General features: G+C 67.6%; 101 protein-coding genes and 3 riboswitches (2 of these 104 running past the window's edge). Of the genes, 36 read left to right on the top strand and 65 right to left on the bottom strand.

The features are described from left to right. Nucleotides 1-899: the beginning of a potassium transporter Kup gene (locus AC5Y4D_RS03450; RefSeq protein ID WP_500036466.1), read on the bottom strand. 982 nt of this gene lie to the left of the window's left edge; the window shows 899 of its 1881 coding nt (coding positions 1-899); its start codon is at nt 897-899; its stop codon lies beyond the left edge, outside the window. Between the two features lie 201 nt (nt 900-1100). On the opposite strand from AC5Y4D_RS03450, the gene AC5Y4D_RS03455 reads away from it, so the two are divergent. Next, a complete protein-coding gene (locus AC5Y4D_RS03455) occupies nt 1101-1565 on the top strand; it encodes a nuclear transport factor 2 family protein (RefSeq protein WP_499946863.1) in 465 nt (154 codons plus the stop codon). Here the strand turns inward: AC5Y4D_RS03455 and AC5Y4D_RS03460 are convergent. From AC5Y4D_RS03460 to bfr, 5 genes are read right to left on the bottom strand one after another with little or no spacing between them, the layout of a single operon-like run. After that, nucleotides 1562-2713 (bottom strand): amidohydrolase family protein, encoded by a 1152-nt coding sequence (locus tag AC5Y4D_RS03460; RefSeq protein WP_500036363.1) that lies wholly within the window; start codon nt 2711-2713, stop codon nt 1562-1564. The genes AC5Y4D_RS03455 and AC5Y4D_RS03460 overlap by 4 nt on opposite strands. Continuing rightward, nucleotides 2710-4062, bottom strand: coding sequence for a type I glutamate--ammonia ligase (locus AC5Y4D_RS03465; protein ID WP_500036364.1), 1353 nt, complete (start codon nt 4060-4062; stop codon nt 2710-2712). Before AC5Y4D_RS03465 ends, AC5Y4D_RS03460 begins: the two co-directional genes overlap by 4 nt. 19 nt (nt 4063-4081) lie before the next feature. Next, entirely contained in the window at nt 4082-4576 is a 495-nt protein-coding gene (locus tag AC5Y4D_RS03470) for a carboxymuconolactone decarboxylase family protein (RefSeq protein ID WP_500036365.1), read from the bottom strand. A 31-nt stretch (nt 4577-4607) separates the two neighbouring features. Further along, entirely contained in the window at nt 4608-6662 is a 2055-nt protein-coding gene (locus AC5Y4D_RS03475; RefSeq protein WP_500036366.1) for an MDR family MFS transporter, read from the bottom strand. Nucleotides 6663-6690: 28 nt separating this feature from the next. Then, nucleotides 6691-7170, bottom strand: a complete 480-nt coding sequence (bfr, locus tag AC5Y4D_RS03480; RefSeq protein ID WP_500036367.1) for a bacterioferritin — start codon at nt 7168-7170, stop codon at nt 6691-6693. 284 nt (nt 7171-7454) lie between these two features. Between bfr and AC5Y4D_RS03485 the strand changes: the two genes are divergently transcribed. Then, a complete protein-coding gene (locus AC5Y4D_RS03485; RefSeq protein ID WP_500036368.1) occupies nt 7455-7643 on the top strand; it encodes a (2Fe-2S)-binding protein in 189 nt (62 codons plus the stop codon). On the opposite strand, the gene AC5Y4D_RS03490 is transcribed toward AC5Y4D_RS03485, so the two are convergent. From AC5Y4D_RS03490 to AC5Y4D_RS03500, 3 genes are read right to left on the bottom strand one after another with little or no spacing between them, the layout of a single operon-like run. Next, nucleotides 7640-8398 (bottom strand): enoyl-CoA hydratase/isomerase family protein, encoded by a 759-nt coding sequence (locus AC5Y4D_RS03490; protein ID WP_499946870.1) that lies wholly within the window; start codon nt 8396-8398, stop codon nt 7640-7642. The two genes, AC5Y4D_RS03485 and AC5Y4D_RS03490, sit on opposite strands and share 4 nt — an antisense overlap. Continuing rightward, entirely contained in the window at nt 8395-9117 is a 723-nt protein-coding gene (locus tag AC5Y4D_RS03495) for an EthD domain-containing protein (protein ID WP_500036369.1), read from the bottom strand. Before AC5Y4D_RS03495 ends, AC5Y4D_RS03490 begins: the two co-directional genes overlap by 4 nt. 9 nt (nt 9118-9126) lie before the next feature. Then, a complete protein-coding gene (locus tag AC5Y4D_RS03500; protein WP_500036370.1) occupies nt 9127-10074 on the bottom strand; it encodes a hydrogen peroxide-inducible genes activator in 948 nt (315 codons plus the stop codon). Between the two features lie 104 nt (nt 10075-10178). On the opposite strand from AC5Y4D_RS03500, the gene AC5Y4D_RS03505 reads away from it, so the two are divergent. Genes AC5Y4D_RS03505 through AC5Y4D_RS03515 form a run of 3 tightly spaced genes read left to right on the top strand, consistent with a single transcriptional unit; the run spans nt 10179 to nt 12586 of the window. Further along, complete coding sequence (locus AC5Y4D_RS03505; RefSeq protein ID WP_499946873.1) at nt 10179-10766, top strand: peroxiredoxin; 588 nt, start codon at nt 10179-10181, stop codon at nt 10764-10766. Next, nucleotides 10763-11299, top strand: coding sequence for an alkyl hydroperoxide reductase (locus AC5Y4D_RS03510; RefSeq protein ID WP_499946874.1), 537 nt, complete (start codon nt 10763-10765; stop codon nt 11297-11299). Before AC5Y4D_RS03505 ends, AC5Y4D_RS03510 begins: the two co-directional genes overlap by 4 nt. 27 nt (nt 11300-11326) lie before the next feature. Next, on the top strand, nt 11327-12586 hold the full coding sequence (locus AC5Y4D_RS03515) for an alpha-amylase family glycosyl hydrolase (protein WP_500036371.1): 1260 nt from the start codon (nt 11327-11329) through the stop codon (nt 12584-12586). Here the strand turns inward: AC5Y4D_RS03515 and AC5Y4D_RS03520 are convergent. Further along, nucleotides 12583-13002 (bottom strand): DUF1810 domain-containing protein, encoded by a 420-nt coding sequence (locus tag AC5Y4D_RS03520; protein WP_500036372.1) that lies wholly within the window; start codon nt 13000-13002, stop codon nt 12583-12585. The two genes, AC5Y4D_RS03515 and AC5Y4D_RS03520, sit on opposite strands and share 4 nt — an antisense overlap. Nucleotides 13003-13027: 25 nt before the next feature. Between AC5Y4D_RS03520 and AC5Y4D_RS03525 the strand changes: the two genes are divergently transcribed. From AC5Y4D_RS03525 to AC5Y4D_RS03550, 6 genes are all read left to right on the top strand, one after another. After that, nucleotides 13028-14248, top strand: coding sequence for an alpha-hydroxy acid oxidase (locus tag AC5Y4D_RS03525; protein ID WP_500036373.1), 1221 nt, complete (start codon nt 13028-13030; stop codon nt 14246-14248). A 139-nt stretch (nt 14249-14387) separates the two neighbouring features. After that, the gene (lon, locus tag AC5Y4D_RS03530) at nt 14388-16706 is read left to right on the top strand and encodes an endopeptidase La (RefSeq protein WP_500036374.1); all 2319 of its coding nucleotides are present in this window, start codon (nt 14388-14390) and stop codon (nt 16704-16706) included. Nucleotides 16707-16724: 18 nt separating this feature from the next. Continuing rightward, nucleotides 16725-17213 (top strand): hypothetical protein, encoded by a 489-nt coding sequence (locus AC5Y4D_RS03535; protein ID WP_500036375.1) that lies wholly within the window; start codon nt 16725-16727, stop codon nt 17211-17213. Further along, nucleotides 17210-17587, top strand: a complete 378-nt coding sequence (locus AC5Y4D_RS03540) for a nitroreductase family deazaflavin-dependent oxidoreductase (protein ID WP_499946805.1) — start codon at nt 17210-17212, stop codon at nt 17585-17587. The genes AC5Y4D_RS03535 and AC5Y4D_RS03540 overlap by 4 nt, the downstream gene beginning before the upstream one ends. A gap of 4 nt (nt 17588-17591) precedes the next feature. Continuing rightward, nucleotides 17592-17924 carry a TfoX/Sxy family protein gene (locus AC5Y4D_RS03545; RefSeq protein ID WP_500036376.1) on the top strand — a complete coding sequence of 111 codons (333 nt, stop codon included), beginning with the start codon at nt 17592-17594 and terminating at the stop codon, nt 17922-17924. A gap of 104 nt (nt 17925-18028) precedes the next feature. Beyond that, a complete protein-coding gene (locus AC5Y4D_RS03550; RefSeq protein ID WP_500036377.1) occupies nt 18029-18754 on the top strand; it encodes a DUF72 domain-containing protein in 726 nt (241 codons plus the stop codon). On the opposite strand, the gene AC5Y4D_RS03555 is transcribed toward AC5Y4D_RS03550, so the two are convergent. The 3 genes from AC5Y4D_RS03555 to AC5Y4D_RS03565 all read right to left on the bottom strand — a co-directional run bounded on the left by AC5Y4D_RS03555 (nt 18747) and on the right by AC5Y4D_RS03565 (nt 23016). Then, entirely contained in the window at nt 18747-20852 is a 2106-nt protein-coding gene (locus tag AC5Y4D_RS03555; protein ID WP_500036378.1) for a Rossmann-fold NAD(P)-binding domain-containing protein, read from the bottom strand. The genes AC5Y4D_RS03550 and AC5Y4D_RS03555 overlap by 8 nt on opposite strands. An 89-nt stretch (nt 20853-20941) precedes the next feature. Next, nucleotides 20942-22426, bottom strand: coding sequence for an acetyl-CoA acetyltransferase (locus AC5Y4D_RS03560; protein ID WP_500036379.1), 1485 nt, complete (start codon nt 22424-22426; stop codon nt 20942-20944). A gap of 80 nt (nt 22427-22506) precedes the next feature. Further along, nucleotides 22507-23016 (bottom strand): GNAT family N-acetyltransferase, encoded by a 510-nt coding sequence (locus AC5Y4D_RS03565; protein WP_500036380.1) that lies wholly within the window; start codon nt 23014-23016, stop codon nt 22507-22509. 33 nt (nt 23017-23049) lie between these two features. On the opposite strand from AC5Y4D_RS03565, the gene AC5Y4D_RS03570 reads away from it, so the two are divergent. Both AC5Y4D_RS03570 and AC5Y4D_RS03575 read left to right on the top strand, forming a co-directional pair. Next, entirely contained in the window at nt 23050-23919 is an 870-nt protein-coding gene (locus AC5Y4D_RS03570) for an SDR family oxidoreductase (protein ID WP_500036381.1), read from the top strand. Nucleotides 23920-23953: 34 nt separating this feature from the next. Continuing rightward, a complete protein-coding gene (locus AC5Y4D_RS03575; RefSeq protein ID WP_500036382.1) occupies nt 23954-26338 on the top strand; it encodes a phosphoketolase family protein in 2385 nt (794 codons plus the stop codon). 12 nt (nt 26339-26350) lie between these two features. Here AC5Y4D_RS03575 and AC5Y4D_RS03580 read toward each other — a convergent pair whose 3' ends face one another. Beyond that, nucleotides 26351-27808 carry an HNH endonuclease signature motif containing protein gene (locus tag AC5Y4D_RS03580; protein WP_500036467.1) on the bottom strand — a complete coding sequence of 486 codons (1458 nt, stop codon included), beginning with the start codon at nt 27806-27808 and terminating at the stop codon, nt 26351-26353. 146 nt (nt 27809-27954) lie between these two features. On the opposite strand from AC5Y4D_RS03580, the gene AC5Y4D_RS03585 reads away from it, so the two are divergent. Both AC5Y4D_RS03585 and AC5Y4D_RS03590 read left to right on the top strand, forming a co-directional pair. Then, nucleotides 27955-28620, top strand: a complete 666-nt coding sequence (locus AC5Y4D_RS03585; protein ID WP_500036468.1) for an MOSC domain-containing protein — start codon at nt 27955-27957, stop codon at nt 28618-28620. 36 nt (nt 28621-28656) lie between these two features. Next, nucleotides 28657-29415 carry a CPBP family intramembrane glutamic endopeptidase gene (locus AC5Y4D_RS03590; protein WP_500036383.1) on the top strand — a complete coding sequence of 253 codons (759 nt, stop codon included), beginning with the start codon at nt 28657-28659 and terminating at the stop codon, nt 29413-29415. Between the two features lies 1 nt (nt 29416). Here AC5Y4D_RS03590 and AC5Y4D_RS03595 read toward each other — a convergent pair whose 3' ends face one another. From AC5Y4D_RS03595 to modA, 6 genes are all read right to left on the bottom strand, one after another. Next, nucleotides 29417-30442: a zinc-binding alcohol dehydrogenase family protein gene (locus AC5Y4D_RS03595; RefSeq protein ID WP_500036384.1), complete on the bottom strand. Its 1026-nt coding sequence runs from the start codon at nt 30440-30442 to the stop codon at nt 29417-29419. Nucleotides 30443-30478: 36 nt separating this feature from the next. After that, entirely contained in the window at nt 30479-30778 is a 300-nt protein-coding gene (locus AC5Y4D_RS03600) for a GlsB/YeaQ/YmgE family stress response membrane protein (RefSeq protein ID WP_499946815.1), read from the bottom strand. 87 nt (nt 30779-30865) lie between these two features. Then, a complete protein-coding gene (locus AC5Y4D_RS03605; RefSeq protein WP_500036385.1) occupies nt 30866-31987 on the bottom strand; it encodes an alanine and proline-rich secreted protein Apa in 1122 nt (373 codons plus the stop codon). Nucleotides 31988-32067: 80 nt separating this feature from the next. Next, nucleotides 32068-33177, bottom strand: a complete 1110-nt coding sequence (locus AC5Y4D_RS03610; protein ID WP_500036386.1) for a sulfate/molybdate ABC transporter ATP-binding protein — start codon at nt 33175-33177, stop codon at nt 32068-32070. A gap of 6 nt (nt 33178-33183) precedes the next feature. Then, nucleotides 33184-33978, bottom strand: a complete 795-nt coding sequence (locus AC5Y4D_RS03615) for an ABC transporter permease (protein WP_500036387.1) — start codon at nt 33976-33978, stop codon at nt 33184-33186. Then, on the bottom strand, nt 33978-34736 hold the full coding sequence (gene modA / locus AC5Y4D_RS03620) for a molybdate ABC transporter substrate-binding protein (RefSeq protein ID WP_500036388.1): 759 nt from the start codon (nt 34734-34736) through the stop codon (nt 33978-33980). The genes AC5Y4D_RS03615 and modA overlap by 1 nt, the downstream gene beginning before the upstream one ends. Nucleotides 34737-34928: 192 nt before the next feature. On the opposite strand from modA, the gene AC5Y4D_RS03625 reads away from it, so the two are divergent. The 3 genes from AC5Y4D_RS03625 to AC5Y4D_RS03635 all read left to right on the top strand — a co-directional run bounded on the left by AC5Y4D_RS03625 (nt 34929) and on the right by AC5Y4D_RS03635 (nt 38088). Next, complete coding sequence (locus AC5Y4D_RS03625) at nt 34929-35600, top strand: SDR family oxidoreductase (RefSeq protein WP_499946820.1); 672 nt, start codon at nt 34929-34931, stop codon at nt 35598-35600. 39 nt (nt 35601-35639) lie between these two features. After that, on the top strand, nt 35640-36560 hold the full coding sequence (locus tag AC5Y4D_RS03630; RefSeq protein ID WP_500036389.1) for an LLM class F420-dependent oxidoreductase: 921 nt from the start codon (nt 35640-35642) through the stop codon (nt 36558-36560). Nucleotides 36561-36699: 139 nt separating this feature from the next. Next, nucleotides 36700-38088: an NAD(P)/FAD-dependent oxidoreductase gene (locus AC5Y4D_RS03635; protein ID WP_500036390.1), complete on the top strand. Its 1389-nt coding sequence runs from the start codon at nt 36700-36702 to the stop codon at nt 38086-38088. Between the two features lie 2 nt (nt 38089-38090). Here the strand turns inward: AC5Y4D_RS03635 and AC5Y4D_RS03640 are convergent, their stop codons facing one another. Then, entirely contained in the window at nt 38091-38501 is a 411-nt protein-coding gene (locus AC5Y4D_RS03640; protein ID WP_500036391.1) for a PaaI family thioesterase, read from the bottom strand. Nucleotides 38502-38805: 304 nt separating this feature from the next. Here AC5Y4D_RS03640 and blaI point away from each other — a divergent pair, with 304 nt between their 5' ends. The 9 genes from blaI to AC5Y4D_RS03685 all read left to right on the top strand — a co-directional run bounded on the left by blaI (nt 38806) and on the right by AC5Y4D_RS03685 (nt 50987). Next, nucleotides 38806-39222 carry a transcriptional repressor BlaI gene (gene blaI / locus AC5Y4D_RS03645; RefSeq protein WP_499942391.1) on the top strand — a complete coding sequence of 139 codons (417 nt, stop codon included), beginning with the start codon at nt 38806-38808 and terminating at the stop codon, nt 39220-39222. 14 nt (nt 39223-39236) lie between these two features. Continuing rightward, a complete protein-coding gene (locus AC5Y4D_RS03650) occupies nt 39237-40181 on the top strand; it encodes a M56 family metallopeptidase (protein WP_499942393.1) in 945 nt (314 codons plus the stop codon). 104 nt (nt 40182-40285) lie between these two features. Beyond that, nucleotides 40286-41743, top strand: a complete 1458-nt coding sequence (gene gnd, locus AC5Y4D_RS03655) for an NADP-dependent phosphogluconate dehydrogenase (RefSeq protein WP_500036392.1) — start codon at nt 40286-40288, stop codon at nt 41741-41743. Nucleotides 41744-41747: 4 nt separating this feature from the next. Continuing rightward, complete coding sequence (locus AC5Y4D_RS03660) at nt 41748-43184, top strand: GuaB1 family IMP dehydrogenase-related protein (protein ID WP_499990653.1); 1437 nt, start codon at nt 41748-41750, stop codon at nt 43182-43184. Nucleotides 43185-43191: 7 nt separating this feature from the next. Then, the gene (locus tag AC5Y4D_RS03665; RefSeq protein ID WP_500036393.1) at nt 43192-44559 is read left to right on the top strand and encodes a hemolysin family protein; all 1368 of its coding nucleotides are present in this window, start codon (nt 43192-43194) and stop codon (nt 44557-44559) included. Continuing rightward, nucleotides 44556-45620: a hemolysin family protein gene (locus tag AC5Y4D_RS03670; RefSeq protein ID WP_500036394.1), complete on the top strand. Its 1065-nt coding sequence runs from the start codon at nt 44556-44558 to the stop codon at nt 45618-45620. The genes AC5Y4D_RS03665 and AC5Y4D_RS03670 overlap by 4 nt, the downstream gene beginning before the upstream one ends. Before the next feature lie 239 nt (nt 45621-45859). Continuing rightward, nucleotides 45860-48058 (top strand): malate synthase G, encoded by a 2199-nt coding sequence (locus AC5Y4D_RS03675; protein ID WP_500036395.1) that lies wholly within the window; start codon nt 45860-45862, stop codon nt 48056-48058. After that, a complete protein-coding gene (locus AC5Y4D_RS03680) occupies nt 48051-50126 on the top strand; it encodes a substrate-binding domain-containing protein (RefSeq protein ID WP_500036396.1) in 2076 nt (691 codons plus the stop codon). Before AC5Y4D_RS03675 ends, AC5Y4D_RS03680 begins: the two co-directional genes overlap by 8 nt. A gap of 3 nt (nt 50127-50129) precedes the next feature. Then, the gene (locus tag AC5Y4D_RS03685) at nt 50130-50987 is read left to right on the top strand and encodes a haloalkane dehalogenase (RefSeq protein ID WP_500036397.1); all 858 of its coding nucleotides are present in this window, start codon (nt 50130-50132) and stop codon (nt 50985-50987) included. Between the two features lie 4 nt (nt 50988-50991). Here the strand turns inward: AC5Y4D_RS03685 and gcvP are convergent, their stop codons facing one another. The 12 genes from gcvP to AC5Y4D_RS03745 form a co-directional block, all read right to left on the bottom strand. Then, the gene (gcvP, locus tag AC5Y4D_RS03690; RefSeq protein WP_500036398.1) at nt 50992-53814 is read right to left on the bottom strand and encodes an aminomethyl-transferring glycine dehydrogenase; all 2823 of its coding nucleotides are present in this window, start codon (nt 53812-53814) and stop codon (nt 50992-50994) included. A 30-nt stretch (nt 53815-53844) separates the two neighbouring features. After that, nucleotides 53845-53964: riboswitch (glycine riboswitch) on the bottom strand. Beyond that, a riboswitch (glycine riboswitch) is annotated at nt 53965-54062 on the bottom strand. It lies immediately after the preceding riboswitch. A gap of 31 nt (nt 54063-54093) precedes the next feature. Next, nucleotides 54094-54717, bottom strand: coding sequence for a MerR family transcriptional regulator (locus AC5Y4D_RS03695; protein WP_499942405.1), 624 nt, complete (start codon nt 54715-54717; stop codon nt 54094-54096). A gap of 331 nt (nt 54718-55048) precedes the next feature. Then, the gene (locus AC5Y4D_RS03700) at nt 55049-55543 is read right to left on the bottom strand and encodes a bifunctional nuclease family protein (RefSeq protein ID WP_499942406.1); all 495 of its coding nucleotides are present in this window, start codon (nt 55541-55543) and stop codon (nt 55049-55051) included. A gap of 51 nt (nt 55544-55594) precedes the next feature. After that, nucleotides 55595-56335, bottom strand: coding sequence for a transcriptional regulator FtsR (gene ftsR, locus AC5Y4D_RS03705; protein ID WP_499942407.1), 741 nt, complete (start codon nt 56333-56335; stop codon nt 55595-55597). Continuing rightward, the gene (gene garA, locus AC5Y4D_RS03710) at nt 56335-56796 is read right to left on the bottom strand and encodes a glycogen accumulation regulator GarA (protein WP_499942409.1); all 462 of its coding nucleotides are present in this window, start codon (nt 56794-56796) and stop codon (nt 56335-56337) included. The genes ftsR and garA overlap by 1 nt, the downstream gene beginning before the upstream one ends. Before the next feature lie 224 nt (nt 56797-57020). Then, a complete protein-coding gene (gene gcvH, locus AC5Y4D_RS03715; RefSeq protein ID WP_499942410.1) occupies nt 57021-57425 on the bottom strand; it encodes a glycine cleavage system protein GcvH in 405 nt (134 codons plus the stop codon). 36 nt (nt 57426-57461) lie between these two features. Beyond that, nucleotides 57462-58244 carry a DUF881 domain-containing protein gene (locus tag AC5Y4D_RS03720; protein ID WP_499942412.1) on the bottom strand — a complete coding sequence of 261 codons (783 nt, stop codon included), beginning with the start codon at nt 58242-58244 and terminating at the stop codon, nt 57462-57464. Between the two features lie 28 nt (nt 58245-58272). Next, nucleotides 58273-58605, bottom strand: coding sequence for a small basic family protein (locus tag AC5Y4D_RS03725; RefSeq protein WP_499942414.1), 333 nt, complete (start codon nt 58603-58605; stop codon nt 58273-58275). Between the two features lie 19 nt (nt 58606-58624). Beyond that, nucleotides 58625-59560, bottom strand: coding sequence for a DUF881 domain-containing protein (locus AC5Y4D_RS03730; RefSeq protein WP_499942416.1), 936 nt, complete (start codon nt 59558-59560; stop codon nt 58625-58627). Then, nucleotides 59553-60176 carry a CDP-alcohol phosphatidyltransferase family protein gene (locus AC5Y4D_RS03735; RefSeq protein ID WP_499942417.1) on the bottom strand — a complete coding sequence of 208 codons (624 nt, stop codon included), beginning with the start codon at nt 60174-60176 and terminating at the stop codon, nt 59553-59555. The genes AC5Y4D_RS03730 and AC5Y4D_RS03735 overlap by 8 nt, the downstream gene beginning before the upstream one ends. Before the next feature lie 36 nt (nt 60177-60212). Further along, nucleotides 60213-62546, bottom strand: coding sequence for an accessory Sec system translocase SecA2 (gene secA2 / locus AC5Y4D_RS03740; protein ID WP_499942419.1), 2334 nt, complete (start codon nt 62544-62546; stop codon nt 60213-60215). 23 nt (nt 62547-62569) lie between these two features. Beyond that, nucleotides 62570-64213 carry an acetolactate synthase gene (locus AC5Y4D_RS03745; protein ID WP_500036399.1) on the bottom strand — a complete coding sequence of 548 codons (1644 nt, stop codon included), beginning with the start codon at nt 64211-64213 and terminating at the stop codon, nt 62570-62572. 69 nt (nt 64214-64282) lie between these two features. On the opposite strand from AC5Y4D_RS03745, the gene AC5Y4D_RS03750 reads away from it, so the two are divergent. Then, nucleotides 64283-66208: an ABC transporter ATP-binding protein/permease gene (locus tag AC5Y4D_RS03750; protein ID WP_500036400.1), complete on the top strand. Its 1926-nt coding sequence runs from the start codon at nt 64283-64285 to the stop codon at nt 66206-66208. A gap of 28 nt (nt 66209-66236) precedes the next feature. Here AC5Y4D_RS03750 and AC5Y4D_RS03755 read toward each other — a convergent pair whose 3' ends face one another. The 11 genes from AC5Y4D_RS03755 to AC5Y4D_RS03805 form a co-directional block, all read right to left on the bottom strand. Then, nucleotides 66237-66971: a hypothetical protein gene (locus tag AC5Y4D_RS03755; RefSeq protein WP_500036401.1), complete on the bottom strand. Its 735-nt coding sequence runs from the start codon at nt 66969-66971 to the stop codon at nt 66237-66239. A gap of 63 nt (nt 66972-67034) precedes the next feature. After that, nucleotides 67035-68774, bottom strand: coding sequence for an asparagine synthetase B family protein (locus AC5Y4D_RS03760; protein ID WP_500036402.1), 1740 nt, complete (start codon nt 68772-68774; stop codon nt 67035-67037). 9 nt (nt 68775-68783) lie between these two features. Then, nucleotides 68784-69293, bottom strand: coding sequence for a hypothetical protein (locus tag AC5Y4D_RS03765; protein WP_500036403.1), 510 nt, complete (start codon nt 69291-69293; stop codon nt 68784-68786). 12 nt (nt 69294-69305) lie between these two features. After that, complete coding sequence (locus AC5Y4D_RS03770) at nt 69306-70124, bottom strand: hypothetical protein (RefSeq protein ID WP_500036404.1); 819 nt, start codon at nt 70122-70124, stop codon at nt 69306-69308. Next, nucleotides 70109-71035: a hypothetical protein gene (locus AC5Y4D_RS03775; protein WP_500036405.1), complete on the bottom strand. Its 927-nt coding sequence runs from the start codon at nt 71033-71035 to the stop codon at nt 70109-70111. The genes AC5Y4D_RS03770 and AC5Y4D_RS03775 overlap by 16 nt, the downstream gene beginning before the upstream one ends. Before the next feature lie 308 nt (nt 71036-71343). Beyond that, entirely contained in the window at nt 71344-72837 is a 1494-nt protein-coding gene (locus tag AC5Y4D_RS03780) for an FAD-binding protein (protein ID WP_500036406.1), read from the bottom strand. Next, complete coding sequence (locus AC5Y4D_RS03785; protein ID WP_500036407.1) at nt 72834-73334, bottom strand: VOC family protein; 501 nt, start codon at nt 73332-73334, stop codon at nt 72834-72836. The genes AC5Y4D_RS03780 and AC5Y4D_RS03785 overlap by 4 nt, the downstream gene beginning before the upstream one ends. A 121-nt stretch (nt 73335-73455) precedes the next feature. Beyond that, complete coding sequence (locus AC5Y4D_RS03790; protein ID WP_500036408.1) at nt 73456-74139, bottom strand: TetR/AcrR family transcriptional regulator; 684 nt, start codon at nt 74137-74139, stop codon at nt 73456-73458. A 68-nt stretch (nt 74140-74207) separates the two neighbouring features. Further along, nucleotides 74208-77105 carry a PE family protein gene (locus AC5Y4D_RS03795; protein ID WP_500036409.1) on the bottom strand — a complete coding sequence of 966 codons (2898 nt, stop codon included), beginning with the start codon at nt 77103-77105 and terminating at the stop codon, nt 74208-74210. A 386-nt stretch (nt 77106-77491) separates the two neighbouring features. Beyond that, nucleotides 77492-78148 (bottom strand): Rv1815 family serine proteinase, encoded by a 657-nt coding sequence (locus tag AC5Y4D_RS03800; protein WP_500036410.1) that lies wholly within the window; start codon nt 78146-78148, stop codon nt 77492-77494. 97 nt (nt 78149-78245) lie between these two features. Further along, nucleotides 78246-79202, bottom strand: a complete 957-nt coding sequence (locus AC5Y4D_RS03805) for a sterol desaturase family protein (RefSeq protein ID WP_499942440.1) — start codon at nt 79200-79202, stop codon at nt 78246-78248. A gap of 60 nt (nt 79203-79262) precedes the next feature. On the opposite strand from AC5Y4D_RS03805, the gene AC5Y4D_RS03810 reads away from it, so the two are divergent. After that, nucleotides 79263-80174: an alpha/beta hydrolase fold domain-containing protein gene (locus AC5Y4D_RS03810; RefSeq protein ID WP_499942441.1), complete on the top strand. Its 912-nt coding sequence runs from the start codon at nt 79263-79265 to the stop codon at nt 80172-80174. Continuing rightward, nucleotides 80171-81346, top strand: a complete 1176-nt coding sequence (locus tag AC5Y4D_RS03815; protein WP_500036411.1) for an NAD(P)/FAD-dependent oxidoreductase — start codon at nt 80171-80173, stop codon at nt 81344-81346. The genes AC5Y4D_RS03810 and AC5Y4D_RS03815 overlap by 4 nt, the downstream gene beginning before the upstream one ends. Here the strand turns inward: AC5Y4D_RS03815 and AC5Y4D_RS03820 are convergent, their stop codons facing one another. The 18 genes from AC5Y4D_RS03820 to AC5Y4D_RS03905 all read right to left on the bottom strand — a co-directional run bounded on the left by AC5Y4D_RS03820 (nt 81347) and on the right by AC5Y4D_RS03905 (nt 102701). Next, nucleotides 81347-82075 carry an MgtC/SapB family protein gene (locus AC5Y4D_RS03820; RefSeq protein ID WP_499942445.1) on the bottom strand — a complete coding sequence of 243 codons (729 nt, stop codon included), beginning with the start codon at nt 82073-82075 and terminating at the stop codon, nt 81347-81349. Nucleotides 82076-82178: 103 nt separating this feature from the next. Beyond that, the gene (locus AC5Y4D_RS03825; RefSeq protein WP_499942852.1) at nt 82179-82469 is read right to left on the bottom strand and encodes a DUF732 domain-containing protein; all 291 of its coding nucleotides are present in this window, start codon (nt 82467-82469) and stop codon (nt 82179-82181) included. Between the two features lie 39 nt (nt 82470-82508). Continuing rightward, nucleotides 82509-83909: a PPE family protein gene (locus AC5Y4D_RS03830; protein WP_500036412.1), complete on the bottom strand. Its 1401-nt coding sequence runs from the start codon at nt 83907-83909 to the stop codon at nt 82509-82511. A 32-nt stretch (nt 83910-83941) separates the two neighbouring features. Then, nucleotides 83942-85180 carry a PPE family protein gene (locus AC5Y4D_RS03835; protein WP_500036413.1) on the bottom strand — a complete coding sequence of 413 codons (1239 nt, stop codon included), beginning with the start codon at nt 85178-85180 and terminating at the stop codon, nt 83942-83944. 328 nt (nt 85181-85508) lie between these two features. After that, on the bottom strand, nt 85509-85811 hold the full coding sequence (locus AC5Y4D_RS03840; RefSeq protein WP_499942854.1) for a DUF732 domain-containing protein: 303 nt from the start codon (nt 85809-85811) through the stop codon (nt 85509-85511). Nucleotides 85812-85859: 48 nt separating this feature from the next. Then, on the bottom strand, nt 85860-87230 hold the full coding sequence (locus tag AC5Y4D_RS03845) for a PPE family protein (protein ID WP_500036414.1): 1371 nt from the start codon (nt 87228-87230) through the stop codon (nt 85860-85862). Between the two features lie 35 nt (nt 87231-87265). Continuing rightward, complete coding sequence (locus AC5Y4D_RS03850) at nt 87266-88429, bottom strand: PPE family protein (RefSeq protein WP_500036415.1); 1164 nt, start codon at nt 88427-88429, stop codon at nt 87266-87268. 529 nt (nt 88430-88958) lie between these two features. Further along, nucleotides 88959-90158 carry a PPE family protein gene (locus tag AC5Y4D_RS03855; protein WP_500036416.1) on the bottom strand — a complete coding sequence of 400 codons (1200 nt, stop codon included), beginning with the start codon at nt 90156-90158 and terminating at the stop codon, nt 88959-88961. Between the two features lie 356 nt (nt 90159-90514). Further along, nucleotides 90515-90688: riboswitch (M-box (ykoK) riboswitch) on the bottom strand. A gap of 152 nt (nt 90689-90840) precedes the next feature. Next, nucleotides 90841-91995, bottom strand: coding sequence for a PPE family protein (locus AC5Y4D_RS03860; RefSeq protein WP_500036417.1), 1155 nt, complete (start codon nt 91993-91995; stop codon nt 90841-90843). A 66-nt stretch (nt 91996-92061) separates the two neighbouring features. Then, nucleotides 92062-93333, bottom strand: a complete 1272-nt coding sequence (locus AC5Y4D_RS03865) for a PPE family protein (protein WP_500036418.1) — start codon at nt 93331-93333, stop codon at nt 92062-92064. 429 nt (nt 93334-93762) lie between these two features. Next, nucleotides 93763-95595 carry a type VII secretion AAA-ATPase EccA gene (eccA, locus tag AC5Y4D_RS03870; RefSeq protein WP_499942458.1) on the bottom strand — a complete coding sequence of 611 codons (1833 nt, stop codon included), beginning with the start codon at nt 95593-95595 and terminating at the stop codon, nt 93763-93765. Next, nucleotides 95592-96812 carry a type VII secretion protein EccE gene (gene eccE / locus AC5Y4D_RS03875; RefSeq protein WP_500036419.1) on the bottom strand — a complete coding sequence of 407 codons (1221 nt, stop codon included), beginning with the start codon at nt 96810-96812 and terminating at the stop codon, nt 95592-95594. Before eccE ends, eccA begins: the two co-directional genes overlap by 4 nt. Continuing rightward, nucleotides 96809-98668, bottom strand: a complete 1860-nt coding sequence (locus tag AC5Y4D_RS03880; protein WP_500036420.1) for a S8 family serine peptidase — start codon at nt 98666-98668, stop codon at nt 96809-96811. Before AC5Y4D_RS03880 ends, eccE begins: the two co-directional genes overlap by 4 nt. Next, nucleotides 98646-100157 carry a type VII secretion integral membrane protein EccD gene (gene eccD / locus AC5Y4D_RS03885; protein WP_500036421.1) on the bottom strand — a complete coding sequence of 504 codons (1512 nt, stop codon included), beginning with the start codon at nt 100155-100157 and terminating at the stop codon, nt 98646-98648. The genes AC5Y4D_RS03880 and eccD overlap by 23 nt, the downstream gene beginning before the upstream one ends. 264 nt (nt 100158-100421) lie before the next feature. Then, nucleotides 100422-101324, bottom strand: coding sequence for an ESX secretion-associated protein EspG (locus tag AC5Y4D_RS03890; RefSeq protein WP_499942464.1), 903 nt, complete (start codon nt 101322-101324; stop codon nt 100422-100424). A gap of 137 nt (nt 101325-101461) precedes the next feature. Then, nucleotides 101462-101746, bottom strand: a complete 285-nt coding sequence (locus AC5Y4D_RS03895; RefSeq protein ID WP_499942466.1) for a WXG100 family type VII secretion target — start codon at nt 101744-101746, stop codon at nt 101462-101464. 38 nt (nt 101747-101784) lie between these two features. After that, nucleotides 101785-102081, bottom strand: a complete 297-nt coding sequence (locus AC5Y4D_RS03900; RefSeq protein WP_499942468.1) for a WXG100 family type VII secretion target — start codon at nt 102079-102081, stop codon at nt 101785-101787. 320 nt (nt 102082-102401) lie between these two features. Continuing rightward, nucleotides 102402-102701 carry a type VII secretion system ESX-5 target PE19 gene (locus AC5Y4D_RS03905; protein ID WP_036361188.1) on the bottom strand — a complete coding sequence of 100 codons (300 nt, stop codon included), beginning with the start codon at nt 102699-102701 and terminating at the stop codon, nt 102402-102404. A gap of 834 nt (nt 102702-103535) precedes the next feature. Between AC5Y4D_RS03905 and AC5Y4D_RS03910 the strand changes: the two genes are divergently transcribed. Genes AC5Y4D_RS03910 through AC5Y4D_RS03920 form a run of 3 tightly spaced genes read left to right on the top strand, consistent with a single transcriptional unit; the run spans nt 103536 to nt 106246 of the window. Next, nucleotides 103536-103835 carry a PE family protein gene (locus tag AC5Y4D_RS03910; RefSeq protein ID WP_500036422.1) on the top strand — a complete coding sequence of 100 codons (300 nt, stop codon included), beginning with the start codon at nt 103536-103538 and terminating at the stop codon, nt 103833-103835. Nucleotides 103836-103867: 32 nt separating this feature from the next. Further along, complete coding sequence (locus AC5Y4D_RS03915; RefSeq protein ID WP_500036423.1) at nt 103868-105070, top strand: PPE family protein; 1203 nt, start codon at nt 103868-103870, stop codon at nt 105068-105070. A gap of 27 nt (nt 105071-105097) precedes the next feature. Continuing rightward, complete coding sequence (locus AC5Y4D_RS03920; RefSeq protein ID WP_500036424.1) at nt 105098-106246, top strand: PPE family protein; 1149 nt, start codon at nt 105098-105100, stop codon at nt 106244-106246. 29 nt (nt 106247-106275) lie between these two features. Here AC5Y4D_RS03920 and eccCa read toward each other — a convergent pair whose 3' ends face one another. Continuing rightward, nucleotides 106276-110445, bottom strand: a complete 4170-nt coding sequence (eccCa, locus tag AC5Y4D_RS03925; protein ID WP_500036425.1) for a type VII secretion protein EccCa — start codon at nt 110443-110445, stop codon at nt 106276-106278. Further along, nucleotides 110442-111965, bottom strand: a complete 1524-nt coding sequence (gene eccB, locus AC5Y4D_RS03930) for a type VII secretion protein EccB (RefSeq protein WP_499942482.1) — start codon at nt 111963-111965, stop codon at nt 110442-110444. The genes eccCa and eccB overlap by 4 nt, the downstream gene beginning before the upstream one ends. Before the next feature lie 263 nt (nt 111966-112228). Between eccB and malQ the strand changes: the two genes are divergently transcribed. The 3 genes from malQ to AC5Y4D_RS03945 all read left to right on the top strand — a co-directional run bounded on the left by malQ (nt 112229) and on the right by AC5Y4D_RS03945 (nt 115225). Next, complete coding sequence (gene malQ, locus AC5Y4D_RS03935; protein ID WP_500036426.1) at nt 112229-114352, top strand: 4-alpha-glucanotransferase; 2124 nt, start codon at nt 112229-112231, stop codon at nt 114350-114352. Continuing rightward, nucleotides 114349-114807, top strand: a complete 459-nt coding sequence (locus AC5Y4D_RS03940; protein ID WP_500036427.1) for a nuclear transport factor 2 family protein — start codon at nt 114349-114351, stop codon at nt 114805-114807. Before malQ ends, AC5Y4D_RS03940 begins: the two co-directional genes overlap by 4 nt. A 112-nt stretch (nt 114808-114919) precedes the next feature. Continuing rightward, complete coding sequence (locus tag AC5Y4D_RS03945) at nt 114920-115225, top strand: LapA family protein (RefSeq protein ID WP_500036428.1); 306 nt, start codon at nt 114920-114922, stop codon at nt 115223-115225. 16 nt (nt 115226-115241) lie between these two features. Here AC5Y4D_RS03945 and AC5Y4D_RS03950 read toward each other — a convergent pair whose 3' ends face one another. Next, nucleotides 115242-115343, bottom strand: partial view of a type II toxin-antitoxin system Rv0910 family toxin gene (locus tag AC5Y4D_RS03950; RefSeq protein ID WP_499942488.1) — the 3' portion only. Its footprint extends 327 nt past the window's final position; the window shows 102 of its 429 coding nt (coding positions 328-429); the start codon falls outside the window, past its right edge — the gene reads right to left on this strand; it ends in the stop codon at nt 115242-115244.

Consider the following 115343-nt stretch of genomic DNA (forward strand, 5'->3'; position numbering starts at 1 on the left):
GCCTGGGACGCGATCACCGTTGCGGCGGTGGCCAGCAGCACCATCGGCAGCCGCGCCCAGTCGGGTGTGAGCAGAAAGAACGGCGCGCTGACCGCTTTGGTGTCGGCCAGGAGCAGCGCGCCCTGCCCGAAATAACTGAGGACGCAGCCGGGCAGCACCAGCAGTAGCCATCCCGAGGCGATCGCACGTCGCCCGAAGTGACCCATGTCCGCATACAGCGCCTCCGCGCCGGTGATCGACAGCACGACGGCGGCCAGTGAGAAGAACGCGAAATGGAAGTGCCCGACCATGAACTTCAGTGCGTACAGCGGCGAGAGCGCCTTCAGGATCTCCGGGTGGTCCGCGATCGCGACCACGCCGAAGCCGCCAATGGCGGTGAACCAGGCGATCATCACCGGACCGAACAGCCGGCCGACGGCGGCGGTACCGTTCCGCTGCACGGCGAACAGCACGACGATGATCACCGCGGTGATCGGCACGACCCACGTGCCGAACTGCGGCTGGATCACTTTGACGCCTTCTACCGCCGACAGCACCGAGATCGCCGGGGTGATCATGCTGTCGCCGAAAAACAGTGCAGCGCCGAAGATTCCCAGCGCGCCCAACACCGCGACGGTGCGTCTTCGCGGTCCGCCGCCGCCTTCCTTCTGCCGGCCGACCAGGGTGATCAGCGCCATGATGCCGCCCTCGCCGTGGTTGTCCGCGCGCATGACCAGGCTGACGTAGGTGAACGTGACGACGATCATCACCGACCAGAAGATCAGCGAGACCACGCCGTACACGCTGTCGGTGCTGATCGGCACCGGGTGCGGATCAGCGGGGTTGAAGACGGTCTGGATGGTGTAGATCGGGCTGGTCCCGATGTCACCGAAGACGACACCGAGCGCGCCGACCACCATGGCCGGGCGCAGCCGGGTCGGGCCGCCGTGCGGTGGTGCGGAGGGTTGCGAAGTTGTCTGCACGGCAAGTGGCCCCCGGGTGTGGGTGGTAGCGACGTAGCGGATCGATCCTACGGTCAGCGCAGATGCCGACCCAACCAGTGCAGCCCGTGTCGCCGGGCCAGGTTGACACCGGCGGCGCCGCCGAGTTAATTGACCCCCATGACAGATGTTTCCAATTCAGCGGACGTCGTGACCGGGATGTGGCAGGCGCTGTCACGACGCGACTGGGACGCGCTCAAGACGTTCCTGTCCGACGACTGTCTCTACGTCGACATGCCGATCCCCGCGGCCTCGGCGCGTGGCCCGGAAAACATCGTGACCCGACTCAAGCTCGGACTGGAGGACCTGGCCGGATACGAGAACCACGACGGCGTGCTGGTGTCCAACGGATCCGACGTGATCTACGAGCACTCCGAGACCTGGACGTTCCAGACCGGCGAGCAGGGCGTGCTGAGGTTCGTCACCGTGCACCGGGTCGAACAGCGCGACGGCGAAGCCAAGATCACTGTCTGGAAAGACTATTGGGACTTCAACAGCCTGGTCGCCTTCGCACCGCCCAACCATTTCGAGAAGCTCGCCGGCGGCGACGCGTCCTGGATCTTCGACGCCAGCGACCTGGTCTAGCCGGCGCTCGGACCCCTCGGGTCGCCACTGGCCAGTCGGTAGATGCGGGCGGCGTTGAGGTGACTGATCAGGTCGACCACCCGGATGGCGTCGGTCTCGCTCCACTCGCCGGCCGCCACGAATCCGCTCAGCACCCGTTCGATCCCGTTGCGCCACAACGTGGCTCCCAGGAAATGTAGTTCGGCGGGTCCGAAGCCGTCGGAGGAGTACAGGATCTTGCGAAAGGGTGCCAGTTCCAGCAGACGCGCCAGGAAGGCCGGCGCGCGGGCACCCAGATGGTTCACGCTGAGTCCGCCGTCGACGTAGACGTTGTTGAAAGCCTGTGCCAGGTAACCGGCTTCGCGCTCGTAGGGGTAGCAGTGCAGCAGCACGATCGGGGTCGGTCCGGACCCGCGCAGGAAGTCCAGCAGATGAAGCGGGTTGGACTTGTGCAGATCGCAGTCGCGGTCACCGAGGCCGACGTGCAACTGCAACGGCTTGCCCAACCGCAGACCCTGATGCAGGCCGAATCGCAGCAGCACCGGATCGCTCACCCGGATGCCGCCGTCGTCGCGCCACCGCTGGGCCGCCGCGGCGACCTGCGCCGCCGTCGGTTCGCTCAGGTCCCGGTCGAAACCGCCCCGGTAGGCCAGGATCGACTTGGTGCCCACCGCGGTGGCCGCGCGTCGACGCAGGATCTCCTCGAACGCCGACGCATAGTCGCCCGAGGCCCGGGCGGCCTGCTCGGCGACCTGCTCGAGGCGGATCACTTCGTAGGCACGCCGACCCGACCACTCGGTGAGCTGGGCGACGCCGGCGACGTCGTCACCGAACCCGGTGTCCACCAGCCAATTGCTGACCCCGGCGGCCGGCAGGAACAGTCGGGCCAATTCGTCTTCCCCGAGCCGGCTGCGGCTGTCCCAATAAGCCTGTGGCTCAACATGTCTGGGCAGGCCGAGGACGGTGGCGCAGTGGTTGCGGACGGCGAAGCCGAGCTGGGTGTCGAAGCCGGAGTCGAACTCGGCGAGCGGCTCGGTGTTGGCTTCGTTGAGCGCGTTCTCGAAACGCCGTCGGTCGCCGGCGGTCAGCCAGCAGCCGTGCACGTGCTGGTCGATCAGCGCGACCTGACGGATATGTTGTGCCAGCGCGGATTCGGAGGGGGCGGTCATAGGCTCCAGGCCATCCGGAATTTGTCGGCCCGGTCTTCGGGGGCCAGGTCCCCGTAGCGGTCGTCCTCCATGCGGCGGACCGCGACGACCATGTCGATCACCGGGTCGCCGAGGAGCTTGCGCAGCAGAACCGAATCATCAAGAGCGGCAATGGCTTCGGCCTGAGCCTCGGGCAGCAGCACAGTGCCGGCGGCGGTGCGCTCGGAGTCGGAGAGTTGCGCTGGGTCCACCACCGTCTCCGGCGGCAACCGTGCGTCGGTCTCGATCCCGTCCAGCGCGAGTCCCAGGATCGCAGCCGAGGCCAAATACGGGTTCGCCGACGGATCGACGATCTTCACCTCGACGTTGCCACCGAGCGGATTGGCCGGCCCGGACCGCACGAATCGCACCGCGGCTTCCCTGTTTTCGATGCCCCAGCAGGCGTAGGCGCCGGCCCAGTTGCCGGGACGCATCCGCAGGCCCGAGACGATCGATCCGCACAGGATGCCCTGCGCCTGCGGCAATCCGCGCAGCACGCCGGCCGCCGCGGCCTGCCCTGCCGCCGTCATGCCACCGGGACCGGTGCCGGCGGAGAACAGCGGCTCCTGCCCCGTGCGCAACGAGAAGTGCTGGTGCGCACCGTTGCCCACACTGCCCGCGAACGGTGCCGGTGAGAAGCTGACGCGCATCCCGTGCCGGCGCGCGGCGCGGGCGATGATGACACGCAGCAACACCAACTGATCGGCGGCGGCCACCGGCGACTGCGGACCCAGCGAGATCTCGAACTGGTTGGCGCCGTACTCGGGATGGAACTGCTCGATGACGACCCCGGACAGGGTGGCCCCGGCGCTGACCTCCCGGACGAACGACTCGTGTTCGAGGACACCGGCCAAACCGTATTGCGCCCACAGCGTCGCGGGCAATCGCCCGCCGTCGGCGCCGACCAGCAGGAACTCGAGTTCGTGACCGATCGCGGCCTCGATGCCGGCACCGGCCAGCGCGGTCTCGATGCGCTGCAGTGTCCCCCGCGCGCACACCGGGACGGGCGCCCCGTCCTGATCGAAAAAGCCGGCCGGGGCCCACGCCAGGCCGTCGCCGATGATGCGCAACGCGGACAGGTCGATACGCAGCCGCTGGTCGCCCACCACGCCGACGTCATCGGTGAACGCGATCCCGGTCTGGTCGATGGCGAATGCGTGCCACGACGGGCTGGCGCCGAGCCCGGGATCGGCGAACGCGTTGGTGCGGCGCAGCGGAACCGTCTTGGCCTGAATCAATCCGGCCGGGTTCACCACGGTCCCGATGACGGTGTCGACGCCTTCGGCTTCGAGTTGGGCGATCGCCGCGGCGGCAAGCGGAGTGGCCGTCATGGCAACCGCGACGCGCTGGTCAGGCCCGGCTGGGCAAGGTCAACTTGCACGCCTGGCCGATGTCGAGGGTCCGCAGCACCCGTCCCATACCGACCCACAGCGCGCACGAGATGGCCAGATCGGCCAACAACTCCTCGGAGAAGTGCTCCTCGGCCCGGCGCCAGAAATCCTCGTCGTCGCGCAACACGGTGTGTTCGGTGGAGAACCGGTGGGCGAACTCGGCCGCCAGCCGCTCCTGCTCGCTGTAGCCGGGCCAGGTGCGCCATTCGGAAACGTGGTCGTAGAGCTCTTCGTCCACCCCGGCAGCCGGCCCGTCGGCATCGCGGGTGTTGGCGCACACGGTGCATTCGTTGTTGGCGGCGATCACCGCGCGCGCGATCTCACGGGTGCGCAACGGCAACCGGTTCGCGGTGTAGACCGCGCGGCTGAAATTGGCCATCGCGCCGCCGAGTTCGGGGGATTTCAGCACCCAGCCGGCCACGTCGTCGTCAGCGAAAGTTCCGATTCGGCTCATGGCGAGATGGTACGCCCGGACGGCCGGGGTGTTAGTTGCCGGTCCGCGTGCCGACTCCTGCCATCGCCACCGTCGGTGAGTCGTCGTGCCAATCCCGCTGCGCGATAACGCGATACGCGATCCGTCCGAGCGCGGCTTCGACCTCGCGGCGATCGGGCCGGCCGGCGAATCCGGCTGACCGGGACAGTTTGTCGATGATCCAGGACAACAGCAGTGCATACACGTAGTCGACTTGTTGTGAGCCGGCCGGCGTGAGCCACAACCGGTCCCCCTCGCGTAGCAGGTAGCCGGCCGCCACCAGCCGGGTGAACGTGGGTTCCAGGACCTCGAACGGGATCTGTAGGTTGTCGCCGATGTCGCTGAGGCGGGCTGTGCCGAAGAACTGCCCGTAGCGGTTGACGCGTAGCACGGCCCACAGCCCGGCCACGTCGAGGCGGCAGTCCGGTCGCATTGCGATGCTGCGCAGGCGCATGCCGGTCTCGCCGCGCAACAGCCGGGCAATCGCATTCTCCAGCAACTGTTCCGGCGTCTCGGTGGTCGGCATGCCGAACCCGTCGCCGAGGTCGACGGCGCTGTTGTGGATGTCGCGCAACGGGACCTCGCGCAGGAACAGCGCCAGCACGAAGCCGACCGCGGCGACCGGCGCCGCGCACAGGAACACCTGCGACAGCGACTCGGAATAGGCGTGCACGATCGGCGCGGCCACCGCGGCGGGTTGTCGGTGCAACGCAGCCGGAGAGCTGACCGCGTCAGCGGACACACCGGTGGCGGCCAGCGCCGAGGCCAGCCGCCCCTCCAGGAAATTGACGAACAGCGACCCGAAAATGGCTGCGCCGAAGGAACTTCCGATGGTGCGGAAGAAGCTGACGCCGGAGGTGGCGACGCCGAGGTCCTCGAAATCGGAGGTGTTCTGTACGACGAGCACCAGCACCTGCATGGACAGCCCGATGCCCGAACCGAGGATGAGCAGGTAGACCGATTGCACGAGAGCCGACGTCGACCCATCCATCCGCGACATCAACACGAAGGCGACCGTCATCAGCGCCGTGCCGAGCACCGGGAAGATCTTGTAGCGTCCGGTCCGGCCCACCAGGGTTCCGCTGCCAGTGGACGTGATCAGCATGCCCACCACCATCGGCAGCGTCCGCAGACCGGAAGTGGTTGCCGAGACGCCGTTCACGTATTGCATGAAGGTCGGCAAAAACGTCATCGCGCCCAACATCGCGAAGCCGACCACGAACGACAGCACACAGCACACCGTGAACACCGGGCTTCCGAACAGCCGGATAGGCAGGATCGGTTGTGCTGCGCGGCTTTCCGCCCGCACGAACAGGGCGAGCGTCACTGCCGCACCGACGAACAGCCCGACGATCGTCGGCGAACCCCACGGGTAGACGCTGCCACCCCAACTGGTCGCCAAAGTCAGGGCGGCGGCGCTCACGCCGATGAACAGGATGCCGGCATAGTCGACGACGGGTTTGGTGGTCGTGGTCCGCGACGGAATCGCCGCGGCCGCCACACAGATCACCACCGCCGATACCGGGATGTTGATCCAGAACGCCCACCGCCAGGTCAGGTAGTCGGTGAAGTAGCCGCCGAGTAGCGGACCCACCACGGTCGTGACACCGAATACCGCGCCCAGCATGCCCTGATATCGGCCGCGGTCTTTCAACGGGACCACCTCACCGATCAGGGCACTCGCGGTGACGGTGATCGCACCGCCACCGAGTCCCTGCAGGGCCCTGGAGGCCACCAGCATGGTCATCGACTGCGCCAGTCCGCACAACACCGATCCCGCGACGAAGAACAGGACGGCGATCACGAAAACCCGTTTACGCCCGAACGAGTCACCGAGCTTGCCGACCAGCGCGGTGACGATGGTCGAAGCCAGCAGATAGCTGGTGACGACCCAGGATTGATGGCCCGCGTCGCCCAGGTCGGCGACGATGGTCGGCAGTGCGGTGGCGACGATGGTCTGGTCCAGCGCGGCCAGCAGCATCCCGAGCACGATCGCCAGGAAGATGAAGTTGCGTCGCTGCGAGGTGATCAGCGTGCCGTCGGGCGGGGAGGTTTGCAGCCTGGTCATCCAAGTCCGCCTCGACGCCCGGGGCGCGTCAGCTGGGCGGGCGCGAGACGCACTGGGCGGAGTACAGTTCCTCACCCAGTTTGTCCATCAGCTCGAGCTGGGTCTCCAGGTAGTCGACGTGCTTTTCCTCGTCGGCCACGATTCCCTCGAGCAGGGTGGCGCTGGTGCTGTCCTGCTTCTCCCGGCACATGATGATGCCCGGCCGGAGCCGGTTCAGCACTTCGTACTCGATGGCCAGGTCGGCCTCGAACTGCTCGCGCAGCGTCTGGCCGATCCGCAGGGAGAAGATGCGCTGGTAGTTAGGCAGACCGTCCAGCAACAGGATGCGATCGGTGATCGACTCGGCATGGCGCATCTCGTCGAACGATTCGGCCCGGGTGTGCTCGGCGAGCTCGGTAAACCCCCAGTTCTCCTGCATCTTCGAGTGCAGGAAGTACTGGTTGATGGCGGTGAGTTCGCTGGTCAACTGTTCGTTGAGCAATCGAAGAACTTCTGGATCACCTTGCATGATCGCTCCTACGGGCTGAAGGCTGTCATGTCGAACCGCGCGGCGGGCTGGGCTGGAGCGCGCCATACGGGGTGTAGCAGCACTTTGCGTGCCGACACTGAATCTAGTGCAGTAATCGCAAGTCAGGACAGCCTTCGTCGTGCCGTCGGCGCGTCCGATCGACGCGAATAGCGGCAGCGTGTCTGTCGACTTAGGTTAGACTCTACTAAGCAACTAAGGTTAGACTCCACTAACATGCGGCAGGTTCAGGCGACCTCGTTAGACCACTGGGAGGGTGTTTACTGATGTACGTCTGCCTGTGCGTCGGAGCCACCAACCAGACCGTCTGTGATGCGGTCGCGCGGGGTGCGTCGACCTCCAAGGAAATCGCTGCCGCATGCGGGGCGGGCGCCGACTGTGGGCGCTGCCGACGGACACTGCGTGCCATCATCGCCGCGGCCACCAAGCTCGATTCCGCCCAGGTCGCCAGCTAGTTCCGCTTGCGGTCGCTGAAATCCGCCAGGGCCGCGGCGTTGGCGTGTGACCCCATCAATTCGGCGAAGTGAGCATTCTCCCGGGCCGTCGCCGCCGCGATTTCGGCGCGAAGCGGCTCCATCATCGTGTGCTTGACCGCCTTCAGGCTCGAGATAGGCCGTGCGGCAAGCACTTCGGCGTGCCGGCGCGCCTCGGGAAGTAGTTCCTCGGGTTCGCAGACGCGCCACACCAGTCCCATTCGCAATGCTTCCGCAGCCTCGACCCATTCCGAGGACAGCAGCAGCCAAGCCGCGTTCTGTCGGCCTACCAGTTGCGGCAGCAGATAGGACGACGCGGCTTCCGGCGCCACTCCCAAGCTGGTGAACGGGCATTTGAGCCGCGCCGTCGACGACATGAACGCCAGGTCGGCATAGCCGAGAATGGTGGTGCCGATGCCCAGCCCGACGCCGTTCACGGCGCAGATCAGCGGCTTGGGGAACGCCGCGAGAGCCTCGATCAGGCCGCGGAAACCGTACTTTCCCTCCTGGAAGTCCGGGTCGGTGATGCGGGCCTGCATCTCGGCCAGATCGGTGCCGGCGCTGAAACCGCGGCCCGCGCCGGTCAGCAGCACCACGGCGACCTCCGGATCTTCGGCGGCGTCCAGCAAGGCTTGGGCGGTGGCGTCGTAGAGCGCTTCGTTGAACGCGTTCAGCGCTTCTGGCCGGTTGAGGGTGAGGGTGCGTACGCGGTTTTCGTCGTCGATGAGCAGCGTCACCGCTGCAGCCTAACGGATACCTCCGTCCACGCCGCCTTGATCAGGTAGCGGCTGGTGGGCACGGTGTCGATGTTCTGGTTGGCACCGAATGCGCTGGTGCTGGCAACCATTCGGCCCACCCGGTGCTGCAGGTCGGCGTCGTCGGCGGCACCGAAGAACGCCCGCAGATCCGACACCGCTTCCAACGGGAACAACTCCTCCACGATGGCTGCGATTTCCGGAGCGCCGGGGGTGAGGGCTCGCACGACCCAGTTCTGGGTGTAGCCGAACGTCGACTGCGTTTCCACGGCGACCGGCGTGTGGTCGAGCTGCCACCGGCCCAACCAGGTGTCCTGGTCGAGGTCGGCCGGCCGGCGCAGCAGTGCGATGTTGGCCAGGCCCGTCGTGCGCGACCCGGGTTCGGCTGCCGGCGGCGCCAACGGCACCGACTCGGTGACCAGATATGCGGCCAGTTCGTCGCATTCGGCGGTCAGCAAACGCAGCGCCGCCACAATCTGTTCGCCGTAGCACTGCTGGGTCCACAGGCTCACCACCGCGACGACCGGCGGATCCAGGGTCGTCAGCGTCATCAGGGAGTCACGCACCGGGCTGTCGCGGACATTGACCGACAACCCGGGGACGCCGAGCGCCAACAGTTCGTCGGCCACCGGGCCGCGCTGCCGGGCGCACCAGTCGTCGTCGTATTCGGTGCGCCGCAGCACGGCCATTACCTTCTCCATCAGCTGAACCTAGACCGCGGTGGTATCCAGCAGGCTGACCGGCTGGGTGCCGGCGACGAGTTCGCCGATGATCGCCGCCAGCCGCCGGTAGGGCTCGTCGCGCCCGGAGGCAGCGCGAAACACCAAGCCTATCTTGCGTTTTGGGCGCGGTGTCGCGAACTGCGCCAGACCGACGCGGCTGCGCGCGGTCTCGACGGCGACCGCTGTCTGAGGTATCAGGGTGACCCCCAGCCCGCCGGCCACGCACTGCACGGCGGTCGCCAGGGAAGCCGCCCGGGTGTCGGCCAGTTCGGCGCGGACACCCGCGTCCCGGCACACGTCCAATGTCTGATCGCGCAGGCAGTGACCCTCGTCCAGGAGCAGCAGCGGCAGCTCGGTCAGCGCGGTGGCGCCGACCCGGCGCTTGCCCGACAACGGATGGCCGGGCGGCAGCGCGAGCACGAAGTCCTCTTCGTAGATGGGAATGTCGGCGATTCCGCCGGTCTGGGCGGGTAGAGCGATCAGCGCGGTGTCCAGCGCGCCGTCGCGCAGCGCGGTCAGCAGGCGCTCGGTCCGATCTTCGATGACCTGAATCGTCAACGCGGGCAGTCGCGCGGCCAGCCCGGCCAGAACCGTCGGCAGCACGTACGGCGCCACGGTGGGGATCAGTCCCAACCGGATGATGCCTTGCAGTGGATCGGTGGTGCCCGCCGCCGCGCTGACGAAGGCGTCCGCTGCGTCGGTGACCGCCTGCGCGAACGGCAGCAGCTGCAGCCCCTCGCCCGTCATCCGGACCCGGCGCGTCGACCGCTCGACGAGATGGGTGCCCAGACCGGCTTCCAGTGTCGCCAGCGCCTGTGACAACGTCGACTGACTCACGCCCAAAGAGGTTGCGGCGCTTTTGAAATGCTGCTTCTGACCGACCGCGACGAAGGCACGTAGGCCGGCCAGGGTGGGATGAAAACTTTTATCGGTCATACCGAACAGTATAGTGCCACAAATCACCTTTACTTTATGACGGCGACCGGGCACTATGGGGTCATACCCACTAATCTTGAATAGATCCAGATAAGGAGATGCCAATGTCCCTGTTGACCATCGGCGATCAGTTCCCCGCTTACCAGTTGACCGCCTTGATCGGCGGCGACCTGTCCAAGGTCGACGCGCAGCAGCCCGGCGACTACTTCACCACCGTGTCCAGCGACGACCACCCGGGCAAGTGGCGCGTGGTGTTCTTCTGGCCCAAGGACTTCACGTTCGTGTGCCCGACGGAGATCGCGGCGTTCGGCAAGTTGAACGACGAGTTCGCCGACCGCGACACCCAGGTTCTGGGTGTCTCGATCGACAGCGAGTTCGTGCACTTCCAGTGGCGCGCGCAGCACGAAGACCTCAAGAAGCTGCCCTTCCCGATGCTTTCCGACATCAAGCGGGAGCTCGTTGCCGCGACCGGTGCGCTCAACGCCGACGGTGTCGCGGACCGGGTGACCTTCATCGTCGACCCCAACAACGAGATCCAGTTCGTCTCGGTCACCGCCGGCTCGGTCGGCCGCAACGTCGACGAGGTGCTGCGGGTACTGGACGCGCTGCAGTCCGACGAACTGTGCGCATGCAACTGGCGCAAGGGTGACCCCACGCTGGATGCGGGCGAACTGTTGAAGGCGTCGGCATGAGCATCGACAACCTCAAAGCGGCGCTGCCGGACTACGCCAAGGATCTCAAGCTGAACCTGGGCTCGATCGCGCGCAGCACGGTGCTGGACGACGAGCGACTCTGGGGCACGCTGCTGGCCAGCGCCGCCGCTACCCGAAACGCCCAGGTGCTGGCCGACATTGGGGCTGAGGCCGCCGACCACCTGTCCGCCGAGGCGTACCAGGCCGCCCTGGGCGCCGCATCGATCATGGGCATGAACAACGTGTTCTACCGTGGTCGCGGATTCCTCGACGGCCAATACGACGACCTGCGCCCCGGACTGCGGATGAACATCATCGGCAATCCGGGGGTGGCCAAGGCGAACTTCGAGCTGTGGTCGTTCGCGGTGTCCTCGATCAACGGGTGCTCGCACTGCGTAGTCGCCCACGAGCACACGCTGCGCGAGGTGGGTGTCAGCCGGGAGGAGATCCTGGAGGCGCTGAAGGTCGCCGCGATCGTGGCCGGCGTGGCGCAGGCGATCGCCACCGCGTCCACCCTGGCCGCAGTCGGCTGATCCTCGGACGACCGTAGTGTCGTAGCCATGGCGCCGTGGACCGAGCACGCGATCTGGTGGCAGGTCTACCCGCTGGGTTTCGTCGGCGCCTATCCCGCCGACCAGCCGCCGGACCCGGGCGAACACCGGCTCCGGCGGCTGGTCGACTGGTTCGACCATGCCATCGAACTGGGTGCGTCCGGGGTCGCGCTGGGCCCGATATTCGCCTCGCGCACACACGGTTACGACACCACCGACCACTATCGCGTCGATCCCCGGCTCGGCGACGACTCCGACTTCGACTACCTGGTCGGCGAGGCGCGCCGCCGCGGCCTGCGCATCCTGCTCGACGGGGTGTTCAACCACGTCGGTGCGGATTTCGCCGGGCCGGAGTGGTGGCGCAGCGGCGGCACGTTCGAGGGCCACTCCGAACTCGCGGCACTGGACCACGACAATCCAGAGGTCGCCGACTACGTGGTCGAGGTCATGTCGCACTGGCTCGACCGTGGTGCCGACGGCTGGCGCCTGGATGCGGCTTACGCGGTGCCGCAACGATTTTGGGCTGATGTGCTGCCCCGGGTGCGGCAGCGCCATCCCGACGCGTGGTTCGTCGGCGAGCTCATCCACGGTGACTATGCGGCGGTGGTCGAGGGGGCGGGATTCGACTCGGCCACCCAGTACGAGCTGTGGAAGGCGATCTGGAGCAGCATCAACGACGGCAACTTCTTCGAGCTGGACTGGGCGCTGCAGCGGCACAGCGCGTGGCTGAAAACGTTCGTGCCGTTGACCTTCGTCGGCAACCACGACGTCACCCGGATCGCCAGCCGGATCGAGCGTCCCGAACACCTGGCGCACGCGCTGGTGGTCTTGTTGACGGTCGGTGGTGTGCCCAGCATCTACGCCGGCGACGAGTTCGGATACCTTGCCGTCAAGGAGGAGCGCTACGGGGGCGACGACGCCGTGCGGCCCGAGTTCGGCACTCCCCCAATTCAACTCGACGAGCGCGGCATTCGCGTGTGGGAGTTGCACCGATATCTCGTCGGACTACGTCGCCGTCACCCGTGGCTGCACGCGGCCCGGACCAGCGCGGTGCAGCTGCAGAACAAGCACTACGTCTTTCGGAGCCAGCACGGCGACGAGTCGCTGTTGGTCGCACTCAATATCGACGAAGAGCCGGTGCGGCTTTTTCTGCCGGAGCTGGGCGCGCCGCGGGCCAAGGTGATCGCCGGGTCTGCGGCACCGCCTGAAGAGGTCGTGGACTCGGTGGTCGTCGAACCGCACGGCTGGCGGATTCTGCAGCCGGTCTAATCGCGCAACCCAGACACCGTTCGGGGATCCTCTTCGCCGCCGTAGTACTTGTCCAGCAGCGCGACGAAGTCGTGGTTGTCGGCGGTGGCGTGAGCGAACAGCGTCATCGAGGATCTCAGCTTGAGGTCGTCGGGCGAGCCGAAAATCTGTGCGGCCGATCGGTCCTGCACCTGATTGACCAGCCGGACGCATTCGCGCAGTCGCGAGCCGAGCAGCTCGTGCGCCAGGTACGCGCGAGCCTCCGCCAGTGAGACGATGCCGAAGTGCTCGGCCATCCGGCTGCTGCCCAAACCACGCAGTTGCGGAAAGACGAACCACATCCAGTGGCTGCGTTTCCGGCCGCTGCGCAGCTCGTCGAGCACGTTGTCGTAGACACGGTCCTGCGCGTCCACGAACCGCTGCAGGTCGAAAGCCATGCGTTCACCCTGGTTGAATGAGCTGATGGCGGTCAAGCGGCAAGTCCCCAAGATCCGGGACCTGGCACCGCTGCTGCAGTTCAAACGTCCGCAACTCGACCGCACCCGGCGGCGCCTGGACGCCGCACTGACCATCGAGGACCTACGGCGCATCGCCAAGCGACGTACGCCCAGGGCGGCGTTCGACTACACCGACGGCGCAGCCGAGGACGAGCTCTCCATCGAGCGAGCCCGACAGGCGTTCCGCGACATCGAGTTTCACCCGACGATCCTGCGCGACGTGAGCAACGTGACGGCGGGCTGGAACGTGCTGGGCCAACCGGTGGTGTTGCCGTTCGGGATCGCACCCACCGGGTTCACCCGCCTGATGCACACCGAAGGCGAGATCGCCGGGGCGCGGGCGGCGGCCGCGGCCGGAATCCCGTTCTCCTTGTCCACCCTGGCGACCAGTTCGATCGAGGATGTCGTCGCAGCGGTTCCGCAGGGCCGCAAATGGTTTCAGCTGTACATGTGGAAAGACCGGGACCGTTCGATGGAGTTGGTGCGGCGCGCCGCGGCCGCCGGCTTCGACACCATGCTGGTCACCGTCGACGTCCCGGTCGCCGGCGCACGGCTGCGCGATGTCCGCAACGGTATGGCCATCCCGCCCGCGCTGACCCTGCGCACCGTGCTCGACGCCGTGCCGCACCCGCACTGGTGGTTCGACCTGCTGACCACCGAACCGCTTTCGTTCGCCTCGCTGGATCGCTGGTCGGGCACCGTCGGCGACTATCTGAACGCCATGTTCGACCCCAGCGTCACCTTCGACGACCTGGCCTGGATCAAGTCCCAGTGGCCGGGCAAGCTCGTCGTGAAAGGAATCCAGACCCTGGAGGACGCGCGTGCCGTGGTCGACCGTGGCGTCGACGGGATCGTGTTGTCCAATCACGGTGGCCGCCAACTGGACCGGGCCCCGGTGCCGTTCCATTTGTTGCCGACGGTGGCGCGTGAGCTCGGCAACGACACCGAGATCCTGCTGGACACCGGCATCATGTCCGGCGCGGACATCGTCGCGTCGGTCGCACTCGGGGCGCGATGCACGCTGGTCGGGCGGGCCTACCTGTACGGACTTATGGCCGGCGGTGAGGCGGGAGTGCGTCGCGCCATCGACATCCTGCAGACCGGTGTGCTGCGGACCATGGGCCTGCTGGGCGTGACCTGCCTGGAAGAGCTCTCCCCCAAGCACGTCACCCAGTTGCGTCGTTAGCGCGAGCAGACGCAAAAGCCCCCATTTCGTGCCGAAATAAGGGGCTTTTGCGTCTGCTCGCCAGGGTGTGGCGCACAGCACGGAACAAACCGTCCGTGACCGAGGTTGAGTCGAACAGACTTAACTCTTGGAGGAACAGATGGCTGAAGCCAAGTCCGTGCCGGTGCTGTTCGTGACCGACACGATCGTGTTGCCCGGCATGGTGGTGCCGATCGCTCTCGACGACACCGCCCGCACCGCCGTCGACGCCGCCCAGGCCGGCGACTCACGTGAGCTCTTGATCGCGCCGCGGTTGGACGACCGCTATCCGACCCACGGCGTGGTGGCCAAGATCCTGCAGGTCGGCCGGATCGCCGGGGGCGGTACCGCCGCCGTCGTGCGGGGCGAGCGCCGCGCGCACATCGGTGCCGGCGCCAACGGACCTGGCGCGGCGTTGTGGGTCGAGGTGACCGAGGTGCCCGACGTCGAGGTGACCGACGAGATCAAGGCGCTGGCAGCGGAATACAAGAAGCTGCTGCTGGCGATGCTGCAGCGCCGCGAGGCCTGGCAGATCGTCGACTATGTCAACAGCCTCACCGACCCGTCCGCGCTGGCCGACACCTCGGGGTACGCGTCCTACCTGTCCGACGTCCAGAAACGCCAGCTGTTGGAGACCGTCGACGTCGCCGAACGGCTGCGTGTGCTGATCGACTGGACCAGCGAACATCTGGCCGAGGTCGAGGTCAACGACAAGATCGCCGAGGACGTGCGCGACGGGATGGAGAAGACGCAGAAGGAGTTCCTGCTGCGCCAACAGCTGGCCGCCATCCGCAAGGAGTTGGGCGAAGGCGAACCCGACGGATCCGATGACTACCGGGCCCGCGTCGAGGCCGCCGACCTGCCCGAGCAGGTCCGCGAGGCCGCGCTGCGCGAGGTCGGCAAGCTGGAGCGGGCCAGCGACCAGAGCCCGGAGACCGGCTGGATCCGAACCTGGCTGGACACCGTGCTGGACCTGCCGTGGAACGTCCGCACCGAGGACTCGACCGACCTGACGGCGGCGCGGGAGATCCTGGACGCCGACCACCACGGGCTGGACGACGTCAAAGACCGCATCGTCGAGTACCTGGCGGTGCGTGCCCGGCGCGCGCAACGCGGTTTGCAGGTCGTGGGCGGCCGCGGTTCCGGGGCGGTGATGGTGCTGGCCGGTCCCCCGGGCGTCGGCAAGACGTCGCTGGGCGAGAGCGTGGCCCGGGCGCTGGGCCGCAACTTCGTCCGCGTCGCCCTCGGCGGCGTGCGCGACGAGGCCGAGATCCGCGGGCACCGGCGTACCTACGTGGGCGCGTTGCCGGGCCGGATCGTGCGGGCCATCGGCGAGGCCGGATCGATGAATCCCGTTGTGCTGCTGGACGAGATCGACAAAGTCGGGTCCGACTACCGGGGCGACCCGAGCGCGGCGCTGCTCGAGGTGCTCGACCCGGCGCAGAACCACACGTTCCGCGACCACTACCTGGACCTGGATCTGGACCTGTCCGACGTGGTGTTCCTGGCCACCGCCAACGTGATCGAGAACATCCCGTCGGCGCTGCTGGACCGCATGGAGTTGGTGCAGATCGACGGCTACACCGAGGACGACAAGGTCGCCATCGCCCGCGACTACCTGCTGCCCCGGCAGCGGGACCGGGCCGCGCTGACCGAGGACGAGGTGACGGTCACCGATGCCGCGCTGCGCAAGATCGCCGCCGACTACACCCGCGAACCGGGCGTGCGGCAGTTCGAACGGCTGCTGGCCAAGGCGCTGCGCAAGGTGACCACCAGGCTGGCCGGGACCGACGAACCGATCACCGTCGACGAGCCGGATCTGGTTGGCTACCTTGGCCGTCCACGCTTCACTCCGGAGTCGGCGGAGCGCACGGCGGTGCCCGGCGTGGCCACCGGCCTGGCCGTCACCGGCCTCGGCGGCGACGTGCTCTACATCGAGGCCGGCGCGGTCGACGGTGACGCGGGCCTGCAACTGACCGGTCAGCTGGGTGAGGTGATGAAGGAGTCGGCACACATCGCGTTGTCCTACGTGCGTTCGCATGCCGCCGAATTGGGCGTCGACCCGGCGGTGCTGGACCGGCGCATCCACGTGCACGTGCCAGCCGGCGCGGTGCCCAAGGACGGGCCCTCGGCCGGGGTGACGATGGTGACCGCGCTGGTGTCGATGGCCACCGGACGTCAGGTGCGCTCCGATGTCGGCATGACCGGCGAGGTCACGCTGAACGGTCGGGTGTTGCCGATCGGCGGTGTCAAACAGAAGCTGCTGGCGGCCCAACGTGCCGGTCTGTCAACGGTTTTCATCCCGTCACGCAACGAGCCGGACCTGGACGACGTGCCCGCCGAAGTGCTCGAGGCCCTGACCGTGCTGCCGATGACGGACGTGGCCGAGATCGTCGCGCAAGCACTGGAACCGGCGCAGACCGCTACGGTGGCCGCCTAGGGACGCTAGGGTGCAGCAATGGCTGCTTTCCTACGCAAGTTGCTCGGAATCGGCAAGCTGCCCGCAGACCTGCGGGCAGCAGTCGAGACGGAGAACCTCATCCATCTGGCCGAGTCTGTTCCCGTCACCTTCCGATTCACCGGGTCGGTGCCCGGCAAGGTGTCCAACGGCAACGTCCGCAGTTACGTTGGCGCTCTGGCCATCACGTCGCAGCGGGTGGTGGGGACGCTGTCGACCGTGCCCAAACTCGCCGGGCGCGCCGTCGACCTGCGCTGGGACTCCCCCGCCGAAGGCCCTGTGCGAGGCGAGTTTTCGGCAGCCGGACTGATGCTTACCACGGACGTCGGCGAGGTCGACCCACAGTTTTCCGGCCGGCTTTCGCTGAACTACAAGACCGCGCTGCCCGAAGCGGTGTTGAGCACGGTCCCGCGGCGGACGTTCACGTTCGGCGTGCCGCGGGAATGGGTCCTGCGCATGGTCGGGGTCCCGGCCCGCACACCGGCATGAGCCGCAAACGGCGGTTCGTGCACCGCATCCAGCGAGTCGTGGTCAACCCGATCGGCCGGCGCGGGCCCGGGATCATGCTGGAAACCACCGGACGAAAATCCGGCCAACCACGGCGCACCGCGGTCGGCGGCAAGGTCGTCGACAACCAGTTCTGGATGGTCTCCGAACACGGCCACCACTCGGATTACGTCTACAACATCAAGGCGAATCCGAAAGTACGGCTGCGCATCGGCGGGCAATGGCGCACCGGGACCGCGCACCTGCTGCCCGACGACGACCCATGGCAGCGGATGCGGAGTCTGCCGCGGTTCAACAACGTGGGAGTCCGCACCATGGGCACCGATCTGCTGACCATCCGGGTGGATCTGGACTGAGACGGTGGCCTACGACACCGAGCTGGCCGAGCGGATCCGCGAACTGCTGGCGCAGCTCGAGAGCTACGACGAGAAGCAGATGTTCGGCGGTCTGGCTTTCCTGGTCGGCGGCAAGATGGCCGTCTGCGTCAGCGGACAGGGCGGTTTGATGGTGCGGGTGTCTCCGCAGGACATCGACAAGCTGCTGACACGCGACCACGTCAGCCCGATGGTGATGGGCGGCAGGGAGATGCGCGGATGGTTACGGGTGGCCTCCGGGGGCGTGAAAACCAAACGGCAATTGCAAGGTTGGGTGGCCCGCGGCGTGAATTACGCCCGCAGTCTGCCGCCTGAGTGACCGCGCCGGTTTGCGCCGCGGCGGTACGGGTACGCCGCGGTGGTGTTGTGCATGCTGACCAGCGGACCCGGGCTGCGCACGCGCCAGACGCGCCCGCTGCGGCCATGACCATTCGGATCGGGACTTCCGGGTGGTCCTACGACCACTGGGCCGGGGTGTTGTACCGGCCGGGTCTGCCTGTCTCGCAACGTCTGCAGCGCTACACGGAAGTCTTCGACACCGTGGAGCTGAACGCCAGTTTCTACCGCTGGCCGAAAGATTCGACCTTCGCCGGCTGGGCCGAACGGCTGCCGGACGGGTTCACCATGACGGTGAAAGCGCATCGCGGTCTGACCCACTACCGTCGGCTGGCCAGTCCGGAACCCTGGATTGAACGGTTCGAACGCTGCTGGCAGGCGCTGGGGAAACGGGCCGGTGTGCTGCTGGTGCAGCCGCATCCGGAGTTGCAACGGGACGACGCCCGTCTGGAGACGTTTCTGCGCTTGATGCCGTCGTCCATCCGGACGGCGCTGGAGTTGCGTCACCCGTCGTGGAACGTCCCGGATGTCTATGCGCTGCTGGAGAAATACCGTGCCATCTACGTGGTGATGAGCGGCGCGAACCTGGCGTGTGTCCCCCGCGCCACCACCGATCAGGTGTACGTGCGCCTGCACGGCCCCGAACCAGCCTCGCTGTACACCGGTTCCTATACCGACGACGAACTGCGCCGCTGGGCCGAGCGGATCGCGAACTGGGCCGACGAGGGACGCGACGTGTGGGTGTACTTCAACAACGACCTGGGCGGGCACGCTGTTCGTAATGCGTTGACGCTCAAGGATTTTCTCAGCTAGCGTCCGTCGGATCCCAGGTGTGCTCGATGACGTCGGGCGGGGGTTTGGCCTGCAGGCGTTCCCGCTCGGCGCGGCGGCGCTTGACCCGCAGCCGCGCGTCGGCGGGCATCGTGACGAGCTCGTCGCAGAGCAGGTAGTACGCGTCGTCGACGCTGTCGATCAGGTCCGCGGCGACCCGGCGAGATCCAAGTTCGCGCAACGTCATTCGGAATTCGTGGGTGAAGCGGATGGTGGTGTCGTGGGCCAGCTCGCGCGAACTGCGGGCGCTGTCGGCCAAGCGCTGCGACAAGGATGCCGGCGGGACCGCCGGGGCTGCGGGACCCTCGGCGGACCGGGCCGCCACCTCGAGCAGCATGCCCGGCTCGTCGCCGAAGGTCGGGCTGGCCAGCTCGGCTTCCCCACGCCCGCGGTGTCTCAGCTTCGCAACGGCGGCATCCAGAGCGGCCGCGGCGGTCGGTGACAGTGCGCGGACGCTGCCGACGTTTCCCTCGCGGGCCAGCGCGCACAACGTCGGATCGGCACGCAACAGCGCGGACAGCTCGGCGGTCTCCTCAGCGACGCGGCCGCTCTCCATGATCACCCCGACGCCGGACACGCTCGACGCGGCGCGGGTGTGCTCCAGGGTTGCCGCGGTCACGCCGGTGTCGATGACCCACAGTCCGGTGAGGATCCAGCCCTGCTGGATCCGGTCACGCAGCAGCCGCAGCCGAACCTGAAGGGCGGCCTCGCTCAGCGCGGTCAGATCCGCCGGTTCCAGATGCTCGTCGACCGCGGCGGCGACGTATGCCTGGGTGTCGGTCCGAAGATGGCGCAGCAGTGCCACCGAGCGCGCTGTCACCACCACTTTGGCGACCGATCCAAGGCCGGCGGAGCTGCGCGGCCGTCCCATCGGCAGCAGGTCGGTGAGCTGCGACTGGTCGCCCAACGTGCGCTGGGTGATGGCTCGCTCGTCCCAACCGGGAAGCTGGCCGGCGGCGACGATATTGGCCGACACCCCGACGTAGGGCCGGTGGCCGAACACCGCGATCGCCCTGCTCGCCCACTCCTCGGCCACCACGTCGCCCAACGCCAGCACGCGGCCCATCGCCCGGCCCGCCGCGCGCAACCCACTCAACACCACGTCCAAGGTGACCGGAGTCAGCGGGCCCGGCAGAGCCTCGGTCAAGCCGGCCGCGCTGAAGACCGGGAACCGCGGGTCGATGCGGTCGTCGAACTCCCCTTCCAGCCCGTCGGGAGCCACGTTGCGCAACGGGCCGCCGTCGACGGGGCGCAGCCGCGGCTGCGTCTCCACCGGCAACGGCAGCTGACCGGACCCGTAGCTCGCGCCGGCGGGACCGAGCTTGCGGCCGACCAGCCCGCGGCCGGTGTCGACCACCGCCTCGATCGCCTGCCATCCGTAGTCGAACACCCAATCCTCTTGTGCGGCAGTAAGATCCAGTTCCGGAATCAGATTTTCCCAATTCCGCACGCCATGTAGCCGCAACCGTGGTTCGACGGATCGGATCACCCGCCACGCGGTGATCACGTTGGTGGTGTCCGGGGTGGCCAGCTCGACCACACCGGTGCGTTCGGTGCCCACCGCGACCACCAGAAATTGGACCAGATCGTCCAGATGCAGCACCCGCATGGGCCGGGCCGAGACCTTGCTGCGCATCAGCGTGGCCACCGTGCGGCACACCATCCAATCCAGCTGCCGTCCCAGCGGCGGAGCTATCCGCACGACCAAACTGGGCGCCCAACCGGTGGACACCAGCGTCTCGGCCGGCCGGTACAACTCGGCCTGCCCCGCGGCCTGGGACACGAACAGCAGTCGCGCGCCTGCCTGCGCTGCCGCGTGCGTCACGTGCGCGACACCGGTGAGGCCGCCCGCGCCCGGCGCGCTGGGGTCGACCGGCGCGAGGTGGATCACCACGTCGGCCTCGCCGGCCAATTCCGTCAGAACCGGGTGTTGCAGGGGCGCGCAGACGAAGTCGACTTCGGGATCAAGGCAATCGTGCGGGTGGGGGCCGATGCCGCTGACCGTGTGTCCGGCAGCCATCAACTGGCGTGCGACCAACCTCCCGACGGTGCCTGCGGCGTCGGTAAGCAGCACGTGCACGTGAGCCTCACCCCCAACGTCTATCCAATGACAATAGGCACGTCAGCCGCCGTCGCGCACAATTGAGTCTCTACCGTGACCGTTGCCGGTTACCGCAACGTTGCGGTGCCGTCGGCGGCGACGGCGACCTTGGCCCCGGCGATGTCGTCGCGCACCGTCGCCTCGGCTTCGGTTGGATCGGTGATCACGGCCAGCGCGCGCGCATCGTCGGGGGTGCGCACGGTGAGGAAGGCCTTCTCGGGTCGCCCGTCCCGATCGAACGGCGTCGTCCACGCCTCGACGGTGCCGACGCCCTCCCACTCGACCGGACCGACCGTGGTTGGCTCCCGATCCACCGCCGATTGCACGTTCTCCCAACGGAATTCGGGAGGTGGTTCGGTGCTGTACACGCCGAAGCTGTGCTTGGTGAGATAGCCGCCGTTGGCCGTGATCAGTCCGCGCCGGCCGGGGTTGGCCGTCAGCAGTTCGGCCATGGTCGCGATGGAGTGCGTCACGTAGTTGTTCCACGGTCCGCCGGCGAAGGTGAGCCCGCCGGTGACCGTCAGCGGGCGGGCGGGGTCGTCCACGGCCAGGCCCAGCTCGTTCGCCGCCACCTGGACCGCGGACGGAAAGCACGAGTACAGGTCGACGTAGTCGACGTCGTCGATGCCCAATCCGGCCAGTTCCAGCGCCCGAGCGCCGCCGATCCGGATCGCCGGTGAGCGGTGCAACTCGCCCCGCTCGCCGATCGCGGAGGTGTCGTGGGCGTCGCTGCCGGCCTGTGGGTAAACCCAGCGTTCCTGCGGGACCTGCAGGCGCTGCGCCTGCTCGACCGAGGTCAGGATCAGCGAGGCGCCCTGGTCGACCATGTTGTTGGAGTTCATCAGCTTGGTGTAGGGCCAGCTGATCATCCGGTTCTGCGGACCCGGCTGGCGGATCTCCTCGGCGCTGACCGGACGGCGGATCCAGGCGTACGGATTGTCGACCGCCACCGCGTTGAACCGCTCCCACAGTTCGCTGACCCGTCTGGCGTGCTCCTCGACGGACTCGTCGTTGGCGATCCGCAGCGCCTGCTCGAACAGCGGATACACGTAGGCGGGGCGGTCCAGCTTGATCCGGATCTCCGCGTCACCGGCCATCGGCACGTCGTCACCGGCGACTTCGGGCAGCGGCACCGACTCGTCCTGCTCGGTCCAGGTCAGCCGCCGGCCCAACTTCTTCAGCCCGTTGCGGGTTCGCCAGGTTTCGGCGCCGGAAATCAGCACCACCCCGGCCCGCCCGTGCTGGATGTCCAGGCACGCCTGGTTGACCAACGACTGCGGGGTGTTGCCGCCGACTTTGCTGTAGGCGGCGGTGAAGGTGCCCAGACCGAGGCGTTCGCCGAGCAGCTGACCAGGGTTGCGATAGTGCGCCGACAGCAGCTGCACCACCCGCACGGTGTCGACCGCCTCGATCACCCGCGCGCCGGCGGCCTGGCGGGTGGCCGACACCATCAGGTCGACCGGTTCGATGCAGGGCTGGTCCGGGTCGATGTCGTCGCGGTGGTTGACCTGGCCGTAGCCGATCAGCACGGGGGTCCTGGGGTCGACGGGCATGGTGGAAACCTATCGCGACGCGTCCGGCCGCTCAGGTGGGCCCGGTCCGGCCCGCTGGCCTTGACTCCGACGTTCGCGGTCTAGACGGGGGTGCGACGGTACCGCACCTCGTCCACCGGCCGGTCGCCGTACGTCTCGGTGCGGCACGCGCCGTCCGGGCGCCAGCCGTCGCGCTCGTAGAACCGCCGGGCGCGGGCGTTGTCCTGCAGGACCCACAGGGCCGCGCCGGCGACGCCGAGCCCACGGAGTCGCTCCCGCGCGGCGCCGATCAGCAAGCGCCCGATCCCCACGCCCAGCCGCGAGGGATCGACGTAAATCGCCATCAGCTCACCGAAATTCGCCAAGTCGGCGTCTCGGCACCGGCCGGTGGTAGCAAATCCGCAGATGGTGTCGTCCTGGACGGCGACCAGGGTGACGGGGACGCCGATGCCGACTTGACCGAAGTTGTATCTGCGGGCCCGCGCTTCCGGGGTGAGGCTGTCGAGAAAGTCTTGGGCGATCAGCCCCCGGTAGGCGGCCTGCCAGGCCCGCACGTGCACGTGCGCAACGGCAGCGGCGTCCTGCGGGACGGCCGCGCGCACCTGGATCATCGGTGCCATTGTCCACCCGCATACCGTGTAGGCATGGCAGATACGGCATCGAGCGATGCAGCGCTGGCCGCAAACGTTCGCGGCAAGGTCATAGTCATCACCGGGGGCGCCCGGGGAATCGGCCTGGCCACCGCCACGGCACTGCACAAGCTGGGCGCCAAGGTCGCCATCGGCGACATCGACGAGACCACGGTCAAGGAGTCCGGCGCCGACCTCGGATTGGAGGTGTACGGCAAGCTCGACGTCACCGACCCCACGTCGTTCGCCGATTTCCTGGACCAGGTCGAACGCCAGCTCGGGCCGATCGACGTGCTGATCAACAACGCCGGCATCATGCCGGTGGGCCGGGTCATCGACGAGCCCGACGCCGTCACCCGGCGCATCCTGGACATCAACGTCTACGGGGTAATCCTGGGCAGCAAACTTGCCGCGCAGCGCATGGTCCCGCGCAGACGCGGCCACGTCATCAACATCGCCTCCTTGGCGGGGGAACTGCACATCGTCGGGTTGGCGACCTACGTCGCCAGCAAGCACGCGGTGCTCGGGTTCACCGACTCGGCGCGGCTGGAGTACCGCGCGGCCGGGGTGCAGTTCTCGGCGGTGCTGCCGACCTTCGTCAACACCGAGTTGGTTGCCGGCACACCCGGGATGAAGGGCTTCCGCAACGCCGAACCGAACGAAATCGCCGACGCCGTAGTAGCTTTGGTGGCCAAGCCGAAACCGCGGGTGCGCATCACCAAGGTTGCCGGCGCGATGGTGGTCTCGCAGAAGTTCTGGCCGCGCCGGCTCGCCGAAGGCTTGAACCGGAGACTCGGCGGCGACCACGTCTTCACCGACGACGTGGACGTCGAGAAGCGCCGGGCCTACGAAGCGCGCGCCCGGGGCGAAGAGGGGGACGCGTAGCGCGGCGTCCATCCGGGTCGCGAGAATTGGGTACATGAGCCCCATGAGTCCAGAAACCGCGACCCTGACCGACGACGAATTGGCCCTCATCGATGCTTACTGGCGTGCCGCCAACTTCCTGTCGGTCGGCCAGATCTACCTGCTCGACAATCCCCTGCTGACCGAGCCGCTGGCGTCCGAACACGTCAAACCCCGGCTGCTGGGACACTGGGGCACCACGCCGGGGCTCAACCTCATCTACGCACACCTGAACCGGATCATCCGTAATCGCGACGCCAACGTCATCTACATCACCGGGCCCGGGCACGGCGGACCCGGACTGGTTGCCAACGCCTACCTGGAGGGCACCTACAGCGAGATCTACACCGGCGTCGAGGAGGACACCGACGGTCTGCGCAGACTGTTCCGGCAGTTCTCCTTCCCGGGCGGCATCCCCAGCCATGTCGCGGCGCAGACGCCGGGATCGATCCACGAGGGCGGCGAGCTCGGCTATGCGCTGGTGCACGCCTTCGGGGCGGCGTTCGACAACCCGGATCTGGTGGTGGCGTGCGTGATCGGGGACGGCGAGGCCGAGACCGGGCCGTTGGCCGCGAGCTGGCATTCCAACAAGTTCCTCAATCCGGTTGTCGACGGCGCGGTGCTGCCGATCCTGCACCTCAACGGCTACAAGATCGCCAACCCGACGGTGTTGTCGCGGATCCCGCACGCCGAACTCGAGGCGTTGATGCGCGGCTATGGCTACCGGCCCATCACGGTGGCCGGAGATGAGCCGGCCGACGTGCATCAGCAGATGGCCGCCGCTCTGGACGACGCCTTCGACGACATCACGGCCATCCAGGACGCGGCCCGCAGCGGCAGGCAAACCGAGCGACCGGTGTGGCCGGTGATCCTGTTGCGCACCCCGAAAGGCTGGACCGGGCCCGCCGTCGTCGACGGCAAGCAGGTCGAAGGCACCTGGCGCTCGCATCAGGTCCCGTTGTCGGGCACGCACGACAACCCCGAGCACCGCGAGCAGCTGGAGAAATGGCTGCGCAGTTACCGTCCCGAAGAGTTGTTCGACGAGGGCGGAGCGCTGCGGGCCGACCTCAAGGAGGCGGCGCCGAAGGGTGACCGGCGGATGAGTGCCAACCCGCACGCCAACGGCGGAGTGCTGTTGCACGATCTGGACCTGCCGGACTTCCGCGACTATGCGGTAGAGGTGCCGGAGCCCGGGACGCAGATGCACGAGGCCACCCGGGTGCTCGGCACCTTTCTGCGCGACATCATCAAGCGCAATCCCGACCGGTTCCGGCTGATGGGTCCCGACGAAACCGCATCCAACCGGCTCGATGCGGTGTTCGCCGAGACGGACAAGGTGTGGGTCTCCGAAACCGAGTCCGGCGACGAGAACCTGGCGCCGGACGGCAGCGTCATGGAGGTGCTGTCGGAGCACCTGTGCCAGGGCTGGCTCGAGGGCTACCTGCTGACCGGGCGGCATGGGCTGTTCAACTGCTACGAGGCCTTCGTGCACATCGTCGACTCGATGCTCAACCAGCACGCGAAATGGCTGTCCACCACCCTGGAACTACCGTGGCGCCAGCCGATCGCATCCTTGAACTACCTGTTGAGTTCGCACGTGTGGCGCCAGGACCACAACGGCGCCTCCCATCAGGACCCGGGGTTCATCGACCTGGTCGCCAATAAGCGCGCCGAACTGACCCGGGTGTACCTGCCGCCCGACGCCAACACGTTGCTGTCGGTGGCCGACCACTGCCTGCGCAGCCGCAACTACATCAACGTGATCGTTTCGGGTAAGCAACCGGCCCTGTCCTATCTCGACGTGGACGAGGCGATCGCGCACTGCACCCGCGGGCTGGGGATCTGGCAATGGGCCAGCACCGCCACCGGTGAACCCGACGTGGTGCTGGGCTGTGCGGGTGACATACCCACGCAGGAGACGCTGGCCGCGGCCGACATCCTGCGCCGTGAGCTGCCCGATCTCGCCGTTCGCGTCGTCAACGTGGTGGACCTGATGCGCCTGCAACCGGACTCCGAGCACCCGCATGGGTTGCCCGACCGCGAATACAACTCGTTGTTCACTGAGGACAAGCCGGTCATCTTCGCTTACCACGGTTATCCCTGGCTGATCCACCGGCTCACCTACCGTCGGGCCGGCCACAGGAATCTGCATGTGCGCGGGTTCAAGGAGCGCGGGACCACCACCACCCCGTTCGACATGGTGATGCTCAACGACCTGGACCGGTTCCATCTGGTGATGGACGTCGTCGACCGGGTCGAGGGGCTGGGTAGCCGTGCCGCGGTGCTGCGGCAGCGGATGGCCGATGCGCGCATCGGGGCTCGCCTGTACACGCGAGAGCACGGCGAGGACGACCCGGAGATCAGCGGCTGGACCTGGTCGTCGGGCGAGCAGAGCGAGTGATTTGACCTGAGCTCAGAACGGCGGCGGGTCGTCGTCGGGCGGGGCGGGGCCGGCTCGGTCGCTGTAAGCGGGTTGGCGGGCTCGACGGTTGGCGCGTCGTTCGGCGGTGACGCGGTGAGCGCGGTTTTGGGCGCGGGTGCGGCGGCGTTTGGGCATCATCGCGCCGCGTTCGGCGCAATGGTCTTGGGGCGCAATGGTTTCGGGGGTGGGCATGCCGCCGACTGCGGTGCACAGGCTGGGGAACAGCAGGGCGCTGCCGGGGGTGGTGACGTGGGTGTCGCCGGCAGGGGAGGTCAGGATCAGGGTGCCGTCGGCCAGTTGCTTTTCGCTCCAGTCCCAGAAGGTTTTGACCAAATGGTGGGTACGGCAGTAGCACTTGGTGTTGGCCGCGTGGGTGGGCCCGCCTTGCGACCACGGGATCGTGTGATCCAGATCACACTGGGTGGCGGGTACGTCGCAACCGGGCCAGCGGCACGTCAGGTCGCGACAGCGCACGAAGTCGGCCAACGCTTTCGACGGGCGGTAGTGCGGTTCGGGTGGGCTGTAGCCGGGGTGGATCAGCGGCACCTGTTTGGCTGACGTCGCCAACTCGGCCAGGAGTTCGGGGGTGATGAGCGCGTCGGCGTCGATCATCGCGGCGGGCCCGCTGGCGGTGCCGTTGAGGCTGTCCTGAGTGGCGATGACGTGGATGATCACCGGCGAGGTTGGTGGGCGCGTGCCGGCGCTGCAGTCGGTGCGCCCGCACAGGCAGGCCATCCGGGTGGCGCGGGCGCTGAGGGCCTCGATGGCGTCGGCGCGGCGCTGTTCGGGGGTGCGCGGGTCCTCGACGCAGACCGTGGCCGCCAGCGCGCTCAACGCGGCGTCTAGAGCGCGGGCATCGGTGGGGCGCAGCTCACCTTCCACGCGGCAGGTCCCGTCGTATTCCTTCTCGATGTCCAGATGGCGGTCGCGGTGGCGTTTGGCGCGGCGCCGCACCGCGTCCAGGTCGACCGCGGCAACGATCGCGTCGACCTTCTTGGCCAGCCGCGACGGGGTCAGCGACGGCCACCGGGTGACGTTGACCGCGATGCGGCGATCAACCGCCGCCAGCGCCTCGGGGTCGAGGATCAGCGAGGTGCGCGAGGCGATCAGGGCGAACGCGACCACATCGATGTCCCCGGCGCAAAACACCGCGGCGGTCTTGGGTAGCCGTTCGCGCATGTCACGCGCCAGGGTTAGTTTGTCCTGCGCGCAGCGCTGGCTGATCTTGAGGCCCGCCGCCACCTCTGCAGCGACTCCCGCCATCGTGTCGATCGCCCAGTCCTCGGTCTCACCGTGGCGACGCAACCGGTAGGCGAACAACTCGCCGATCGCCATCAACTGCGCAGCAGCACCCCGGTTTTCCATCTGCCCCGCCGCCCGGGCCGCTGCGACCCAATCCTGGGACTCCTCGGTGGGGGTCTTCAGTGCCTGATGCCACTGCCTGCTCATGTCATCGATCCAGGCGTGGAAAACCCCCGGATGGTCCTGCCACCGGGGCGGGTTCTCACACGATTGATCGAACATATGTTCGATGATACCACATATGCGGACCGGCGACCTCAACCCGGCCGGGTTACCCTGTGCGGGTGCCAAAAGTGGTGTCAGTCAACGTGGCTCAGCCCAAGACGAATCCCGATCCACGCGCGATGTCGAAGGTGACCGGCATCGACAAAGTGCCCACCTCCGAGCCGGTTGCGGTCCGTGCACCCGGGCCGATGCGCGGCGGACTGGGCAGCGGCCTGGTCGGCGACACGATCGGCAATCCCAAGTACCACGGCGGCGATGACCAAGCCGTCTACGCCTACGCCCGCGAGGACCTCGACGAGTGGGAACAGCGACTCGAGCGCACCCTGACCGACGGGATGTTCGGGGAAAACCTGACCACGTCGGGCATCGACGTCACCGGCGCGCTGATCGGCGAACGGTGGCGGGTCGGCACCGACGGCCTGCTGCTCGAAGTCTCCGCACCGCGGACACCGTGCCGCACCTTCTCCGCGTTCCTGAACCTCAACCACTGGATCAAGACCTTCACCAAAGCCGGCAAACCCGGCGCCTACCTGCGGGTGATCACACCTGGAACCGTCCGGGCCGGGGACGAGGTCACCATCGAATCCCGGCCCGACCACGACGTGACGATCGGGCTGGTGTTCCGCGCAAAAATGACTGAGCCGCAACTACTTTCACAACTGACCGAAGTGGAAGCGCTGTCGGCGGAGCTGAAGACCTACGTGCGTCGCAGGCTGGCGGCGCGACAAAGCTAGCCCGCCGCTCAGCGCTGCGCCGGTAGAATCGTCATGATGCTCGACCAATCCGCTCAACCAACGGTGTCCAGCGCTGCGCTCGATGCGCCGCTGGACCGGTTGCGTCTTCATGTCGACATCGCCGTCGTCGTCGCCGTTCTGGTGCTGACCAACCTGGTCGCGCACTTCACCACTGCGTGGGCCAGCATTGCGACCGTGCCGGCAGCCGCCGTCGGGCTGGTGCTATTGGTCCGGTGGCGGGGGCTGGACTGGACCGAACTCGGCCTCGGGCGCGAGCACTGGAAGTCCGGCATGGGCTACGCGCTCGCCGGCGTGGCGTTGGTGGTGTCCGTCATCGGGGTCGGGGTGCTCCTGCCGATGACCCGTCCGATGTTCCTGAACAACCACTACGCGACCATCTCGGGCGCGCTGATCGCATCAATGGTCATCATCCCGCTGCAAACCGTCATCCCGGAGGAACTCGTCTTCCGAGGCGTGCTGCACGGTGCGCTGCAGCGGGCGTGGGGTTTCCGAGGCGTTGCGCTGGCCGGGTCACTGCTGTTCGGATTTTGGCACATCGCCACGTCGTTGGGCCTGACCAGCAACAACGTCGGCTTCACCCACCTGTTCGGCGGCGGCGTCTTCGGCATGATGGCCGGGGTCACGATGGCGGTCATCGCGACGGGCGCGGCCGGGTTCGTGTTCAGCTGGTTGCGTCGACGCAGCGGCAGCTTGATCGCGCCGATCGCGCTGCACTGGGCACTGAACGGGGTGGGCGCCCTGGCCGCCGCCCTGGTCTGGCACCTGTCGACCTGAGTCAGACCAGCAGCACTGCGGCGCCGGCGATCCGCCCGGAGCTGAGGTCGGCCAGCGCGCGATCGGCCTGTCCGAGGGCATATTCCGGCGTGGTGACCTCGATGCGATGCCTGCCCGCGAAATCGAGGAACGCGCGGGCGTCGGCGCGGGTGTTGGACGTCACCGACCGGATCTGCCGCTCTTGGAAGAGATGCCGCTGATAGTTCAGCGCCGGGATGTCGCTGAGATGGATGCCTGCCACCGACAGTGTGCCGCCGCGGTCGAGGGCCTCGAGGGCGGGCAGCACCAGGTCGCCGACGGGAGCGAACAGAATCGCCGCGTCCAGCGGCACCGGGGGCGGCTCGTCGGCCCCTTGAGCCGAGGCGGCACCCAGGGCCAGCGCCAGCTCGCGCGCGGCGGCACCGCGAGTCATGACATGGACCTCCGCGCCCTGCGCCAGCGCCACCTGTGCGGTGATGTGGGCGCTGCCCCCGAACCCGTACAACCCCAGTCGTCCGCCGGGCGGCAGGTCGGCGCGCAACAGCGACCGGTATCCGATGATCCCGGCGCACAACAACGGCGCCAACTCGGTGTCGGCGTACCCACTGGGCAGGTGATGCGCGAAAGCGGCAGGTACGGTGGCGAATTCGGCGTAACCGCCATCGGCGTCCCAGCCGGTGTAGCGCGACAGCGGGCACAGGTTCTCGTCGCCCCGACGGCAGTACTTGCACTGCCCGCAGGTGTGGCGCAGCCACGCGATGCCGACCCGGTCCCCCACCGCGAAATCAGCGCTACCGACCGCCGATCCCACCTCGACGACCTCGCCGACGACCTCGTGTCCGGGGATCACCCGCTCACGGTGCACGGGCAGATCGCCCTCGCTGACATGCAGGTCGGTACGGCACACTCCGCAGGCCAGCACCGCGACCAGCAGTTCTGCCGATCCGGGCCGCGGGATCTCGGTGGTGACGCGTTCGAGTGGCTTGGTGTCCATCGGTCCGGGCCGACGCACCTGCCACGCGGTCATGGCGGTCGGCTGTGACGCCATCAGGTCATCATGCCGCGCGACTACCGCCGCAGGCGGCTATGTGCTGCGTACCTTTCCGACGATCCAGAGCAGAATCACCGAGCCCAGGATCGCGGTGAAGAAGGTGAACCACCAGCCCCCCGACGCGGTGTCGAAGGCGAAGCTGAGCAGGAAGCCGCCGAGGAGTGCCCCGGCCACACCGATGACGATGTTCATCAGAATGCCGGAACCGGCGCCTTTGACGATCTTGCCGGCGATCCATCCGGCCAGAGCACCGATGATGATGTAGCCGATAAGGCCCACGCTGGTCAGAGTTGTTGAGCGAGCGAGAATTTCGGTCGCTGCGACGACGTCCATGAGGGGTCTCCTTGCAATCACTGACACGCCCAGCCCAAGTGCCGGACCGTGATGTCGGGTATACCCGTTCTACGTGACTAATTCGACCTAAGCCGGTTGGCTGCGCGGCTGGGTCACAGCCGGCGTTCCTGCGGCGGGAGCCTGAGCGGGTGCCGGCGCCGGCGCACCCGGTTCGGGTGCGGGGGCAGCGGGTGCGGGTGCGGCGGCACCCGGAACAGGTGCCGGGGCACCCGGAACAGGTGCCGGAGCACCGGGAACAGCGCCTTCCGGAGCCGGCGCCGCGGGAGCTGTCCAGGGCCGGATGGACTCGGCCAGGATCTTCGCGGCGTTCTTGTCGATCGGGTTGTTCGACGTACCCAGCCATACCACGAACCAGCGCTGCGGAGGCCCGGCCGTGGGGGTGGCCCCTGCCGGAGTTCCGACCACCCCGGTCCAGATCTGTCCGACCGGCTTGCTGGCGTCGCTGAACTTGACTTCGTAGTAGGACGCGCTGCCCGAGATCCCGTTCGCGTTGAGCGGCACCGACTCCTGGTTCAGCCGAGTGCCCGGATACGGCATGAAGAACTCACCCATGTCCGAACCCAGCCGGACGGCGGCCTTGGGGTTGGTGGCTTCAGCGCTCGCGTAGAGCTTCTGGTCCAGCCGGCCCAGCACGATCCGGGTGTCGTTGGCGATCGGCGGAGCCTGCCCCGGCATCGGAGCTTCACCGGCCGACTTGCTCAGCAGCGCCGAACCGTAGTCGAGGTGGGACGCATCGGACTCCACCCAGCCGCCCGGGATGACGAAGCTGAATCCACCGACGGCGTTGGTCACCCGTCCGGGTTCGGGCGCCGCCGGGTCGGGTGGCGGGGCGTTCGGGTCGGCCGGCGGGACCGCGTTGGGGTCGCCTGGCTGCGCATTCGGAGTGGGCGGCGTGCCGGGTGCCGGTGATGCGCCCGGCGCCGGTGACGCACCCGGTGCCGGCGAGGCGCCGGCCGGCGGCGGGGCCGGCGTGGACGGGCTCGCCCCGGGAGCCGGTGCCGGGGAGTTCGGCGCTCCCGGAGCTGCAGGCTGGGACGACGGAGTCGGCGTCGGGGGCGCCGGTTCCGGGTCAGCGGCGGAAGTGGCCGGCAATGCAATGGTCACGACGCTGGCACCGGTCGCCGCGGCGATAGCCAACGACGCCCAAAGTCCCTTGCGGCGGGTCGGGTTCGAGTCAACCTGATGCATGGCGACGAACCTACCGTGTTGACGCTGTGAAGCAAGGACGGCCCGCCCGGTGTCTTGGCGGTTCGTTCGGGCGCTTCGACTCACAGATGACGGTGCAGCGCAGGATGCAGCGCCACTTCGCCGGCCTTGACGCTGAACCAGACCCGGTCGCCGGTCGTGAGCTGCAGATCGGCGGCGGCATCGACGGTGATGCCGGCGGCCAGCCCGGGTGCCCCGTCGGGTTGTTCCGCGCCGCGTACCAGGACCGCGGGTCCGCGGGTATCCAGCTCGGCGACGACCACTTCGACGGTGTTGCGCGGGCTGCCGTGCGGCCGGTTCGGAAACACGGCCACGCTCGCCGGCGCGAAGACCGCCACCGCCGCTTGACCGGGGCCGACGTCAGTGTCCTCGCCCGCAGTCCCCTGCCAGACCTGTCCGGACCCGGTGTGCAGGGCTCCGTCGGACCCGATCGTTCCGCTGATCAGGTTGACGCCGGCGAACCGGGCGCCGAACCGGCTCCGCGGCGCGGCCAGCACTTGGGCGGCCGGCCCGATTTCGGCGATCTTGCCCGACTCGAGCACCAGCACCCGATCGGCCAGCGTGAACACGTCCAGCAGGTCGTGGGTGACCAACACGACCGCACAGCCGGTGCGCGCTACGACATCGCGCAAGACCCCGCGGATCGAGCCGGCGGCCGCCACGTCCAGGCCGCTCAACGGCTCGTCGAGCAACAATGCCTCCGGCTCGGCCGCCAGCGCCCGGGCGATTGCCACACGCTGAGCCTGTCCACCCGACAACTGCCGCGGTTTGCGGTCCGCCAACTGCTCGGCATCCACCTCGCCAAGCCAGCGCAGCGCCACGGCCCGGGTTTCCCGCGCTCGTCCGAGCCGAAGCGTGCGGCCGCTGCGGGGCCCGAACGCGACGTTGGCGGCGACGTCCAGGTGCGGAAACAGCAACGGATCTTGCTGTAGCAACCCGACTCGACGGCGATGGGTGGCCACGTTCAACCCGGCCGCGGTGTCGGTGAGCACCCGATCTCCCAGCCGCACCACACCCGCGTCGGGCGTGACCAGGCCGGCGACGATCTGCAGGACCGTCGACTTCCCGGCGCCGTTGGGTCCGAGCACCGCCAGCACCTCGCCGGCGGACACCGCCAACTCCACGTCTACGTGCCGTTCCTCCAGCACCGCACGCAACTGCAGATCGCTCATCGCCGCCTACCGTGCTTCGGACCCAGTCAGGCGGCGCGCGCCGAGTCCCAGCACCACCAACGCCGCCACCGCCACCAGCAGCAGCGACAGTGCCACCGCGGCATCCGGGTCGCTCACCCGCTGCAGGTAGATCTCCAGCGGCAGCGTGCGGGTAACCCCTTGCAGCGACCCGGCGAACGTGAGCGTGGCGCCGAACTCCCCCAGCGAGCGGGCGAAAGCCAGGACGGCACCCGAGACCAGTCCCGGGAGCAGCAGCGGCAGGGTGACTCGCCACCAGGTCGTGGTGGGCCGGGCGCCCAGGGTCGCCGCCACCACCTCGTAGTCGGCCCCGGCGGTGCGGGCGGCACCCTCCAGGGAGATCACCAGGAACGGCAGCGAGACAAAGGTCTGCGCCAACACCACCGCGGTGGTACTGAAAGCGATGCTGACTCCCGCCGCCCCTAGAAATTGCCCGACCAGACCGAGTCGGCCGAACGCGTACAACAACGCGATGCCGCCCACCACCGGCGGCAACACCAGCGGCACCAGGATCAACGGCCGCAGGATGCGCACCAGCCGTAGCCGACTGCGCGCCAGCACCAGCGCCATCGGAACACCGAGCAGGACGCACAGCACCGTGCTCGCGGTGGCGGTCTTCAGGCTCAGCGACAGCGCGGTCGCCGACGAGTCACTGCTGATCAGCGACCAGAAATGCGGCCAGTCGACCTGAACCGCAATCGCGACCAGCGGCAGTGCCACGAACAGCGTCCCGACCCCGGCGGGCAGGTAGATCCAGCGCGGCAGACTGGTCGACGTGCGCATCAAGGCTTGACGAAACCCGCCCGGCCCAGGATCTGCTGCCCGGTCTCGCCGGTCACCAGTGCCAGAAATTTCTGCGCCAGCCCGGATTGGGGTGCTTTCTTCAGCACCGCGATGGGATAGGTGTTCAACACACCGGCGGCCTCGGGGAGTCGAACCGTCGCCACCTTGCTCCCGGCGTCGAGCGCATCGGTGACATAGACCAGCGCGGCGTCGGCTTGTCCGGTGGTGACCTTGTTGAGGGCGTCGGTGACGCTCGGTTCCTCGCTGACCGGATGCAGCTTGATCCCGCCGGCGTCTTCGACGCGTGCGGTGGCCGCGCCGCACGGCACCGGACGCTGACAGATCACCACGTTCAGTCCCGGTCTGGTCAGGTCGGCCAACGAGGTGATGTTCGCAGGGTTGCCCGGCGCGGTCACGATGACCAGCGTGTTGGCGGCGAAGTGCACCGGATCCGCGGCCAGCAGTCCCTGCGCGGCGACCCGGTCCATCTGTGCTGTGTCCGCGGAGGCGAACACGTCGGCGGTCGCCCCCTGGGTCAGCTGGGTGGCCAGATCGGACGAACCCGCGAAGTCGAACTTGACGTCCACACCGGGGTTATCCGTCCTGAACCGTTCGCCGATCTGGGTGAAAGCTTTGTTCAACGACGCGGCCGCGAACACCACGATCGACCGGTCCCCCGACACCGGCGAATGACACGCAGCCAGGCTCCCGTGCAGCAATATCGCTATGAAAAGGACCATCGACCCGCGGCGGCGCACCGGTCAAAACTAACGCCGCGACACCGCGGCTGAATAGTTATGCAAATCGTCAGCGCGTCGTGGCGGTGTCCCGTTTCCCGGAATAGCTACTGTCCAGTAACATGGACCGCGATTGTGGCGTAGCACGCTGAGTTCGCAGCCGAGGCGCTCTAGGTGTGTTGGGTTCGACGGTGAACACGAGGAGGTCAGGCCGTGGAGGTTGTAGTCACTGGCGGGGACACCGATCTGGGGCGCACGGTAGCCGAGAGCTTCCGCGACGACGGCCACAAGGTGACCCTGGTGGGCGCCCGAGGCAGCGACCTCGAGGTCGCCGCCAAAGAACTCGACGTCGACGCGATCGTCTGCGACACCACCGACCCCGCCAGCCTCCAAGAGGCTCGCAACCTTTTCCCGCATCATCTGGACACCATCGTCAACATCCCGGCACCTACCTGGGATGCAGGCGATCCGCGCACCTACTCGCTCTCCGACACCGCCACCGCGTGGCGCCGGACCCTGGACGCGACCGTGCTCTCCGCGGTGCTGACCGTCCAGTGCGTCGGTGACCACTTGCGCTCCGGCGGCAACATCATCAGCGTGCTGCCCGAGAACCCCGCCACCGGCAGCGTCGACGCGGCGATCAAAGCCGCGTTGTCCAGTTGGGTCAGTGGGCAGGCCGAGGTCTACGGCACCCGCGGCATCACCGTCAACGCCGTCGCCTGCGGCCGCAGCGCACAGCCCGGCTATGACGGTCTGTCCCGCACCCCGGCTTCCGTCGCGGCCGAGATCGCCCGGCTGTCGCTGTTCTTGACCACCCCGGCGGCCCGGCACATCACCGGTCAGACACTGCACGTCAGCCACGGCGCGCTGGCTCAGTTCGCCTGATCGGCGCGGCGCTCAGCGCCGATCGCTACGGTAAGAGCCGTGACTATTCGGCTTGGTTTCCAGATCCCCAGATTCTCTTACGGCACGGGTGTGGAGAAGCTGTTCCCCACCGTCGTCGCACAAGCGCGCGAAGCCGACGCCGCCGGCTACGACTCGTTGTTCGTAATGGACCACTTCTACCAACTGCCCATGATCGGCAGTCCGGACGAGCCGATGCTGGAGGCCTACACGGCGCTGGGCGCACTGGCCACCGCGACCGAGCGGCTGCAGCTTGGCACCCTGGTCACCGGCAACACCTACCGCAACCCCGCCCTGCTGGCCAAGATCATCACCACCCTGGACGTGGTGAGCGGCGGACGGGCGGTTCTGGGCCTCGGGACGGGCTGGTTCGAACTGGAACATCGCCAGCTGGGCTTCGAGTTCGGCACCTACACCGACCGGTTCAACCGTCTCGAAGAGGCGTTGCAGATCATCGACCCGATGATCAAGGGCGAACGGGCCACCGTCTCCGGCGACTGGTACACCACCGAATCCGCAATTGCCGAGCCCCGCTACCGCGACCGCGTCCCGATCCTCATCGGGGGCAGTGGCGAGAAGAAGACCTTCGGGATCGCCGCGCGCTACGCCGACCACCTCAACATCATCGCGGCATTCGACGAACTGCCCCGCAAGATCGACGCCGTCAAAGCCCGGTGCGAGGAAGTCGGTCGGGACCCGGCGACACTGGAGACCAGCCTGATGTTGAGCGTGATACTCGACGAGAACGCGAAACCGGAACACCTGCCGGAGAACGTCAGCGCCCGGATGGCGATCGGCGGGCCCGCTCAGATCGCCGAGCAGGTCCAGTCCCGGGTGCTCGACGCGGGAGTGGGCGGGGTGATCATCAACCTGCCGAACGGGCACCTTCCCGGGGTGATCACCACTGCCGCCGAAGCGCTGCGGCCGCTGTTGGGCCTCTGACCGCACGCCGCGATCGTTAGTGTGGCTCATTACACAGGCCCGTGGCTGGGTTTTGCCGGGGTGGGTTGACTAGGCTGAAAAGTGTTAATAGCTAACTGAAGTCGCCCGCCAAGGAGACCCCGTCAGGAGCAGCGGAAACATGAGCAGTAAGCCAGAACCCACTGTTGAACCGCGCCCTCGCCATCGGGTGGTGATCATCGGGTCAGGCTTCGGCGGACTCAATGCGGCAAAGAAGCTCAAGCGTGCCGACGTCGACATCAAGCTGATCGCGCGCACCACCCATCACCTGTTCCAACCCTTGCTGTACCAGGTGGCCACCGGCATCATTTCCGAGGGCGAAATCGCGCCGCCCACCCGAGTGGTACTGCGTAAGCAGCGCAACGTGCAGGTGCTGCTGGGCAACGTCACCCACATCGACCTGGCCCGCCGGGTCGTGGTGTCGGAGTTGCTCGGCCACACCTATGAGACGCCCTACGACAGCCTGATCATCGCCGCCGGCGCGGGCCAGTCTTATTTCGGCAACGACCATTTCGCCGAGTTCGCCCCCGGGATGAAGTCCATCGACGACGCGCTGGAACTGCGCGGCCGCATCCTGAGCGCCTTCGAACAGGCCGAGCGGTCCAGCGACCCGGAACGACGCGCCAAACTGCTCACCTTCACCGTTGTCGGCGCGGGTCCCACCGGCGTCGAGATGGCCGGGCAGATCGCCGAATTGGCCGAACACACCCTCAAGGGGGCGTTTCGGCACATCGACTCGACCAAGGCTCGGGTGATCCTGCTCGACGCCGCCCCCGCCGTGCTGCCGCCGATGGGTGAGAAGCTCGGCGAGCGCGCGGCCAGACGGTTGGAGAAGCTGGGCGTAGAGATCCAGCTCGGTGCCATGGTCACCGACGTGGACCGCAACGGCATCACCGTCAAGGACGCCGACGGCACCGAGCGGCGCATCGAGTCGGCGTGCAAGGTGTGGTCCGCCGGTGTGCAGGCCAGCAGGCTGGGTCGTGACCTGGCCGAGCAGTCCGACGTCGAACTCGACCGGGCCGGCCGGGTGCAGGTGTTGCCCGACCTGTCGATACCGGGACACCCCAACGTCTTCGTCGTCGGCGACATGGCCGCCGTGGAGGGTGTACCGGGCGTGGCGCAGGGAGCGATCCAGGGCGCCAAGTACGTCGCCACCAACATCAAGTCGGAGCTGGCCGGTGCCGACCCAGCCGAGCGGGAGCCGTTCCAGTACTTCGACAAAGGGTCGATGGCCACGGTGTCGCGGTTCTCGGCGGTGGCCAAGATCGGGCCGCTGGAATTCAGCGGGTTCATCGCCTGGCTGATCTGGCTGGTGCTGCACCTGGTGTACCTGATCGGTTTCAAGACCAAGATCACCACGCTGCTGTCCTGGACGGTGACGTTCCTGAGTACCCGCCGCGGTCAGCTGACCATCACCGATCAACAGGCATTCGCCCGAACGCGCCTCGAACAACTGGCGGAGTTGGCGGCCGAAGCCCAAGCGAGCGCGGTCACCAAAGTAGCCAGCTGAAGTCACGCCTCCAGGTTCTGCAGTCGCACCTGGCCGCGCGCGATCAGCCGGCCCTCGTCGTCGGTGATCGTCACCTGCCACAGCTGCTGGCGGCGGCCACGGTGCACCGGATCGGCCGTGCCGTAGACGGTGCCCGATTTGATGGCACGCAGGAAGTCGGTGTTGTTGTTGACGCCCACCACGTTGCCGCCGCCATGCTCGGCCAGCCAGGTGTAAGCCGCCACGCTGGCCATGCTCTCGATCATCGAGCAGTAGACCCCGCCGTGTACCAGGCCCATCGGCTGGAGCAGCGCGGGCTTGACCTCGAGTTGCGCGCGTGCCCCGTCGGGACTCAGTTCGGTGAATTGCAGACCGAGCTGCTGGTCGAACGGGGCGGAGAACTCGACGGAATCCGGGTCAGGCGCAGGCGACACGCCCTTGTGTCTACACGACTCGTCTCCGGTTGTTGTCTACCCCCGAAAAACAGGCGAGCCCCGTGCACCAGGCACGGGGCTCGCCGATCGAGTAGACCGGGGGTCACTGCAGCCCTCAGAACACTTCCGCGGTCCTTGTTGCTCGACCACAGTTAGCATAGGCAAGGCTGCCCTAATATTGCAAGCATTGATTGCGTAGGGTGTCTGGAAGAGTCGTTCAACGAAATGCCGATTCGCGCAACATCGGGTACGACACTCGGTAGTAAGCCGGAGTACGCTGGTACCAACGCTCAGGAGATGAACTATGGCCAAGCTGACGCGGCTGGGGGATCTGGAACGGGCCGTGATGGATCACCTGTGGTCCATGACCGAACCGCAGACCGTACGCCAGGTGCACGAAGCGTTGTCGGCGCGCCGCGACCTCGCGTACACCACCGTGATGACCGTTTTGCAGCGGTTGGCGAAAAAGAACCTGGTCTCCCAGATCCGCGACGACAGGGCGCACCGCTACGCCCCCGTCCACGGCCGCGACGAACTGGTCGCCGGGCTGATGGTCGACGCGCTCGCCCAGGCGCAGGACTCCGGCAGTCGGCAAGCCGCGCTGGTGCACTTCGTCGAACGTGTCGGGGCCGACGAGGCCGATGCGCTGCGCCGCGCACTCGCCGAATTGGAAGCGCACCACCGCAATTCGCCATCTGCTGGACCTCCGGCCGACGACTGAGGGAGAATTACAGCGTGTCCGCGCTGGCCTTCACCATCCTCGCGGTGCTGCTGGCCGGCCCGACACCGGCTGTGTTGGCCCGCGCCGCGTGGCCGTTGCGCGCTCCCCGGGCCGCGATGGTGCTCTGGCAGGCCGTCGCGCTGGCCGCGGTGCTCTCGACATTCAGTGCCGGCATCGCCATCGCCAGCAGGTTGCTCATGCCCGGTCCGGACGGTCGGCCCACTGCCGGGATCCTGGACGCCGAGAGCCGCCTCGGGTGGCCACTGTGGGCCGCCTACCTCACCGTCTTCGCCCTGACCGTCCTGGTCGGGATCCGACTCATGGTGGCGGTGCTCCGGGTCGCCATCGCAACCCGGCGCCGACGGGCGCACCACCGCATGGTGGTGGATCTGGTCGGGCGGGATTCGGTGCGCGCCCAACCGTGTGCGCGCACCCGCGACCTGCGGGTGCTGGACGTCGAGCAACCCCTCGCCTACTGCCTGCCCGGGGTACGCAGCCGCGTCGTGGTCAGCGAAGGGGCGCTCAATACGCTGACCGACGCCGAAGTCACCGCGATCCTGACCCACGAGCGGGCCCACCTGAGGGCCCGTCACGACCTCGTGCTGGAGGCATTCACCGCCGTACACGCCGCCTTCCCCCGTGTGGTGCGCAGCGCCAACGCGCTCGGAGCGGTGCGACTGCTGGTGGAATTGCTGGCCGACGACACCGCGGTACGGGTCACCGGGCGCACCCCGCTGGCCCGGGCGCTGGTCGCCTGCGCGTCCGGACGGGCGCCGTCGGGGGCCCTGGCCGCGGGCGGACCCAGCACCGTGGTTCGGGTGCGCCGGTTGTCCGGCCGCCCGAACAGTCTGATGTTGTCGGTGGCCGCTTACCTGGCGGCGGCGGCGGTCCTGGTGGTGCCCACCATCGCGCTGGCCGTGCCCTGGCTGACCGAGCTGCACCGATTGGTCAGCGTCTAGGCCGAGCCCACCCGTATAACGCCGTCAGTCCGTTGTGACAGTGTGTTTCCGAACAGCTTCCGCACATGCTCGAGCAATAGTTCGCCAACCCCGAGAGGCAGGACATGAGTTCGTCGGATTCGCCAACCGCGACCGCGCAGATCGGAGTCACCGGCCTGGCGGTGATGGGCTCGAACCTGGCCCGCAACTTCGCCCGGCACGGCTACACCGTCGCGCTGCACAACCGATCCGTGGCAAAGACCGACGCGCTGCTGGAAGAGCACGGCTCGGACGGCAACTTCGTCCGCACCGAGACGATCCCGGAATTCCTTGCCGCCCTGGAAAAACCGCGACGCGTCATCATCATGGTGAAGGCCGGTGACCCCACCGACGCCGTCATCAACGAGCTCGCCGACGCGATGGAAGAAGGCGACATCATCATCGACGGCGGCAACGCCCTCTACACCGACACCATCCGTCGGGAGAAGGCGATCCGCGAGCGGGGCCTGCACTTCGTCGGCGCCGGGATCTCCGGCGGCGAGGAGGGGGCGCTGAACGGACCGTCGATCATGCCCGGCGGGCCGGCCGAATCCTACGAATCGCTGGGGCCACTGCTCGAAGAGATCTCCGCGCACGTCGACGGCGTGCCGTGCTGCACGCACATCGGTCCCGACGGCGCCGGGCATTTCGTCAAGATGGTGCACAACGGCATCGAATACTCCGACATGCAGCTGATCGGTGAGGCCTACCAGCTGCTGCGCGATGCACTGGACAAATCGGCGGCGGAGATCGCCGACGTCTTCGACGAATGGAACAAGGGCGACCTGGACAGCTTCCTGGTCGAAATCACCGCCAAGGTGTTGCGCCAGACCGATGCCAAGACCGGCAAACCGCTGGTCGACGTCATCGTCGACGAGGCCGAGCAGAAAGGCACCGGCCGGTGGACGGTGAAGTCGGCGCTGGATCTCGGGGTGCCGGTCACCGGCATCGCCGAGGCGGTGTTCGCCCGTGCACTGTCGGGTTCGGTGGCTCAGCGCAAGGCGACCACCGGACTGGCTTCCGGCGAACTGCGCGACAAACCGGCCGACCCCGAGCAGTTCGTCGAGGACGTCAAGAAAGCCCTGTACGCGTCGAAGATCATCGCCTACGCCCAGGGCTTCAACCAGATCCAGGCCGGCAGCGCCGAATACGGCTGGGACCTCACTCCGGGCGATCTGGCGACCATCTGGCGCGGCGGCTGCATCATCCGGGCCAAGTTCCTCAACCGGATCAAGGACGCGTTCGACGAGGACCCCGACCTGCCGACGTTGATCGTCGCCCCCTATTTCCGCAGCGCGATCGAGGCGGCCATCGACAGTTGGCGTCGGGTGGTGGTGTCTGCCACACAGTTGGGTATTCCGATTCCGGGGTTCTCGTCGGCGTTGTCCTACTACGACGGGTTGCGGACCGAACGGCTGCCCGCCGCGCTCACCCAGGGCCTGCGTGACTTCTTCGGCGCGCACACCTATGGCCGCACCGACGAGGACCGAAGCAAGAAGTTCCACACCCTGTGGAGCGGAGACCGAAGCGAAGTTCCTGCCTGACACGATGAAGTTCCTTGATGGGCACCGCCCGACGTTCGACCTGACCTACAACGACGTGTTCGTGGTGCCGAACCGGTCGGAGGTGGCGTCGCGGTTCGACGTCGACCTGTCCACCGTCGACGGTTCCGGGACCACCATTCCGGTGGTGGTCGCCAACATGACCGCCGTCGCCGGACGCCGCATGGCCGAGACGGTCGCCCGCCGCGGCGGCATCGTGATCCTGCCGCAGGATCTGCCGATCCCCGCGGTGCAGCAGATGGTGCAGTTCGTCAAGAGCCGCGACCTGGTGCTCGATACGCCGGTGATGCTGGCGCCCGACGATTCGGTGTCCGACGCGCTGGCGCTGATCCACAAGCGCGCCCACGGCGTCGCGGTGGTGGTGTTCGAGGGCCGGCCGATCGGCGTGGTGCGCGAGGCGTCCTGCGTGGGGGTGGACCGGTTCACCCGGGTGCGCGACGTCGCGGCCACGGACTTCGTCACCGCGCCGGTGGGCACCGAACCGCGCAAGATCTTCGACCTGCTCGAACACGCGCCGATCGACGTGGCGGTGGTGACGGGTCCCGACGGTGCGCTGGCCGGTGTGCTGACCCGCACCGGGGCGATCCGCACCGGCATCTACCACCCGGCCGTCGACGCCGCGGGCCGGCTGCGCATCGGTGCGGCCGTCGGTATCAATGGGGACGCGGCAGCCAAGGCTCAGGCTCTCGCCGAGGCCGGGGTGGACCTGCTGGTGATCGACACCGCGCACGGGCACCAGGTCAAGGCCCTCGAGGCGATCAAGGCGATCGCCGCGCTGGATCTGGGTATCCCACTGGCCGCCGGAAACGTGGTGTCCGCCGAGGGCACCCGCGACCTGATCGAAGCCGGTGCCGGCATCGTCAAGGTCGGGGTGGGTCCGGGCGCGATGTGCACCACCCGGATGATGACCGGCGTCGGCCGCCCACAGTTCTCTGCTGTCGTCGAATGTGCTTCTGCGGCAAGGGATTTGGGTGGCCACGTGTGGGCGGACGGCGGTATCCGGCATCCGCGGGACGTGGCCCTGGCGCTGGCCGCCGGAGCGTCCAACGTGATGATCGGGTCCTGGTTCGCCGGCACCTACGAGTCCCCCGGCGATCTGATGCGTGACCGGGAGAACCAGCCGTACAAGGAGAGCTACGGGATGGCGTCCAAGCGGGCGGTCGTCGCCCGCACCGGCGCGGACAGCCCGTTCGACCGCGCCCGCAAAGCGCTGTTCGAAGAGGGCATCTCGACGTCGCGGATGGGACTGGACCCGGACCGCGGCGGCGTCGAGGACCTGATCGATCACATCACCTCCGGTGTGCGCAGCACCTGCACCTACGTGGGCGCGGCGAACCTGGAGGAGTTGTACGAGCGGGCGGTGGTCGGCGTGCAGTCGGCCGCGGGGTTTGCGGAGGGGCATCCGCTGCCCACCGGTTGGTGAAACGCTGATGAACCACTCCAGCACCGTGGTCAGCGTGCTGGCCATTCTGGCGCTCACCTTGGGCACCGCCGTGTTTGTCGCCGCGGAGTTCTCGTTGACGGCGTTGGATCGCAGCGTCGTGGAGGCCAATGCCCGCAGCGGCGCCGGTCGGGACCGCTTCATCCGGCGTGCCCACCGCCGGCTGTCGTTCCAGCTGTCGGGCGCGCAGCTGGGTATCTCGATCACCACCCTGGGTACCGGCTATCTGATCGAGCCGCTGGTGGCCGATCTCCCCCACTCGTGGCTGGACCGGCTGGGGACTCCCGATCGGCTGGCCGGTGCCGTCACCGGGTTTCTCGCGCTGGTGGTGGTGACCTCGGTGTCGATGATCTTCGGTGAACTGGTCCCCAAGTACCTGGCGGTGGCCCGACCGCTGCGTACCGCCCGCGCCGTCGTGCTCCCGCAATGGTTGTTCTCGGTGGTGTTCACCCCGGCGATCCGGCTCACCAACGGGGCGGCCAACTGGATCGTGCGCCGGCTGGGCATCGAGCCGGCCGAGGAGTTGCGCTCGGCCCGCACGGCGCAGGAGCTGGTGTCGCTGGTGCGCACCTCGGCACGCAGCGGGTCGCTGGATGACGTCACGGCGGCGTTGATGCACCGCTCGCTGCAGTTCGGCGCCCGCACGGCCGAGGAGCTGATGACCCCCCGGCCCAAGATCGTGGCCCTGCAGACCGATGACACCGTCGCCGACCTGATCGCCGTCGTCGCCGACACGGGTTTTTCCCGGTTTCCCGTCGTGCGCGGCGACCTCGACGAGACCGTCGGCATCGTGCACGTCAAGCAGGTGTTCGCGGTCCCGCCGGCCGAGCGGGCGGCCAGGTTGTTGACGACGGTCGCGCGACCGGTCGCGGTGGTGCCGTCGACGCTGGACGGCGACGCGGTGCTGGCGGCGATCCGCGCGCATCCGCTGCAGACCGCCATGGTGGTCGACGAGTACGGCGGCACCGCAGGCATGGTCACCGTCGAGGACCTGATCGAGGAGATCGTCGGAGACGTCCGCGACGAACATGACGACGCGACACCCGATGTGGTGGCATCCGGCAGTGGTTGGCGGGTCTCGGGCCTACTGCGGATCGACGAGGTGCAAACCGCGACCGGCTACCGCGCTCCCGAGGGGCCCTACGAGACGATCGGCGGGCTGGTATTGCGGGAGCTCGGACACATTCCGGAGGCCGGCGAATCGGTCGAGTTGCCCTCGCTGGACCGTAACGGCCTGCCCGACGAGTCGGTGCGCTGGCAGGCGAAGGTGGTCGAGTTGGACGGCCGCCGTATCGACCAACTCGAGCTCACCGAGGTCGGCGCGCCCGATACCGGCTCGCACCGGGGCAGCCGATGAACTCCCTCCTGGCACTGCTGTTGGCGGTCCTGCTGATCGCGCTCAACGGCTACTTCGTGGGCGCCGAGTTCGCCCTGATCTCGGCGCGGCGCGACCGCCTCGAGGCGCTGGCCGAACAGGGCCGGGCCAGCGCCGTGACGGTGATCCGGGCCGGCGAACAGCTGCCGGCGATGCTGGCGGGTGCTCAACTGGGTGTCACGGTGTCCTCGCTGCTGCTCGGACGGATCGCCGAACCGGCGGTGGCCCAGGTGTTGCGGACCTGGCTCGGCCTGGCCGGCATCCACCCGGCGTTGATGCACACATTGGCGTTCGTCGTCGCGCTGGCGCTCGTGGTGACCCTGCACGTGCTGCTGGGCGAGATGGTGCCCAAGAACATCGCGCTGGCCGGTCCGGAACGCACCGCGATGTTGCTGGTCCCGGCATACCTGCCCTACGTGCGTGTCGCGCGGCCGATCATCGTGTTCTACAACAAGTGCGCCAATGGCATATTGCGGCTGCTGGGCGTTGAGCCCAAGGACGAAATCGACAGCACCGTGTCCACGGCGGAACTGTCCGAGCTGATCGCCGAATCGCTGTCCGAAGGTCTGCTCGACCACGAGGAACACGTGCGGCTGACCCGGGCTCTGCAGATCCGCAGCCGGGTGGTCGGCGACGTCGCGGTGCCGCTGGCCAAGGTTCATGCGGTGTCGGTGGCCGAGGCCGGCTCGGGACCCACCATCGGTGCCGTCGAGCAGGCCCTGGCCCAGACCGGCTATTCCCGTTTTCCGGTGGTGGACCGCGACGGCAGCTACATCGGCTACCTGCACATCAAAGACGTGCTGGCGCTCGGCGACGACCCCCAGACCGTGATCGACCGGGCCCTGGTCCGAGCCCTGCCGCAAGTGCCCGAGTCGCTGGGGCTGCCCGATGCGCTGTCGCGGATGCGTCGCAGCAACAGCCACCTGGCGCTGGTGACCGCCAGTGACGGCGCGGCCGGGAGCGAAGTCGTCGCGCTGGTCGCGCTGGAAGACCTGGTGGAGGACCTGGTGGGAAGCATGCGTGACGTGGCGCCCCGCGATTGAGTGGCCGTAGCCCCGTATGATTTGGGCGTTCTCATGAGCGTTGCCACAAAGCAATTCACCGTGCTCGCAACCTTGCCGCGGGCCAACCCGTCAGCGCGCCATGACCTGGTACGGCGAATCGGCCAGGCTACGCTCGTCACGCTGCCGCTCGGTAGGCTGACGGTAGCTAACTGGGTCCAGCAGAGGGCGGTGCGAGGGTGCTGAGGGGCCGGTAAAGGCCATTACGGAGGAGAATCATCATGACTGATCGCGGGGCCGAGCGGGTTACCCAGGGCAACTTGCAAGTTGCCAGGGTTCTCTATGACTTCGTGAACAACGAGGCCCTGCCCGGCACCGGCATCGATCCGGACAGCTTCTGGGCGGGCGTGGACAAGGTGGTCACCGACCTCACCCCCCGCAACCAGGAACTGCTGAAGACCCGCGAAGAGCTGCAGGCCCAGATCGACAAGTGGCACCGGCACCGGGTGCTCGAGCCGCTCGACCCGGAGGCCTACCGGCAGTTCCTCACCGAGATCGGATATCTGCAGCCCGAACCGGACGACTTCACGATCACCACCTCCGGCGTCGACGACGAGATCACCAGCACGGCGGGTCCGCAGCTGGTGGTCCCGGTGCTCAACGCGCGCTTCGCATTGAACGCCGCCAACGCGCGGTGGGGCTCGCTGTACGACGCGCTCTACGGCACCGATGTCATCTCCGAAGCGGACGGCGCCGAGAAGGGCACCAGCTACAACAAGGTGCGCGGCGACAAGGTCATCGCCTATGCCCGCCGGTTCCTGGACGGTGCCGTGCCGCTCGCGTCGGGCTCGTGGTCGGACGCGACGGGCATCAGCATCGTCGACGGCCAGCTGCAGATCGACGCCAGCGGCCAGTCCACCGGCCTGGCCAGCCCGGAGAAGTTCGCCGGGTACCGCGGCGAACTCGGCTCTCCCAGCTGGTCGGTGCTGCTGGTCAACAACGGGTTGCACATCGAGATCCTGATCGACCCGGAGGACTCGGTCGGCAAGACCGACGCCGCGGGCATCAAGGACGTGGTGCTGGAGTCGGCGATCACCACGATCATGGACTTCGAGGACTCGGTGACCGCGGTCGACGCCGACGACAAGGTGCTGGGCTACCGCAACTGGCTGGGCCTGAACAAGGGTGACCTGGCCGAGGAGATGAACAAGGGCGGCAAGACCTTCACCCGCCGGCTCAACGCCGACCGCACCTACACCGCGCCGGACGGCGGCGAACTGACCCTGCCCGGGCGCAGCCTGTTGTTCGTGCGCAACGTCGGCCACCTGATGACCAACGACGCCATCGTCGACGGTGAGGGCAACGAGTTGCCCGAGGGCATCCAGGATGCGCTGTTCACCGGACTGGCGGCGATCCACGGCCTGCGCAGCGGCGACCAGAACGGCCCGCTCCTCAACAGCCGCACGGGTTCGGTGTACATCGTCAAGCCCAAAATGCACGGACCCGACGAGGTCGCCTTCACGTGCGAGCTGTTCAGCCGCGTCGAGGATGTCCTCGGGTTGCCTCCGGGCACGCTCAAGGTCGGCATCATGGACGAAGAGCGCCGCACCACGGTCAACCTCAAGGCCTGCATCAAGGCGGCCGCCGACCGCGTCGTGTTCATCAACACCGGATTCCTGGACCGCACCGGCGACGAGATCCACACGTCCATGGAAGCCGGCCCGATGATCCGCAAGGGCGCGATGAAGAACAGCGTCTGGATCAAGGCCTACGAGGACGCCAACGTCGACACCGGGCTCGCCGCCGGCTTCAAAGGCAAGGCACAGATCGGTAAGGGCATGTGGGCGATGACCGAGCTGATGGCCGACATGGTCGAGCAGAAGATCGGCCAGCCCAAGGCCGGCGCCACCACCGCGTGGGTGCCCTCGCCGACCGCGGCCACCCTGCACGCCATGCACTACCACCAGGTCGACGTGGGCGCCGTACAGGACGAGCTGCAGGGTCAGCAGCGCACCACGATCGAAGAGTTGCTCACCATCCCGTTGGCCAAAGAGCTGGCCTGGGCGCCGGAGGAGATCCGCGAGGAGGTCGACAACAACTGCCAGTCGATCCTGGGCTACGTGGTGCGCTGGGTCGAGCAGGGTGTCGGCTGCTCCAAGGTGCCCGACATTCACAACACCGCCCTGATGGAGGACCGCGCGACGCTGCGCATCTCCAGCCAGCTGCTCGCGAACTGGTTGCGTCACGGCGTGATCACCAGCGAGGACGTCCGGGCCAGCCTGGAACGGATGGCGCCGCTGGTCGACAAGCAGAACGAGGGCGACCGGGCTTACCGGCCGATGGCTCCTGACTTCGACGACAGCATTGCGTTCCTGGCCGCAGAGGAATTGATCCTGTCCGGCGGTCAGCAACCCAGCGGATACACCGAGCCGATCCTGCACCGCCGCCGTCGGGAATTTAAGGCCCGCGCGGGTGGGTAGGCACAGCAAGCCCGATCCCGAAGATTCGGTCCCAGAAGAGGATTCAGAGTTCGGCGCCGAGCCGGCCGCCGGCGGATCCGAGCCCGAGCAGCAGCCGCCGGACCTTGCGCCGTCCCAGGATTTCGGCTACCGGGACGAAAGCACTTGGTCGCCGTTCTCGACAGAACCCCACTATCCGGACGAGGACCGCGGACACGAGGACGCGGATGCGGGCGCCGACGACTATCCCGACTTTGGTTTCCGGGAGCAAGACGCGGAACCGCCGTCGTCGGAGGCTTCGGCCGCCACGCCTCCTCCCCCGCTGTTCAGCGCCGGTCAGCGTGGCCAGAACGACTGGCAGGGCGGGCACCGCAGCACCGGCGGCCGACGTGGGGTGAGCGTCGGGGTGATCGTGGCGCTGGTCACCGTGGTCTTAGTGGTCGCAGGAGTGATCTTGTGGCGGTTCATCGGCGACGCGTTGTCGAATCGGTCGCACTCGGCGGCTGCGCGTTGCGTCGGAGGCAAGGATTCCGTCGCCGTCCTGACCGATCCTTCCATCGTCGACCCGATCAAAGGGCTGGCCGACAGCTACAACGCCCAGGCCGGTCCGATCGGTGACCGCTGCGTCACCGTGACCGTCAAGTCGGCCGGCTCCGACGCGATCCTGAGTGGGTTCGTCGGCAAATGGCCGGTTGACCTGGGCAACCAGCCGGGGTTGTGGATCCCGGGCAGTTCGGTGTCCGCGGCACGGCTGGTCGGGGCCACGGGCAAGCAGACCATCAGTGACAGCCGCTCGTTGGTGACCTCACCGGTAGTGCTGGCCATCCGGCCGGAGTTTCAGCAGGTACTGGCCAAACAGGACTGGGCCGCGCTGCCGGGCCTGCAGTCCAACCCCAATTCGATGGCCGGACTCAATCAGCCGTCGTGGGGGTCGCTGCGCCTGGCGATGCCGATCACCGGCAACAGCGACGCGTCCTTCCTGGCCGGTGAGGCGATAGCGGCCGCGTCGGCGCCCGCGGGGTCCCCACCGGACGCCGGCATCGGCGCGGTGCGCACCCTGATGAACGCGCAACCCAAGCTCGCCGACGACTCGTTGAACGAGGCGTTCAACGCGCTGCTCAAAGCCGGGGACGTGGCAGCGGCGCCGGTGCATGCGGTGGTCACCACCGAGCAGCAGCTGTTCCAGCGCGGCCAGTCGACGCCGGATGCCAAGAGCAAACTGGCTTCGTGGACTCCGCCGGGGCCGGTCGCGGTCGCCGACTATCCGACGGTGCTGCTCAGCGGGTCGTGGTTGTCGCAGGTGCAGACGACGGCGGCCAGTGAGTTCGCCCGGTTCCTGCACAAGCCCGAGCAGCTGGCCAAGCTGGGCAAGGCCGGATTCCGGGCGGACGGCGTCAAACCGCCGAGCAGCCCGGTGACCACCTTCCCGGCAATACCGGCGACGCTGTCGGTAGGCGACGAGGCGACCCGGGCCACGCTGGCCGACACCATAGCCTCGCCTTCGGCCGGGGTGGCCGCGACCATCATGCTCGACCAGTCGTTGCCGGTCGACGAAGGCGGCGGCAAGACCCGCCTCGCCAACGTCGTCGCCGCGCTCAGCAACAGGATCAAGGCGTTGCCCCCGACCGCGGTGATCGGCCTGTGGACGTTCGACGGCCACGAGGGCCGCTCGGAGGTGGCAGCCGGGCCGCTGACCGACCAGGTCAACGGCCAGCCGCGTTCGGCGGCGCTGCTGGGGGCACTGGACCGGCAGTACTCGTCCGGCGGAGGCGCGGTGTCGTTTACCACGCTGCGCATGATCTATCAGGAGATGCTGGCCAATTACCGTGCCGGGCAAGACAATTCGATCCTGGTGATCACCGCCGGACCGCACACCGACCAGTCTCTGGACGGGCCCGGGTTGCAGGAGTTCATCAAGAACGCCAACGACCCGGCCAGACCGGTCGCGGTCAACGTCATCGACTTCGGCGGCGACCCGGACCGCGCCACCTGGGAGGCCGTCGCCCGACTCAGCGGCGGCAGCTACCAGAACATGCCGACGTCGGCGACGCCGGAACTGGCCACCGCGGTCAACAACTTCCTGAGCTGACCGATGGTCGACTTCACACCGGATCCCGGGCTGTACCCCTTCCGGTCGCGCTGGTTCGACAGTTCCCGCGGGCGCATCCACTACGTCGACGAAGGCGACGGCCCGCCCATCCTGTTCTGCCACGGCAACCCGACCTGGAGCTTTCTGTACCGCGACATCATCGTGGCGCTGCGCGACCGGTTCCGTTGCGTCGCACCGGATTACCTGGGCTTCGGCCTGTCCGAGCGGCCGGCGGGCTTCGGGTACCGCATCGACGAACATGCGCGCGTCGTCGGCGAACTCGTCGACCAGCTCGGACTCGACGGCTACGTCACCATGGGCCAGGACTGGGGAGGTCCGATCAGCATGGCGGTCGCGACCGAGCGCGCCGACCGGGTCCGCGGAATCGTGCTGGGCAATACCTGGTTCTGGCCCACCGATGTGCTGTCCACGAAGATCTTCAGTCGGGTGATGTCGAGTCCGCCGATGCAGTACGCGATCGTGCAACGCAATTTCTTCGTCGAGCGACTGATCCCGGCGGGCACGCAGCGCCGCCTCGATACCGCGGTGATGCAGCATTATCGGGCCGTTCAGCCCAGGCCGGCCGACCGGTTGGGCGTGGCGCAGATGCCCAGAGAGATCCTGGCGGCCGCTCCCCTGCTGGAGCGGCTGGCCACGGAGGTGCCCGCCAAGCTGGGTGCCCGGCCGGCGCTGCTCATCTGGGGCATGAAGGACTTCGCGTTCCGACCGGGCCCGTCGTTGCCGCGGATGCGGGCGGCGTTCCCCGATCACGTGCTGGTCGAGTTGCCGACGGCCAAGCACTACATCCAGGAGGACGAGCCCGCTCGGATCGCCGAAGCGATTATCGACCGGTTCGGCTGACCGGTCAGGCGAACGCCTCCACCGGCGGGCACGAACACACCAGGTTGCGGTCACCGTAGGCGCCGTCGATGCGCCGCACCGGCGGCCACACCTTGGGGCGGAACGCCTTGCCCAGCGGGTAGGCGGCTTCTTCCCGGCTGTAGGGGTGGTCCCAGTCGGACACCAGCAGGCTCTCGGCGGTGTGCGGCGCGCCGCGCAGCGGATTGTCGTCCACCGGCCACTCCCCGCTGCCGACCCGGTCGATCTCGCCGCGGATGCCGATCATCGCTTCGCAGAACGCGTCGACTTCGGCCAGGCTCTCGCTTTCGGTGGGCTCGACCATCAGGGTGCCGGCCACCGGGAAGCTCATGGTCGGCGCGTGAAAACCATAGTCTGCCAAGCGTTTCGCGACGTCGTCGACGGTCACGCCGGTGGCTTTGGTGATGCCGCGCAGATCGAGAATGCACTCGTGGGCGACCATGCCGTTATCGCCGGTATAAAGCACCGGGAAGTACTCGTCGAGACGGCGGGCGATGTAGTTGGCCGACGCGATCGCGGTCAGCGATGCCGCCCGCAGCCCGTCACCGCCCATCATCCGGATGTAGGCCCAGCTGATCGGCAGGATCGAAGCCGACCCGTAGGGCGCTGCCGACACCGGATGTCCCTGCGGAAGCTCCGGCGCGTGCGGGTGCCCGGGCAGGAAAGGCGCCAGGTGCGAGCGCACCGCGACGGGCCCGACGCCCGGACCGCCACCGCCGTGCGGGATGCAGAACGTCTTGTGCAGGTTCAGGTGACTGACGTCGCCGCCGAACTTGCCGGGGCGGGCCAGCCCGACCAGCGCGTTGAGGTTGGCGCCGTCGACGTACACCTGGCCGCCGGCGTCGTGCACGGCGGCGCAGATGTCGGCGATGTCGTGCTCGTACACGCCGTGGGTGGACGGGTAGGTGATCATCAGCGTCGACAGTCGCTCGGCGTGCTCGCTCACCTTGGCGCGCAGGTCGTTCAGGTCGACGTCACCGTTGGGCAGGCACCCCACCACGACCACCCGCATGCCGGCCAGCGCCGCCGAGGCCGCGTTGGTGCCGTGCGCGCTGGACGGGATCAGGCAGATGTCGCGGTGCGGTTCCCCGCGGCTGGCGTGGTAGTCGTGGATCGCCAACAGGCCGGCGTACTCCCCCTGCGAGCCGGCGTTGGGCTGCAGTGAGACCGCGTCGTAGCCGGTGATGGCCACCAGCCAGGACTCCAGGTCGGCGATCAGCCGACGCAGTCCCGGGGTGTCGGTGACCGGCGCGAACGGATGCTGCCGTCCGAACTCCGGCCAGGTGATCGGCTCCATCTCGGCGGCCGCGTTGAGTTTCATGGTGCAGGATCCGAGCGGGATCATGCTGCGGTCCAACGCGATGTCCTTGTCGGCCAGCGTGCGCAGGTAACGCATCATCGACGTCTCGGTGCGGTATCGGGTGAACGCCGGATGGGTCAGGAATTCCGTTGTGCGAGTAGCGATATCGATCGGGACCGGGTCACCGCCCGACACGCCGAAGGCCGCCAGGACCATCGCCACGTGGACGTCGGTGGTGGCTTCGTCGCACGCCACCGAGACGTGGTCGGCGTCCACCCGCCACAGGTTGACACCTTCGGCCTTGGCCGCGGCGATCACCTCGTCGGCGCGGCCCGGCACCCGGGCCAGCACCGTGTCGAAAAATCGGTCGTGGACCACAGCCTCACCCAGCGCCCCGGCAATGGTTTCGGCGTGGCCGTGCACGCGCCGCGCGATGGCCGTCAGACCGTCGGCGCCGTGATAGCTGGCGTACATCGCCGCCATCACCGCCAGCAGCACCTGCGCGGTGCAGATGTTGCTGGTCGCCTTGTCGCGGCGGATGTGCTGTTCGCGGGTCTGCAATGCCAGGCGATAGGCGTCACTGCCGTCCGCGTCTTTGGACACCCCGACCAGGCGCCCCGGCAGCTGGCGGGCGTGCTTGGCGTGCACCGCCAGGTAGCCAGCGTGCGGACCGCCGAATCCCATTGGCACACCGAACCGTTGGGTGGTTCCGAACGCGACGTCGGCGCCGAACTCACCGGGCGGCTTAATCAGGGTCAGCGCCAGCAGGTCGGCGCCGAGCGCCACCAGCGCGCCGCGGTCGTGGGCCTGTGCCGCCAGCGCGCTCCAGTCGGTGATCCGGCCGCTGGCCCCGGGCAGCTGCGCGATGACTCCGAAGAATTCGCCGTCGGGCAACCCGTCGCGCAGGTCGGCGGTGACGATCTCGATGCCCAGCGGTTTGGCCCGCGTCGCCAGAATCGCCGCGGTCTGAGCGAACACATCGACGTCGACCGCCAACCGGTTCGACGGTCCCCGGAACGCACGGTGCATCAACGTCATGGCCTCGGCGGCCGCGGTGCCCTCGTCGAGCATCGAGGCGTTCGCGATCTCCAGGCCGGTCAGGTCAGTGACCATGGTCTGGAAGTTCAGCAGCGCTTCCAGCCGACCCTGGCTGATTTCGGGCTGATACGGCGTGTAGGCGGTGTACCAGGCCGGGTTTTCCATGATGTTGCGCAGCAGCACCGGCGGGGTCAGCGTGTCGTAGTAGCCCTGCCCGATCATCGACACCGCGACGGTGTTGCTGTCGGCCAGCGCCCGCAACTCGGCCAGCGCCTCGGACTCGGTGGCCGCCGGCGGCAACCGGTCCAGACCGGGGGCGGCGCCGTTGCTGTCCAGCTTGTCCAGGATGCCGGTCGGGACCGCCTTGGCGGCCAGCGCGTCGAGCGAGTCGACACCGATGACGGCAAGCATGGTGGCGACGGCGTCGCCGTCGAGTCCGATGTGGCGGTCGGCGAATGTTGGCTCAGACATGGATCTCCCGGTAGAGGACGCGACGACGGGTCCTCTCCCTCTGTCCTCACCCGGGCACCGGGCGCCTGAGAGATTCAGCGCGGTCGAGTGCGCCTTTCCCCATCGGCGGGTGAGGACCAGACCGGTCGTCACCGCTTTCCAGAGGCATCGTTGTCCGGCGCGGTCCGGGTGCCTGAGAGGTTGACGGAGAGGTATTGCTCCTTCGGCGTCCGTAGCTGGCGGCCACAGAACTCTCCCGCGCGGGGGCGATGCGGCAACCAGTTTACTCCGCGGGTGCGGTCAGCCGATCTTGCGGTCGCGGTGCTTGCGCCGCGAAGCCAGCTCGTCCTCGGGAGCCGCGATCGACTCGCCGCCGTCCGCGCGCTCGCCGGGGAAGTCGGCGATCACGCCGGTCAGCTCTCGCATCGCGCCGGAGACGGCGATGCCGAACACGCCCTGGCCGCCCTGCAGCAGGTCGACGACTTCCTCGGCCGAGGTGCATTCATACACGCTGGTGCCGTCGGAGAACAGGGTGATGTTGGCCAGGTCCTCCACACCGCGCTGGCGCAGATGGTCGACCGCGACCCGGATGTTGTGCAGCGAGATCCCGGTGTCGAGGAGGCGCTTGACGATCTTGAGGACGAGGATGTCCTTGAACGAGTAGAGCCGCTGGCTACCCGACCCGGCCGCGCCCCGGATCGAGGGCACCACCAGAGAGGTACGTGCCCAATAGTCCAACTGGCGGTAGGTGATACCGGCAATCTGGCAGGCGCTGGGCCCGCGGTAACCCACCAGTTCGTCGGGCACCGAATCGTCGGGGAACAGGCCGGGCTGGACCGGCTGGGCAGGCACGGCGGCGGGCGTCGACTCGGCGGCCGGGTGATCGGCAAGGTCAAGCTGTCCTTGACGTGGCTGCTCGCTCACGGTGCATCCTCTCGCCGATCGCGCTGTTGTCACAAGCTGCGTCACTGGCTGCCCCCGCAGCCACGTTAGCTCAGGCCCGAGTGTCTGAGAGCATACGCTGTCCGGTGCCTGTCGTGCTGTGGGTCAATCATCAACTCGTCATCAAAGTATGGCTGCCGCCCCGGTGAGCGGGTGACATCCGGTAGGCGTGTCGACAATCCGTTGTGTGATATGAGACGCATCCGTGATGTTGCGCGGGTACCGGTTCCCCCCGGCGAGCAGACGTGAAAACCCCCATTTCGTGCCCAAATGAGGGGCTTTCACGTCTGCTCGAGCCCACTACTCGCGCCAGCTAGGTGGCCTTGAAGTCGTCCGGCGAGACGCTGTCGAGAAACTCCTTGAACTTCTCCACCTCGTCCTCGCGGACCGCGCCGCCGCCCTCTTCGTCACCCTCGTCCGGAATCAGCAAACCCGCCTGGGCCAGTACCGACTCTTCGACGTAGATCGGCACATTGACCCGCAGCGCGATCGCCACCGAGTCCGACGGCCGGGCGGACACCTTGATGTCGCGATCGAAGATCAGGTCGGCGTAGAAAGTGCCCTCCTGCAGGTCGACGATGCGCACCTCTTTGAGCGAATGCCCAAGCGCGGCAATGAGATCCCGGATCAGGTCATGGGTGAGCGGGCGGGGCGGCTCCACACCTTGCTGCTCCAGCGCGATGGCCGCGGCCTCCGACTGGCCGATCCAGATCGGCAGGTACCGGTCACCGTTTGTCTCGCGCAGCAGCAGCACCGGCTGGTTCTGCGGCTGCTCGACACGAATGCCGACAACACGAACTTCACCCATCAGTGTCTGCCCTCCGCACACGCCCGCTGCCGTCGAACGGAAGTCTAGTCCTCAGCGGTGCAGTACGTCGCGGACGGCGGACTTGATCAGTGAGGTGTGCAACGTGATCGCCAGTGCGGCGACTTCGCGGGCCAGGTCGTCGGCGCGGTCCCGCGCGCCGGCCTTGCCCGCTTTGACCAGCGGTCCGGCGATCTGGGCAATCAGATCCGACTGCCGGTCCGCGGCGGAACGGAAGGCACGCAAATGCCTTGGCTCCACGCCGTAGTCGGCCAGGGCGTGCGCGCACTGCAGGATCACGACGGCGTGTTCGTCGAAGAAGCCGCCCGGACCGGTGGTGATCACCCCCGCCTTCAGCAGAGCCGTCAGCAACGCAGCGTCGACGCCGGAGCGCTTGAGGAGGTCGTCGCGACTGAGCCGGATGCCGGCCGGCGACACCGCAGCCGAATCCGGGGCCGACTCGGCGCCGTTGTCTGCCACCGACACCAATCGTGGTACGCCGTAAGGAGATCCGATGGCCGGCAGCTCGCCGTCGGGTTGAGCATCCAGCTGTGCCCGAATCACCTTCAGCGGCAGGTAGTGGTCGCGCTGGGCGGTCAGGATGAAGCGCAGCCGCGCACAGTCGTACGCGGTGAATCTGCGATAGCCCGACGCCGCACGTTGTGGCGTCACCAGCCCCTCGGCCTCCAGAAACCGGATCTTGGAGATGGTGACATCGGGGAAGTCCGGCCGCAGCAGGTCCAGGACCGCCCCGATCGACATCCCGGACAGTGCCGGGCTATCGGGTGCGCCCACTAGCCTCCGGATCCCCCGTCGTCGTCACCTTTAGGACCGGTCAGGAAGACCAGCCGGAACTTGCCGATCTGGACTTCGTCGCCGTTGGCCAGCACCGCCGAATCCACCGGTTCGCGATTGACGTAGGTGCCGTTGAGGCTGCCGACGTCGACGACGTTGAACTCGCCGCTTTCCAACCGGAATTCGGCGTGCCGGCGGCTCACCGTGACGTCGTCGAGGAAGATGTCGCTGTCGGGATGGCGGCCGGCCGAGGTGATGGCCTGGTCCAACAGGAAGCGGGAGCCGGCGTTCGGCCCGCGTTTGACGACCAGCAACGCCGACCCGGCCGGCAGACCTTCCACGCCCGATACCGAACTCTCGGTACCCGCCTGCGCGGGCGCGTCCAGTTCGTTGAGGAAGTCGGCGCGGAAGACCGAAGTCGTCTCCACCGTGACTTCGTCACTCTGCTCGTTTTCCGTCACCCGCTGCTCCTCACTGGCCGCTGTGGCGTTATCTGAACCGGGCCGAGTTCGGCCGGTTTCCCAATCGATCTACCGCATGTACTGCTGTTTACCGCTTCAAGTACCTGATGCTCGACCGTACCGCGCACGGGTTCGCGATGTGCCAACCCCTGCAGGATCGTAAGCCCGACACCCCGGCTTGTCCTAGCTCCTGCCGCGAAACGCTTTCGGCAGGTTAGCAATCGTCATTCGGCCAACGTGCCGCGGTAGGCCTCGGCGTCGAGCAGGCCGGCGATGGCCGAGTCCAGCGCTCCTACGTCGCCGGCGTCCACCTGCAGTTCCAGCAGCCAGCCCTCGCCGTACGGGTCGGAGTTGAGTAATTGCGGCGAGCCGTCGAGCTCACCGTTGACCGCGGACACTTTGCCCGAAACCGGCGCGTACAGGTCGGACACGGACTTGGTGGACTCCACCTCACCGAAGGGGTCCCCGGCGTTGAGTTCGGTGCCCACGTCGGGCAACTGCACGAAGACCACGTCGCCCAGCGCCGACTGCGCGAAATCGGTGATCCCGACCCGGACGGTGTCTTCCCCGCTGCGGCGAACCCACTCGTGTTCGGCGGTGTAGTGCAGATCGGACGGGATATCGGTCACGGTGTTCCTGTTCTGGTCGGCTCGGAGTCGGTTACTTCACTTGACGGGCTGAGCGTATTGGCGGTTTTTTGGTTGCCGCAAGGTGGTCACCTCCACCTGGTCGGCTTGTTGCACGGACATCCGCCCGCCGACCCGTTTGACGCTGTCCTCCGCGCCGCCGGGGATGTTCATCGCCGCGGCCAGAGTCGGCGGATTGCCAATCGCCAGAATCGAATACGGCGGAGCGAAAACCTTGTTGTCGATCGTCAGCGAACCCGCCGAACCCACCACCCAGGTGTCGACCCCGACCCGCACGGACTGCTGGGCATCGTTGATCTGGATCGCCTCGGCGCCGGCGGCGCGCAGCTCGTTGATCACGTCCAGCATCACTTCCGGAGCGACCCCGGGTGCCGGATCTTCGATCCGCACCGTCACGCCCGGACCGGTCGCGCCCACCGCGCCGACCAGGATGGACAGCGCGGCCAACCGCGCCTGCGCGCTTTCGATGGCCGCCTGGTCGTTGTTGCCCGACGCCTGCAGCGCGTTCAGCGTGTTCTGCAGGTCGGCGACCTCGGTGCTCAGTGTCGCCTCGCGCTGCCGCAACGAGTCCAACAGCACCAACAGGTCTGCGGGACGGGCGGTTTCCAGGGAATCGCCGGACTCGTTCTGGCGCACCTGCGTGACGATCGCAATGCCGAGCACCAGGCACAACAACACGGCCAGCGCCCCGAACACCAAGCGGGACCGACCACGCCGTACGGCGGGGCGCGCCGCGTCCGCGGGCAGCTCGTGGCGTCCGCGGCGCTCGGGCTCGGGCGGTGCCGGTTCGTCCTGGCTCACGCAGACCTCATCTCAGACCTCGCCCCCGTCAGGCCCCGAACAGCCGCCGTCGCAGCGCGGCCGCGTTGCCGAAGATCCGGATTCCCAGCACGACGACGATCGCGGTGGACAACTGCGTGCCGACGCCCAGCTGGTCGCCGACGTACACGATCAACGCGGCCACCAGGACGTTGAACACGAACGAGACGACGAACACCTTCGGATCGAAGATGCGTTCCAGGTACGCCCGCAACCCGCCGAACACCGCATCGAGTGCGGCGACGACGGCGATGGGCAGGTAAGGCTGGATGACCTCGGGAACGCTGGGGTGAAACACCAAGCCCAGCACGATGCCGATGACAAGGGCGGCGATTCCGATCATGCCGGCACACCACTTCTCACTAGTGCCCAATCTCTCTGGCGAACTTGACATCCCGGACAGCTCCGGCCGGCACGGTCAGGCCTTTCCCGCCGGCGGGCTCGACGTTGACGCTGACGCCCACTCCGTAGGAAACCTCCAGCAGCCTAAGCCGACGCAACCCGGGACTGCGATCGAAGGCGTCCCGCATCGCGTTGGGCGGGCCGATCGCGACGACGGTGTACGGGCTGGTGGTGGGGTTGTTGTCGACCAGGATCGCTCCCCCGGCCTGCCTGATGGTGACGTTGGGGCCGATCCGCGCGCCGTCGATCGCGATGGCCTCGGCTCCGCTGGCCCACAACGAATTGACGACCAGTTGCAGGTCGCGGTCCAGGATGATCTGTCGGCTGCCGTTCAGCCGCTGTTTGGACGCATCAGAGAGGTTGGGGCCGGCGCCGGGGTCGGTGACCGTCACGGTCACGCCGGGGCCGATCACCGCGGTACTGGCCGATGCCAGGCTGAGTGCGTCGAGGCGGTTCAACAACCGTTGGCCCTCGGCGTCGTCGGTCAGCGCGAGTCGCTGGACCTCGTCGAGCCTGGCCACCAGTTCGCTGCGCTGCCGGGCCAGTGTGCTGGCGGCGGTCTGGGTCGCGCGCACATTCGCGGCCAGTAGTTGCTGGGCCGACCGCACCCCGGGAGCCACCGAACGGGCCTGTGCCACGGCGGCGGCGAACACGGCCGCCACCAGCGTCGCCGCCAGCGCCTGCCAGATCCAGCCGAAAGCCGTGCTGCGCCGGGTCTCCGGCACACCGTGCTGCGCGCGTTCGGCAGCCGCGGCCGCGTATCCGGGATCCAGATGCTCGGACAGCAAGGCGCGCAGCAGTGACGGCACCGGGATGTGCGTCGGGCGGTCGACGGTGTGGGCGCTGTACCCGGCGTTGGGGTCGTAGCCGCCGAGCCGCCGATCGGGTTCAGTCATGCGCGCTCGACTCCGGGACGGCCGGCTGGCCTCGTCTGACCTTGGGCATCCGGCGCATCACCAGGACCATCTGCACCATGTAGAGCACGAACGCCCAGAGATACATGTACAGACCCCAGATCAGGAACGCCCAGCCGCAAGCTCCCACGACACGACTCCACTGTGCGTCCCACTGGCCGAGCAGCACCAGCGGAAACCCCGACATCAGGGCGAACGTCGCAGCTTTGCCGACGTAGGTCACCGGCAGCGCCGTCAGGCCGCGGCTGCGCAGCAGCGGCAGCGTCGCCGCCAGCGCCGCGTCGCGGGCCAGCAGCGTTACCACGAACCACCAGGGGGCGATCCCGCTCAACGCCAGCACCAGCGGCACGGTCACCATGTAGAGGCGGTCCACGGCCGGGTCCAGCAGCGCACCGAGGCGCGACGACTGACCCATCAGGCGGGCGATCTTGCCGTCGGCCCAGTCCGAGACGCCGCTGAACATCAGGATCGCCACCGCCCAGCCGTGCAGATGGGCGCCCAGCATCAGGTAGACGAAGACCGGGATCAGCACGAGCCGGGCGATGCTGAGCACATTGGGCACCGTCAGCACCCGATTCTGCGCCGGCCCAGGCTCCATGAGCCGTAACCCTAGTGCGAAGCCGGCGCGTCGGCCTCAGCGGAAGACGCCAGGCAGGCTCAGCGTGGACAGCGTGTCGTCGGACAGCGGGTTGTCGTTGACCATGTAGGTCCACGTCGACGTCGGCCTGGCGAGCTTCGACAGGTCCAGCCCCGGTTCGTCCTCGAGGATGTTGGCCGTCTCGAACGTCTGCTGGGCCGCCTCGATCGCGTCGGCGGCCAGTGAGGCGAACGCGTCCACCGCCATCCGGTGGAACTCGTCGAGCGGATTCTGCCGACCCAACGCCCGCAGATGGATGCTTTCGCGGATGTCGGCCAGATATGCGAGATGATCCGCCCAGCCGCGGTCGAGGTGATACAGCATGATCAGCCGGCAGATCTTCTCCAGCCGCTCTTCGGACAGGTCTTCGCTGAGCTCCTTGTACCGTTTGGGCGCCAGTTCCTCTAGCTCCTCGCGCGCTGTTGCATTGCGCAACAACGTGTTTCGCCGATCCACGATGATCGCGCGCTGCTGGGCGATCAGCTGGTTGTAGCGCCAGGTGTTGGCGTGCACGTCCAGCATGCGGCCCTCGGCGACGCGCTGGGCGTGGTCGAGCAGCCCGGCCGCCTTGGGGCTGACGATGCGCCCGTCGGCCTCTTCCGGGTCGGTCTGCATGGGCAGCTTGTTGTGGTCGAGGTTGGCCGCCACCACGTCGTCTTCCCAGCTGGAGAAGAACACCGACGAGCCCGGGTCGCCCTGGCGTCCGGCGCGACCACGCAGCTGGTTGTCCAGCCGTTCGGTGTGATGCCGGCCGGTGCCCACCACGTGCAGGCCGCCGAGTTCGGCGACCCGGTCGTGGTCGGACTCATCGGATCCGCCCAGCCGGATGTCGGTGCCGCGGCCGGCCATCTGGGTGGACACGGTGACCACGCCGTGCTTGCCGGCCTCGGCGATGACCGAGGCCTCTTCGGCGTCGTTCTTCGCGTTGAGCAGCACCGCGGGCACGTCGCGGCGCAGCAGCCGCTCGTGCAGGTCCTCGGATTCGGCGACGTCACGGGTGCCGACCAGCACCGGCTGCCCGGTTTCGTGCACCTCGGCGATGTGCTCGACGATGGCGTCGTTCTTGGCGGCCGCGGTGATGTAGACGCGGTCGGACTCGTCCTCGCGGACGTTGGGGGTGTTCGGCGGTATCGGCGACACCCCCAATTTGTAGAACTGGCGCAACTGCTCACCGGCAGCCAGCGCGGTGCCGGTCATGCCGCACACCGTCGTGTAGCGGTTGATCAGCGCCTGCACCGTGATGGTGTCGAGCACCTCCCCGGTCTCGGTGGTCTCGATGCCCTCCTTGGCCTCGACGGCGGCCTGCAGGCCGTCCGGCCAGCGCTGCAGTTGCGCGATGCGGCCGCGGGAAGAGTTGATCAGGTGCACGGCGTCGTCGCGGACGATGTAGTGCACGTCGCGCTGCAGCAACACGTGGGCGTGCAGTGCGACGTTGACTTCGGTCAGGGTGGTGCCGACGTGCTCCTCGGAATACAGATCGATGCCACCGAGCGCCTTCTCCACCTTGCGCGCCCCGGCTTCGGTCAAGTGGACATTGCGGCTGTCGGCATCGGTGTCGTAGTCGGTTTCGGCCTTGAGCCGGCCCACCAGCTTGATGATCTCCAGCCGCGGCGTCTCCCGGTGGGTGGTGCCGGCCAGCACCAGCGGCACCAACGCCTCGTCGACCAGCACCGAGTCGGCCTCGTCGATCAGGGCGACGTCCGGGTTCGGGGAAACCAGGTCCTCGACGTCGGTGACCAACTGGTCGCGCAGCACGTCGAAGCCGATCTCGTTGACCGAGGCGTAGGTGACGTCGCAGTCGTAGGCGGCCTTGCGGTCCGCGCTGGTCGATTCCGCGGTGATCCAGCCCACCGTCAGTCCCATCGCCTCGATCAGCGGTCCCATCCATTCGGCGTCCCGGCGCGCCAGGTAGTCGTTGATGGTCACCACATGGACGTGCCGGCCGGCCAGCGCGTACCCCGCGGCCGCGATCGCCCCGGCCAGCGTCTTGCCCTCGCCGGTGGCCATCTCGATCACGTCGCCGGCCAGCATGCGCAGTGCGCCGAGCAACTGCACGTCGAAAGGGCGCAGTTCGGTGGTCCGCTCGGCGGCTTCGCGGGCGATCGCCAGAAACTGCGGTATGTCGTCGGAGTCCGCGAGATCGTCGAGGTCGAGCAGCTTCGACGCCTTGCGCAGCTTCTCGTCGCTCAGGTCGGCGGCTTCCTTGTCGTATTTCTCCGACGCGGTCACCACTTCCATGGAGCGGCTGCGGTCTCTTTCGGTGCTGGCGCCCAGCAGACGCCAGAATCGGCCGCTCAGGCGGCCGGGTTGCGAACGGGTGGTCTTTGGCACGCCACAACGGTACGCGGCCGCAGTCAAGCCAGATTGGACCGGCGCGGATAGGCGACGCTGGGGTCGGTCAGGACGTTGACGACGGCGGGCAACCCGCTGGCGAAGGCCCGTTCCAGTGCCGGGCGGAGCTCGACGGGCGCCGCCACCAGCTCACCGTGCGCACCCAGCGCGCGGGCCACCTCGTCGTAGCGGGTGCCGGGCCGCAACTCGGCCACCACCGAGTAGCCGTACAGCGCCTCCATCGGGTGCTTCTCCAAGCCCCAGATGCCGTTGTTGCCGACCACCGAGACCACCGGCACGTTGTGCCGGACCAGGGTGTCCCATTCCATGCCGCTGAACCCGAACGCGCCGTCGCCCTGCAGCAACACCACCTGCCGCCCCGGATACGCCAGCTTGGCCGCCAGGGCATACCCCGGTCCCGACCCCAGGCAACCGAACGGGCCGCTGTCCAGCCAGCAGCCCGGCTGGTAACTGTCGATCATCCGTCCGGCGTAGGACCCGAAGTCTCCGGCGTCGATCACCACGACGGCGTCACGGTCCAGCAGCGGCGCCAGTTCGGCGTACACCCGCATCGGGTGCAGCGGGATCCGGTCGTCGGCGAGCTCGGCCTGTTCCAGATCGCGGACGGCGGTCTCGGCGGTGCGGAGTTCGTCGATCCAGTTCTGGTGCTCGGTCGGTTTCGAGCCGGCCAGCGCCGAGAGAATCTTGGTGAGATCGCCGTAGAGTTCCGCGGCAACCGGGCGCGGGTGGTTGCGCTGAGGCCGGACGCGGTCCGCCACGACCAGCTCGGTCTGGTCGCCGAAGACACCGCCGAAGCCGAGCCGGAAATCCATCGGCACGCCGACGACGAGCGCGACGTCGGCTCCTTTGAGCGCCTTGGAGCGGGCCCGCGAGAACGCCAGCGGGTGGTCGGCGGGCACCACGCCGCGGGCCATCCCGTTCATCAGCACCGGGATCCGCAGTTCCTCGGCCAGCCGCAGCAACGCGGTCTCCCCGTGCCCCCACCACACGTTGGTGCCGGCCATGATCACCGGCCGCTGCGCCTTGGACAACAGATCGGCGACCCGGTCCAGCGCGTCGCCGTCGGGGGCCGGCGGCGCGGGCAGACTGCTCAGCGCGCCCGGACGGCCGTCATCCTCGGAATGGGAGAACACGTGGTCCATCGGGAAGTCGACGAAACCCACCCCGGACGGCGCGCCGACCGCCGCCTGAAGTGCCTGATCGACTAGCCGGCCCGCGTCGTCGGCCGACTGGGCGGTCGCGGCGAACCGGCTCAGCGGCGCCACGAACGGCACGTGGTCGATCTCCTGCAACGAGCCCATCCCCCACCTGCCGGCCGGCGCCCGGCCACCGAGCACCAGCAGCGGGGACTGGTTCTGCTGCGCGGCCGCCATCGCGCTCATCCCGTTGGTGATGCCGGGGCCCGCGGTCAACGCGGCCACGCCGGGCACCCGGGTCACCTTGGACCAGCCCTCGGCGGCGAAGGTCGCGGTCTGTTCGTGGCGGGTATCGATCAACGTCACGCCTTCGTCGCGGCACCCGTCGTAGATGGAGAACAGATGGCCGCCGGACAGGGTGAACATGGTGTCGATGCCACTGGCCTTGAGCCGGCGGGCGACGAGACGGCCGGCGTGCACGGTCCGGGCGGGGGCTGCATCGGTGGACATGACCGCAGCTTATCCACCCCCTCGGGTACCTTCGCCCAGGGATTTCGTCACGCGGAGGAGACAACGCCTGTGGGCTCTGAGCCGTTCAAACCGTCGAGGGACTGGTCGCAGGAGCTTCCGAATTCGCTGCGCTGGCTGGCCATCGCGTGGCTCATCAGCGCGGTGATCGTGCTGCTTGCACTGGTCTTGCTCAGGTTCTGCACCCCGTGGGGCCGGCAGTTCTGGCACATCACCCGCGGGTACTTCGTCGGACGCGACAGCGTGCGCGTCTGGCTGATGCTCGGCGTGCTGCTGCTCTCGGTGCTGCTGTCAGTACGGCTGGACGTACTGCTGAGCTACTTCACCAACGACATGTACTCGGCGGTCCAGACAGCCGTCCAGGGCATCGCGACCAACGAGAAGGTCCCGCGGGAGACCGGCATCCACGGCTTCTACGTTTCGCTGGGCATCTTCACCCTCCTCGCGGCGCTGTGGATCGCCCGATCGGTGATCGACATCTATCTGCTGCAGCGCTTCGTCATCGCGTGGCGCGTCTGGCTGACGGACCAGGTCTGCGAGGACTGGTTGACGGGCCGGGCCTACTACCGCGACCTGTTCATCGACAACACCATCGACAACCCGGACCAGCGGATTCAGCAGGACATCGACATCTTCACCGCGGCCAACACCACCGGCGTGCAGAACATGCCCGCCAACGGTTCCACCTCCACGTTGCTGTTCGGGTCGGTCAACGCCATCGCCTCGGTGGTCTCGTTCTCCGGCATTCTGTGGCATCTGTCCGGATCGTTCGACGTCTTCGGCCTCTTCGTATTGCCGCGCGCCATGTTCTGGGCCGTGCTCGTATTCGTGCTCATCGCTTCGGTGGTTGCGTTCTGGCTGGGCCGCCCGTTCATCGGGCTGAGTTTCAACAACGAGCGACTGACGGCCAGATTCCGGTACGCACTGGTCCGGTTGCGCGACGCTGCGGAGGCGGTCGGGTTCTATCGGGGCGAGCGCGTGGAGCGAGTCCAGTTGTGGCAGCGATTCACCCCGATCATCGCCAACTACCGCCAATATGTCCGCCAGTCCCTCATCTTCCACGGATGGAACTGGTCGATGAGCCAGGTGATCGTTCCGCTGCCCTGGCTCATCCAGGCGCCGCGACTGTTCAACGGCCAGATCAAGTTCGGTGATGTAACCCAGACGGCGTCGGCTTTCAGCCGGGTCTCCGACTCACTGTCGTTCTTCCGCAACACCTACGACGGCTTCGCCCCGTACCGCGCGGCGATCATCCGCCTGCACGGGCTGGTCACCGCCAACGAGAAGGGCCGCGCTCTTCCATCGGTACTGACCACACCGAGTACCGACGGGTCGGTGGAGTTGCACAACGTCGAAGTCCGAAAGCCCGGCGGCGAGAGCTTGATCGACCCGCTGGACGTTCGGCTGGAACCGGGCCAGTCGCTGGTGATCACCGGACAGTCCGGTTCCGGCAAGACGACGCTGTTGCGGGCCCTCGCCGAACTGTGGCCGTATGCCTCGGGGTCGCTGCGCTGCCCCGGCGGCAGCAACGACACGATGTTCCTGTCCCAGTTGCCCTATATGCCGTTGGGCGATCTGCGTGGCGTGGTGTGTTACCCGAATGACCCGCGTGCCGTCTCCGACGCTCAACTGCACGAGGCGCTGAGCAAGGTCGCCCTGACTCCGTTGAACACCCGCCTCGACGAAGAGCGGGACTGGGCCAAAGTCCTTTCCCCCGGAGAGCAGCAGCGGGTGGCGTTCGCGCGCATCCTGCTGACCAAGCCCAAGGCGGTCTTTCTCGACGAGGCCACCTCGGCGCTGGACCCGGGTCTGGAGTTCGCGCTGTATCAGTTGGTACGCGCCGAGCTTCCCGAGTGCATCGTGGTCAGCGTCAGTCACCGGCCCGCGGTCGAGCAGCATCACCAGCGGCAGCTCGAACTGCTCGGCGAGGGACGGTGGCGGCTCGGGCCGGTCCTGGAGAAGCCCGCAGAGGTCTGATCACTCGTAGCTGATCGTCGCTCGGCGCTCACGGACCGGTGCGCGGGCAGGTGCGGGCTGGAGGTCGTGACTCGGCCAGGAACACGGTCTGGGCGGTCATTTTGTAGCCGGACATGCGTTCGCGGAAGATCTCGATGGATTCCTCGGGGTGGACAGAGTCGATCACGGCATGAGGGCCGATGGCGTTGAACTGGTGGCTGGTGCCGCGGGGGATCTGCATGTCGACGAAAGAGCAGGGCGGGACCACGAGGTTGTAACGGATCCGGCGGATGCCAGGCGGGGTTTCGGGCAGGTCGTCCTGAAACTGGTTGGGATGGAACGGGGTTACGCCCGCGATGTCGGTGACGTCGAAAGGTGAGAGGCTACCGACACGGATCTGGGTGTTCGGGCCTGTCATCATGCGGACCAGTCGCAGCCCGGTGTGCAGGTGCATGCGCGAGCAGATGCCGCGGTCCTCAACGTCGTAGAAGTCCATCAAATAGCGGTCGGCGAAGTACCCGTCGAAGGGCTTTTCGATCATGTACACGTCGCCCTCTTCGAATGTCTGCGAGCGCACGATGCCGTCCACATCCGGCGTGGTCGCTGCGCGACTCGACTTGGCGCTGCGGACGATTCCCGAAAAAGCCTGCACGACCGCGAGCGCGACGTCGGCCGGGAACTGCGCCACCGGTGTCACGACATTGCGTGCGGGGTCGACGAACTCGGCGACATCGTGGATCTCGTTCTCGTCGTCGGCCGCAGTCTTGATTCTCGGTTCGGGCATGCGACACGAACTCCTCAGTGTGTCAATCGGTTCTGTCGGCAGCGGTGCGAATTCGTCACGGCCTCACGGGTCTACCCCGAAGGAACGTAACCACAGCTCCAGCGACAGCAGCAGCCACAACTTGCCGCCCTGGCGCGGCAGCAGCGCACCCTGACCGCGAAGCCAGGCACGGATGGTGTCCTCCCGGAACAGGGCTCTGGCCCGTGCCGAGCGACCCAGCAGCAGGTCGTGGCTGAGGTCGCGCAGCGGACCGGCGAGCCACTGCTGCACGGGAACTCGCATCCCGCTCTTCGGGCGATCCACGATCGTGGCCGGAAGCAGGTCGCGCACCGCCTGTTTGAGGATCCACTTCTCGACTGTTCCAGCCAGTTTGTAGCGCGGAGGCACACAGAAGGCGTGGTCGATCACCGCTCGGTCGAACAGCGGCGCACGCCCCTGGACGCCGGCAGCAGTTGTGATGCGTTCCACCTTGGTCAGAATGTGATGGGCACCCTTGGTGCGCAGATTCGCGTGCAGCAGCTGGTTGAGCAGGCTACGCATTGGGCCCTGCCGCAGGTAGGGCATGAAAACCTCGGTGAGCGGCGGCGCATCGGTGAGTGCGGCGAGCACCTCCGGGCGCAGCAGCACCGGCAGGTCCGCGTAGCACTTGCGGTAACTGTCGAGGTATGCCTGCGCGCGGGCATTCGGGTCGGGATCCTCGCGAGCCAATTCGAAGATCAGCATCGGCAGGTTTTTGGGGCCGCCGAACACCGGATCTCCGCCCTCGCCGTTGAGCACCACCGTAGCGCCGTCTGCCGAAACGGCTTCGGCGAGCATCAGATTCGGGACAGTCAGGGGGTCTCCGACCGGACTGTCCAGCAGCGCAACCGTTTCGGCGAGCCGGGCCGCGACCGCCTCGCCCGAGACCGTGAGCACGCGATGGCGGGTGTTGCAATGCGCGGCAACAAGTCCGGAGTACCCGAGCTCGTTGGGCGCATGACGCCCGAAACTGATGGAGTAGGTGTACACGGTATGGTCGTGCAGTTTGGCGGCAAGAGCCGTGACCAGGCTGCTGTCGATCCCGCCAGACAGCAACACCCCGACGGGCTCCCCGGGTGGCAGTCGCCGGGCAGTTGCATCCTCGAGCAGCGTGCGCAGCCGCAGCGCGTGAGCGTCGCTCGGTCTGCTGTCGGGGACTTCGCATGGCTCCCAATACGTTTCCTCGGCGGATGAACCGTCTGCGCGCAGCCGGACGCAGCGCCCGGGCAGCACCTCGGCGACATCGCGCAGCAGCGTCTCGCGCCCCGGCAGGTAGGCGAAGCTCAAAAACGACTGCACCGCAGGAAGATTCAGAGCCGTCCGAAGCTTAGGCCAGCGCACAAGCACTCGCAGCGACGTCGAGGCACACCAGCTGTCACCCGCCTTCGCATAAAACAACGTGCGAGCACCCACATGGTCGCGGACCAGTAGCAGCTCGGCTCCGTCAATGATGGCCATGGCGAACATGCCCTCCGCGGCAGCGATTCCGTCGAGCCCGAAGCGGGCGTAGGAACGCAGCAAGAGTTCGCCATCGCTACAGCCGGGCGAGGGGGCGTCGGCACCGAGGCGGGCGCGCAGCCGGTCGATGTTGTGTAGCGTGACCTCTCCGACAGCGATTAGTGCGCCCCGGCCACGAGGATTGGTGCGGTACGGTCCTGCGGCCGCACCCGGGCCGCCGACCAGACCGAAGGCATAGTGCCCGGTCACCGCTATCGGGTCCGCCCCGACAGCGCGAACCTGGCCGTCCAAGTCGTCCGGGCTGAAAAATGCACACCAGCGAGACATCTGAGCACCTCAGCCGAAATCGCAGCCGTCGGCCCAGCAGTCCCCATCGAAGCCGTCGTCGCCCCAGCCGGCAACGCTCGTATCGTCCCAATCCCCTCCGCCCGAATCCCGCGGGTCTTTGGCCCCCTGCGTGCGCAGCTCTTCCTCCTGCGCCGCGGTCAGGCTGTACGGCGGCATCGCCAACCCGCCGAGCAACACCCCGCCCGCCACTGCCGCCAAGATCGTGCCGAGCCGCCCACCGAACGACGAGCGATTGACGGTGAGAATGCCGTCGCCCCAGAGAGTTCGGCCGTATCCACCTTCACGCCCGTAGATCACCATTCCGTCGCGAAGAGTTCGCTTGACCAGCTTATGACCCAGTGGTTCGTCGGTGCCCGAGTTGCCGCTGTGGTCGTGCCACTGCACTGACCCCGCAGCGGATCGCCGCCGCCACTCTTGGCGCCCGTCGGAGTACTGCCGATGCACGGTGCCGTCGCTGAGCAATTCATCGGTGTAGGTGATTTGCCGGTACGGCGGCATCCAAAGCCCCTCTCATGCGGCCGGCCAGGTGAGGAAGCCCGTTCCGCGGACGCGCTGCACCTCGGTGAGAAATGTTGGGGGCGAAGGTACTTCGCGCACCAGACGGTGCACGCTGCGTAGCAGTGATGCCGGGTGCACCGCCTCGAGGTGGGCGAATCGGCCACGTCGCAGCCAAGCACGCTCCCACACGGTGACCGCGACCTCGACGGGCTCCGGACGGCCCCGGCGGTGAAAAACGTGCAGTCGGCCTGCATGGTGCGGCCGCAGACCGAGTGGGACCACCCGCGCGCCTGCGGGAATATCGGTGAGCTCGGGGATTCGGGCGGGGAAGGCGAGTCCCCGCGGGCTGGCGTCGTGCACCACATAGATCGCCGCCCGCTCAGCTCTGGCGAGCATCTTCGCAACCCGCGGATCGAGCGGCAGCTCGGCTGCCCCCAGTACCGGACAGGCCAATTCCATCGCTAACCCGTTGGCGCGCAACATCTGCGCGACCGGGTCGGACTCGCAGACCAGCAGTCGCGACAGACCGTAGTCGAACAGGTCTGGTTCCTGGGTGTGCCGGCCGGCGGGTCCCGTACGGGGCGGCGTTGGCCTGAGCAGCCCGGGCACCTCGCCGTGGCGGTTCAGCGCCTCCTGGAACGCGCGGTAACTCACTGGTGGGGCGAGGGTGAACGCAGGCCGGTGTGGCAGTCGTTGCGCCGGCAGCGCCAGTCGGCAAAGTTCGTAGTAGAGCTGACGTTCGGTGAACCGCAGTCCAGCTGGTGCGCCCGCCCGCTCGGCCGCGATGCGCACCAGGCGGCCCAGCACCCGGTCCCTCACGACGCCGGCCACGTGAGAAAGCCGATCGCTTCGGCACGACGCTGGTCGGAATCCGACACTGCCCCGATTTGCTGCACCGCCCGATCCACGGCGGCGAGCAGTTTGGCCGGTGGAACCGCAGCGATCGGCGACCACCACCCCTTGGCCAGCCAGTCGATTTCAGCCTGCGTTAATCCGTCTCGGCGCAGGCGAGCCAGATCCTCCGCCGCCGGTGCAGCCTCGCGCAGCCGCAGTGAGGACCGGCTGGCCAGCACCGTTCTCGGCGCCAATCCCGCCACAAAAGCTCGCGGTCCCAGGGTTGCGCGGGCGGAGTCCGCGAACAGCAGTCCGTCCAGGCTCGCATCGTGTAACACCATCACCGGTATCTGCGGGGGAACATGTTCGATGCGGCCCGCCAGCATGATGGCCCGAGTGCGTGATACGTCGTTGGCGGCAAGGCAAGTGCGCACGGACAAGTCTGGACACAGCAGCGCGAAGCGAGGGCGCTCCACCGGCGGCGGCAGCGGCGCGCGCGAATCCACTTCTCCCCGCGGCGGTCCGCCGTACACCTGCGCCCACCGATCTTCCACTTTCTCTTCAAAGAGTTCGAAGCTGACCGGCATCCGGATCCGCTCGCGGAAGCGGTCCGAGATCGTCGCCCGTATGGTCTCGTCGCCGAGCACCATGACCACGGCGGCGACGAGCGCGATGACGGCGACGGCGACGAGCACGACCAGTGGGCGCAGGCCGGTAACGTGAGCGATCTTGAACGCAATGAGGGCAAGGCACGCGACCACGACCGCCGCGTATCCCAGAGCCTTGGGGACGGCATCGAATCCGGTACCACCCACTTTCTTCCGACCGGCTGCGTACCAGAGTTGCTCCGGCGTGTAGCGCAGACCGCGCCCGGCACTTAACCGCTCGGCCAGCTCGCGAACCCTCATGTCGTGCAGCCGGAGCGGGCTTGTCTTGGGTTCAAGTGCGAACGACCGACGACACTTCGAACAGCGCCGCCCGGAGCGTTCCTTGTACAACACACTTTGGCGACAGTGCGGACAGATCACGATTCATCGACCCTGGTTGGGGTTGCCTGGCAGGTGTGCCTCAGTGTCGCACGTAGCGACGAGGAATTGTCGAAATCTGTGATCGGGGTTGTTTCAGGCGACCTCCGTATCGGGTTGATTCGGAGACGGTTCGAGCGGTTTGCCTTACTGGCAGCGGCTTGTGGACACCGCTCCGGCGCTGAGACTGTTTACCGCGCCTGCGAGCTCGCCGCCGCGTGGGCTCCGGCGCGGCGCCCGAAGAACGACCCCTCCCCCAGCTGCGTCCCGCTGGCATAGCCCTTACCGTCCTGGGCGATGTTGGCGGCACAGGCCCCGGCGGCGTAGAGACCCGGGATCACGCTGCCGTCGGCGCGTTGCACCTCGCCGTCCAAAGTGACCGCCAGACCACCGATGGTGAAGCCGGAATACATCGCCCGCCCCAACGAGAGATCGAACACCGCCCAGGGTCCCTTGTCTTGTGGCGCAAGGTATTCCGGTTGCTTGTGGAAGTCGGGATCCGCACCGTCGGCGGCGAGCTCGTTGTAGCGCTGCAGGGTTGCCGCGACGCTGCCCGCGGGGATTTCCAGCGCAGTCTCCAGCTCCTCGATCGTCTCGTAACCGTCGAGGAATTTGATCAGCGGCATCTCGGGCATCTGCATGTGCGCTTCGTCGACGATCAGGTACGCCGTTTGCTCGGGCTGCTCCAGCACGAACGCCGACGTGCGCGAGTGATAGGAGTCTTCGGCGACGAACCGCTTGCCCTCCTTGTTGACGATCACACCGGTAAGCAGGATTTCCGGCGGGTACGCGGCCGCGGTGATGAACAACTCGTCCATGTGTTTGGTGGCTCCGCCGGCCGAAACACCCATCCGGATGCCCAGACCGTCGTCGTTCGGGTTGCCCAGGATGTAGGGCGCCACCAAGCCATGGTGTTTGGTGCGACGGGGTTGTCCCAGTGCCGGGGTGTGCTCGGCGACCATGTCGTCGTTCATCGCGAAACCACCGGCGGCGATCACGACCGCCTTCGCTTTTATCGCACCGGTCTCGCCGAAGTGCTTCCACATCACGCCGACCACCGCGCCGTCGTCGTCCACGATCAGGTTGGTCGCGCCGGTTTCGTAACGCAGTTCGACAGCCAGTTCGTCGGCGCGTTTGACCAGCAGATCGATCACCATTGCCGCGCCGCCCAACTCACCGGGCACCGGCACGGAATGCCCGCGCGGTGCGGGCACGGCCCGCTCGCAGAACGGCCACACCTTCTCGTTGCCGGTGTAGCTCAAACCCTCGGTGCCCGGCGGGACGACCACCTTGCCCGGGTAGTAGCTGCGCTCGAACTGAAAGCCAAGCCCCTCAAGCCAATTGAAGTGTTCCACGCTGTCGTCGCAGTACGCCCGAATCTTGTCGAATTCAGGCTCACGGGATACCGCGACCAAGTATTTGTACATTTCTTCGGGTGAGTCGGCATGCCCGGTGGCCTCCTGCACCGCCGTTCCGCCGCCCAGGTAGAAGTGACCACCCGCCATCGAAGTGGTACCGCCGGCGGCGGCCGCACGTTCCAGCACCAGCACCCGTGCGCCGGCCGCCGCGGCCGACACGGCCGCGCAGCCACCCGAGATGCCGAAACCGATGACCAGCACGTCGGTTTCGTCCGTCCAGGACTCCACCGTGTCCACGTTGACGGTTGCCGGGATGTCGGTACTCACCGCTGCTCCTGTTTGATGTAGTCGTAGAACGCTCTGATTTCGGGCGAGAGATACGCAATCTCCAAGTACGGCACGCCTGCCTGCGGCGCTGCCACATAGGCGAATTGGAGTCCGCCTGCCATCACCCCCTGCTGCACCACCGGGGCGTTCTGGCGGGCAGCGTCGGCGAGTGCGGCGTCGAACTGCTGCGGGCTTTCGGCTTCGACGCAGATGTGATGCAGACCCGGGCCGTGATCGCGCAGAAAGTCGCTATAGACGTTCTCTCCGCGGACCGGGACGATCAACTCCAGCTGCATGTCGCCGAGGTAGCTCAGCGATATGTGCGCCACGAAGTCCGCGGGCTGCCCACGGTAGCTGCAGACGTCCGGGGCGAAATGGACGTCGGGAATGCGGACCCACTTCTTCACGCCTAAAAGCCCGGTGAGAGCCTTTTCGGTGGCGTCGAGGTCCGTCGTGACCCAGGCGATCTGGATAGGCGACTGAACGAGAATGTCCATCGCCTGGAAGGATATCCCAGTGCCCGACTCGCCGGTGCGGCTCGCCGGGGTCCGGAAAGTCTTTGCCGGGATGCGCGCCGGGGGGTGCCGCGGCGCCTAGATGAACATGTTCTAGTTTCGTTCAGCGCTGCCCCAGCATGCCGACCAGCAACCGCACCTCGGTGTCGAAAACGCTGCGAGGATCGGTCAGCGTGTCGGCGCCGTACTGGCCGAACACCTCCAGGCTGACCGCGCCCACCACCGCGGCCCAGAGCAGGAAACATTTGGCCATCACCCGGTCGTCACCGGGGAATCCGAAGCCGTCCCGAATCCGGGCGAAGTCCGCCGACACCGGTTGCGGCGCAGCATCGTTGGTGAGCATGATGTCGCCGGTGGTGATACCTGCGGCGAGCGCGTCGAACAGGTCGGCCACCACCCGCGTGCCGACCGTCGTGGTGCGCGTCGGTGGTGCGTAGCCCGGCGTCGGACTGCCGTAGAGCAAAGCCCACTCCGCCGGGTGCGCTATCGCCCACTCGCGCACCGCATGGGTGATGACGAGGATGTCGTCGCTCCACAGATCGTTGTCGGATTCGCGGCGGGCGCGCTCCACGCTGTCGGCCATCTCGTCGTAGGCATCACCGAGCAGCAACGTCAGCAATTCGTCGCGACTGGATACGTACCGGTAGAGCGCCGAGGACACCATGCCGAGTTCCCGGGCGATCGCCCGCAGCGACAGTCCGGCGACACCATGCGCAGCCAGTTGCCGACGGCCGAGTTCGATGATTCGGGTCTCGGTGTGGTCCCGTGCATCCTGGCGTTTGCCCACCCGGATAAGTCTGACACGACCGAGATCGGTGCTCTCGGCGTTCGCGTGATACCTGCGAACAACAGGCGTCAGGGGGCAGGCGTTCCGTCGTTGCCGGTGGCGCCCGGGGGACCTCCGAGTGGGCCTCCACTGCCGCCCGCACCGCCGAATCCGCCGGTGGTCACGCTGAAGCCGGATGCGTCACCGCCGTCGCCGCCGTTGCCTCCACTGGCCAACGGCGCAGTGCCATCGCCTCCGTCACCTCCATTGCCGCCGGTGGCGGCTGCAAGGGACGGGTCCCACCAGCTGTTTGCATCGCCGCCGCGGCCCCCGGCGCCGCCGCCCGTGCCCCCGTCGCCACCGTCGCCGCCGCGCCCACCGGTCGCCGTCCCCAACGAATCGGGGTCGTCGATCGACGCCTCGCCACCGGCACCCCCGTCCCCGCCGGTACCGCCAGTTCCCCCGTCGCCAGCGGCGCCACCAGCACCGCCGGTGGCGTCACCGGTTCCCGAGCTGCGCGCAGATCCGCCGGCACCGCCGTTTCCACCGCCCGCACCGCCGGTGCCGCCGAGAGCGCCACTGTGGCCGGTGGCGTTCCCGGCGCCCTCGGTCTGCGCGTCACCGCCGGAACCGCCCGCGCCTCCGCGGCCGTCGACGCTGTTGCCGCCGATGCCTCCGGCGGCGCCGGTCGCGTTTGCGGCCGAGTCGGGGGTCAGGACTTGCGCATGGCCTCCGTCGCCCCCGGCGCCGCCGTCACCGACGGTTCCGGTACCGCCGGCGCCGCCGACGCCGGGACGCACGTTGCCGCGTCCCAGAGTCGCCGCGACACCGCCGTCACCGCCGTCACCTCCGGTGGTGCCGGCACCACCTGCGCCACCGGCACCCCCGGTCGCCGTCGCGGGGGAATCGGGGTGCCCGGTTCCCGCGCTGCCTCCGTTCCCACCGTGCCCGCCGGTGCCCGTGGTGCCGCCGCCGGTGCCGGCAGCACCCGCACCACCGAGGGCACTTCCGGTCCCGTAGGTGACGGCGTCGCCACCGTGACCGCCGGAGCCACCGCCCGCAGTGCCCGTACCACCGATACCGCCGGCCCCGCCGACGACATCAACGAGCGAGCCGCCGTTGTCCACGTAGGCTGCACCGCCACCTCCGCCGTCACCGCCGGTCCCGGTGGTGCCATTGCCTCCGGCACCTCCGGCGGCGGCAATGACCTCGCCCGTGCCTTGGGTCAATGCGACGCCGGCGGTACCGCCGTGACCGCCGCTGGTCCCTGAACCGCCCGATCCCGCCTTGCCGCCGGTCGCGACGCCCGGCGACTCGGTGTTTCCTATCAGCGCGGATCCGCCGTCGCCGCCATTCCCGCCGACGCCGTCGGTGCCGCCGTCGGTGCCGTTCGCACCGGCACCGCCGGTGGCGTTCCCCGTTCCTTGGTGGTTCACATCGCCACCGTGACCACCGGCACCGCCACCGGCAAGTCCGCTCCCGCCCTTGCCGCCGGCACCACCGACAGCGGCACCGGCCCCGGAATGGTGGGCCTCACCGCCCCGGCCGCCGGCGCCACCGGTACCCGTGGTACCGGCGCCCCCCTCGCCTCCGGTACCGCCGGTGGCCTTACCGGTGCCGTCGTTCTCCGAGACGCCGCCGGTCCCGCCGTCGCCGCCGCCGGTACCCGTTCCGCCGGTGCCGCCGGTCCCACCGGTTCCGGAATCACCCGCGGTGCCACCGCTACCGCCGCTGCCCGCCGCACCTCCCCGGCCGGCGGTCCCGCCGTCTCCGCCACGACCGCCGATGCCGGCGTCGACACCGTCGCCGCCCTTGCCGCCGGTGCCGCCGATACCTCCGGTGCCGCCGTTTCCGTTGGTGCCTCCGTTGCCGGCGCCGCCCACGCCGCCCACACCCCCGATGCCGCCCTGGGTGCCGGCTCCGCCGTCGCCGCCAAATTCCGTCCCGGTGCCGCCGTCCATTCCGGTGCCGCCGGTGCCACCGGTGCCGCCGCTCCCGCCGGCGCCCATGCCGCCGGGCACCGCACCGCTACCGCCGATGCCGGCTGCACCTCCCTGACCGCCCTGGCCGCCGGTGCCCGCTCCGAATCCGGTGTCGGAAACACCCTGGCCGCCTTGGCCGCCCGTTCCGCCGGTGCCGCCGATCCCGCCGTCGCCGGCGCCGCCGCTCGCTCCGGCACCTCCGCCGAACAACCCTGAGGCACCACCGGCACCGCCGGCCCCGCCGACTCCGCCGGTACCGCCCTGACCGCCGGCTTTTCCGACGCCCCCGGTTCCGTTCTCGATACCGGCGACGCCCGCTGCCCCGGCCGCGCCGGCACCCCCGGTGCCTCCGACACCGCCCAGCCCGCCCGCACCGCCAGCCCCGCCGGCACCCCACAGCATCCCGCCGTTACCGCCTGCGCCGCCGGTCCCTCCGGCGCCGCCCGTGCCGCCCAGGCTGCCTGTGGCGCCCAGCGCGCCGGTCAGGCCCGTCCCACCGGTGCCCCCGCGACCACCGTTGCCGAACAACCCGGCGTCGCCACCGCGTCCGCCGGCCTGCCCGGGGGCGCCGGACCCCCCGTCGCCGCCGTTACCCCACAGAATCCCGCCGGCTCCGCCGTTGGCTCCGGTCCCCGATGCGCCGTTGCTGCCGTTGCCCAGCAGCGGGCGTCCCAACAATGCCTGGGTGGGCGCGTTGATCACTCCGAGCACCAGCTGTTCCACGCCAAGCGTCTCGGCCGTCGCGTAAGCATCCGCGCTGCTGGTCAGCGTCCGCACGAATTGGTCGTGCAGTGCTGCGGCCTGGTTGCTCAGTGACTGATAACTCTGTCCGTGGACGGAGAAGAGGGCCGCGATCGCTGCTGATACCTCATCTTCGGCCGCGGCCAGCACCCCCGTGGTGGCTCCGGCGACCGCTCGATTGGCCGTGCTGACCGCCGAGCCGATCCCGGCCACGTCCGTAGCTGCCGCCGCAACGAACTCGGGGAATGCGATCACATATGACATGAAGAGAACCTGACTCTCTGGGTCGAAAACGTGTCAATAGGGACGGGGAACCGCTACCGCATTACACGGACAAACACGTGCTGAGTTGGTGTGGGAAACGACGAAACCTGGGTCGAGACGAAGACCGGTACATCTGGAGAATTGCGTATCGGATCGTAACTCCGCGACTCGGTACGCACTAGGTTTACGCGGAAATTGTTGCCTCTTGATTTGACCGTTGAAATGGTCTAAAGCAGGGTTTTGGACTGCAGTTTCGATGCTCAAGACGCAAAAGAATGTTTTGCGGGTGGCGTGGCGATTCAAATATATCTCGCCTATGAATCACGCAGGTATTCAATATAGCCAACAATGGCGCAGCCAGCAGCGTCAATCCGCTGATTCGATACCTAGCTGGGGTTGACGCCCATGTCCTCGCGTGCCTGTTGCGACGCGGCCTGCCAGGACACCGCCGCAGGCAGCGTGCCCCAGACACTGTTGAAGATTCCGACGATCTGACTGCTGGACTCCAGGAAAACCGGTCCGCCGGAGTCACCCTGCTGCGTCTGCACGCTGTTGGTCATGGTGAACCAGCCGTTGTTGATGCTCTCCACGGTTCCGCAGGTCTCCCCGGTGGTGATGCCGAAATGGCAGACCGCCTGCCCGGGCGACACCGCACCGGCGCCGGAGCGCAGCGCACGCCCACCCGGCAAGATGTCGCTTGCCGCAACACCTTCGGCCAACGCAATCGCCTCGTAGTCGGCGATCAACTGGTCAGTCGCCACCGTGGAACCGGTAGGGGTGTTGTCCCGGAACGTCGTCATGCGCCCGATGATGTTGTTGTCTTTGTCGTAGACGAGTCCGCTGCCCCGGCAATGCCCGGCCGTGAACGCCGTTCGCGACCGGGTATCGACGAAACCCAACGTGCACACGTGATTGTCCTGATGGATCTCCATGCCGGGGTACGCCGTCACGGGATTGGCGTGGCCGATCGCCGGGGTGAGACCCCAGCTCAGTCCTGCAAGAATCACCGGTGCGATCAGCGTGCGCAATGCCAGGCGGCTCACGACCGTTCCCTCCCTCTGTGACAAAGCGCCGACCGGCAGGTGCGGTCACCGCGTTATATCCCCGACACTGAAGCTTTCGTGAAAAGTGGCCGCCGCGTTACCGAGATGTGGCCAGCGGCGCGGCCGCATCGGGCTGCTCGGCCCGGCGCGGCGCCCAACCGGGCGGGCCGAAAACGTAACCGAGCCGGTCCCGCAACCGTCGCGCCGATCGCCAGTCCCGCGCGATCGCCGCATATTCGTGCGTCTGCAGCTTCCAGATGTTGAACGTGTCGACCTGTTTGGTCAGACCGTAGTGCGGACGGAACAGCTCCTTCTGGAAGGTGCCGAACAGCCGGTCCCAGATGATGAAGATCCCGCCGTAGTTCTTGTCCAGATACGGCTGGTCCATGCCGTGGTGCACCCGGTGGTGGGACGGGGTGTTGAAGACGAACTCGAACCACCGCGGCATCCTGCCGATGCGTTCGGTGTGCACCCAGAACTGATAGATCAGGTTCAGCGACCAGCTGAAGAACACCATCCAGGGTGGCAGCCCCAGCAGCGGCAACGGCAGCCACATCAGGATCTCGCCGCTGTTGTTCCACTTCTGGCGCAACGCGGTGGCAAAGTTGAAGTATTGGCTTGAGTGATGAGCCTGGTGGGTAGCCCAAATCAGCCGGACACGGTGGGCGACACGGTGATAGAGGTAGTAGAGCAGGTCGACCCCCAGAAAGGCGACGACCCAGGTGTACCACTTGGTCGCAGGGAGGTGCCATGGAGCGACATAGGCATAGATCGCTGCGTATCCGAACAGCGCCAGGGCTTTCCAGGCGGCGGTCGTCGCGATCGACACCAATCCCATCGAGATGCTCGCCATCGAATCCCGGGTGAGGTACGACCCGGAGGATGGCCTCGGATCCGCTGGGATTGCACCGGTCTCTTCCGACTCGAGCTTCTCCAACTTGCGGGCCGCGGCCCACTCCAGCGTCAGCAGCAGCAGGAAGAAAGGAATCGCAAACAACACCGGATCCCGCATCTCCGCAGGCAGTGCCGAGAAAAAGCCCGTCAAACCACTCACAATGGACAGATTACTTAACGCCATGGCCCCTCACGAAAAGACGACGAACTGAAGGCGAGGATGATCCGCCCGATACCCAAACCCCGCGTCGCCGAGCGGCTGCTGCGCGCGTCCGGCGTCCGCAACCGGCTGTTCCCGACGGCCAAGCTGGAATATTGGGCGGCCCATCCGCGTCCGCCCTACTGTGGGCGGCCGTCGAAGCTGGTGCTGAACAAAGTCGAGGTCACCCGCACTGACCTCAGCGGTCGCCCGGTCTATCAGGTGACCCCCCGACACATCGCTCCCGACGAGCTGGCCGGCCACGTGCTCTACCTACACGGCGGCGCATACGTGCTCGATCTGCTGCCACACTTTCATTGGCCGGCCATCGCCAGGCTGGCCCACACGCTGCGCCGCACCATCACCGTGCCGATCTATCCGATCGCCCCCGAACACAGCTACCGCCAGGTGTTCCCGTTCCTGCTGCAGGTCTACCGTCGCCTGCTGGATGCGCAGGATCCGAATTCCATTGCTTTCATAGGAGATTCGGCTGGCGGCGGGATGGCATTCGCGCTGTGCCATGCGGTGCGTGATGCCGGGTTGCCGCAACCCACCGACGCGCTACTGCTCTCCCCCTGGATGCACCTGGGGCTGCCGGACCCCGAGGTGCTGACGGTCGCCAAGATCGACCCGTTCCTCAACGTCGACGACCTGCGCGCGGCCGGCCTCCGCTACGCCGCCGGCGACCCCCTCGATCACCCCCTGCTCAGCCCGAGCATGGGACCGCTGGACGGGCTGCCGCGCCTGTCGGTCTTCACCGGCACCCACGACGTGCTCAACCCCGATGCGCGGGCCTTCCGCAAGCGCGCGATCGGCGAGGGTCTCGACATCGGCTGGTACGAACTCGAGGGTGGCATGCACACGTGGATGTTGCTGCCCGGCCATAAGGCCAAAGTGACCCTGGGCCAGATCCGCACGGTGTTGTCCGGTTGATCCGGGTCGTGGTGATCGGCTCCGGATTCGCGGGGTTGTGGGCGGCGCTGGGGGCGGCGCGCCGCCTCGACGAACTCGGCGTAGCGCCGGGGACTGTGGACGTCACGATGCTCAGCGCCACACCATTTCACGACATCCGGGTGCGCAACTACGAGGCGGACCTGAGTGCTTGCCGCATCCCGCTCAGCGATCTGCTGGAACCCGTGGGTGTCGGGCACGTCACCGCGGAGGTGACCGCGATCGACACCGACGCCCAGACCGTGACCACCGCTGCCGGCGCGAGTTATCCGTATGACCGTCTGGTTCTTGCTTCGGGCAGCCGACTGAGCAAGCCCGACCTGCCTGGACTGCGGGAGTTCGCCTTCGACGTCGACACCTACGACGCAGCACTGCGACTGCAACACCACCTGCAGGAGCTGGCCGGCCGCCAAGCGACGGCCACGGTGGTCGTGGTCGGCGCCGGGCTGACCGGGATCGAGGTCGCCTGCGAGCTGCCCGGCCGATTGCGTGCCCTGGGACTGACGCCGCGGGTGCTGCTGGTCGACCACAACGTGATCGGCTCCGACATGGGCGCGTCGGCGCAGCCAGTCATCGCTCACGCGTTGTCGGACAACGGTGTCGAGACCAGGGCAGGAGTAGGGGTATCGGCGATCAGCCCGCACGGGGCGTTGCTGTCCTCGGGTGAGCAACTCGCCGCGGAGACGGTGGTGTGGTGCGCGGGGATGCGCGCCAGTCCGCTCACCGAGCAGTTACCCGTGACCCGCGACCGGCTGGGACGGGTGGCCGTAGACGATCACCTGCGGGTCATCGGGGTACCGTCGATGTTTGCCGCCGGCGACGTGGCCGCCGCCCGGATGGACGAGGACCATCTGTCGGTGATGTCGTGTCAACATGGGCGGCCAATGGGGCGCTATGCCGGTTACAACGTGATCAGCGATCTGTTCGACCAGCCGTTGCTGACACTGCGGATCCCTTGGTACGTAACGGTTCTCGACCTCGGAGCCGCCGGGGCGGTCTACACCGAGGGCTGGGATCGCACGTTAGCGGCCCAGGGCGCGCGGGCCAAGGCGACCAAGCAGACGATCAATACCCGGCGGATCTATCCCCCGCTGACGGGACGTCGCGACGAGTTGCTGGCCGCCGCCGCCCCCGACCTCCAGGCCCGGCCCTGATCAGTCGGACTGCGGATTGGGCAGCGTGGGACTGCTCTGCTCGCCGGCATACCAGTGCACCGCGTACACCCCCGGCTGCAACGACAGTTCGCCCACCAGCCGCTCCAGCTTGGCGGGCGAATGACCGTCGACCAGCACGTGGGCGGTCAGTGCGATGTTGTCGTCACCGCCCTGGCCGGTGTGGATCCCGCGCAGGATGATGTCGTTGCTGCTGGTGTGCTGCACGATCTGGGCCCGGGCATACTTCGCGGACTTGGGGCGACAGATCACCTGCACCTGATAGGGCTCGAGACTTTCGTCTTCCTGGCCGGAGTTGTCGTGATCGATGAGCCGTCCCAGCGGGCGGCCCAGCAGGTGGATGACGACGACGCTGCCGGTGGCGATCAACGCGAATACCAGGTGCCCGGATGCGGCCAGCACCCCGACCGCCGCGGAGCACCACAAGGTGGCGGCGGTGTTGAGCCCGCGGACGTTGGCTCCCTCGCGCAGGATCACCCCGCCACCGAGGAATCCGATGCCGGATACCACGTAGGAGGCGACCCGGGTCGGGCTGCTGTCCTCGGTGGCCGCGGCGTAGAGCACGAACAGCGTCGCACCGGCGGCCACCAGCGCATTGGTGCGCAACCCCGCCATCCGGGCGCGCCATTGGCGTTCGAGTCCGATGAGCGCGCCGCATCCGACTCCGACGGACAGCCGGAGTGCGAAATCGGCAATGCTCAACGTCTGCACCGCACCACCCCTGTGTTGATCGAAACGGACTGCTACATCACCGACCGGCAGCCAATCAGCTTCGGGTTAACACCAGGTGGAGCCCAGGCGAACCGGGGTCTCGCTAGAAGTAGCCGCCCTCGGGTTGTCCCAGATGTTCGGGACAGTAGGTGTTCGACGCAATGGCGGTGAACAGCGCCGCGCCATCCAGAGTGAGGGCCGGATTCTGGTTCTTCACGTCGGTCAGCACCTGCAGACCGGTTTCACCGTTCCGCATCAATCCGCACACCGCTTGGGCGGACGTAATGGCCTGGGCCGGATTGGGAACGCTGATGCCGGCATCTCGCAGGGCGGCCAGGAACGACGCGTCGTCGCCTCCGGGGTCGGCGTGGGCCGGTGCGGCGACAGCGACCATCGCGACCACGCCGAAAACCGCTGACAGAAGTCTCAACAGCTACCCCTGCCCCTCGGGCAACATGATCTTGGGTTTGTCCCCGTTGGAAACGTGCACCGCGTGAATGCCGGGCTTCTTCGACAACCTCTCCAGCAGACCGTCCAGCCCGGCCTTGTCGACGTTCCAATGCTGCACGGCCTCGGGCTCCTGTTGGAGCTTCGCGATCACGCTGTCCAGCTTGACCGGCTCTACGGGTCCCTTTCCGCCGTTGGCCCGGGCCCTTGCCCCGCTGCCGCTGAAGACCTGGGCCGCCACGCTGCCTGCGGCACCACCGGTCAGGCTGCCCAAAGCCATCTGGTTGACGAGGTCGGCCGGGATCGCTGCTGCCGGTGCCGCGGCCATGCTCGTGGTCGGCAACACGTCGGACACCATCCGGATCGCCGGTGTGGCCGATGCCCAGCTCGGTGGCACCGACAACTTCCCCACCACGTTGGCCTGGCCGGTACCCGCCGATACCGCGTTGGTCAGGCCGGCCGACGGCGACATTCCCAGTCCCGCTCCCAGAGCCGACTTCGGGATGTCCTCCAACGGCGGCTTCCAGAACAGCTTGAACTCGGTCATGCCGAGGTTGGGGATGCTCATGATGTCGTTGGCCACCGTGCTGAACCGGCCGATGTCGGCGAAGGTCCCGAAGATGTTTTCCCATGTCGTGGCGGCCACCGGGGTGCCCGTCAGGGTATTGAGGAGCTGGCCCATGGCTTGCATGTACGAGCTGCCGCCGCTGCCGAGAGCTTCGAAGACCTGCAGGACGATGTCGAACGGAAAAACCGGTGCGGCGGTCGGCGCGGCCGTCGCAGCCGCGGTCGCGGCCGCGGTGCCGGCGGCCAGGGCGCTGGACTGGCCGACCGCAGCCTGCTGGTTGGCGAGGCCGACCGGGTCGGCGACTTGTGGTGGGTTGGTGTAGGGCTCGAGCCTGGCGGCCGCCGCCGACGCACTCGTGTAGGCGAACATCGCCGCGGTGTCCTGCGCCCACATCTCCCCGTACTGCGCCTCCAGGGCGGCGATGGCAGCGGTGTTCTGGCCGAAAATGTTCGTCGCGACCAGCAACGCCAGCTGGCTGCGGTTAAGCGCGATCTCCGCCGGCGGTACCACCGCGGCGAATACTGCCTCGTACGCGCTGACGGCCGCTTTCGCCTGGTCGGCCGCCACCTTGGCCTGCGCCGCCGTCGCTGCCATCCACGCCACATAGGGGGTGGCGGCCGCCGCCATCGCTGCTGACGACGGGCCGGTCCACGACTCGTTGGCCAATCCGTCGACGACCAGACCGTAGGAAGCCGCGGTGGACTGGAGTTCGGTCGCCAGCGCGTCCCAGGCCGTGGCGGCCGCGAGCATCGGGCCCGCGCCCGGGCCGGTGTAAATCTGCCAGGAGATGATCTCCGGTGGCCGCACCGCGAAACTCATCAGCTGCGCCTTTCGTGTGCTGAGGTCATCGGTCAGTCCGCCGGTATCACGATGATGGTCGCCGTGGTGGCGACGTCCTCGCCGGCGACAACGCCGCCGGTGATGCTCGAGGCGCCACTACTGGTGGTGCGGATGCTGGCGCCGGCCAGCGCGCGTCCAGCCAGGCTTGCCATGGCCATTTCGCCGAACAGGCCGCCCTCGGCCGCAGCGGGAATTGCCGGAAGCGCCCCCGCGCTCGCGCCGGGCAGCATCGATGCCATGGTCCGCATCACCGGTGCCGCAGTCACCCAGCCTTGCGGCACCGAGAGCGACCCGACCAGCGTGGACTGCCCCATCGCGCCGGACACGCCCGCCGGCACCGACGCGACGTAGCCGCCGCGCAGCGGCGACAGACCGGCCAGCGGCTTCCCGCCGGAGTTCAGGAGTGAAGCGACCCCGGGCGCATTCTGCGACAGACCCAGAATCTGCCCGGCGAACAACCACCAGCCGCCGAACAGGACGAACCCGATGATGGGACTGTAGGCGCCGGTGATGGCAGCGAAGAACGGCCGGATCCCGACGGCGAACGGTGAGATCGCTTCGATCACCGAGCCGACGGGGGTCGTCGCCGCCGGAGCGGCTGCCGCCGGACCCACGTCTTGCAGTGCGTTGGGCACCGCGGTCATCAGTTGGGACAATCCCGACTGGATCTCGGAGGCAGCGGCGGCCTCGGATACCGCCGCGGTTTGCCTGGCCGCGCCCGAAGGGTCGGTGGTCTCCGGTGGTTCGGTGAACGGCGTCAACTGCGTGGCGGCCGCCGAGGACGCCGCGTAGGCGTACATGGCGGCAGCGTCCTGCGCCCACATCTCTGCGTACTGCGCTTCGGTGGCGGCGATCGCGGCGGTGTTCTGCCCGAGGATGTTGGTGGCGATCAACGTCATCAGCAGCGCGCGGTTGGCCTCGATGACGGGCGGGGGCACGGTCGCCGCGAAGGCGGCCTCGTATGCGCCCGCGGCGAGTTTGGCCTGGGTGCCCGTGTGCTCCGCTTGCGTCGCTGTCGCGGTCATCCACGCGATATACGGCGCGGCCGCCGTCGCCATCGACATAGCTGCCGGCCCGTGCCACGAGCCGACGGCCAACCCGTCGACCGTCGAGCTGTAGGCCGCTGCGCTGGAGTGCAACTCGGCCGCCAATGCGTCCCACGCGGCGGCCGCAGCCAGCATCGGTCCGGATCCTGCCCCCAGATACATTCGTCCAGAGTTGATTTCTGGCGGCAGCGCCCCGAAGTCCATCTATTCCCCTCCGGTCCCTCTGTGCCAGCCATCGTAATCACGGGTTTGCCACTGCGCCGGGGGGCTTGCCGAACTCATACGAAACTCACCAGCTATCCCAATAGCACTCCGCATGATTCCACGCCTGGAGCAGCAACCGCATGGCCCGGGAGGCATCGAATATCCTCGGTACAACGGCAATTGCCGACCGTATATAGCGGGCAATTCCGGTCGGCGATTCGACGCGTGCGGTTCCTTTTCCGAGTTAATTCGGCGAAGAAATGTCATTGACGGCAGCAAAGCCGCGCCGGGGCTCTTACAGATAGATGTGGGAAATGCCGTTTACCGGTCAGCTGCGGACGAGCTGTTGTGGGCAATAGTATCTGGCCGAAATGACGGCGAACTCGGCTGCGGCGTCCAGACTGAAGCCCGGGTTGCGCTTTTTGACGTCATGTACCAGCTCGAAGCCCGACTCACCGTTGTTCAAGCAGGTGCACACCGCTTGGGCGGAGCCGATCACCTGTCCGGGATTGCTGTAGCCGATGTCGGCGTCACGCAACGCGCCCAGGAAACCCGCGTCGTCGCCTGGATCGCCGTATGCCGGTGCAGCAAGGCCGATCATGAGGCATGCCAGCACCGGCGCCATCACCATACGCGACACGAGTTCTCCTCTTCGTCAGCCTGACCGGGTATCGGGCGGTCAGAGTTTGGCTCTGTCACCATTCGTCAGATGCACGGCATGGATGCCGGGCATTTTCGCCAGATGTTCCAGAAGGCTGTCCAGACCCTCCTTGTCCACGGTGTGGTGCTGGACGCTGTCCGGACGCTCGGAGATCCGCGCCACCATGCGTCTGAGCATCTCCGGCGATTTCAGATCGTCTGTGACCGGCTTGAGGCGACTGCGCGCACTCGTCGCCGGACGCAAAGCGCCGGCGCCCCAGGCGCTTCCGGCCATACCCGCCGCCGACACCGAACTCAACAAGGTGCCCTGCCCGAGTTCGGCGGCCGGCACAGGTTGCGGTCCGGCGGCAGACAGAGCCGCGGCAACCGTTCTGATGGCCGGAGTGTTGGCGGTCCAACTGGGCGGCACCGTCAGCGCTCCCACCAGGGTCCCGCGTCCGAAATTGGCTGTGGCGCTAGGAGATATGCCGCCGGTCAGCCAGCCGCGACCCCAGTGCGGCGTCAAGCCGCCGCCCAGCGCGTCCTTGGGCAGTTCGCCGAGTGCGGACGCCGACTTCGGGCCGAATTTGAGGAACTGCGATGCCGGAAAGTTGGCCAGCAACCCCACGTTGTTGAACTGGGTGCTGAAACTCAGCGGAACCTTCACCGCGGAGTACAGCGTCGTGAAAGTCGATGCGCCACTTGACCCGAAGAGGCCGTTGAGCAGTCCGGTGACGGTGGTGGTGTAGTCGGTGCTGAGGCCGGCCAGCACTTCCAGGATCCCCGATACCGGATTACCGGCCGACAGGATCGTTTGCGCGGCCGTGCCTGCCGCGGTGCCCGCGGCCCGCCCGGTCGCCGCGGCCTGGTTCGCCAGCCCCGACGCGTCGACTATCTGCGGTGGCTCGACGAACGGGGTCACTTCGCTCGCTGTCGCGGACGAGGCCGCATAGCCGTCCATCGCGACGGCGTCCTGTGCCCACATGTCGCCGTACTGCGCCTCGACCGCGGCGATCGCCGCGGTGTTCTGCCCGAATATGTTCGTCGCCACCAACGAGGCGAGTTGACTGCGGTTGGCGGCGATCTCGGCCGGCGGCACGTGCCCGGCGAAGGCCGTCTCGTAGGCGGCGACGGCGGCGTTGGCCTGGCGCGCGGCCTGGGCGGCCTGCGCGGCGGTGCCGCTCATCCAGGTCACATACGGTGTCGCCGCGGCGGCCATGGCCACCGACGACGGACCCACCCAGGGACCGCTGGTCAGATTCGCGATCACCGCCGCATACGACGCGGCGGTGGCCTGCAGGTCGGCGGCCAGGCCGTCCCAGGCGGCCGCGGCGGCGAGCAGGGGTCCCGATCCCGGCCCGGTGTACATGCGGCCCGAATTGACCTCCGGCGGAAACGCTGCGTAGAACATCCCCGGTCACCCCCTGCCTGGAAACTGCATCGAAATCAGTCCTCGAGCGGCGGGAGCACGAAGATCATGGCCGCCGCCGGGTCGGCCTCCGCGATGACACCGCCCAGCGACGTCGCCACGGCAGCACTGCCGCCGCGCGAGCCGCTGATCGCAGCCGCGAGGCTGCGCCCGGCAAGGCTGGACAGGGCCATCTGTCCGAACACGCCGGCCTCCGCGGCCGGTGCGGCGGCGGGTACTGCGGTCAAGGTGCTGGACAGTGCTGCGGTAACGGCTCTCATCGCCGGTGCCGCCGTCGTCCAGCCCTGGGGCACCGACATGCCGCCCACCAGGGCCGCGCGGCCCATGGTGGCCGCGGCCGGGCTTGCTGCCGACGACAGATGCGGACTGATCGACTCTGCGATCGGTGCCAGTGCGCCGGTCACGGGTTGTGCCGGTGCGAAGAAGGATTGCAGTCCCTGCACGTTCTGCGCGGAGGCGTAGAGCTGTCCGAAGGACAAGAACGGGCCACCCGGAATGGAAGTCCAGCCCTGCAGCGAGAACGGTCCGGTGAGGGTCCCCATGATGGTGTTCCAGTTCGCCAGATCGTCACCGAGCGCCGCGGGCAGCGACACCGCGGCCGCGGAGTTACCGGTGATCTGAGCGGTCGCCGCCGCCTGCGCCGCGGTGCCCGACGCGCTGGTGGTTTGCGGCGGCTCGGTAAACGGTGTCAATTGGCTGGCGGCAACCGACGTGGCGGCGTAGTCGTACATGGCCATGGCGTCCTGGGCCCACATCTGCAGATAGTGGGCTTCGGTCGCGGCGATGGCGGGAGTGTTCTGTCCGAAGATATTGGTGGCGATCAGAACCGACAGCTGCGCGCGGTTGGCGGCGATCACCGGGGGCGGAACGGTTGCCACAAAAGCGGTTTCGTATGCCGAGGCGGCAGCGTTGGCTTGTGCGGACGCCTCCGCGGCGCGGACGGCGGTGGCGTGGATCCATGACACGAAGGGTCCGGCCGCGGCGGCCATCGCCATCGCCGTCGGGCCCTGCCACGACCCGACGACCAATCCGTCGATCACCGATGCGTAATTGACTGCGGTGGTGTGCAATTCGGCGCCGAGCTCGTCCCAGGCCAGTGCCGCTGCCAGCATCGGACCGGCGCCGGGACCGGTGTACATGCGCCCGGAGTTGATCTCGGGCGGCAGCGCTCCGTAGTCCATGCGTAGCACCCCCGTATGTCTTGCCGGCTGTGTTGGTGTCGGTGCGCTGCAGCGTCGCCGCGCCGGTAAGGGTTCGACCCCGTGAAGTTCGCTTCAGGCTTGGGCCTGGCAAAAGATATGCTCACGGAGAGTTATTTTCGCGGCGTTCCGCTGACGTAATCGCGAGGTAAACGAGGGATCTCCGTGCCGCCTGACTGGTTGTGAACTCACCGCAACGTTTGTTAACCGGCAAATACAAAGTCTGCGACGGAACCAATTTTTACCGGGATAAATGCACCGAATGTGTGCACGGAAATCAAGAAACGTCGACGACCACGAAAATCCGTTCAGACGAGATCGATTCGAGCGTCCTGCCCTGCATTCGACGCCAATGCCGCCAATCACATCAAGGCAGTCGTGATCGCCCGGTTTCACCGGTGAAGTGATGGTGGTCACTGCCCTGACGCGCCGGCGCGCCGAAGGCAACGACAACGGCAAACCACCGTTTGCTGGGAAGGGCGCTACGGCTCGAGGTAGCGCCCGCCCCGCGTCATCCCGCAGCCGGCGAGCGGGCCACCACGGTGGGCCGGAACCCGTACTGTGGGACGGCCCGACCGAAGGACTGGCCCGCGACGTTGCCCAGCGGAACCCCGGGCATGCCTGGGGTGCCTGCCGGCGGCGGGGCGATCATGGGTGTCCCCCCGAGCGCCGAATGCAGCGGGCCGGCCACCGGGGCGGTCGCGGTCCACCCTGGCGGCACCGAGAGCCTGCCTATGCTGCCGGCATTGCCGGCCGCCGCCGTGGCCATCGGGCTGATCCCGCGTACGGATTCGAGCGATGCAGTCTCACCGACCGCCGCAGGAAAGACGTCCGCGGCGGTGCCGGCCACGTCGGACATCGCCGAGGCACCGAACAAGCTCGACAGGGTCCCGACGGTGGAGCCCGGCGTGAAAATGCCCGTCGACGTGATCGTGTTCCAGATGTTGGCGTTGGGACCCCACACCTCCAGAAGGTCGCCCCAACTCGAGGACCCGGTTCCGGTCAGCAACGCGTTCGCGACGTCCGACAAGCCCGCACCGCCGTCGGCGCCGGACAGTCCCTGCAGTGCGCCCGGTACGGCAGACATCAGCTGTGAGAGCGTGCTGTGCGCTGAGACGGCTGACCCGCCGACCGCTTGGTCGACCGCCGCGGCCTGCGCCGCGAGTCCGCTGGCGCTGGTGGCCTGCTGGGGTTCGACGAACGGGCTCAGCTCGGTGGCTGCCGCCGCCGAGGCCGCGTAGCCGTACATCGCGGCGGCATCCTGCGCCCACATCTCGAGGTAGAGGGCTTCGGTCGCGGCGATCGCGGGAGTGTTCTGACCGATGACGTTCGTGGCGATCAGTGCCGCCAGCTGAGCCCGGTTGGCCGCGATCAGCGGTGGGGGCACGGTGGCGGCGAATGCTGCTTCGTAGGCCGCCATCGCGGCTTCGGCTTGCGCGGCGGTCTGCTCGGCCTGCGCCGCGGCGGAGCTCAACCAGGCCACGTACGGCATTGCCGCGGCGGCCATCGATGCCGATGCCGGGCCGAACCATTCTTCCCCGGTCAGCGCGGACAGCACCGCGTCATAGGCCAGCGCGGTGGCACGCAGCTCAGCAGCCAACCCGTTCCACGCCGACGCAGCAGCCAGCATCGGCGCCGACCCGGCCCCGGCGTACATGCGCGCGGAATTCACTTCGGGCGGCAACGCGGCAAAATCCAGTGCGGCGGTCATCGGTGCCTCCTCGGCCGGTCGAGGGACGCCGGGCGCGGTGACGGCACCGGGCGACCCGAGATGTCGATGAACGAGTCCGACTCGGGTCGCCGAAATAGCAATTCTGCGGTTATTTCCGCGCACACCAATTAAGCGCATCGCAAAGTCGGCGAGCGCGGGTCGCGTTTATCGGAAACAGCGATCAGATTGCGAAAACAATGCCCGGGTCGGATCGAAACGAAATGGTCTTCGATCTCGGATAGGGACTGTCGTCGGGACTCACTCCGCTCTCACCTCCTCTGGGTCGTGGCATGCGGGGATGCCGGGCGCACGACACGCAGGGATGAGGTCCGGCGGGCAGACGAGCCCAGCCGGACCAAGCACCCCTCTCGACAGAGCTTTGGCACCACACGGCGTATCCAGCGGAAACGCTGGAAGCCACTTGGGCTCAACCCTTAAGCCGGGAAGAGCTGTCCTGACCCTGGGCGTCTTTCGACGTTCGAGGTCAGTGGCCTATGTCCGTGCAGACGCCTCACCTAGCGAGGTGCATGCGAAAGCCATAGTGGCACTCCAAGCGCGTCGCGTCAACTCAAAACTCCGGGCATTATGCAATTCGGCTGAGGAATTCCATACCCGGCGAATATGGGCTTATGGGTACCCGAATATGCCGGGACTCGGGATGCCGTCGTCGGCGAAAAAATCGTTATCCGGCGGCCGGTGGACGCGGCATTATCGTCAGCTTCGCGCCGTAGCGGGGTCCGTTGCCGTAGTGGCGTGCGTAGGGACTGGCTACCGGCATGCCCGGCATGCCGGGGACGCCGGTCGCGGCCGCGGCAGCCGTGCCGGACGGACCGGGCACTGACCCGACGCCGCTGCGATTGCCGGCCTCGACGGCCGAAGTCCAACTCGGTGGCACCGACAGTCGCCCGACCAACGACGCCTGGTTGGCTCCGGCCGCGACGCTGCCCGTAGCCGATCGGGCGACCGTCGCGCCCGACCAGGTCGCGTTGCCGGCATCGGGACCCGCCGGCGGGATCGAGTTGGCCGCTTCTTGGGCCAGTGTCACCGCGTTGACGTCTGCTATCGCGTCGGTGACCACGGGCACGAGCAGAGCCGGCGCCGGGTAGCCGGCTGAGAAGATCCCGTTGAACAGAGTGGAGTTGAGGAAGATCCCGTAGGGATTCCCGTCGTTGCCGTCCAGGAAGTTCAGGACGTCGACGAGTAGGCCCGACTGGGGAAGGATGTCCAGGGGTGCGGCCGGCGCGGCGAGTTCCTGCAGCAGTTGGCCAACGGGATCGTTCGCCGCGGCGGCCTGGTCGGCCGGTCCCGACGGGCTGGTGGTCTCGTCGGGTGCGCCGAACGGTGTGAGCACGGCAGCGGCTGCGGCGCTGGCGGCGTAGCCGTACATCGCCGTGGCGTCCTGTGCCCACATCTCGGCGTATTCCGCCTCGGTGGCCGCTATCGCCGGCGCGTTGATGCCCAGAAAGTTGGTGGCGACCAGTGCGATCAGGCGCGCCCGGTTGGCCGCCACGACACCCGGTGGCACCGTCAAGGCGAATGCCGTCTCGAACGCGGCCGCTGCCGCCGCGGCCTGACTGGCCGTCTGCGCGGCCCGCCACCCGGTCACGCTCATCCAGGTCAGATAGGGCGCGACCGCGGCCGCCATCGTCGCGGCAGTCGGGCCCAGCCAGCCTTCGCTGATCAAGCCCGAGATCACCGACTCGTATGCTGTTGCGCTGGAATGCATTTCGGCGGCAATCGCGTCCCAGGCCTGCATCGCGGCCAGCATCGGCGCCGAGCCGGGCCCGGTGTACATACGTAGAGAGTTGACTTCAGGTGGGAGTGCTCCGAAATCCAATACCGGCACCTCCTTCGACCAACCGTTGGACGACTGTCGGTCCAACTTCGCGGTTGCTCCCTCCTGTCATCCAGCAGCCGGCGGGCGCCCCATGATCGTCGGCCGGAATCCGTACCGCGGCGGATTACCGAAGTTGTTGCCGTACATGCCCCCGATCGGCACGCCGGGTACTCCCGGCATGCCCGCCGCGGCCTCGGGAGCGACCGCATTACTCGTCCAGCCCCCGCCCGGGTTGGCGGTGCCGGCGTAATTGGCCACGGCGGTCGCGGCCGTCCAGGTTTGCGGAACCGACAAACGACCCACCACTGCCGACTGATTGGTCGCCGCCGTCACCCCGGCGCCGGTGGTCATCGACACCGTGGCGGTGTCGGTCAACGGCGGAAGGCTGATGGGGTTCCCAGGAGCATCCGCGGGAATCGGCAGCGCGTTCCCCGCACCCGACCCCATCCCCGGCACCTCCGCACCTTCTTGCGCACCGAGCGCTACCGCGTTGATATCGGCCAACCCGGCGAACACCGCGGGAGCGACGATGGCGGGGCTGATGTAGCCGGCCGAAACGAACCCGTTCACCAGGCTGGAGTTCAGGAAGATCCCGTACGGGTTCCCGTCGTTGCCGTCCAGGAAGTTCAGGATGTCGGCCAGCAGATCGGCGCCCGGGAAAGGCTCGGCCGTCGCGGCAGCGGGTGCCGAAAAGCTCTGCAGCGCAGCCGGAACCGACGACATCAGCTGCGGTAGCTCCGATTGCGTCAGAGAAGCCGCGTCGCTCCCGGCGGCTGCCGTGACCGCCGACGCCTGGTTGGCCAGGCCGGCCACGTCGGCGACCGGCGCCGGCTGGGCGAACGGGCTCAGGGTCGCGGCCGAGGCGGAGTTGACGGCATAGCCATACATCGCCGCAGCATCCTGGGCCCACATCTCGCCGTAGGCGGCCTCGGTCGCCGCGATCGCGGAGGTGTTCTGCCCGATCAAGTTGGTCGCGACCAGCAGCTGTAGCTGCGCGCGGTTGGCCGCGACCTCGGCCGGCGGCACCGTCATGGCGTAGGCGGCTTCGTAGGCCCCCGCGGCCGCCGCCGCCTGCGTGGCGGCCTCCTCGGCCTGCGTTCCGGTGCTGAGCATCCACGCCATATACGGTGTGGCCGCGGCCAGCATCGCCTCCGACGCCGGTCCGAGCCAGCCGTCACCGGTGAGCACCGACAGCACCGTGTCGTACGCGGCGGCCGTCGCATGCAGTTCGGCGGCGAGCTGATCCCAGGCCGCCGCGGCCCCGAGCATCGGCGCCGAGCCCGGCCCGCAGTACATGCGCAGTGAGTTGACTTCCGGTGGTAATGCTGCGAAATCCATTGCCGACACCGTCCCTCAGCCGACCGCGGCGTCTGCCGGGGTGGCGAAAACTATTGCGGCGCAGCGGAATAATGGCATAGCCAGAAACATCGGACTTCTCCTTTTGGAGGATGATCCGACCCAGCTACGGGCCCTTGGCCGTTCTGGCGGTATCGGGATGGTGCCGATAGCCCGTGCGCCGCGACCGGATCGGGAAACAAAGGGTCATCGAATTACAGACAGGATTGGATCAGCGCGGCCCCACCTCCCGTCACCGTCCGGGCACGGGAGCGCCACCAGGGTTGCTCAATCGGGATGAAGCCGCCCGGCGAGATTTGCCGGACGCGACGACCCCGCCAGTTCTGGCCCGAATTTCACACAGCGTATCGGGCCGGGGCGGTGCCGGCAGGAAGTTAGCCGAACCCGAATTTCGGCGCGCCGCGTGCTAGCTCAGTTGCTCTTCTTCTCCGCAACCGCGGCGCTGAGTCCCTCGGCCAGGTCGTCCCGCGTCAATTCCCGGAACCGGCGCAACTGCGCCTCGCTGAAATCGGTGAGGTCACTGTTGAGCACCGCGTCCAGGTCTTCGTCGTCGAGCCGGAAATTGCGGTGATCACGAGCCTTCTCCACCACGTTTCGCACGAAACCGGCGTTACCCAGCATGTCGATGCCCCGGATCAGGTCGCCGTCCTCGGAGTACGTCTCGTCGAGGTAGAACTTGGTGTACGACGGCAGCAGGATCGCGACCTCTTCGTCGGTGATGACGTCTTCGTTCTCGTTACCCATCAGCTGGGTCAGCGCTATCAACTCAGCCGGCGTGTAGCTGTAGAACTCGATGACCGTCGAAAAGCGCCGCCGCAGACCCTGATTCACTTCGAGCATCTTTTCCATGGCCTTGGCGTAACCGGCACCGAACACCACCAGCTCGTCGCGGTGGTTCTCCATGTACAGCAGCAGCGTGTTGATGATCGCGTTGCCGTACGGGTCGCCCTGCGAGTAGCCCTTCTCGTGCAGCGTGTGCATCTCGTCGAAGAAGACCGCGCCGCCGAGCGCACCCTCGAGCATCTCTTCGGCGTTCTTCTCGGCGTCGGCCATGTAGCGGCCCAGCAACTTGGTGCGGCTGGTTTCCACCACCAGCGGCTTGCGCAGCACTGTCAATCCACACAGTTGCTTGGTGAAAGCCCTTGCGACCGAAGTCTTTCCGGTACCCGGCGGTCCCAGCAGCAAGGTGTGGCGCGAGGTCACCGGGACCGGAAGTCCCATCTTGGCGCGCGCCATATTCACCTTGGTGGTGGACTTGATGAGTTTGATTTCCTTCTTGGCCTGCGCCATGCCCAGCATCGCGTCCAGCTCGGCGTCACCCTCGGCGAGGTACCGCGCGGCTTCCTCGGCGTGCCGGGCGGCTTCGGCCTGTGCCCGGGTCGGCGCGCTGTCCGGATCCCAGGGATCCGTTCGGGCCTCGATCGTTTCCGGGTCGGTGAGGACCAGGCGAAAGTTCGGATTGTCCAGAGCCTCACGCGCAGGAGTGAACTTCGCGTCGCGCGAATACACGCGGCGCAACAGTTCGACTGCTTCCTCTTCGCGGCCGACATGCCGCAGACACATGCCCTGGGTGTACAGGGCGATGTTGGCCGCACCGGGCACCCGGTCCCCTTCGATGGCTTCCTGACCGCGGCGGAAAGCCTCCTCGAAGACGCCGAGCGAGGCCAGCGCCGTGGTGGCCATCGCCGCACCGGCCGCCTTCAACTCCGGATGCCGCCACGGGGTCGCCTCGGGGAACTGCACCAGCACATCCGGCCAGCGTTTGGTGCGGAAATACAGCACCCCCCGCACGTAGCTGACCAGCTCGGTGTCGAACGGGTGCCGCGGTTCGGTGGCGTCGAGCAGATCGGCCGCCTCCTTGTACCGCTTGTTCTCGGCCAGCACGGCCGCGTACGCGCAAGCCAGCGAATCGACACTGGTGACGGCTAGGCGCAGGAACAGGCCGTCGGACACCTCGGGGCGAAACTGCAGGTCGGTGACGCCGAGCCGGCGGGTTTCCCAGCCGAAAGTCCGCACCGCCGCCCAGGCGCCGGCAAGCACCTCGATGCTCTGGTCCCCGGACAGGATCCGCGCCAGCCACGCGTCGCACATCGCGGGATCCAGCGTGGTGGCGGTGGTGAACATCTGCGATGCCACCTGCGGATTGTGACTGGGCTGCAGTCCGTTGACGGAGATTCCCGATGCCAGCAATCCGGCGACCATCGCGTTGCGGGCATCTTCGGCAGTCGACTGCGCGCGTGTCATTGTGCTGCTGAGCTGGTGACGTGCTCCGCGTCAGGACCGAGTGGCAACTCCAGCTCGTCGTGGTCTCGAAGGTCGCGGCTCGGTACGACCAGTTGCGCCCGGGTGGACGGCGCCGGCAGGCTGCCCCGCACGGCCGCCAACTGGCGACCCGTGAGTCGGTTGAGTCCGGCCGTGAGCTCCCTCGGCAGTCGGGACTCGCTGTGATAGCGCACCCATGCCGACAATTGAGGCCGGCCCGCCCGTGTAGTCAGTCGCACAGTAACCACCGTAGCCCCCACTTCGGGTGCGTCGGACAGCCACAGTTGGTTCAGCGTCTCGGTGTCGATGTAGGCCGGGCTCACCCAGAAGCTGGTCACGAAGCCGTTGAAGTGCTTGAGATGCCGCCACCCGGGCCGGCTCCAGGTCGGTTCCAGGTCGGCGAGCACTGCGCTGTCGACCTCGGCCAGCTCGTCGGCGGTCAACGGACGCGCTGCGCAGCTCTGTCCGTCCAGATCCTGGACCAGCCGCTCGGCGGCCGCCACCAGAGTCGCTGCCAGGGAGTCGCGACACAACACCGCACCCACGTTGCGCTGCGGGTCCATTCGCAACACCAACCAGGTGCGGCGACGGTCGGTACCGGGCCGCTCGCCGGTGGCCTCGTTCGCGCCCCACCCTTCCGGGCCCCACTCCTCCAGCGACGCCGACGCCCGGGCGGCTTCCGCGCCGCCACGCACCTCCACGGAGACGATGTCGATAGCGTCGAGATGGACATCGAACTGCTGCAACCCATCCGCGACCGCTGCCACCGGCAGGATCGCCGCCGATCCCGACGGGCGGTGGCGATGCCGACCGGGGTGATCGCTGTCGGCGCCGTCGACCTCGATCACGGCGACCAACTGGCCGCGGTACTCGCGCACCCCGACCGTGTCGCGCCCGAAGCGGCGCTTGAAGTCGGTCGCCGGCGTACAACCCGCGCCCAGGGCGGTGCCGGGGTCCGCGGACCAGTCCCACAGCCAGTTCGCCACAGCCGACGTGACCGTGATGCCGTGATAGGTGACGATCGACAACAGCGTCACCAGCACCGCAAGGCCGACGCCGACCCACCAGGCCACCCGGTTGGGTCCCTGCCACGACTCGGGGGCGTGACTGGCGAGCACCAGGATGAGCACCACGACCAGGAACACCGCGGTCACGCGCGGCCAGGACAAGGACAACCCGAGCTTGCGCTGAGCCTTCATCGTTGTTTCCGCGATCGTCGCATCAATGTCGCTGTACCGAACACTGCTCCGCCTATCAGTAATGCCGCGGCCAGGCCCCCGGTGGCCACCCACACCGGCGCCATGTTGCGCGGAGGAGGCGCTTTCGGCAGCGACAGCGGCGCCGAGAGTTGTTTGGGTGCTTGGGGCGGTCCTTGGGGGACATCCCATGTCAACGCCGCGACCGGGTCGATGACACCGTATCCGACCTGGTTGTCCACCCCGCGGGCGGGCGGCCGGGCCGTGTGGATGAGTCGTTGCATGACCTGATACGCCGAGAGCTCGGGGAACTTGGCGCGCACCAGCGCGGCGACCCCCGACACGATCGCCGTGGAAAAGCCGCTGCCCTGCGGCGGCAGCAAGTTGTTTTCCTGACCGACGATGGCGTTGACCAAAGCGTCGTCGCGATTCGAGAAACCCATGACGTCGTCTCCCGGCGCTGAGATCGAGACCCAGGGACCGGCGATGCTCACTTGCGGCAACGGCTGACCGCCAGGGGTACTACCGATTGGGCTGGTGACGGCGCCGACGGTGAGGACGTCGTCGCTGAACCACGAGGGCGTCACGACCGTGCTCACGCCGCTCCAGTTGCGTGGGTCCTGGGGCGAGAGCGGATCGAAGGCCGGGTTCTCTCCCTTGCAGTCTTTCCCACCCCTGTCTCCAGCGGCAGACACGATCAGCGCGTTCTTTTCGACCGCCGCATAGTGCACGGCGGCTCCCAGAACCCGCTGATCGATCGGATTGCGGGCGCTGATGCAGATCACCTCGGAAATGTTGATCACCGAAGCACCCATGTTGGCAGCATGAACGATCGCGCGTGCCATCGTCTGGATGTCATCGATCTTGGCCGCGGTCTGCGGGTCCGCATCGCCGGTATAGGCATCCTTCAGCGAGAACGCCTGGCTGGACTGCCGAATGGAAATGATTTCAACATCAGGTGCGATTCCGCTGAAGGCGTCGGAAGCTGCCCCGGTCGACTCCGGAGGCGGTGCCGCCGCGGGTGTGGGTGATGCCGGCGACGGCGACGCTGAGGTGGAGGTCGACGGCGACGGCGAGGCCGAGGCCGTCGGCGACGGGGAGGCCGAGGTCGTCGGTGCCAGCGGGCGCGGATGATCGACGGGTTGCACCCTTCCGCCGCCGGAGTAACCCGGAATTGTCACGGTGCCGCCGCCCCGGTTGGCCGACGGCGCCTGGCCCGGTCCCGGCGCGGGGCCGGGCGGAGCCCCCTCCGACGGCGACGGCGGCGGTGCCGGGATCATCGTGATGGTCGGGCCGGGCACCGGAGAAAGTGTCACAGTCTGCGGTGGTGGCGGCTTTTCCTGCGTGGGTACAGTGACCGGCCGGCGCGGTGCCGCTGGCGGAAGCGCCGCCCCACTGGCGGTCGCCCCGCCGATCATGGATGCCACCAGGGTGCCGTGCGCGTCACAGTCCGAAAGCCCATCGCCGCCGGCCATCACATAGTCGCCACCCGCAACCAGCCGCGGCAACCTCGGGTGCGGGGTCACGCCCGTGTCGATGACCGCGACCTTCACCCCTTCGCCGCGACCGAATCGCCACGCCTCGGTGAGATTCAGCATCTCCATGTATCTCGGCGGCACTTTGAAGTTCGTACCGGGCAGCACCCCGACCTCGTTGCAGTACTTGTCCTGCTTCATCGGCCCGACCGGCCCGGGCGGGCTGTCGGGCGGGATGGCCCCGGGGTCGAACGGCGGCGGTGTGATCGCGTATGCGGGCGGCAAACCGGCGAGTGCCCCGCCCGCAAGGACCACCGCGGCCAGCGCCGCGCTAGTCGCACGGCGCCGCCACCGCCAGCCGCTACCGGTAGCGAATTGCTGCATAGACGTTCATCAACCACAACGCCAGCGGGAAGATCGGTATCAGGCACAGATACTCGATCCATTCCACGAACTTGCGGAACAGCGGACTGTAGACGGTGTTGGGCACCACCGCGGCGGCCGTCAGGCCCGCCGTCGGGAGCGCCACCAGGACCGCGGCGGCGATCGACACCGACAACGGCGACGACAGCACCAACGCGTAGCGCACCGCCACGGCCGCGATGATGATCACCCCGGTGGCGGCCAAGGTGATGGCCTGCCAGCGGTCGACGTACGAGCGACCCCGCAATAACAGGAACCCGGCGGTGAATCCCGCCAGCAACAGCGGCAGCCAACGTTCGTGGGTGTGCGGGTTGCTCAGGGCGGTGAGGCAGACGACCGTCAGGACGCCGAGACCGATCAGCAGGCCAGAAAGGAACGACCGGGCCCGCTCGGCCTGCAGCAGCACGTCCCGCACCGAGGCCGGGCCTTCCAGGGTCGGCGGGCCGCCCTCGGACCGGACCACCGTCGTCGGCAGGTCGGGCCGCGCCTCGAACACCCACCGGCTGGTGGCCGACGGGAACACCGGCAGCCGGATACCGGCCAGCCGCCGGGCCAGCGCCGGCGCCGCGTGGTACAGCAGGACGCTGGCCAGGACCAGGCAGCTCATCAGTGTCACCGCACTGGTGGCCGCAACCATCCGGGACAGGCTGGCCAGGGTCGTCAGCGCGCTGATGGTCACTATCGCGGTGTAGATCGCGAGTCGGCGACCGGTGAACCGCAGCGCCAAGGCCGCCGCGACGGTCAGGACACCGAAGCCCAACACCGCCTGCGGCGAGCCGACCGGCCCGGGTGGTGCCGCCGCGGACGCGATCGTGAGCGGCACCAGCCCGCTCATCAGCAGAATGTCCGCGACGCGGCGCTCGGCATCGGTCTTGGCGCGCATCAACAGCAGCACGGACACCGCGAGCACCAGCACGCCGACGATTCCGGCGAAGATTGTGGTCAACCACGTGTTGTGGTGCCAGCGCCACCAACCCAGCACGCCGGATGCCAGCACCACGCCGGTCGCCACCATCGACGCGCCGACCTGAAGGGCCATGACCGGGTCGATCGCGGCGAATCGCTTGCTCAGGTTCGCCGAGACCGCGGTGGAGATGTGCTCGATGACCTGCGAGCGGTGCTCGGTGTCCGGGATGAACCGGATCCACAGCCGGTCACCGTCGAAGACGTCCTGCTCGGTCAGCGACTGGGTGGCGCGCAGGGGCGTGCCGTCCACCAGGCACAGTGCCCAGCGGCCGCGGCCGGCCGCTTCCAACGGCGTCTCCCCCAGCTCCCGCAGCCGGCTGTTGACGACCTTGAGCAAGGGGTCGGTCATCACCGAGACCGGCGCGTTGGCATCCAGCAAGACTCCGATCTGGACGCCCTCGCCGGCCATGATGCCGATGACGACCGCCCTGGGCGACGAGACGCCCTCAATGTCAGTCTGTGGCGCATCAGCTACTGCGGTCATCGTCCTGCACCCCCTGTCATGGCGATTGTGTTGGCCCGTGAGTTGCACCGAGTCGGTGTCGTCCCCGAGGCGCCCGCGACGCCACTCCCTTGGAGCTGCGGCCGGATTGAATCCGTTTTCATTTGCCTCGCCTCGCGCTTATCAGTTGTTGACGTCGTTGTTTTCAATTTTGCAGCCTGTTCGAAAGCAGTATGCCGTGTTGGCATCCAGCTCGCATTTTATGTTGAAAAATGTTGTCAGACTGCGTGTTTCGTAACGGCGTTGTTAAACCCTGCTGTGCGTTTTCCATTCGCCATACGGCAAAGTGTCCAAAACGGTCTTGACCCCGACCTGGACCAGTTGAGGGGTGGCCGGGCAGATAGCCAGCCAAGCCTCACCGGATCCGGCCGTCCGGGCCTGCTGGTAGAGGGCGATGCGTCCGCCGGATCCGTCCTTCAAGGACAGCACCGACGCGCTGGGACCCTTCGCGTCGTCGCGGTACTGACGCGCGTAGACGGCCACCTCGGCCGCGGGATCGGACAATGCCTGACCCAGCGCGGCCACGGTGGAGGCACTGATACCCATGCGGCGCAGGTCGCCGCCGGAGAACACGTTGAAGCCTGATTCCTGCCACGACTTGGTGGCCTCGAGCATCTCTTCCAGCGGCACGTTGACGGCGTTGATCGCCGCCGGATCCGCGTGGTGGATCGATTCGAGGCCGTCCATCACCAGCGCGGCGATCGAGGCGGTGTCGGAGACGGTGACGTCGTCGACGGTGATGTCGTTGCCGACTCGAACGGCCGACACCCAATGCTGCCCGCGCCGGGCCAATACCACCCGGAACTCGTTGTCGGGGATGTCGCGCGATCCCGGCGGCTGATTCTCGTTGTCGACGACCCCGTAGAGCAGCTTGCCGCGGGAGAGCAACGCGACGACTTCGAGGTCGGGCGCCGCGAGCACCTTCATCCGCGCGGCCACATTCTCGTTGACCGTGTCGCCGACCACGATCCCCTGCTCGCGCATCACCGCCATGCCTGGATGCTCGTTGAGCCAATCGTTGTTGTCCGTGGAGACATACGGCCGGCACCGCAACTCCGGCGCTACGTGCCGGATATCCAGCAACGCTTGCAGCATCCAGAAGCCGTCGACATTGACGGTGATGTCGGTGCGGGTGCTCTGTTGATCCATCCCTACCTCAGTGGTCCGTGAGCGGTCCGAAAGCTGTCCTAGCCATCTTCATCAGCCATCTTCATCCAGTAAACCGCAGGACACGGCAGCACACCGTCTCGCTTGATGGTGTGCTGCCGTGCCTGTGGTTTCGGTTATCAGGCCCAGCTGGACCCGACGGCGCTGTCGGTCTGCGCCATGTTCTGACCGGCGCTCTGGACCTTCTGGCCGTGGGCGTTGGCCTGCTCGTAGATCACCTGGAAGTTGCGGCCCAGCTGGGCGATGAACTCCTGGCAAGCCACCGAACCGGCGCCGCCCCAGAAGTCACCGGCAGCCAGCACATCGCGAACGATGGCCTGGTGCTCGGCCTCCAGGTTGGCGGCCTGGGCGCGAATCAGCGCGCCGTGCGCGTCGACGTCGCCGAACTGGTAATTGATGGTCATGTCTGTTGTCCTCCTGGATTAGAAGCTGATGGGCTGGACTAGCTGGACAGGATCTGCTGCGACGCCTGCTCTTGCTGCTCGTAGTTGTTGGCGTCACGGATCAGACCATCGCGCACCCCGTGCAGCATGTTCACGATGTTGCGGAACGCGGTGTTCATCTGGCCCATGGTGTCCAGCGAGGTGGCCGAAGCCAGACCGCTCCAACCCGCGCCCGAGATGTTCTGCGAGGACGCCCACATACGACGGGCCTCGTCCTCGACGGTCTGCGCGTGGGTCTCGAAACGGCCCGCCATGGCACGCATTGCGTGCGGGTCGGTCATAAAGCGAGTTGCCACTTTAATTCTCCTTGCGATGAATGTCTTACGACTGAATGGTGTTGTTACAACGCGATGGCCGATCAGCGCTACACGCGGGCGTGACCGCCGACCGGGAAATTACGGAGGACCCCCTATTCCGTCAGCCGGCGGCCACCGGGCTGCGTCACGGCCGGAAAGGTGTCGAACCCGAACCCCGTTGTCCGAGTTGACGGCGAATGCAGGTGATCCGAAGTGACGGCCTCCGACCGAGCCGTTCAACCCCGAAATCACCGCCTGCGGAGAGATCGCTGTGATGATTGCGTTCATAGCTGCTCCCTCCTGTCGATGTGTCAGTTCGGTCAGCCTGCGGCTGCCGCGTTGGCGGCCTCGGTGGCCGCGTACGAACCCGAACTGGTGGTCAATGTGTTCACGAACATCTCGTGGATCGCGGCGGCCTGCGCACTGACGGCCTGGTACATCTGCGCGTGGGCCGCGAACTGGGCCGCGGTGAGCGCCGACACCTCATCGGCGGCTGCCGGCACCACCCCGGTGGTGGGAGCCGCCGCGGCCGCATTCTGCGCGCTCATCGTGGTGCCGATACCCTGCAGGTTTCCGGCCGCCGCCGCCAGCGCCTCCGGCTGTGTGGTCACGAACGACATGCTGTTTCCTCCCTCAATTCGTCCCAGCAACCGCTCTCTCGCAAGAGAGTAGATGACTGTGTGGCGCCAAGTCGTCTCCGACGGTACCTGTTTGCAGTTGTTCACTTGCCGGTAAAACGAATTCACCAGTCGTAACGACACAGTAACAGCGTCTGACCTGGTTCGGCAGGTGCTCGCGGGAAGCCGTGGCGACCTTCCGGCGCTGATCGGGTCGGACTTCGCTGACCTGAGCTTTTCCTGGCACTCTCACGGCGCGGGGCGAGCTGCGCCAGCGTGCCTTCCTCCGGCAATTCCCGTCGACGAATCCGCGCCGGGACAACGGCCGGATCGCGCATCCCGAGCGCGGATAATTCGGCGTCCGGCGCGGCACTTTCCGGACTTAGTATTTTGTCCATCCTCGATTATCTCTTCGTTTACTGTCGCGCCATCATTTGTCCATAGTTCGATTTTGTGAACTCGCATATAACTCGTGGCGACATACTGAACTCATACACTTCTTCTGTCGCGAGCGCGGTCGGTCCGCAGCCGGGAGCGACGGCATATGCGCAGCTCAGGACGCTAATTAAAGCCACGTGGTGTACGAAAGTTTAACGATCGTTAGCGAATAGTGAATTGTTCGCGTCATGGGTATCACCGACTCCCAGGGCGATCTAATGTGTTTCATGTGAATCAGTTCTGCGCTTGACCACCCTCGTGAATCACAGTGATACGATGCCCGACTTTTTCGGACTTCGGCCGATCGACAATTGATCGTTGTCGTTTCCGGACGGTCGGCGATAGACGCGACACACCGATGTGTGCAGCCACCATTCATAACTCACCGGAGGAGTTCTCATGTCGTTCGTACATACCTATCCTGAGCACCTTGCCGCCGCCGCCAGCAACCTGCAGTCACTTGGCGCGGCGTTGAACGCCGGCAATGCGGCGGCCGCCGGCCCCATCAGCGGCGTGATCCCGGCTGCCATCGACGAGGTGTCGGTGTTGACGGCGGCCCATTTTGCGCTGCGCGGTCAGCGCTTTCAGGAGCTGAGTGCCCAGGCCGCCAGGATCCAGGCGGCGCTGGCCGCGACGCTGGCAACCAGCGGAGGTTCCTACGCCGCGACCGAAGCGGCCAACGCCGTTGCGGCGCTCTGAGCCCGTCGCAGCGTAAGGACTACGGAGCAGTGGTGGATTACGGAGTGTTGCCGCCGGAGATCAACTCGGCACGCATCTACGGCGGACCGGGTGCTGGTTCCCTGATCGCCGCGTCGACGGCGTGGAGTGACCTGGCCGGGGAGTTCGCGGCCGCGGCCAGTGGACATCGTTCGGTGATCGAGGCACTGACCAGCGGGCCATGGCTGGGACCGGCGTCGGCGAAGTTGGTGTCGGCGGTATCACCGTTCATCACCTGGCTGAGCAACAGCGCCGAGCAGGCAGCCGAGACGGCGACTCGGACGAGCGCGGCGGCCAGTGCCTACGAAAGGGCGTTCGCGGCCAGCGTGCCGCCGCCGCTGATCGCGTCCAACCGTGCCTTGGTGCAGGAGTTGACCGCCACCAACGTCCTGGGGCAGAACAGCGCGGCGATTTCGCAGCTCGAAGCCCTGTACGCCGAGTACTGGGCGCAGGATGCGGGGGCGATGTCCACCTACGCGGGCAGCGCAGCGGCGTCGACCCAGTCGACGGAGTTGACGGCGCCGGCCGACGTAGCCGAGCCGTCGGGGGCTGCCGATCAAGCCATCGCCGTAGCCAGCGCCGCGGGTCAGGGCGTGCAGAACCAACTCGACAGCCTGAGCGCGCAGCTGACCCCGAGGGTCAGCGAAGTGGTGAAGACGCTGTCCTCGCCGCTCAACGGCCAAGGCCCCGCGATCGACGCGTGGATCATCGCCAACACCCCGTTCGACGACATCGTGCCGCTGTACAGCAAGTACCTCTCGCCCTACATCAACTCATTCGCGGCCCTGATTCAGTCGACGCAGACTGTCGGGCAGAACACCAGCGGTTGGTCGGGCATCGGTAACCTCGCGAACACTCTCGGCAAGGACGCCGCCAGTGCGGCGAAGGCCGCCGCCGGAGCCGCGCCCGCGGCCGCGGCGGCGGGCAATGCCGCGGCCAGTGCCGCGCCGGCCGGCCTGGGCGGGATAACCGGAGCGGCCGCGAGCCTGGGTAAAGCGGTGCCGATCGGCGGGTTGTCGGCGCCGACGAGCTGGATGCCTTGGCATGCCACCACCAACCCGGGCGTGGCCAGCGCGATCCCGGCCGCCGCGGAAAGCACCAACAGTTTCCCGATGGCTCCGCCGTTCGGCCAGTTCGTCAATGGCGGCTACGGGCGAAATCAGCCGATTTACGGCTTCAAGCCCTCCGTGATGGCCAAGCCGCCGGCCGCCGGCTGACGGCGACCGGATCCAGGGGACAACGCAATGCTCGACTACGGGCTGTTGCCGCCCGAGATCAACTCCGGGCGCATGTACACCGGTCCCGGCTCCGGTCCGATGCTTGCCGCTGCGGCGGCGTGGAGCGGATTGGCCGCAGATGTGCAATCCGCGGCGGATGGCCATCGGTCGGTGATCACCGAGCTCACCGGCGGGCCGTGGCTCGGGCCGGCGTCAGAGTCACTGGTCGTGGCGGCCACTCCGTTCATTGCCTGGCTGGATGCCAGCGCGGTGGACGCCGGCGAGACGGCAAGCCAGGCGTACGCCGCCGCGACCGCCTACGAGGCGGCTTTCGCGGCCACCGTCCCACCTCCGGTGATCGCCGCCAACCGTGCGCTACTGGCGGCGTTGGTGGCCACCAATTTTCTGGGCCAGAACACCCCGGCGATCGCAGCGACGGAGGCCCTCTACATGGAGTTCTGGGCTCAAGACGCCGCGGCGATGTACAGCTACGCCGATGGTTCGACGGCCGCATCCGAGTTCACGGAGCTGCCCGAACCGGCCGAAGTGACCGACCCGGCCGGGGTCGTCGACCTCAATGGTGTTGGGGCGCAGCTGAGTTCGCGAGTCGGCGAGGTGTTGCAGATGCTGTCTTCACCCTTGAACGGGCAAGGCACCGCGATCGACCAGTGGATCATCGCCAACACGCCGTTCGACGACATCGTCCCGCTCTACACCAAGTACATTTCGCCGTACCTGAGCGCTTTTGCGCAGGGTCTGCAAGACACTCTGTTCGTCGGTGACGAGACGGCCGGTTTCGCCAAGCTCGGCAGTCTTGCGAATGATTTCGTCAAGGATGCGGCCACGGCGGCCGAGCAGGCGACGCGGGCGGCCGGACAGGCTGCAGCGGCCGCCGGCAGAAGTCTGGGCGGCGTCACTGCGAACCTGGGCAATGCGCTTCCGATCGGGAAGTTGTCCGCACCGGCGAGCTGGACCATGTCCACTGCTCCGACCGCCGCCGGGGCTAGCGCTGTCGGCAATGCCACCGCAGTTCCGGCCGCCGCCGAAGGTGCAGTCCGCGGCGGTGTCCCGATGACCGGACCGCTCGGGCAGTTCGTCAACGGTGGCAACGGCCGAAAGCCCCCGGCCTATGGGCACCGGCTGACCTTCATGACCAGGCCACCGGCGGCCGGCTAGACGGGCGGCGCTTTCGTACTGCGCTACACCTACTTGCGCACCTCGGTGGCCGCCACCTGCACGAAGACGCCGGTGTCCTCGGCCATCAACAGTCCTCGACCGCGAGGCAGCGGGCCGCCCTTCATCTTGCCGCGGATGAAGCCTTCGTCCGGGTCGGCGTCCATCACCAGCAGCGGCGCATTCGCCTGATGCAGGGCCCGCAGCATCGGGTCGCTGCCCGCCGACGACCAACCGCCGAAGGTACGGGTCACGATGACGTGCAGACCGACGTCGGCAGCCCGGTTCACGAACGGAACGGCCTTGTGCAACGGCGAGTCGAAGCCCGGCGGCAGCTGCTGGATGTCGTCGACGATCAGGAAGATCTCCGGACCGCTCCACCACGACCGCGACAACAGCTCCTCGGCGGACAGACCCGGCGGCGGCTCGCGGCCCGCCAGCGCCACCGACAACTCGCCCATCATCGCCACCACACCGTCGAGGTTGTAGGCGAACTTCTCCACGTACTCGGAACCCAGCGTGGTCAGCAGCTGACGGCGCGGATCGACCAGCCACACCTGAGCGGACCGGCGTCCGGGCGGCGGGGGCGGCGCGCTGGTCGCGCCGGGCGCGTACAGCCGTCCGATTTCGGACATGATCGTCGCGAGCGTGGTCGTCCGGCCACATTCGCGACGCCCGGTAACCATCAGATGCGAGTTCTCGGCGAAGTTGAGGTACACCGGCTGCAGGTCCAATTCCGATATCGCCCAAGCGATTCCGCCGGCACCGACACCCTGGCGGGTGTCCCGCGCCGCCAGCTCGCGCACCTGCTCGACACCGAACCGCGCCGGCAGGCGACGCACCGGCGGTGCGGCGGCCGTGGTGAGCCGGCTGACCGCCTCGACAACACTGTTGCTCTCGAAGACGTTGTCGGGTGTCGCCGACAGCGCCGGGCGGGCCACCAGAGTGTGCAGACCCGCTTGCGGGTCGCTATCCAACCGCACGTAGTTGACCGCCACCATGCCGCGGCCCGGCTTCACCGGGACGTCCTTGGCGAACCGGGAGCGGACCAGCTTCGCGTCTTCGACCGCGGCCAGACGCAGCTCCACCCGCGAACCGAAACCGCTGCGCACCGGTGGCCGCAGTTCGGATTCCCGGTCGGCGGTGACCACCACGTGCACACCGAACGAGGGACCCTGGTTGATGATCACGTTGACCTGGTCGATCAACACTTCGTTTTCTTCGGCCAGCGCCCGGTAGTTGTCGATCACCAGGTAGACGTCACCGAACCCGTCGTTGGGCACCGGACCGACTTCCCCGCCGAACTTGCGGCGCCGGAACATCTCCATCGAGGCGATGCCGTATTCGAGGAAGCTGCGCTTGCGCTCGCGCACCAGCGCCAGCAGCTCTGCCACCGTCCGGCGTACCCCGTACGGGTCGGTGGGACCGGCTACCTCACCGACGTGCGGCAACTGCGCCACCGTGGTCAGCGCCGTGCTGCTGTAGGCCAGGCAGTAGAACTGCACCTGCTCGGGGGTGTGGGTGAGCGCCGCCGAGCAGATCAGGGTCTGCAGGGCGGTGGTCTTGCCGGATCCACCGGCGCCCAGGATCAGCACGTTGGAGCCCGGACCCGAGGTGTCGACCGTCCACGGTGGTTGGTCGTGCTTGAACGGGCGGTCGATGATCCCGATCGGGAACACCAGGTTGCGGACCGAACCGTAGTCCTTGTGCCACGGGTGACCGAGGAAGCGGTTGACCAGCTCGTCGATGGGGACGGGCTGGGTCAGCGGCGGCTGCCACAACCGGTAGGGCTCGAACTTGATCTGACGCAGCTGGTCGATGATCACCGTGCCGACCTTCGGCGTCCGGATCGCCTCTTCCTCTTCTTCGGCCTCCACCGGCAGCGCTTCGCCGTTCCCGTTCGTGTAGCCGGTCAGCGCCGGCTCGACGGTGGGACCACCGACGCTGACTTCCATCGGCGTGAACGAGTTCGTGAACAATTGCGGCCGGACGTAGTCGATGTTGTGCACCAACACCGGCGCTTCCTCGCCGTCGACGCTCGAGATGCGGAAATAGTCCCGCCACAGGAACTCGGCCTGGAAGCGGATGACATCTTCCAGGCTCTTGCGGAAGTAGCCCAGTCCGGCCTGTGCGGGCAGGTTCACGGCGTTGGGCACACCGGCCGCCTGTGCGGCACCGGCGGTACGGGCCTTCAGCACCAGCCGGTAACCCATGTTCTCCATGAGCTTCTCGGCGCGGCTCTCGATGGTCTGCGAGGCCATCATCAGGTGGATCCAGTACGCGCGGCCCTGCCGGCCGATCGAGTCGAGCACGTCGACCGCGGTCGGCATGATCCGGAACCACTCGTAGAACTCGTCGATCACCACGACCAGCATCGGCAGCGGTGCCATGTCCTGGCCACGGGCGCGCATCCTGGTTCGCACCGAGTTGTATTCCTTGGCGTCGTCCACGCCGGCGCTGTCGCAGATGGCTTTGCGGCGCGCGATCTCACCCCACAACGCGTCCAGGAAACGCTCCATCAGCGCCTGGTCTTCTTCCAGGTCGGTGATGATGCGCGAGACGTGCGGGACCCCGGCGAACGGCTTGACCGCCGATCCACCCTTGAGGTCGGCCAGCACGAACTGCAGCTCTTCGGGCGGGTGGCCGAGCATCAGCGACTCGATCACCGTCCGCACCAGCGTCGACTTACCCGAACCCGTGGTACCCGACATGACGCCGTGCGGACCGTCGCCGCCTTCGTCCAGCGATTTCATGTCCAGGAACAGCAGCTCGCCGTTGTCCGAGCGGTTTCCGAACGGTACGCGCAGCCTGGAGCGGCCCATCGTGTCGGTGCGGCTACCCCACAGGTCTTCGAAGTCGATCCCGGAGGGATCACTGATCCCGTAGTAGGACAAGATGTCGCGGGCACCGATGTGCGCCACCCGCTGGCCGATCTCCTCGTAGGCCTCGGCCAGCCGCCATTGGGCCAGCTTCTGGCCGAACTCTTCGGCCTCGGCGATGCTCATCTGGTCGGTGAGCGCGAAGAACCACGCCTTGTCGTCGATGACCATCCAGGTGTCACGGTCGCGGGGCAGCGCCTCGATCACGCCGATCTTGTCGAACTGCAGCTTGCGCTCGGGCACTCCGGTCCACATCGGCGAGCCGGTCAGGTCGAAGAACGTCACGCCGTCCACGCCCTCGGCGCTGATCACGTACTCCCATTGCGGGTCGTCGACGTCGGCGATGATCACGTGGTGCGGGGTGGGGGTCTGCGCCGAAGAACTCGCGTGCCGGGGCGTGAACGAGCCCCGGCCGGCGAACAGTTCGGCCTGTTCGGCGGCGAATTCGCGAACCGAGCTGTACACCATGCGCGCGTTGCCCGCGGCGTCGTGGCGTCGTGCGTCGCCGAAATGCGGCAGCCACTTGACCCAGTCCCACTCCTCCAGATCGGAGCTGACGATGATGAACTGCATGTGGTCGGGGCCGTGCGAGAAGGTCAGCTGACAGATGATCGACCGCATCAGCGCCAGGACCTGTTCGCGGTCGCCGACCAGGGCGTACCAGGGCTCGACGAGCACCGAGATCATCTTCGGCAGGTTGTAGACGACGCTCTGGTAGCGACCGAACTCCTGCAGCGCCTTGCCGGTCACCGGCTCCAGCTCGATGTCGGTCGGCATGTTCTGCGGCTCGCCCCAGGTCACCTCGGGACGGGTCATGCCGACGCCGACCCGGACCACCCCGAAGTTGAGGTCTTTGCCGTCCGGCTTGCGCTCCCACATCCGGGACGAACCCACCGCGGCGGACAGGGTGTCGGGCGCCGGGTGGAACCACCGGTAGTTGGCGTCCATGCTGTCGGCGGACTCCTGAGCGGTCTCCCGCAGCATGTCCAGCATCAGCATGAACTGGGCCCGCATGGCGTCCAGCTTCGGCCGGCTCATCTGCTGCCCGCCGCCGCCGAACCGGCCGCCGAACATCATCATCATCATGCCGCCGACCATGAAGATCGGGAAGATCGAGCCGACACCACCGAACACGTGCGAGCCGCTGGCAAAGGTCATCGCCACCATGCCGCCGAGCAGGCCGATCACCACGACGCCGACCACGATCAACCACCAGGGTTTGCCCTCGGGCGGCGGAATGCTCAACGGCGTCGGAAGAACGATGTTCTCCGGTTTGATTACCGGCGGCTTCTCCGGGGTCGGCCGGGCAAAACCACGTTTCACTTCGGTACCACCAACTCTGCAGGGGTCATGTCAATCGGTAGCGTGTCGTGCTCCACCAGGGCGTCCGCGCGGGACAGTGTCGGACCCTGCGGCAACAACCGCAGCGCCACCCACGGCGCCAGGCTCGGCTGCAGGGTCAGGCCCAGCGCCTCGCGTGCTTCCTTGGTGTCGTCCACCCCGAATCGCGCGCCCGCATTGGTCAGCCACCACAACGACTCGGTGGTCTGGGCTCCCGGGTGGTTGCCGGTGACGGCCACGAAGTTCGCATAGTTGGGGCCGAAGTAGACTTGGTCGGCCTCGCGTCCGCTCATGTCCGCCTTCACCAGGCTGACCAGATGGTTCATCTCGCTGGCCTTGATCGGCAGGGTCGGCCCGGACACCACCTGTACGCGCGCGCGGGTCTCACCGGCGGTCCGTTCCCACCACCAGCAGGTGGACGGGTTCTCCCGGATGTCCAGCACGTTCAACGGCTCGTTCGGGTACGCCGACAGGTCGATCCGGTTGACCACCGGCATCTTGGCCAGTGCCGAAGGTTCGACCGTCACGGGCTTGGTGTTGCCCGGGTGCCCGGCGTTCTGCAGGATCTGGGCCACCAGCGACGGCATGGTCTGCACACCGTCCTCCAACACCAGCGAATATTGTTGCGGCCCACTGATTTGCGGCGTGACCAGAATCGTTCCGACCGGGCCGGGCGCGCCGGGGAAGGTCGCCGGGGCGCCCGCCTTGGGCACCTCGGGAACCAACAACTCCGGGCCGACGGGCAGGGCGTCGTAAAGGGCGTGACTCATCGGTCGCGCCTGACTGACCTGCTCCGGGGTCACGCCGAGCGGCAACAACACCGACCGGTCGGTGGCGTCGATCTTGGAGCGGCGTCCCTCACGGATCACCCAGGTGCTACCGCCATAGCTGAGCACCACGGCATCCGACCCGTTGAGTATCCGGCGGTGACCGCTCATGTCCGGGGTGCCGTCGATGACGGTCACGGTCACGCCGGCCGGGGAAGCCATACCGCCGGAGGTGCCGCCCACCGTGTCGCAGACCAGCCACGACGAGGCGGACGGGTTCTTGGGCGTGAACGAAGACGGAGCGCCCGGGATCCCGACCAGCGGTCCGTGCGGCATGCCCGCGATCTGGCTGCTCCGGACCTGGTGCGGATTGTCCGGTCGACCGGCGATCAGCCGTGCCGACGCCAGGTTCAGCGCCGGGTACAGCCGGTCCCCGACCTTCACGTACAGCGCCCCCGAGTCACGGTCTGCGATGATCGGCGCGTCGTTGATCTGGCCCGCCGGACTGATGAACGAGTACAGCAAGGCGCCCAGGCAGATGACCAAGGCGGCGGAGACGGAGGCGACGACGGCCAGCGTCTGACGGCGGCCGGGCTCGATCTCCATGCGCACCCGCCACCGGGTCAGCGCCATCGCGGTGCGGCGGGCCAGGAATTGGTAACCCGTTACCTGGGTCCGCGTCGACAATCCCAGGCCGTACCCCGACCCTCGCTGTCCGCGGCTATGTTCAGCCACGTTCGATCACCTTTCGGTTGTGCAAAACACCTGGATACAGGCCCTCGCGGTGAGATTCATCGATAACCGTAGGGCACCCGCAGAGACCTCGCACGCGGGCAGTGGCGTCCGAAGACCCGCGTTGCTTCCCCCACGGTATTGATCGTGTCTTCATTGGGCATCGCTTCTTCACTGGCATGGTAGCCGCGAATGGTCGTGTCGGCGCGCTAAGTCGCGGACTGCCGAGTTCTCCGCGATGAGCTGCGGGTAGCAAGATTGCCGACATGACTGAGCTCGCGCCATCTCTTGTCGAACTCGCTCGGCGCTTCGGTATCGCCACCAGTTACCAGGACTGGTCCAACCGGCAGGTGAGCGTCTCCGAAGGCACGTTGGTGGCGGTGCTCGGGGCCCTGGGCGTCCCCGCGAGTACCGAGCAGGAACGCAACGCCGCGCTGGACGCCGAACGGCGCGCGTACTGGCAACGACCGCTGCCGCCGACCATCGTTGGGCGTGCCGGCGCCCAGACGCGGTTCTGGGTGCACGTCACCCACGGGGCTCCCGCGGAGGTGTGGGTGCAACTCGAGGACGGAACCGAACGCCGCGGGATCGTGCAGCTGGACAATTTCACTCCGCCGTTCGACCTGGACGGGCGCTTGGTCGGCGAGGCCAGTTTCGCGTTGCCCGGCGACATTCCGCTCGGCTACCACCGCGTGCATCTGCGATCCGGCGAGTATGAGGCCAGCACCGCGCTCATCGTGACTCCGGACTGGCTGGGACTGCCGGCGACGCTCGGCACCCGTCGGGCCTGGGGACTGGCCACGCAGCTGTACAGCGTGCGCTCCCGGCGGTCCTGGGGCGTCGGCGACCTGACCGACCTGGCGGATCTGGCGTTGTGGTCGGCTTCGGCGCACGGCGCCGACTACCTATTGGTCAATCCCCTGCACGCGGCGGCGCCCGGGCACCCCATGGAGCCATCCCCCTACCTGCCCACCTCGCGGCGCTACGTCAACCCCCTCTACCTACGCGTCGAGGCGATACCGGAGTTCGCCGACCTGCCCAAGCACCGCCGGGTGCGGGAGCTGCGCACCCAGGTGCAGCAGCGCACCGCCGGGCTCGACGCCATCGACCGCGACAGCGCGTGGGCCGCCAAGCAGGAGGCGCTGCGACTTGTGCACCGGGTGCCGCGATCGGCCGGCCGTGAACTGTCCTACGCCGCCTTCTGCGCCCGGGAGGGCCGCGCCCTGGACGACTTCGCCACCTGGTGCGCACTTGCCGAAAAACACGGCGGCGACTGGCATAGCTGGCCGAAGTCGCTGAGGCACCCGAGCGGCGACGGCGTCGCCAAGTTCGTCAAGAAGAACGGGCAGGCGGTGGACTTCCACCGCTGGCTGCAGTGGCAACTGGACGAGCAACTGGCCGCCGCTCAGTCCCAGGCCGTACGGGCCGGCATGGCGCTGGGCATCATGCACGACCTGGCGGTCGGGGTGCATCCCGACGGTGCCGACGCGTGGGCCCTGCAGGACGTGCTGGCGCTGGGCGTGACCGCGGGCGCGCCGCCCGACGAGTTCAATCAGCTCGGCCAGGACTGGTCGCAGCCGCCGTGGCGGCCCGACCGGCTCGAAGAGTCGGAGTACCGGCCGTTCCGGTCGCTGATCCGCGCGGTGCTGCGGCACGCCGGCGGCGTCCGGATCGACCACATCATCGGACTGTTCCGGCTGTGGTGGATCCCGAGCGGCGCACCGCCCACCGACGGAACGTACATCCGCTACGACCACGAGGCGATGATCGGCATCGTGGCGCTGGAGGCCCGACGGGCCGGGGCGGTCGTCGTCGGCGAGGATCTGGGCACCGTAGAACCGTGGGTGCGTGACTACTTATTACTGCGCGGGCTGCTGGGCACCTCGATCCTGTGGTTCGAGCAGGACGAGTCGACGGGTGGACCGCTGCCCGCCGAGCGCTGGCGAGAATGCTGCCTGTCGTCGGTCACCACGCACGACCTGCCGCCGACCGCCGGCTATCTGGCCGGCGACCACGTCCGGTTGCGGGAATCCCTGGCGTTGCTGACCCGCCCGGTCGAGGCGGAGCTGGAGGCCGCGGCGACCGAACGGGCGGCGTGGTTGGCCGAGTTGCGCCGCGTCGGTCTCCTCGCCGACGGTGAAGATCGTCCCGAAGAGCTGATCCTGGCGCTGTACCGCTACCTGGGCCGCACCCCGTCGCGGCTACTGGGCGTGGCCCTCACGGATGCGATCGGCGATCGGCGCACCCAGAATCAGCCCGGCACCACCGACGAGTACCCGAACTGGCGGATTCCACTGGCCGACCCGGACGGCCGTCCGGTGCTGCTCGAAGAAGTCTTCACCGACGGCAGGGCAGCCCGGCTGCTCGAGGCGGTGCGCGCCGGGCTATGACCTCCCCGACAGCCGACCGGGCGGTGCTGAGCGACCTGGTGCACCGCTACGCCGCCTACGTCGACGATCGCCAGTTCGATTCGATAGCAACACTTTTCACCGATAGCGCCGAGCTGGCGGTGCCGGATCCGCCGACCTCACTGCAGCCGATTCACTTCCATCGGGGCCATAGCGCCATCGTCGAGGCGGTGACGGCAGTGGGCCGGGTGGACCGTACCGAACATGCGATCGTCGGCGAGGTCTATCACCAAGGACAGCCCGGCCACGCGCGGGGACGCATCACCTGCATTGCGCATCACTGGAGTCGGCGCGCAGACGAGGTGGTCGATGTCGTGTGGCATCTGCGCTATGACGACCACTACGTACTCACCGATGCCGGATGGCGGATCAGCCACCGAGCCTTGACGATCAACGCGATCGAGAGCCGTCCGGTGCGCCGGTTGCTCCCTCCGTGATGGTGCCAGGACCGCTGAACCCGTTTGTGCAAAACGCATTTCGGGTATTTTCCCGATGCTGCCACCTTGATGACCGGGGCGGTCGCCGGCCAAAACTGCAGAGGAGATGCGCATGGACGATGCCGCAGCCCACTCCGCCGGTCGGCCACCCCACGACTCGATGCAGGCGCTGGACGAGTTCGAAGACGACGTCGAACGGGCACCGGCACTGGTCGTGATCGCAGGTGGCGTCCTGGCGTTCGTGGTATCGGTAGCGACATTCGCCCTGGGACATGTCAGCATCGGGATCGCCGCGGCCAGCGGCGGAATGTTGATCTTGAGCGCCGGGCTATCCTGGCTCGCCATGGAACGCCGGCGAGTTCGCGACGCCGAACGGGACATGCACTTCGACGACCCCGCGCACCCGGAACGGGCGTGACGGAAAGCTAAGCGCCTTAACGCAATTCGGCCAGATTGTCCACCGACTTGCGCACGTCGGAGCGCAACACCCGGGCCACCACCCGTCCGACGGGCCCGCTCAGCACTCCCCCGCTCAG

It is taken from the genome of Mycobacterium sp. NGS67 (assembly GCF_059812185.1).

Bases quoted from the DNA above. Each gene is read 5' to 3' on its own strand.
- AC5Y4D_RS03840 (WP_499942854.1), bottom strand. From the start codon at position 85,811: ATGGTGATGGCGCCGGTGCTGGCATGCCTCATGATCGGCCTTGCTGCA.
- AC5Y4D_RS03835 (WP_500036413.1), bottom strand. From the start codon at position 85,180: ATGGACTTCGGGGCGCTGCCGCCAGAAATCAACTCTGGACGAATGTAT.
- AC5Y4D_RS03890 (WP_499942464.1), bottom strand. From the start codon at position 101,324: ATGGATCAACAGAGCACCCGCACCGACATCACCGTCAATGTCGACGGC.
- lon (WP_500036374.1), top strand. From the start codon at position 14,388: ATGGCTGAAGCCAAGTCCGTGCCGGTGCTGTTCGTGACCGACACGATC.
- AC5Y4D_RS03670 (WP_500036394.1), top strand. From the start codon at position 44,556: ATGAACTCCCTCCTGGCACTGCTGTTGGCGGTCCTGCTGATCGCGCTC.
- AC5Y4D_RS03475 (WP_500036366.1), bottom strand. From the start codon at position 6,662: ATGACCAGGCTGCAAACCTCCCCGCCCGACGGCACGCTGATCACCTCG.
- AC5Y4D_RS03560 (WP_500036379.1), bottom strand. From the start codon at position 22,426: ATGCCCGTCGACCCCAGGACCCCCGTGCTGATCGGCTACGGCCAGGTC.
- AC5Y4D_RS03920 (WP_500036424.1), top strand. From the start codon at position 105,098: ATGCTCGACTACGGGCTGTTGCCGCCCGAGATCAACTCCGGGCGCATG.
- AC5Y4D_RS03540 (WP_499946805.1), top strand. From the start codon at position 17,210: ATGAGCCGCAAACGGCGGTTCGTGCACCGCATCCAGCGAGTCGTGGTC.
- AC5Y4D_RS03470 (WP_500036365.1), bottom strand. From the start codon at position 4,576: ATGAGCCGAATCGGAACTTTCGCTGACGACGACGTGGCCGGCTGGGTG.
- AC5Y4D_RS03730 (WP_499942416.1), bottom strand. From the start codon at position 59,560: ATGACTGAACCCGATCGGCGGCTCGGCGGCTACGACCCCAACGCCGGG.
- AC5Y4D_RS03605 (WP_500036385.1), bottom strand. From the start codon at position 31,987: ATGCATCAGGTTGACTCGAACCCGACCCGCCGCAAGGGACTTTGGGCG.
- AC5Y4D_RS03685 (WP_500036397.1), top strand. From the start codon at position 50,130: ATGGTCGACTTCACACCGGATCCCGGGCTGTACCCCTTCCGGTCGCGC.
- eccE (WP_500036419.1), bottom strand. From the start codon at position 96,812: ATGAAGGCTCAGCGCAAGCTCGGGTTGTCCTTGTCCTGGCCGCGCGTG.
- AC5Y4D_RS03745 (WP_500036399.1), bottom strand. From the start codon at position 64,213: ATGTCCACCGATGCAGCCCCCGCCCGGACCGTGCACGCCGGCCGTCTC.
- eccA (WP_499942458.1), bottom strand. From the start codon at position 95,595: ATGACACGCGCGCAGTCGACTGCCGAAGATGCCCGCAACGCGATGGTC.
- AC5Y4D_RS03575 (WP_500036382.1), top strand. From the start codon at position 23,954: ATGAGCCCCATGAGTCCAGAAACCGCGACCCTGACCGACGACGAATTG.
- eccD (WP_500036421.1), bottom strand. From the start codon at position 100,157: ATGACCGCAGTAGCTGATGCGCCACAGACTGACATTGAGGGCGTCTCG.
- AC5Y4D_RS03570 (WP_500036381.1), top strand. From the start codon at position 23,050: ATGGCAGATACGGCATCGAGCGATGCAGCGCTGGCCGCAAACGTTCGC.
- AC5Y4D_RS03595 (WP_500036384.1), bottom strand. From the start codon at position 30,442: ATGGCGTCACAGCCGACCGCCATGACCGCGTGGCAGGTGCGTCGGCCC.
- AC5Y4D_RS03495 (WP_500036369.1), bottom strand. From the start codon at position 9,117: ATGGAGAAGGTAATGGCCGTGCTGCGGCGCACCGAATACGACGACGAC.
- AC5Y4D_RS03940 (WP_500036427.1), top strand. From the start codon at position 114,349: ATGACCTCCCCGACAGCCGACCGGGCGGTGCTGAGCGACCTGGTGCAC.
- AC5Y4D_RS03895 (WP_499942466.1), bottom strand. From the start codon at position 101,746: ATGACCATCAATTACCAGTTCGGCGACGTCGACGCGCACGGCGCGCTG.
- AC5Y4D_RS03615 (WP_500036387.1), bottom strand. From the start codon at position 33,978: ATGCGCACGTCGACCAGTCTGCCGCGCTGGATCTACCTGCCCGCCGGG.
- AC5Y4D_RS03535 (WP_500036375.1), top strand. From the start codon at position 16,725: ATGGCTGCTTTCCTACGCAAGTTGCTCGGAATCGGCAAGCTGCCCGCA.
- AC5Y4D_RS03465 (WP_500036364.1), bottom strand. From the start codon at position 4,062: ATGACGGCCACTCCGCTTGCCGCCGCGGCGATCGCCCAACTCGAAGCC.
- AC5Y4D_RS03865 (WP_500036418.1), bottom strand. From the start codon at position 93,333: ATGGATTTCGCAGCATTACCACCGGAAGTCAACTCACTGCGCATGTAC.
- AC5Y4D_RS03610 (WP_500036386.1), bottom strand. From the start codon at position 33,177: ATGAGCGATCTGCAGTTGCGTGCGGTGCTGGAGGAACGGCACGTAGAC.
- AC5Y4D_RS03855 (WP_500036416.1), bottom strand. From the start codon at position 90,158: ATGACCGCCGCACTGGATTTTGCCGCGTTGCCGCCCGAAGTGAATTCC.
- AC5Y4D_RS03880 (WP_500036420.1), bottom strand. From the start codon at position 98,668: ATGCAGCAATTCGCTACCGGTAGCGGCTGGCGGTGGCGGCGCCGTGCG.
- AC5Y4D_RS03945 (WP_500036428.1), top strand. From the start codon at position 114,920: ATGGACGATGCCGCAGCCCACTCCGCCGGTCGGCCACCCCACGACTCG.
- bfr (WP_500036367.1), bottom strand. From the start codon at position 7,170: ATGCAAGGTGATCCAGAAGTTCTTCGATTGCTCAACGAACAGTTGACC.
- AC5Y4D_RS03500 (WP_500036370.1), bottom strand. From the start codon at position 10,074: ATGACCGATAAAAGTTTTCATCCCACCCTGGCCGGCCTACGTGCCTTC.
- AC5Y4D_RS03810 (WP_499942441.1), top strand. From the start codon at position 79,263: ATGATCCGCCCGATACCCAAACCCCGCGTCGCCGAGCGGCTGCTGCGC.
- AC5Y4D_RS03845 (WP_500036414.1), bottom strand. From the start codon at position 87,230: ATGTTCTACGCAGCGTTTCCGCCGGAGGTCAATTCGGGCCGCATGTAC.
- AC5Y4D_RS03825 (WP_499942852.1), bottom strand. From the start codon at position 82,469: ATGGTCGCTGTCGCCGCACCGGCCCACGCCGACCCCGGAGGCGACGAC.
- AC5Y4D_RS03485 (WP_500036368.1), top strand. From the start codon at position 7,455: ATGTACGTCTGCCTGTGCGTCGGAGCCACCAACCAGACCGTCTGTGAT.
- AC5Y4D_RS03910 (WP_500036422.1), top strand. From the start codon at position 103,536: ATGTCGTTCGTACATACCTATCCTGAGCACCTTGCCGCCGCCGCCAGC.
- AC5Y4D_RS03700 (WP_499942406.1), bottom strand. From the start codon at position 55,543: ATGGGTGAAGTTCGTGTTGTCGGCATTCGTGTCGAGCAGCCGCAGAAC.
- blaI (WP_499942391.1), top strand. From the start codon at position 38,806: ATGGCCAAGCTGACGCGGCTGGGGGATCTGGAACGGGCCGTGATGGAT.
- AC5Y4D_RS03660 (WP_499990653.1), top strand. From the start codon at position 41,748: ATGAAGTTCCTTGATGGGCACCGCCCGACGTTCGACCTGACCTACAAC.
- AC5Y4D_RS03515 (WP_500036371.1), top strand. From the start codon at position 11,327: ATGGCGCCGTGGACCGAGCACGCGATCTGGTGGCAGGTCTACCCGCTG.
- AC5Y4D_RS03725 (WP_499942414.1), bottom strand. From the start codon at position 58,605: ATGATCGGAATCGCCGCCCTTGTCATCGGCATCGTGCTGGGCTTGGTG.
- AC5Y4D_RS03755 (WP_500036401.1), bottom strand. From the start codon at position 66,971: ATGCCCGAACCGAGAATCAAGACTGCGGCCGACGACGAGAACGAGATC.
- AC5Y4D_RS03775 (WP_500036405.1), bottom strand. From the start codon at position 71,035: ATGAGGGTTCGCGAGCTGGCCGAGCGGTTAAGTGCCGGGCGCGGTCTG.
- AC5Y4D_RS03525 (WP_500036373.1), top strand. From the start codon at position 13,028: ATGGCGGTCAAGCGGCAAGTCCCCAAGATCCGGGACCTGGCACCGCTG.
- AC5Y4D_RS03565 (WP_500036380.1), bottom strand. From the start codon at position 23,016: ATGATCCAGGTGCGCGCGGCCGTCCCGCAGGACGCCGCTGCCGTTGCG.
- AC5Y4D_RS03510 (WP_499946874.1), top strand. From the start codon at position 10,763: ATGAGCATCGACAACCTCAAAGCGGCGCTGCCGGACTACGCCAAGGAT.
- AC5Y4D_RS03735 (WP_499942417.1), bottom strand. From the start codon at position 60,176: ATGGAGCCTGGGCCGGCGCAGAATCGGGTGCTGACGGTGCCCAATGTG.
- AC5Y4D_RS03830 (WP_500036412.1), bottom strand. From the start codon at position 83,909: ATGAGTTTCGCGGTGCGGCCACCGGAGATCATCTCCTGGCAGATTTAC.
- AC5Y4D_RS03785 (WP_500036407.1), bottom strand. From the start codon at position 73,334: ATGGACATTCTCGTTCAGTCGCCTATCCAGATCGCCTGGGTCACGACG.
- AC5Y4D_RS03665 (WP_500036393.1), top strand. From the start codon at position 43,192: ATGAACCACTCCAGCACCGTGGTCAGCGTGCTGGCCATTCTGGCGCTC.
- AC5Y4D_RS03455 (WP_499946863.1), top strand. From the start codon at position 1,101: ATGACAGATGTTTCCAATTCAGCGGACGTCGTGACCGGGATGTGGCAG.
- AC5Y4D_RS03550 (WP_500036377.1), top strand. From the start codon at position 18,029: ATGACCATTCGGATCGGGACTTCCGGGTGGTCCTACGACCACTGGGCC.
- AC5Y4D_RS03675 (WP_500036395.1), top strand. From the start codon at position 45,860: ATGACTGATCGCGGGGCCGAGCGGGTTACCCAGGGCAACTTGCAAGTT.
- AC5Y4D_RS03600 (WP_499946815.1), bottom strand. From the start codon at position 30,778: ATGGACGTCGTCGCAGCGACCGAAATTCTCGCTCGCTCAACAACTCTG.
- AC5Y4D_RS03520 (WP_500036372.1), bottom strand. From the start codon at position 13,002: ATGGCTTTCGACCTGCAGCGGTTCGTGGACGCGCAGGACCGTGTCTAC.
- AC5Y4D_RS03460 (WP_500036363.1), bottom strand. From the start codon at position 2,713: ATGACCGCCCCCTCCGAATCCGCGCTGGCACAACATATCCGTCAGGTC.
- AC5Y4D_RS03505 (WP_499946873.1), top strand. From the start codon at position 10,179: ATGTCCCTGTTGACCATCGGCGATCAGTTCCCCGCTTACCAGTTGACC.
- AC5Y4D_RS03795 (WP_500036409.1), bottom strand. From the start codon at position 77,105: ATGTCATATGTGATCGCATTCCCCGAGTTCGTTGCGGCGGCAGCTACG.
- gcvP (WP_500036398.1), bottom strand. From the start codon at position 53,814: ATGTCTGAGCCAACATTCGCCGACCGCCACATCGGACTCGACGGCGAC.
- AC5Y4D_RS03590 (WP_500036383.1), top strand. From the start codon at position 28,657: ATGCTCGACCAATCCGCTCAACCAACGGTGTCCAGCGCTGCGCTCGAT.
- AC5Y4D_RS03850 (WP_500036415.1), bottom strand. From the start codon at position 88,429: ATGGACTACGGAGCGCTGCCGCCCGAGATCAACTCCGGGCGCATGTAC.
- AC5Y4D_RS03760 (WP_500036402.1), bottom strand. From the start codon at position 68,774: ATGTCTCGCTGGTGTGCATTTTTCAGCCCGGACGACTTGGACGGCCAG.
- gnd (WP_500036392.1), top strand. From the start codon at position 40,286: ATGAGTTCGTCGGATTCGCCAACCGCGACCGCGCAGATCGGAGTCACC.
- AC5Y4D_RS03635 (WP_500036390.1), top strand. From the start codon at position 36,700: ATGAGCAGTAAGCCAGAACCCACTGTTGAACCGCGCCCTCGCCATCGG.
- AC5Y4D_RS03765 (WP_500036403.1), bottom strand. From the start codon at position 69,293: ATGCCGCCGTACCGGCAAATCACCTACACCGATGAATTGCTCAGCGAC.
- AC5Y4D_RS03580 (WP_500036467.1), bottom strand. From the start codon at position 27,808: ATGAGCAGGCAGTGGCATCAGGCACTGAAGACCCCCACCGAGGAGTCC.
- AC5Y4D_RS03905 (WP_036361188.1), bottom strand. From the start codon at position 102,701: ATGTCGTTCGTGACCACACAGCCGGAGGCGCTGGCGGCGGCGGCCGGA.
- malQ (WP_500036426.1), top strand. From the start codon at position 112,229: ATGACTGAGCTCGCGCCATCTCTTGTCGAACTCGCTCGGCGCTTCGGT.